Source organism: Pontiella agarivorans, from assembly GCF_034531395.1.
Taxonomy (GTDB): domain Bacteria; phylum Verrucomicrobiota; class Kiritimatiellia; order Kiritimatiellales; family Pontiellaceae; genus Pontiella; species Pontiella agarivorans.
In genome coordinates, this window is record NZ_JARVCO010000002.1 from 575,154 (window position 1) to 690,496 (window position 115,343).

The 115,343-nt window shown below is 52.9% G+C and carries 81 protein-coding genes (2 of these 81 cut by a window edge); 68 read left to right on the forward strand and 13 right to left on the reverse strand.

Annotated elements, in window-relative coordinates:
• On the forward strand, window positions 1–626 hold the 3' portion of the coding sequence (gene waaF, locus P9H32_RS02440) for a lipopolysaccharide heptosyltransferase II (protein ID WP_322607271.1). The gene continues 340 nt to the left of window position 1, outside the view; 626 of the gene's 966 nt are visible here — the last part of the coding sequence; its start codon lies beyond the left edge, outside the window; its stop codon occupies window positions 624–626.
• A gap of 168 nt (window positions 627–794) precedes the next feature.
• Here waaF and carB read toward each other — a convergent pair whose 3' ends face one another.
• Genes carB through carA form a run of 4 tightly spaced genes read right to left on the reverse strand, consistent with a single transcriptional unit; the run spans window position 795 to window position 7,123 of the window.
• Complete coding sequence (gene carB, locus P9H32_RS02445) at window positions 795–4,004, reverse strand: carbamoyl-phosphate synthase large subunit (protein WP_322607272.1); 3,210 nt, start codon at window positions 4,002–4,004, stop codon at window positions 795–797.
• Between the two features lie 53 nt (window positions 4,005–4,057).
• Window positions 4,058–4,435 carry a GxxExxY protein gene (locus P9H32_RS02450; RefSeq protein ID WP_322607273.1) on the reverse strand — a complete coding sequence of 126 codons (378 nt, stop codon included), beginning with the start codon at window positions 4,433–4,435 and terminating at the stop codon, window positions 4,058–4,060.
• 43 nt (window positions 4,436–4,478) lie between these two features.
• Window positions 4,479–6,026 (reverse strand): glutamine-hydrolyzing GMP synthase, encoded by a 1,548-nt coding sequence (guaA, locus tag P9H32_RS02455; protein WP_322607274.1) that lies wholly within the window; start codon window positions 6,024–6,026, stop codon window positions 4,479–4,481.
• Window positions 6,026–7,123 (reverse strand): glutamine-hydrolyzing carbamoyl-phosphate synthase small subunit, encoded by a 1,098-nt coding sequence (carA, locus tag P9H32_RS02460; RefSeq protein WP_322607275.1) that lies wholly within the window; start codon window positions 7,121–7,123, stop codon window positions 6,026–6,028. The genes guaA and carA overlap by 1 nt, the downstream gene beginning before the upstream one ends.
• Window positions 7,124–7,420: 297 nt before the next feature.
• Between carA and P9H32_RS02465 the strand changes: the two genes are divergently transcribed.
• From P9H32_RS02465 to mazG, 11 genes are all read left to right on the forward strand, one after another.
• Window positions 7,421–8,110, forward strand: coding sequence for an HAD family hydrolase (locus P9H32_RS02465; protein ID WP_322607276.1), 690 nt, complete (start codon window positions 7,421–7,423; stop codon window positions 8,108–8,110).
• Between the two features lie 304 nt (window positions 8,111–8,414).
• On the forward strand, window positions 8,415–9,920 hold the full coding sequence (locus P9H32_RS02470; RefSeq protein WP_322607277.1) for an arylsulfatase: 1,506 nt from the start codon (window positions 8,415–8,417) through the stop codon (window positions 9,918–9,920).
• Window positions 9,917–11,392, forward strand: a complete 1,476-nt coding sequence (locus P9H32_RS02475; RefSeq protein ID WP_322607278.1) for an alkaline phosphatase D family protein — start codon at window positions 9,917–9,919, stop codon at window positions 11,390–11,392. Before P9H32_RS02470 ends, P9H32_RS02475 begins: the two co-directional genes overlap by 4 nt.
• Before the next feature lie 178 nt (window positions 11,393–11,570).
• Entirely contained in the window at window positions 11,571–13,628 is a 2,058-nt protein-coding gene (locus P9H32_RS02480) for a Sip1-related alpha-galactosidase (RefSeq protein WP_322607279.1), read from the forward strand.
• Entirely contained in the window at window positions 13,625–15,106 is a 1,482-nt protein-coding gene (locus tag P9H32_RS02485) for an alpha-L-fucosidase (RefSeq protein ID WP_322607280.1), read from the forward strand. The genes P9H32_RS02480 and P9H32_RS02485 overlap by 4 nt, the downstream gene beginning before the upstream one ends.
• Before the next feature lie 91 nt (window positions 15,107–15,197).
• Entirely contained in the window at window positions 15,198–17,357 is a 2,160-nt protein-coding gene (locus tag P9H32_RS02490) for a sensor histidine kinase (RefSeq protein WP_322607281.1), read from the forward strand.
• Complete coding sequence (locus P9H32_RS02495; protein ID WP_322607282.1) at window positions 17,358–17,984, forward strand: response regulator transcription factor; 627 nt, start codon at window positions 17,358–17,360, stop codon at window positions 17,982–17,984.
• 136 nt (window positions 17,985–18,120) lie between these two features.
• On the forward strand, window positions 18,121–21,483 hold the full coding sequence (locus tag P9H32_RS02500; RefSeq protein WP_322607283.1) for a fibronectin type III domain-containing protein: 3,363 nt from the start codon (window positions 18,121–18,123) through the stop codon (window positions 21,481–21,483).
• A 117-nt stretch (window positions 21,484–21,600) separates the two neighbouring features.
• On the forward strand, window positions 21,601–22,368 hold the full coding sequence (locus tag P9H32_RS02505) for a PEP-CTERM sorting domain-containing protein (RefSeq protein ID WP_322607284.1): 768 nt from the start codon (window positions 21,601–21,603) through the stop codon (window positions 22,366–22,368).
• 121 nt (window positions 22,369–22,489) lie between these two features.
• Window positions 22,490–23,953, forward strand: coding sequence for a sulfatase family protein (locus tag P9H32_RS02510; RefSeq protein WP_322607285.1), 1,464 nt, complete (start codon window positions 22,490–22,492; stop codon window positions 23,951–23,953).
• A gap of 389 nt (window positions 23,954–24,342) precedes the next feature.
• Window positions 24,343–25,131 (forward strand): nucleoside triphosphate pyrophosphohydrolase, encoded by a 789-nt coding sequence (gene mazG / locus P9H32_RS02515; protein ID WP_322607286.1) that lies wholly within the window; start codon window positions 24,343–24,345, stop codon window positions 25,129–25,131.
• Window positions 25,132–25,169: 38 nt separating this feature from the next.
• On the opposite strand, the gene P9H32_RS02520 is transcribed toward mazG, so the two are convergent.
• On the reverse strand, window positions 25,170–33,857 hold the full coding sequence (locus P9H32_RS02520) for a BACON domain-containing protein (RefSeq protein ID WP_322607287.1): 8,688 nt from the start codon (window positions 33,855–33,857) through the stop codon (window positions 25,170–25,172).
• A 217-nt stretch (window positions 33,858–34,074) separates the two neighbouring features.
• Here P9H32_RS02520 and P9H32_RS02525 point away from each other — a divergent pair, with 217 nt between their 5' ends.
• The 8 genes from P9H32_RS02525 to P9H32_RS02560 all read left to right on the forward strand — a co-directional run bounded on the left by P9H32_RS02525 (window position 34,075) and on the right by P9H32_RS02560 (window position 41,494).
• The gene (locus tag P9H32_RS02525) at window positions 34,075–34,479 is read left to right on the forward strand and encodes an SUF system Fe-S cluster assembly regulator (protein WP_322607288.1); all 405 of its coding nucleotides are present in this window, start codon (window positions 34,075–34,077) and stop codon (window positions 34,477–34,479) included.
• Window positions 34,480–34,545: 66 nt separating this feature from the next.
• Entirely contained in the window at window positions 34,546–36,000 is a 1,455-nt protein-coding gene (sufB, locus tag P9H32_RS02530) for a Fe-S cluster assembly protein SufB (protein WP_322607289.1), read from the forward strand.
• A gap of 30 nt (window positions 36,001–36,030) precedes the next feature.
• On the forward strand, window positions 36,031–36,780 hold the full coding sequence (gene sufC, locus P9H32_RS02535) for a Fe-S cluster assembly ATPase SufC (RefSeq protein WP_322607290.1): 750 nt from the start codon (window positions 36,031–36,033) through the stop codon (window positions 36,778–36,780).
• Between the two features lie 5 nt (window positions 36,781–36,785).
• Window positions 36,786–37,976 carry a Fe-S cluster assembly protein SufD gene (gene sufD, locus P9H32_RS02540; protein WP_322607291.1) on the forward strand — a complete coding sequence of 397 codons (1,191 nt, stop codon included), beginning with the start codon at window positions 36,786–36,788 and terminating at the stop codon, window positions 37,974–37,976.
• The gene (locus P9H32_RS02545) at window positions 37,973–39,205 is read left to right on the forward strand and encodes an aminotransferase class V-fold PLP-dependent enzyme (RefSeq protein WP_322607292.1); all 1,233 of its coding nucleotides are present in this window, start codon (window positions 37,973–37,975) and stop codon (window positions 39,203–39,205) included. The genes sufD and P9H32_RS02545 overlap by 4 nt, the downstream gene beginning before the upstream one ends.
• A gap of 66 nt (window positions 39,206–39,271) precedes the next feature.
• Window positions 39,272–39,721, forward strand: coding sequence for a Fe-S cluster assembly sulfur transfer protein SufU (gene sufU / locus P9H32_RS02550; protein WP_322607293.1), 450 nt, complete (start codon window positions 39,272–39,274; stop codon window positions 39,719–39,721).
• 6 nt (window positions 39,722–39,727) lie between these two features.
• Window positions 39,728–40,078 (forward strand): iron-sulfur cluster assembly protein, encoded by a 351-nt coding sequence (locus tag P9H32_RS02555; protein ID WP_322607294.1) that lies wholly within the window; start codon window positions 39,728–39,730, stop codon window positions 40,076–40,078.
• A gap of 21 nt (window positions 40,079–40,099) precedes the next feature.
• The gene (locus tag P9H32_RS02560) at window positions 40,100–41,494 is read left to right on the forward strand and encodes a P-loop NTPase (protein WP_322607295.1); all 1,395 of its coding nucleotides are present in this window, start codon (window positions 40,100–40,102) and stop codon (window positions 41,492–41,494) included.
• On the opposite strand, the gene P9H32_RS02565 is transcribed toward P9H32_RS02560, so the two are convergent.
• Complete coding sequence (locus P9H32_RS02565; protein ID WP_322607296.1) at window positions 41,491–41,718, reverse strand: hypothetical protein; 228 nt, start codon at window positions 41,716–41,718, stop codon at window positions 41,491–41,493. The genes P9H32_RS02560 and P9H32_RS02565 overlap by 4 nt on opposite strands.
• 68 nt (window positions 41,719–41,786) lie before the next feature.
• Between P9H32_RS02565 and P9H32_RS02570 the strand changes: the two genes are divergently transcribed.
• From P9H32_RS02570 to P9H32_RS02595, 6 genes are read left to right on the forward strand one after another with little or no spacing between them, the layout of a single operon-like run.
• Window positions 41,787–42,587, forward strand: a complete 801-nt coding sequence (locus P9H32_RS02570) for a hypothetical protein (protein WP_322607297.1) — start codon at window positions 41,787–41,789, stop codon at window positions 42,585–42,587.
• Window positions 42,588–42,590: 3 nt separating this feature from the next.
• Window positions 42,591–43,727 (forward strand): ABC transporter permease, encoded by a 1,137-nt coding sequence (locus P9H32_RS02575; RefSeq protein ID WP_322607298.1) that lies wholly within the window; start codon window positions 42,591–42,593, stop codon window positions 43,725–43,727.
• The gene (locus P9H32_RS02580) at window positions 43,727–44,485 is read left to right on the forward strand and encodes an ABC transporter ATP-binding protein (protein ID WP_322607299.1); all 759 of its coding nucleotides are present in this window, start codon (window positions 43,727–43,729) and stop codon (window positions 44,483–44,485) included. Before P9H32_RS02575 ends, P9H32_RS02580 begins: the two co-directional genes overlap by 1 nt.
• Window positions 44,486–44,497: 12 nt before the next feature.
• Window positions 44,498–45,367: an MlaD family protein gene (locus tag P9H32_RS02585; RefSeq protein WP_322607300.1), complete on the forward strand. Its 870-nt coding sequence runs from the start codon at window positions 44,498–44,500 to the stop codon at window positions 45,365–45,367.
• Window positions 45,368–45,377: 10 nt separating this feature from the next.
• Complete coding sequence (locus P9H32_RS02590; protein ID WP_322607301.1) at window positions 45,378–45,974, forward strand: ABC-type transport auxiliary lipoprotein family protein; 597 nt, start codon at window positions 45,378–45,380, stop codon at window positions 45,972–45,974.
• Window positions 45,975–46,030: 56 nt separating this feature from the next.
• Window positions 46,031–46,933, forward strand: a complete 903-nt coding sequence (locus P9H32_RS02595; protein ID WP_322607302.1) for a hypothetical protein — start codon at window positions 46,031–46,033, stop codon at window positions 46,931–46,933.
• A gap of 56 nt (window positions 46,934–46,989) precedes the next feature.
• Here the strand turns inward: P9H32_RS02595 and P9H32_RS02600 are convergent, their stop codons facing one another.
• The 3 genes from P9H32_RS02600 to P9H32_RS02610 form a co-directional block, all read right to left on the reverse strand.
• Window positions 46,990–47,595, reverse strand: a complete 606-nt coding sequence (locus P9H32_RS02600) for a flavin reductase family protein (RefSeq protein WP_322607303.1) — start codon at window positions 47,593–47,595, stop codon at window positions 46,990–46,992.
• Window positions 47,596–47,616: 21 nt separating this feature from the next.
• On the reverse strand, window positions 47,617–48,414 hold the full coding sequence (locus P9H32_RS02605) for a transglutaminase family protein (RefSeq protein WP_322607304.1): 798 nt from the start codon (window positions 48,412–48,414) through the stop codon (window positions 47,617–47,619).
• A gap of 198 nt (window positions 48,415–48,612) precedes the next feature.
• On the reverse strand, window positions 48,613–50,124 hold the full coding sequence (locus P9H32_RS02610) for a glycine--tRNA ligase (RefSeq protein WP_322607305.1): 1,512 nt from the start codon (window positions 50,122–50,124) through the stop codon (window positions 48,613–48,615).
• 127 nt (window positions 50,125–50,251) lie between these two features.
• Here P9H32_RS02610 and P9H32_RS02615 point away from each other — a divergent pair, with 127 nt between their 5' ends.
• Window positions 50,252–50,647, forward strand: a complete 396-nt coding sequence (locus P9H32_RS02615; protein ID WP_322607306.1) for a hypothetical protein — start codon at window positions 50,252–50,254, stop codon at window positions 50,645–50,647.
• Between the two features lie 9 nt (window positions 50,648–50,656).
• Here the strand turns inward: P9H32_RS02615 and P9H32_RS02620 are convergent, their stop codons facing one another.
• The gene (locus P9H32_RS02620; RefSeq protein ID WP_322607307.1) at window positions 50,657–52,081 is read right to left on the reverse strand and encodes an MFS transporter; all 1,425 of its coding nucleotides are present in this window, start codon (window positions 52,079–52,081) and stop codon (window positions 50,657–50,659) included.
• 21 nt (window positions 52,082–52,102) lie between these two features.
• Window positions 52,103–52,834, reverse strand: coding sequence for a TlyA family RNA methyltransferase (locus tag P9H32_RS02625; RefSeq protein WP_322607308.1), 732 nt, complete (start codon window positions 52,832–52,834; stop codon window positions 52,103–52,105).
• A 228-nt stretch (window positions 52,835–53,062) separates the two neighbouring features.
• Here P9H32_RS02625 and P9H32_RS02630 point away from each other — a divergent pair, with 228 nt between their 5' ends.
• A complete protein-coding gene (locus P9H32_RS02630) occupies window positions 53,063–54,586 on the forward strand; it encodes a sulfatase family protein (RefSeq protein WP_322607309.1) in 1,524 nt (507 codons plus the stop codon).
• Window positions 54,586–55,968: a sulfatase gene (locus P9H32_RS02635; RefSeq protein ID WP_322607310.1), complete on the forward strand. Its 1,383-nt coding sequence runs from the start codon at window positions 54,586–54,588 to the stop codon at window positions 55,966–55,968. Before P9H32_RS02630 ends, P9H32_RS02635 begins: the two co-directional genes overlap by 1 nt.
• Before the next feature lie 63 nt (window positions 55,969–56,031).
• On the opposite strand, the gene P9H32_RS02640 is transcribed toward P9H32_RS02635, so the two are convergent.
• Window positions 56,032–56,658, reverse strand: a complete 627-nt coding sequence (locus P9H32_RS02640; protein ID WP_322607311.1) for a superoxide dismutase — start codon at window positions 56,656–56,658, stop codon at window positions 56,032–56,034.
• 183 nt (window positions 56,659–56,841) lie between these two features.
• On the opposite strand from P9H32_RS02640, the gene P9H32_RS02645 reads away from it, so the two are divergent.
• The 23 genes from P9H32_RS02645 to P9H32_RS02755 all read left to right on the forward strand — a co-directional run bounded on the left by P9H32_RS02645 (window position 56,842) and on the right by P9H32_RS02755 (window position 88,851).
• Window positions 56,842–57,723 (forward strand): prephenate dehydrogenase, encoded by an 882-nt coding sequence (locus P9H32_RS02645; protein WP_322607312.1) that lies wholly within the window; start codon window positions 56,842–56,844, stop codon window positions 57,721–57,723.
• Between the two features lie 3 nt (window positions 57,724–57,726).
• Window positions 57,727–59,097 (forward strand): 3-phosphoshikimate 1-carboxyvinyltransferase, encoded by a 1,371-nt coding sequence (gene aroA / locus P9H32_RS02650; protein ID WP_322607313.1) that lies wholly within the window; start codon window positions 57,727–57,729, stop codon window positions 59,095–59,097.
• Window positions 59,098–59,191: 94 nt separating this feature from the next.
• Entirely contained in the window at window positions 59,192–59,851 is a 660-nt protein-coding gene (gene cmk, locus P9H32_RS02655; protein ID WP_322607314.1) for a (d)CMP kinase, read from the forward strand.
• Window positions 59,852–59,855: 4 nt separating this feature from the next.
• Entirely contained in the window at window positions 59,856–60,515 is a 660-nt protein-coding gene (locus P9H32_RS02660; protein WP_322607315.1) for a lysophospholipid acyltransferase family protein, read from the forward strand.
• Window positions 60,515–60,733 (forward strand): hypothetical protein, encoded by a 219-nt coding sequence (locus tag P9H32_RS02665; protein ID WP_322607316.1) that lies wholly within the window; start codon window positions 60,515–60,517, stop codon window positions 60,731–60,733. Before P9H32_RS02660 ends, P9H32_RS02665 begins: the two co-directional genes overlap by 1 nt.
• 115 nt (window positions 60,734–60,848) lie before the next feature.
• Window positions 60,849–62,999 (forward strand): DNA helicase RecQ, encoded by a 2,151-nt coding sequence (gene recQ / locus P9H32_RS02670; RefSeq protein ID WP_322607317.1) that lies wholly within the window; start codon window positions 60,849–60,851, stop codon window positions 62,997–62,999.
• Between the two features lie 155 nt (window positions 63,000–63,154).
• A complete protein-coding gene (locus tag P9H32_RS02675; RefSeq protein WP_322607318.1) occupies window positions 63,155–64,777 on the forward strand; it encodes an ATP-dependent nuclease in 1,623 nt (540 codons plus the stop codon).
• A complete protein-coding gene (locus tag P9H32_RS02680; protein WP_322607319.1) occupies window positions 64,767–65,933 on the forward strand; it encodes a UvrD-helicase domain-containing protein in 1,167 nt (388 codons plus the stop codon). Before P9H32_RS02675 ends, P9H32_RS02680 begins: the two co-directional genes overlap by 11 nt.
• A gap of 571 nt (window positions 65,934–66,504) precedes the next feature.
• Window positions 66,505–67,617: a DEAD/DEAH box helicase gene (locus tag P9H32_RS02685; protein ID WP_322607320.1), complete on the forward strand. Its 1,113-nt coding sequence runs from the start codon at window positions 66,505–66,507 to the stop codon at window positions 67,615–67,617.
• A 67-nt stretch (window positions 67,618–67,684) separates the two neighbouring features.
• Entirely contained in the window at window positions 67,685–68,182 is a 498-nt protein-coding gene (gene rnhA / locus P9H32_RS02690; protein ID WP_322607321.1) for a ribonuclease HI, read from the forward strand.
• Between the two features lie 126 nt (window positions 68,183–68,308).
• A complete protein-coding gene (locus tag P9H32_RS02695) occupies window positions 68,309–68,653 on the forward strand; it encodes a DUF6172 family protein (RefSeq protein WP_322607322.1) in 345 nt (114 codons plus the stop codon).
• 615 nt (window positions 68,654–69,268) lie between these two features.
• Window positions 69,269–71,125: a hypothetical protein gene (locus P9H32_RS02700; RefSeq protein WP_322607323.1), complete on the forward strand. Its 1,857-nt coding sequence runs from the start codon at window positions 69,269–69,271 to the stop codon at window positions 71,123–71,125.
• A 25-nt stretch (window positions 71,126–71,150) separates the two neighbouring features.
• Window positions 71,151–72,161: a glycoside hydrolase family protein gene (locus P9H32_RS02705; RefSeq protein ID WP_322607324.1), complete on the forward strand. Its 1,011-nt coding sequence runs from the start codon at window positions 71,151–71,153 to the stop codon at window positions 72,159–72,161.
• A 13-nt stretch (window positions 72,162–72,174) separates the two neighbouring features.
• The gene (locus tag P9H32_RS02710; RefSeq protein WP_322607325.1) at window positions 72,175–74,529 is read left to right on the forward strand and encodes a glycoside hydrolase family 2 TIM barrel-domain containing protein; all 2,355 of its coding nucleotides are present in this window, start codon (window positions 72,175–72,177) and stop codon (window positions 74,527–74,529) included.
• The gene (locus P9H32_RS02715) at window positions 74,529–76,670 is read left to right on the forward strand and encodes a beta-galactosidase (protein WP_322607326.1); all 2,142 of its coding nucleotides are present in this window, start codon (window positions 74,529–74,531) and stop codon (window positions 76,668–76,670) included. The genes P9H32_RS02710 and P9H32_RS02715 overlap by 1 nt, the downstream gene beginning before the upstream one ends.
• A gap of 63 nt (window positions 76,671–76,733) precedes the next feature.
• A complete protein-coding gene (locus P9H32_RS02720; protein WP_322607327.1) occupies window positions 76,734–78,389 on the forward strand; it encodes an MFS transporter in 1,656 nt (551 codons plus the stop codon).
• Window positions 78,390–78,523: 134 nt separating this feature from the next.
• Entirely contained in the window at window positions 78,524–80,443 is a 1,920-nt protein-coding gene (locus P9H32_RS02725; RefSeq protein ID WP_322607328.1) for an alpha-L-fucosidase, read from the forward strand.
• Window positions 80,444–80,517: 74 nt separating this feature from the next.
• Complete coding sequence (locus tag P9H32_RS02730) at window positions 80,518–82,617, forward strand: ATP-binding protein (RefSeq protein WP_322607329.1); 2,100 nt, start codon at window positions 80,518–80,520, stop codon at window positions 82,615–82,617.
• Window positions 82,614–83,231, forward strand: coding sequence for a response regulator transcription factor (locus tag P9H32_RS02735; RefSeq protein ID WP_322607330.1), 618 nt, complete (start codon window positions 82,614–82,616; stop codon window positions 83,229–83,231). The genes P9H32_RS02730 and P9H32_RS02735 overlap by 4 nt, the downstream gene beginning before the upstream one ends.
• Before the next feature lie 125 nt (window positions 83,232–83,356).
• Window positions 83,357–84,691: a Gfo/Idh/MocA family protein gene (locus P9H32_RS02740; protein ID WP_322607331.1), complete on the forward strand. Its 1,335-nt coding sequence runs from the start codon at window positions 83,357–83,359 to the stop codon at window positions 84,689–84,691.
• 25 nt (window positions 84,692–84,716) lie between these two features.
• On the forward strand, window positions 84,717–85,673 hold the full coding sequence (locus tag P9H32_RS02745; protein WP_322607332.1) for a ThuA domain-containing protein: 957 nt from the start codon (window positions 84,717–84,719) through the stop codon (window positions 85,671–85,673).
• Window positions 85,674–85,692: 19 nt separating this feature from the next.
• Window positions 85,693–87,000: a Gfo/Idh/MocA family protein gene (locus P9H32_RS02750; protein ID WP_322607333.1), complete on the forward strand. Its 1,308-nt coding sequence runs from the start codon at window positions 85,693–85,695 to the stop codon at window positions 86,998–87,000.
• 6 nt (window positions 87,001–87,006) lie between these two features.
• Window positions 87,007–88,851, forward strand: a complete 1,845-nt coding sequence (locus tag P9H32_RS02755) for a hypothetical protein (protein ID WP_322607334.1) — start codon at window positions 87,007–87,009, stop codon at window positions 88,849–88,851.
• Here the strand turns inward: P9H32_RS02755 and P9H32_RS02760 are convergent, their stop codons facing one another.
• Window positions 88,852–89,283: a helix-turn-helix domain-containing protein gene (locus tag P9H32_RS02760; protein ID WP_322607335.1), complete on the reverse strand. Its 432-nt coding sequence runs from the start codon at window positions 89,281–89,283 to the stop codon at window positions 88,852–88,854. It lies immediately after the preceding gene.
• Window positions 89,284–89,424: 141 nt separating this feature from the next.
• Between P9H32_RS02760 and P9H32_RS02765 the strand changes: the two genes are divergently transcribed.
• The 16 genes from P9H32_RS02765 to P9H32_RS02840 all read left to right on the forward strand — a co-directional run.
• Entirely contained in the window at window positions 89,425–91,770 is a 2,346-nt protein-coding gene (locus P9H32_RS02765) for a glycosyl hydrolase family 95 catalytic domain-containing protein (protein WP_322607336.1), read from the forward strand.
• A 162-nt stretch (window positions 91,771–91,932) separates the two neighbouring features.
• On the forward strand, window positions 91,933–94,083 hold the full coding sequence (locus P9H32_RS02770; RefSeq protein WP_322607337.1) for a dynamin family protein: 2,151 nt from the start codon (window positions 91,933–91,935) through the stop codon (window positions 94,081–94,083).
• Between the two features lie 2 nt (window positions 94,084–94,085).
• Window positions 94,086–95,573 (forward strand): hypothetical protein, encoded by a 1,488-nt coding sequence (locus P9H32_RS02775; RefSeq protein ID WP_322607338.1) that lies wholly within the window; start codon window positions 94,086–94,088, stop codon window positions 95,571–95,573.
• Window positions 95,574–95,891: 318 nt separating this feature from the next.
• The gene (locus tag P9H32_RS02780; protein ID WP_322607339.1) at window positions 95,892–98,012 is read left to right on the forward strand and encodes a hypothetical protein; all 2,121 of its coding nucleotides are present in this window, start codon (window positions 95,892–95,894) and stop codon (window positions 98,010–98,012) included.
• Between the two features lie 13 nt (window positions 98,013–98,025).
• Window positions 98,026–99,396: a sulfatase-like hydrolase/transferase gene (locus P9H32_RS02785; RefSeq protein ID WP_322607340.1), complete on the forward strand. Its 1,371-nt coding sequence runs from the start codon at window positions 98,026–98,028 to the stop codon at window positions 99,394–99,396.
• Window positions 99,393–101,402 (forward strand): glycosyl hydrolase 115 family protein, encoded by a 2,010-nt coding sequence (locus P9H32_RS02790; protein WP_322607341.1) that lies wholly within the window; start codon window positions 99,393–99,395, stop codon window positions 101,400–101,402. Before P9H32_RS02785 ends, P9H32_RS02790 begins: the two co-directional genes overlap by 4 nt.
• A gap of 47 nt (window positions 101,403–101,449) precedes the next feature.
• Window positions 101,450–103,663, forward strand: a complete 2,214-nt coding sequence (locus P9H32_RS02795) for a sensor histidine kinase (RefSeq protein ID WP_322607342.1) — start codon at window positions 101,450–101,452, stop codon at window positions 103,661–103,663.
• On the forward strand, window positions 103,615–104,298 hold the full coding sequence (locus P9H32_RS02800; protein WP_322607343.1) for a response regulator transcription factor: 684 nt from the start codon (window positions 103,615–103,617) through the stop codon (window positions 104,296–104,298). The genes P9H32_RS02795 and P9H32_RS02800 overlap by 49 nt, the downstream gene beginning before the upstream one ends.
• Before the next feature lie 197 nt (window positions 104,299–104,495).
• Window positions 104,496–107,312, forward strand: a complete 2,817-nt coding sequence (locus P9H32_RS02805) for a fibronectin type III domain-containing protein (RefSeq protein WP_322607344.1) — start codon at window positions 104,496–104,498, stop codon at window positions 107,310–107,312.
• A gap of 99 nt (window positions 107,313–107,411) precedes the next feature.
• Window positions 107,412–108,107: a PEP-CTERM sorting domain-containing protein gene (locus tag P9H32_RS02810; RefSeq protein ID WP_322607345.1), complete on the forward strand. Its 696-nt coding sequence runs from the start codon at window positions 107,412–107,414 to the stop codon at window positions 108,105–108,107.
• Between the two features lie 179 nt (window positions 108,108–108,286).
• Complete coding sequence (locus tag P9H32_RS02815; protein ID WP_322607346.1) at window positions 108,287–109,660, forward strand: Gfo/Idh/MocA family oxidoreductase; 1,374 nt, start codon at window positions 108,287–108,289, stop codon at window positions 109,658–109,660.
• Window positions 109,661–109,746: 86 nt separating this feature from the next.
• A complete protein-coding gene (locus P9H32_RS02820) occupies window positions 109,747–111,213 on the forward strand; it encodes a sulfatase family protein (RefSeq protein ID WP_322607347.1) in 1,467 nt (488 codons plus the stop codon).
• Between the two features lie 6 nt (window positions 111,214–111,219).
• Window positions 111,220–111,855, forward strand: coding sequence for a 3-keto-disaccharide hydrolase (locus tag P9H32_RS02825; RefSeq protein WP_322607348.1), 636 nt, complete (start codon window positions 111,220–111,222; stop codon window positions 111,853–111,855).
• Between the two features lie 44 nt (window positions 111,856–111,899).
• The gene (locus P9H32_RS02830; RefSeq protein WP_322607349.1) at window positions 111,900–113,375 is read left to right on the forward strand and encodes a glycoside hydrolase family protein; all 1,476 of its coding nucleotides are present in this window, start codon (window positions 111,900–111,902) and stop codon (window positions 113,373–113,375) included.
• 74 nt (window positions 113,376–113,449) lie between these two features.
• Window positions 113,450–114,859 carry a sulfatase gene (locus P9H32_RS02835; protein WP_322607350.1) on the forward strand — a complete coding sequence of 470 codons (1,410 nt, stop codon included), beginning with the start codon at window positions 113,450–113,452 and terminating at the stop codon, window positions 114,857–114,859.
• A gap of 124 nt (window positions 114,860–114,983) precedes the next feature.
• Window positions 114,984–115,343: the start of a WD40/YVTN/BNR-like repeat-containing protein gene (locus P9H32_RS02840; protein WP_322607351.1), read on the forward strand. The gene runs 3,165 nt beyond the window's last position; the window shows 360 of its 3,525 coding nt (coding positions 1–360); it begins with the start codon at window positions 114,984–114,986; its stop codon lies beyond the right edge, outside the window.

The window sequence follows — 115,343 nt, forward strand, 5'->3', positions numbered from 1 at the left end:
TGCCGGTGGCCGGAGGGCATCAGTCGAATGAATATTTCCCCATCGTTGCTCCGAAATCGGTCGATTTGGTTAAAGAGCTTCCGGAACTGAATGTTCCCGATGAGGCGTTCCAAACCCTGGAACGCAAATTTCCGAATCTTGAGCGCTATGTGGTTCTAATGCCGGGTGCGGCGCGAGGGGCTTCTAAGATGTGGCCGTTAGGTCACTTTGAGCAGCTCTCTCGGATGTTACTGGACCAGACCGATCTGCGATTGGTTTTTGCCGGAGGTTCCGGAGATGCACCGGCCTGTGAGGAACTGGCGGAAAAACTCGGCGGTCGTACGGAAAGTGTGGCGGGCAGAACCAGCTTGAAAGAATGGGCGGCCCTGCTGAAAAATGCAAAACTCGCCGTGGCCAACGACAGCGGAGGGATGCATCTTGCCGGTGCAGTAGGGACTCCGGTGGTGGGTATTTATGGCCTTACCGATCCGGAAAAAACGGGGCCTTTGGCCCGGAAATTCAGGGTGATTCAGAACAGCACTATCAAATCCCGCGATATTGCGCGGAATTCCGATGAGGCGGTAAAAACGCTTGAATCCATCACGCCGGAGCAGGTTATGAGATCTGCTGCGGAACTGATGGTATAAAAAAAAGCGGCCGCTGGTACGACCGCTTTCTTCATTTGCCGGAAGGAAAAGGAGAAAGAAAACCTTACCGGCGATTTCTAATTCGTATGATTTGACCCGGCCGCCTTATGGGTGTTCAAAAAAATGCCCCGGAAACCGGGGCATGCTTTCTGAATTGGGATTATGCGGTTAGATGTGGAAATCCTGAATGGACCGAACGTCCCAGTCGTTTTCCTTGATGTATTTAATCGCTTTCACCGAGGCTTCCGCGCCGGAGCGGGTGGTGACAATCGGCAGTCCGCGCAGAATGGCTTCGGAACGAATATTGATTTCATCCACCCGGGCAACCGGTCCGCTGGGTGTATTGATCAGAAGCTGCACACCGTTTTCTTTCATCAGATCGATGACATTTTTTCCGTCTTCGCTGAGTTTATGGGTCAACTTGACTTCCAGACCGGCATTGTGAAGGGCCTGGGCGGTGCCCTCGGTGGCCACAAGGCTGAATCCGAGAGCTGAAAATTCGCGGCCCACGGCAACAATCCAGTCTTTATCGCGATCCTTGGCACTCAGGAAAACGGCCCCTTCAGCGGGCAGCACCTGTCCGGCGGCCACTTCGGCTTTCCAGAAAGCCAGTTCGAAATTGGAATCAATGCCCATCACTTCCCCGGTGGATTTCATTTCCGGGCCGAGAATCGGATCGACGCCGGCAAACCGATTGAACGGGAATACGGCTTCTTTCACGGCATACCATTCCATCTTGGGCTCAAAACCAACCATGCCGAGTTCCTTCAGCGTTTTTCCCATGGCGATTTGTGTGGCGAGATTGGCCATCGGAACATTGGTGGCTTTAGAGACATACGGAACGGTACGGGATGCGCGCGGATTGACTTCGATGATGTAGAACTCGTTGTCTTTCACTGCGATCTGCGCATTCATCAGGCCTTTCACGCCGATCTCCATCGCCATGGCGGTGCAGGCTTCCTTAATGCGCGCCACCATTTCGTCGGAGAGGGTATAGGGCGGAATCGAGCAGGCGGAGTCGCCGGAGTGAATGCCGGCTTCCTCAACGTGTTCCATTACACCGCCGACATAGACGTCGGTGCCGTCGCAAACCAGATCAACATCCACTTCGATGGCATGTTCGAGGAAGCGGTCGATCAGGACCGGATGATCCGGGCTGGCTGCGAAGGCGGCGTTCACGAACGGTTCAAGTTCCTCTTCTTCATAGGCCACCATCATGGCGCGTCCGCCCAGTACGAAAGAGGGGCGAATCATAACCGGGAACCCGATTTTTTCAGCAATCACTTCAGCTTCTTCCAGGGTGACGGCTGTGGCCGATTCCGGCTGTTTAAGCTCAAGCTTGTCCAGCAGCTGACGGAACTGTTCGCGATCTTCGGCGGCCGCAATGGATTTCGGTGAAGTTCCCAGGATCGGAACACCGGCTTCCAGCAGGCGGTCGGCAAGATTGAGTGGGGTCTGTCCGCCCATCTGAACAATCATACCCATCGGTTTTTCGGCTTCGTAGATGTTCATCACATCTTCGAAGGTGAGCGGTTCGAAATAGAGTTTGTCGGAGGTATCATAGTCGGTCGAAACCGTTTCCGGGTTGGAGTTGACCATGATGGCTTCATAGCCCATTTCCCGCAGGGCCTTCACGGTGTGAACGCAGGAGTAGTCGAACTCAATCCCCTGGCCGATCCGGTTCGGGCCGGAGCCCAGAACAATGACGCTCTTCTTATCGGTTTTTCGGGTTTCATCCAGCTGGCCGCCGTAGGTGGAATAGAAATAGGGGGTAGACGCCGCGAATTCACCGGCGCAGGTATCCACCAGACTGTACACCGGAATCAGGCCCAGCTCTTTCCGCAGGGCACGGATTTTATTGCCTGAAACGCCGCGCAGGGCACCGATCTGTTCGTCGGAAAATCCGTTTTTCTTGGCATATTTCAGCAGATCAAAATCCAGTTCGGCTGCATCCATCAATTGTTTTTCAATTTCCACGAGCTGGAGGATCTGGTCGATGAACCAGGGATCGAGATGGGTCATCTCCTGGATTTTTTCAATCGTGTATCCTTTTTTCAGACCGGATTTGATGGCAATTGTGCGCTCCGTGCAGGTGGTGTTGAGATAATCGTCGAGACGGTCCTGATCAATCTTGGCTTCGGCTTTTAGGTCGAGCCCGTCTACGCCGATTTCCAATGAACGGAAGGCTTTCTGCAGTGATTCTTTGAAGTTCCGGCCGATTGCCATGGTTTCGCCCACGGACTTCATGCTTGGACCGAGTTTCGGGTTTGCTGCAGGGAATTTTTCAAAAGTGAAGCGCGGAATCTTGGTTACGACATAGTCGATGGAAGGTTCGAAGCAGGCCGGCGTTTCTTTGGTGATATCGTTCGGCAGTTCGTCGAGGGTGTATCCGCAGGCCAGTTTGGCCGCCAGTTTGGCAATCGGGAAGCCGGTGGCTTTGGAGGCGAGTGCGGATGAGCGCGATACGCGCGGATTCATTTCAATGACCGCCAGGCGTCCGGTTTCCGGATGGATGCAGAACTGAACGTTGGAGCCGCCGGTTTCAACACCGACCACGCGCAGAACAGCCAGCGAAGCATCGCGCATCATCTGATATTCACGGTCGGTGAGGGTCTGGGCCGGGGCCACGGTGATTGAGTCGCCGGTATGAATGCCCATCGGGTCCATATTTTCGATGGCACAGATGATGACGCAGTTGTCTTTATTATCGCGCATCACTTCCATCTCGTACTCTTTCCACCCGAGTACGGATTCTTCCAGCAGCACTTCTGTCGTCAGTGACGCTTTAAGTCCGCCTTCAGCAATGGCCAGCAGTTCTTCCATATCGTTGGCAAAACCGCCGCCGGTTCCGCCCAGCGTGAAGGAGGGGCGGACAATGATCGGAAAATCAAGTTCTTCGGTTGCGATTCTTTTGGCTTCTTCAAGGTCGTGAACTTCGTAGCTGCGCAGGGTTTCGATGCCGACTTCGGCCATAGCCTGTTTAAAGAGGTCGCGCTCTTCACCGCGCATGATGGCATCGTATTTGGCGCCGATCATTTCCACGCCGTACTTTTCCAGAATCCCCTGTTCCACGAGCTCCATGGCGGCGTTGAGTGCGGTCTGTCCTCCAAGGGTTGGAAGAATGGCATCCGGCTTTTCTTTGATAATGATTTTTTCGATCGCTTCCGGAGTGATCGGTTCGATGTAGGTCCGGTCCGCCGTCGCCGGGTCGGTCATAATGGTTGCCGGATTGGAGTTAATCAGGGAAATGGTATATCCCTCCTCCCGCAGTGCTTTACACGCCTGGGTTCCGGAATAGTCAAATTCACACGCCTGGCCGATGACGATGGGGCCGGAGCCGATAATCAGAATGTGGTGGATGTCTTCTCTCTTAGGCATAATACTGTCCTTAACGCAAAGGCGCAAAGCGCGCCGAGTTTCGCAAAGTTAATCTATAAGTTGTTTACTATTCGGCTGATTCCGTCTTTTAGCATTGATTCATGATAATTGATTATAAGCGCCAATTTGAAATTGCCCAGGCGGAGATAGGTCAAGGTTTGAGCCCTGTCTCTGGGGGTAACTTCTTCCTTAGCTTTGTTCTCAACGATCACTTTATTCTCAACAAGCAAATCAATTCGGTAATCGGTTTTAAGTTGTTTGCCTTTATACTTCAGTTCCTGACGTTTTTGGCGTTCGTATTTTATTTCCCGCAAATCCAATTCGCAACAAAGAGCTTCTTCATAGGCGCTTTCGAGAAGACCGGGACCAAGGTGGCGATGTACTTCAATGGCAGCGCCTATAATTTCCTTGGATAATTCGTTCTCGGTCATTTCTCTGCGAACCTTTGTGTTCTTTTGCACCTTTGCGTTTAATCTATTCCCATTCAATGGTGGACGGCGGCTTGGAGCTGATGTCGTAGCAGACCCGGTTCACGCCGCGCACTTCGTTGATGATTCGGTTGGAAATGGAATCCATTACGTCGTATGGCAGTTTGTACCAGTCGGCCGTCATGCCGTCGCGGCTTTCAACCGCACGGACCGCCACGACGTTTTCATAGGTGCGGTCATCGCCCATGACGCCGACGGACTGGATCGGGAGCAACACGGCGAAGTATTGCCAGACATCGAGGTGATTCGGCATTTTCATGATTTCTTCGCGGACGCGCAGGTCGGCCTGCTGGAGTACGTCAATGCGTTCCGGCGTGATGTCACCGATAATGCGCACGGCAAGGCCCGGGCCCGGGAAGGGCTGGCGGTCTACCACATAGCTCGGCAGCCCGAGTTCCCGGCCGACTTCGCGGACTTCGTCTTTAAAGAGCTCGCGCAGCGGTTCGACGAGTTCAAACTGAAGGTCTTCCGGAAGACCGCCGACGTTGTGGTGACTCTTAATGGTGGCCGACGGGCCGCCGATTGGAGAGACGGATTCGATGACGTCGGGGTAGAGTGTGCCCTGACCGAGGAATTTTACTTTATCGCTCAGACCGCGTGCTTTTTCGGCAAATACATCGATGAAGGTGTTGCCGATGATTTTCCGTTTTTCTTCCGGATCGGAAATTCCTTCAAGTTTGCCGAGGAACAGATCGCCTGCGTGGGCCACAGTCAGGTCGATGCCGAACGCATTGCCGAAGAGTTCTTCAATCTCTTCCGTTTCCTTGTGGCGCATCAGGCCGTTGTCGACATAAACGCAGTGCAGCTGATCGCCGATGGCTTTGTGGAGCAGCGCGGCAACGACGGAGGAGTCGACTCCGCCGGAGAGGCCGAGCAGAACATGGTCATCACCGACCTGATTCTGAATGTTTTTAACCGTGTTTTCGATAAATTTGGACATTTCCCAGTCGCCGGAGCATTGGCAGACTTTGAATGCAAAGTTCCAGAGCATCTCTTTGCCCTGCGGGGTGTGGACTACTTCCGGGTGGAACTGTACGCCGAAGATATTCCGGTCGAGATTCTGGATAGCGGCCAGCGGGCAGTTGTCAGATTGGGCCACGACTTCGAAGCCTTTGGGCATGGATTCAACTTTATCGCCGTGACTCATCCAGACCTGTACGTCCGGTGAAAGCCCTTTAAAGAGCGGGGAGTCTTTGGTGATGCTCATCATGGCCTTGCCGTATTCGGCTTTGGTGCCGCGATGGACCGAACCGCCGAGCGTCAGAGCGGTGAGCTGCATGCCGTAGCAGATTCCAAGGATTGGAAGCCCGAGGTCAAAAATTGCCGGATCGCATTTCGGCGAGTCTTCATCCGGCACGCTGCAGGGGCCGCCGGAGAGGATAATGCCTTTGGGGCTGCGTTTTTTGAGTTCGTCGGCAGGAGTGTCAAAGCGGATAATTTCACAGTAAACCTTTTGCTCGCGGAGGCGGCGGGCAATCAGCTGGGTGACCTGGGAGCCGTAGTCGAGGATGGCGATCCATTCGGGATGATTCATTATTTATTTTCCTTCATTAATTCGATGAATTCCTCGAAGAGGTAGAACGGGTCGTGCGGGCCGGGAGCGGCTTCCGGGTGGTACTGGACACAGAAGAGCGGCTGCAGTTTGTGCTTCAGGCCGGCGACGGTGTTGTCGTTCAGGTTCAGGTGGGTGATTTCGGCCACTTCCGGATTTACGGTGTCGGCATCAATGCAGAAGCCGTGGTTGTGGGAGGCGATTTCCACTTTGGTGGTGCGCAGGTCCTGAATCGGCTGGTTTCCGCCGCGGTGTCCGAATTTGAGTTTAAAGGTGTCGGCTCCGAGGGCGCGACCGAGCATTTGGTGACCGAAGCAGATTCCGAACATGGGCACCTTGGATTCGATCAGCTTGCCGACCAGTTCGGTGGTTTCGGGAGCACCGGCCGGATCACCGGGGCCGTTGGAGACAAAGATGCCGTCCGGGTTGGCGGCCAGAATGTCTTCCGCTTTGGTTGTATTCGGATAGACGGTGCATTCGCAGCCGAGCTGTTCCAGAATACGCAACTGGTTGAGTTTAATGCCGCAGTCGATGACGGCGACTTTAAAGGCGGCGTCAGGTTTGCCGCCTTCGGGCCAGACATAGGCTGAATCGATCGAGACCTCAGAAGCCAGGTCGCGCCCGATGAGGCCGACGGAATCTTTGGCTTTCTGAACGAGGCTGTCGTGGTCAACGTTTTCGGTGGAAACGACGCACTTCATGGCACCTTTATCGCGGATGTGCAAGGTGATGGCGCGGGTATCGACATCATCGATGCCGATTTTTCCGTTTTCCTCGAGATATTTCGCGAGCGATTTACTGGCACGCCAGTTGGAGTGGATGCGGGAGCATTCGCTGACGATCAGGCCTTGCGCGAAAATGCCGCGGGACTCCACATCTTCCTCGTTAATGCCATAGTTGCCGATCAGCGGGTAGGTCATGGTGACAATCTGTCCATGATAGGAGGGGTCTGTCAGGATTTCCTGATAGCCGGTCATGGAGGTATTGAAGACCAGTTCCCCGTAAAATTCGCCGGAACCGGCAAATGCGCGGCCTTCAAAACACGTGCCGTCCTCGAGTGCAATAATCGCTTTTTTCATGGTTTTTCCTGTGAAATTCCGCCTTTTAGAGAGCTTGTTTTTCCAAAATTCGGCATATCATCCATGTCCGGTGCGCGGCATGCAACCCTTATTATGAGGGAAATGTTCAGGTTGCTCCGGATCGGGGGTTTTGGGCCCGAAAATAGGGAGTTGACGCCAACGGTGAAGCTCCATACACTACGCGCTCATTTTTTAAAAAAAGCTCCATTGGAGGAGCCGGTTGTCGGTTCGTTGGTTACACAGCCGTAATGCCGCAACCCACAAACGGATAATTAAAAACGAAACGGAGTTTCTTTCATGAGCGAAGAAAAAGCAGCCAGCACGACCCACGCCCTTATTTTCGAGCTGGAATATGTAGCCACCGCCACGCGCAAGGTTGAATTTGAATCGATCAAGAGTGCGGTCGGAACCAAAGGTGTTGAGCTTTCACCGATTGCTTTTGCCCGTTCGGGGATGTCCCCGCTGCACCGTCCGGCGATTACAGCAGTGTTGTTGCAGGCCGGTAAAAAAGCCGATGCCATTGAAAAGGCTGTTGCTGAAGTGGATAAAAAAGTGTCCGCATTCTGTGCGAACGAAGCGGAGCTGGATGCCGGACTTGAAAAGCTGATTAAAGCAACCATGGCCCGCGGTATTCCGGTGGTGGCCTTTAGTGCGTTGCCTGAATCCGACGCCAAAGCGCTGATGGCTAAACTTGGTCTGGATGAAATGGGGGTTGAACTGCTCATCCCGGAAGAGATTAAAGATTCCTTCCCGCGTGCTGACGACTGGTTGAAAATGCTGAAGCAGTGCGGCAAGGAAAACAGCACGTTGGTTGCTGTGGTCTCTTCACAGGTGGCTTGCAAAGGTGCACTTACCGCCGGTGCAGCATGCATTGCGGTGCCGGATGAATTCACTTCCTATCAGGATTTCAGCGGAGCGAAAATGGTGCTCGATACGCTGGCCGATGAAAAACCGGATGTGATGCTTGATCTGACGTTGCGGATGTAATTCATAATCTTCCAAATTTTGGAAAAGCCGACTCGTTTTGGGTCGGCTTTTTTTTGTGTGCACTCTGCCGGGCGCATACACTTGGGGATGAGCGTTCATCCTGCGCTCGGCAGGGGCAGACGCACGGGCTCAATATCCGCTTCGTCATCGTAAGGTTGTGTGGGGAAAGGGATAAGGGTAGAGATTCGGGCCGCCGATCCGGAATCGTAGATGAGCCATCTAGCCAAAAGGATTGTCCAGAACAACGGGTTATAAACGCCCTTTTGTATGCAAAGATTACAAAAATAGGCAGGGAGAGATAAAAATGAGTCGGTTCATATGCTTTATTGGGGTTCTGTTGCTGTCGGGGGTTGTCGCGGGATCTGAACGGCCGAATATCATCCTGATTCTTGCAGATGATATGGGGTATTCCGATATCGGCTGTTATGGCGGTGAAATTGAAACGCCGAATATTGACCGGCTGGCCGAGGAGGGGATGCGTTTTCGTAATTTTTACAATAATTCGAAGTGCACCACCACGCGGGCGTCGCTGATGTCGGGCCGCTATCCGAATCGGGGAAAGGGCGGGTTGTTACCGCAGGATTGTCTGACCTTGCCGGAAGCTATGAAGATGGCGGGTTATCGTACGATCCTCAGCGGAAAATGGCATCTCGGGCATAGAAAAGGCAGTCTTCCGATAGATCGCGGTTTTGATGAGAGCTATGGCCTGTTTGACGGCTGCTCAAGCTTTTTTTATCCCACCGATCCCGATAAGCCCAATTTCGGCATGCGTTATTTCGGGCATAATGAAAAACGGATCATCGAATTTCCTGACCATTTTTATGCAACCGATGCATTCACCGATCATGCACTTGAAGAAATAAAAAAATCGATAGAGGCTCAACAGCCTTATTTTCTTCATCTGGCCTATACGGCTCCGCACTATCCGTTGCATGCCCTTCCTGAGGATATTGCAAAATATAAGGGGCGTTATTCCAAAGGCTGGAAAGTCCTGCGTGAGGAACGATATCAGCGGATGATTGAGCTCGGCGTCATTGATTCCTTGGTGCAGCTTTCTCCATTGGATCCCAAAACTGAAATATGGACTGGAGATGCGCATTATCAACGGCTGATGGAAATTCATGCGGCAATGGTGGACCGGATGGATCAGCAGATCGGCCGTGTGTTGAAGTTGCTGGATGAAACCGGTACGGCAGAAAATACGTTGATCTTTTTTCTGTCCGATAACGGGGCCAGCCGGGAATGGCATAATTATGATTGCGTTGAACAGGCGGAAATCGGTGCGCGCGGATCGTATCGGTCGATTGGTTTGAACTGGGCGAATGCGGCGAACACACCATTCCGGAAGTTTAAACTCTATGGTCATGAAGGGGGCATGTGTACCCCCTGTGTGGTACGCTGGCCGGTTACGGTTCCGGCGGGAAGCTGGACGGATGCCGTTGGGCATATCATTGATTTTCAGCCTACGTTTATGACGGTTGCGGGTCTGGATCCGGTTGAGGATATCCCGGTTGAAAAGAAACCGCTCGACGGTGAAACGCTGGTGTCGGTTTTGCAGGGCGAAGAGCGTAACCGCGATAAGCCGGTCTTTATGGAATTTGCCGGGAATCGTGCGATGTTGGATGGCAACTGGAAAATTGCCTATGCCAAAGAGCTGAAGCGGTGGGAGCTGTTCAATCTTTCCGAAGACCGCACGGAGCTGAATGATCTTTCTGAAGCTTATCCTGAGCGGTTGCTACATATGAGTACGCAGTGGAATGCCTGGGCGCGGAATTCCGGTATAAAATACAAAATAAAGGGGAACGAATGAATCGGAGAAAATTTACAACGGCATCAGCGGTGTTCGGTCTGTTCGGGCATCGGGTTGCCGGAAAAGAACTGCCGATTCATCAGAAGCTCGGAAAGGGGGCGCTGGATGTCAGTCTGAGAATTCTCAATCTTCATGGAGAACAGCCGAAATCCATTCAGAATTTATTTAAGGCTTCGCATCCCATTCTGTTTGCGGAGAAAAATCAGACGTTTGCGGAACTGATGCGGCATCCGGAAATTGTTAAACGTTGTGCGGATGCCGGAATGACTCATCTCGGCGGTCCGATGCTCGGTTGTATTTCAGAAACGGGGGCATCGGTATGGATCCGGACGTTAAAGCCGGCTTCAGTTACCGTTGAAGCGAACGGTCGGATGTTCGGACCGGTTGACAGTTTGGAGGAAAGTGATCTGACGGCCGTGATCCGGGTTGATGGACTGAAACCGGGCAGCGAAACCGGATACCGTGTGCGGATTGACGGGAAACCGATTCGTTTCAATGGAAATACCGTGATTCGTACCACGTCGGATAAGCCGGGAATCACCCGCATTGCCTGGGGCAGCTGCTGGCACCGCTGGGGACTGGGGCATCCGCAGATGGATCTGGTCCGGAAACGCAGGCCGAGTGCATTGCTGATGATCGGAGACAGCGCAGTACAGGATCGGCTGGGTAAAACCGGTGCAGCCCGTTTTGATGTCATGCTGCGCGATCTGACGCCCCGGTGGACGACATTCTGTTCGGAAGTTCCGGTTTATGCCACCTGGGATGATCATGATTATGCGGGCAATGATATCGGCGGTCTGGTTGAAGGAAAGTTTTCAGCGGAGGATCGGTCGAATGTCCGGGATCTGTGGATGCAGACCTGGGTGAATCCCCAATACGGATTTGAGAAAGAACGGAGCGGTATCTTTTTCAAAACACAGATCGGTCCGGCGGATGTGATTATGATCGACAACCGCTATTTCCGGGATCACAGAAAAGGACTGAACTCCTTTCTCGGTAAAGCGCAGATGGACTGGGTGAAAAAGCAGCTGCTGGAGAGCAAAGCACCGTTTATCATTCTTTCCTGCGGAACCATGTGGAGCGATTATGTTTCCAATGGAAAGGACTCCTGGGGCAGATATGATAAAGAGGGCCGCGAGGAGCTTTTCCGTTTTATTGAAGAGCATAAAATCGGCGGTGTTCTGCTGATTTCCGGAGATCGGCACGGTGCGCGCGGTTTTACCATTCCGCGGAATAACGGATTTAAGTTTTACGAATTCGGCGGTGCCTGTTTCGGCGGGCGGATTGGACCGCCGGCAAAGGATCCGGCCTGGAAAACGCAACTTTACGGTATTGCCGCTGAGTATGCATTCAGTGAATTTGATATCGACAGTTCCAAACCGGATCCCGAGGTGACGATGCGTCTGATTCACGAATCGGGAAAAGAGATTTATTCGATCACGCTGAAACGAAGCGAGCTGACTCCGGCTTAGAGGGGGTAAAGGAGCCGTTAAAATATAACGTCCGGATGGGGAATTCTTTTTGTAGAAACGGGCCTTTTCCGGTCGGATTCCTGTCCGGGGAACCGTGGTGTATTCTATTAGATAGATTGATTCGGTTCGGAATACAGGTTGTTCTGCATTTTCTGTATAACAAAAGGAGAGTGGGCGTATGTCTGGGTGGTTGTTGGGTGTTGGTTATCTCGTTGGTGTGTTCTGTCTATGGGTATCCCCCTGTGGGGCTGACGTGCTTGATCTGTCCCGCAGCAGGAACGGGGTTGAAGTCTTGAGGGATTACAGCGGCACCCCGGACAGCAGCGGTGTTCTGGAGGTTTATGCGCTGAAAATACCGGCGGTTAAACAGGCGGCTTACTGGCGCGGGGAATGGTGGCCCTATGGAGGAAACCGCGTTTGCGGTGAAGTGCTTTCCCGTGATTCTGAAGAGGGCGGTTTATTTTCGATTCTGGAACTGAACGACGGTTCTTTTCTGGCAGTGCTTCCGCTCTGCGGGGATCAGGCCTGGGCGTGGTTTGCGCCGGACGACGGAGAGCTGAAACTGAAACTGGGGACCAAAGGTACTGCAACGGTTTCGGGAAACCTTCCGGTGGTGGCATGGTCGCGGTCAGCGTCGCCCTATGAAGCGGCTTCCGAGGTCTGGAAACTGGCGGCGGAAACAAAGCCGATCAGAGACCATATGAAACTGCGCGGGCAGAAACCTTATCCAGAAATGTTCAACTATCTCGGCTGGTGCTCATGGGAGGAGTTTAAAAAAGAAATCCGTTCCGATCTGCTGGTAAACGTTTTCCAGGCATTGGAAGAAAATGAGCTGCCGATTCGCTACATGCTGGTGGATGACGGGCATTTTTCGGCTCAGACGCTTTTGCCGAAGAGGGATACTTTTCCGGAGGGATATGCGCCGCTGACCGCCCTTAGAAATGACCGGGGTATTTCCTGGGTGGGGATGTGGCATGCACTGCTGGGTGAGGCCAAAGGACTGGAGCCGGGGAACCCTCCGGCTCTTTCGGATGCCATGATGACATTGCGGAACGGGAAGGCGGTTCCGAAACCGGACGCCCGTTCGATCCGCATGTTCATGGAGTATCTGTTCAGCTCTTCCGAAAAGGATGATATCGATTTTATAAAAGTTGATTTCTGCGGAACCCTGCTGCCTTTTATTGCCGGAACGGAAACGCAGAAAGCGGCTTCTGATTTTCCGGAGACGAATGAGCAGGCCATCGGGAATCCTTCTGCCATGGCGGCTCTCTATTCGCGTATTTACCAGAGTGTGGCAGAAGAACGGTTTGACGGGGTGCTGAACTGTAACTGGCACGTTCCTCATTTTATTTTTAATTCTGGAAACAGTGTCGTTGGACGCTGCGGTCCGGATTATAAACTGACGGTGGAACGTGCGCGGCGGTCCGTTTTCACCAATTTCAGTACCATCCCCTGGCTGGGGCAGGTGGCGTGGGGGGATCACGATATGTTTCATTCCTCCGATAAACTGGCCGCACGGATGATGGCCGTTTCCAAGGCGTTATCCGGAGGACCGGCCTATCTTTCCGATGCCCCGGACCGGCTTGTTCCGGAAGTGGTCTGGCCGCTTTGTTATTCGGACGGACGGCTGCTGCGTCCGCTGGCTCCCGGTGCACCGCTGCCGGAAGACCTGTTTATGAACGAAAACACGATGCGGATTTTTCGTACGATGTCTCCGTTGCCGAACCGTTCTGCAGCTTTTGCCTGTTTTAATCTGCAGGGTGATGGAAAGCGTGCAGAGCCGGTGTTGGAGACGATCATTAAACCTGAGCACTATTCGTCGGCGTCGGGCATGATTCAGCCGTTTCCCGGGGATTGGAATATTCCGGAAGAAGGATTGCTGGTTTATGATTTTCAGACCCGGTCGGCCGTCAAACTGCCCTGCTCCGGATATCGGGTGAAACTCGCCGGTTTCGGGGAGTACCTGCTTCAGCTGAGTCCGGTTCAGAACGGATGGTCTGTGATTGGACGTCCGGATAAATATCTGGCTGCGGCGGCGGTTGATGTGCTGCACTGCGATGAAAAAGAGCTTTCTGTCAGGATGCATGAAGCGGGGCCGTTGGCGATATGGCTGGAAAAGGGCGTTCCATATGTTGACGGGGCCGTGTTTAAATCCTGTGGAAACGGATTGTTTGTTGCGGAATGGCCTGCAACGGCTGAACCGGCGGTTATTACGATACGAAAAGGAGAACAATGAAAAATACGATGATGCTCATCATGCTGATGCTGCTGGCCGTCAGTGCTTCAGCGGAAAAATATGAAGAAGACTGGAGCTCGTTGCGCCGGCATTCCGTGCCGGAGTGGCTGGATGGTATGAAGTTCGGCATCTACTGCCATTGGGGGCCGCAGACCATTCAGCTTGTGGAAAAACAGAAAGGGAATGAAATCTCCCGCCCTGAGGCTTTTGAGATGTGGCGGGGTGAAAAGTTTGATGCCGCAGCATGGGTTGATCTGTTCGAAAAAGCGGGGGCGCAGTTTGCCGGTCCGGTGGCGTGGCATGGGTCGGGTATTCTCAACTGGGACAGCGATTTCTCGGACTGGACGATGGCGAAACGCGGGCCGAAAATCGATATGGTCGGTGAGTTGGTTTCCGAATTGCGGAAACGCAATATGAAGGTGCTGATGTCGTTCCATAACAACCGGTCGATCTGGGGTCAGGTTTCGCCGGAAAACAAGCTGGTTCTGGATCCGGCCGGAGAAAAGGAGGAACCGCTGTATGCTGCCAATGAAGGACGCCGCGATGAGCAATTGCTGGAGGGCTGGTTTGCGCGCATGAAGGAGGCGATTGATAAGTACGCGCCGGATATGGTCTGGGTGGATACAAGTTATGGCGGAACGGTGGGGGCTGAATTGCAGAATCGCAGTATTCAGGGGCGGCATCTTCCGGGAAAGGATAATGCCATCCGTACCATTCCCGAGCCGTGGCAGCAGAAGCATTTGGCCTATTATTTCAATCAGGCCGCTGCGGATGGGCGTGAGGTGGAGTTTATTTATAAGTCGTTCGATATTCCGCCGGGCATCGGCATGCGGGATATTGAAAACGGCAGTCTGATCGGGCTGCAGTACGATCCCTGGATGGCGGATATCAACATGGCGCATCATCTGGAGTGGGGAACGCCGTGGTTTTATAATCCGAACAATCCGATGAAGTCGGCGAACCATCTGGTGGATCTGCTGGTGGATCTCGCCAGTAAAAACGGCCGCATGCTGTTGAGTGTGCCGCCGATGGCCGATGGTTCTTTTTCGGCGGATCAGGTGAAGCAGCTGACCGATCTTGGAAACTGGCTGAAGCTCAATGGCGAAGCCGTCTATGATACGGTTCCCTGGAGTTATTTCGGGGAGGGGCCGACTGAAGAAACGTCGCCGGGGCACCATCAGCATGGCACCTGGGACGGGAAGGATGAAAATATTCCGCACTGGGGCGCGGAGGATATCCGCTTCACGCAGAAGAACAAAATTCTCTATGCCATCGTTCTGGGGTGGCCCGGGGAAAAGCTGAAGATCCGGACGCTTGGCCATGCCGGAAAAATCTATCCCGGCGAATTCCAGTCGTTGGAACTTCTGGGGTGTGAGGAGACACTTGAATGGACGCAGTCGCCGGAGGCGCTGACCGTCAGGTTCCCGAAAGAAAAACCCTGCGATTTTGCCTATGTTCTGAAGATTGAACGGAAATAACGGATGTGCAATCGGCCCGGGGATCGTGATCGAGCAGACTTGTTCCTGTATTGCCTCACTGCTATTTTCAGATTTCGTGAAAGGTTATTGTATGAAGTTTGTCCGGGTATTGCTGTGTACTCTCAGTCTGATTTTGTTCTGTGGAGAGGCTCACGCAGCCGTGGATTCCATTTTCAAGCTTCGACGGATGAACGAGCAGAGTGCCGCCGAAGGCCGGCCGGTTGAGATTCGTGCGCAGGTGGTTCGCACGAACCCTATCCAGAACTCGCTGTTTATTTTTGACGGCAAAGAAGAGGGGGCTTTTGTCAAAGGACCGCCGGACACTCAGACGGTCGGTCGTTTGAAGCAGGGGGACATTGTCATCGTCCGCGGAATTACGACCGCGGGCGGTTTTGCACCGGACATCCAGGCATCGAGGATAGATGTGGTCGGTCATGAGAAGGTTCCTGACGGAAAGCCTGTGCAGAACAACGACTTTCTTTCTACCGGGCAGGATTCGAATTGGGTTCAGGTTCGCGGCCGTGTACTGGCGTTTAATAAATCCTCCAATTCAAAGTTTATCCTGGTGGAAGTCAGCCGGAATTCCCGGATTCTCAATCTGCAGGTTCCTTATTCTGATGAGAACATGGTGAAACTGAATGAACATCTGTTCAGCTTTGTTCACGTCAATGCAGTGGCCGGAACCATCTTTAACCTTAACCGACAGATGGTCGACCGCGTATTTTATGTCCATTCTGCAGATGATTTCCGGACCGCCGGAAAAGAGTTTCGGATGAATGTGGAAACTGATGCCCAGATTCATGAACTGATGCGTTTCCGTATGGTGGTGAACCGGCCGATCCGAACGTTCGGATCGGTGATTCATGCGGCTGAAGGTGAGATTTATATTCGGAACGAAAAAGCAGGGTTGCGGGTTTCAGTTCCTCCTGCAACACAGGTTAAACCCGGGGATGATGTGGCCGTGGTCGGCATCGTTGAGCCGCTTCCGGTGAGTCCGGCATTTATTGCCGGTTCGGTGGAGGTGACTGGAAATTCAGGTGTTCCGGAACCGATTGCGGTGGATTTGGATCGATCGATTGATGCACGGCTGAATTTTAACCTGATTCAGGTAACGGCTGAGCTGGTCGACTATTCCAGTGAATATTTCAGTGAGGACGGTTCCTCCATGCAGTTGCTTCGTTGCCGTGCCGGTGGACAGGTTTTTGATGTGATTCTTCCGGGGGATATGCCTCGGAACGAAGAGTTGGAGCCCGGGGCTCAGCTTCGTCTGACCGGCCTGTGTCATGTGTTGAAACGGCCTGAGCGGCATTGGTATCTCGATGTGGTTGGTTTTCGGCTGGAGGTGCGGCATCCCGCTGATGTTGAGGTGCTGGCGGCTGCCCCATGGTGGAATACCCGGCGATTGGTCTGGTTTTCGGGGATTACGGTCAGTTTGTCTTCCCTGTTTTTGGTGTGGATTGTCGCATTGCGTAAAACAGTGGACCGGCAGACGACGATTATTAGCGAAAAGGTGGAGCGTGAGGCGGTCATGGAGGAGCGTTCGCGCATGGCGCGCGAACTGCATGATAATCTGGAACAAGGTCTGGCCGGAGCATCCATACAACTGAGCGGCTGTCAGCGGCTGGTTGAATTGAGCCGGGAGCAGCAGTTGGATTTTCTGGAAGCTTTGCGGTCTTCGGAACAAAATGGGCTTCAGGATCAACGGGAGCACCAGCGTTTTGAGGTCGAGAAATCGGCTGCAAAACAGTTCCGGGCCCTGGAACTGGTGAGCAATATGGTGGACCGTTGCAGCAAAGAGGCGCGGGCGACTATTCTCGAACTGCGCGGCGGTCTGCTGGAAAAAATGGATTTGTGTACCGCTGTGGAAATAACCATTGAGCCGCTGGCCCGCGAATGCGGGGCAAAGCTGGACTATGCCTGCATCGGAAAGCCGGTGGGGTTGCAGCTTAAAGCCGAACGGCACCTGCTGCTGTTTATCAAGGAAGCTGTCAGTAATGCCGCGCGGCATTCGTCTCCTTCAACAATTTCCGTGCAGATTGAATATGAGGCAGATGCAATGCGGGTTAGGATCGAGGATGATGGGTGCGGTTTTGATATGGCGGAAAGTGTGAAGCTGGGACATTTTGGTTTACGGGGCATGAAAGAACGTGCGGCTCAGCTGGATAGCGAACTTGAAATTGAGAGTGAAAAGGGCAAAGGCACCTGTATTCTTCTGTTGTTGCCTTCGCTCAGGAAATGGGGGATAGGTTAAATGATTCGTATTTTAGTGGTGGATGATAATGCGCTGATGCGGCTGGGACTGACCGAGGCCATCGGTATCGAACCGGAATTGGAAGTGGCCGGGGAAGCGGCGAGCGGAGCGGAAGCGCTGGAGGTTTTCCGGAGAGTAAACCCGGATGTAATCACCATGGACTACCAGATGCCCGGTGGCGAGAGCGGCATTGAATGCACGAAAAAGATTATGGCCGAAGATCCGCATGCTAAAGTTATTCTGCTCTCGGTGTTCGATTCAGAAGAGGATATTTATCTGGCGAAACAGGCCGGGGTGAAGGGGTACCTCACCAAAAAGGCCGGCGGAGTACGCGATGTGATTGGGGCGATTCAGGAGGTGGCATCGGGCGGGACCTATTTCCCGGCTCAGATTGCGACCAAACTGAATAACCGGCTTAAACAGCCCGATCTGACCAAACGTGAAATGCAGGTGCTGAAACTGTTGGCGGAGGGGAACAGTAACAAGGAAATCGGAGATATTCTGAGTATTTCACTGGCCACAGTCAAACTGCACATTGCCAATTTGCGTGAAAAACTGGGGGCTTCTGATCGGACGCAGGCCGTGGTTTTCGCCTATAAACGCGGAATTCTTCATCTAGATGATTAAAACCTAACCTTTAGGTTATATCGACCATCGGATAGATAGACGGAAAAGATTCTCCATGTAAAAAAAGATGTTAACGCTCTCTAAGCAAGGCTGGCGAGTACAGTTCGGAGCGTTAAACACTTAATGGAGGATAAAGATGAGAAAATACGTGCTTACCGCCTGTGCGGCGGGAATAACTGCACTGTCGTATGGCCAGATCCTGTTTGACCGTTCTGCTGGCAGCTACACGGCCGGGGATCTGAATGGACAGAACAACTGGACCGTTCTGCAGCAGTTTGACACCAATGCTGTTCCGCAGCTGGGTACGGATGCGTTTACGGTGGATAACTCCAGCTGGCTGATCAACGATTCCGTCAGTGATACCGCTTTTCTGGTTACCACAAACGGGAGTTATATCTATCTGGATGAAATATCGGCCGGAAATGAACTCTACAGTGAGTGGAGCGGGGAGATGGATTTCAGTTTCAGCATTCCGCAGGGTACTTACGCCGGAAACGGTACCATGCCCAATGCGAACTTTTTCACGATCGGATTAACCTCATCAACCACAAACGGGCTGTCACAGGGAGACCAGAATGATGCGGTACTGTTTCTGCGGTACCGGGCCAACAACCGTCTTGATATGCAGCTCTGTTCCGAACAGGATGCAGATCTTCGTATTTTTCAGACGCCTTCCGATGGCGACACCTGGGTGGAGCCCGCCGGGCAGGAAATTCTGGGTATGAACCCGCAAGCGGGTGACTGTCAGTCGGATGAGCTGCACCTGTCATGGACCATCCGGAAAACGACGGATGGGAATTATCTGGCCTGGGGCAGTGTATCCAATAAAAATACCGGAGCCTGGGTCGATGATGTACGCACAAACGGGCTGGGCGGGCGTGTGGTTTCGACCGAAGGGAAAAACAAATCTTCAGCAGTTTATAACTCAACAGATCCAGTGCTGGCCATGGGCCGTCATGTGGATGCGTATTCCTCAAACTATGCGGTATACGGCAACGGATTGCTGGATATGGATATTGAGAATCTGACGGTGATTAAATCAATCGTTTCGCCGGAATTAACGGCGCCGACCAATTTAGTGGTTCTTCCGTATGATGCTCAGGCTACCCTGATCTGGGATGCTGTAACTGAGGCTTCGAGCTATGATGTATTTCGTTCGACCGTGAGCGGATCTTACGGTGTTGCATTTACCAATTTGACGGGGACCAATCTCGTCGACAGCGGCCTGATTAATAATACCGAATATTTCTATGCCGTTCAGGCGGTATACGATGGGTTTGGGAATTCAACGAATTCGCTGGAAGTTGCCGCTACGCCGACTGAAATCTTTGGCGGAACCATTTTGGATACCTCGTTTACTTCTGCAGAAGGGTATTCCGATGGCGATCTGGCCGGTCAGCAGGGCTGGGTGGCTGCAGCGAATTCTGATCCCAATGCGTTCAATATCGTTAATGCCGCATCGACCGGCGAAGCTTCGACGATTGGAAACGGTTTTATGGATACGAACTATATCGGCAATGCAGTCTATCTGGACAAACTGATGGATAACAATGCAGACGATACCTTAGAAGGTTCCATCGAATTTAAAGTGCAGTCCTATCTTGCAGAAGGACAGACCGTGGCCACTCTTCTCAATGCGGATATTTTTTCATTCGGTTTGACCTCTGCCGAGGATGAAGCGCATGTGGCCTGGGACAGCAAAAAAGCTCTGATGCTGGTGCGTTTAGCGGCGGACGGCAATGTGGCGGTACTTTTCACCACGGAAACTGCCGATAATTCTACAAAACTGGCCGAACTGCAACGCGAAGATCTCAGCTGGGATCCGGAAGATGAAGAAGCCGACGGAGTAACCTCTGATGATCTCATGACAGAAACCATCACGCTGGATTGGAGCATCCGTAAAACCCGTGAATCCGGAGTCTATCAGGCCAAGGCCACGCTCAGTTCTTTGACAGCAACCAACACGAGTCTGGCGTATTATGTGAGTTCTGGAAAACAGAATATGTATGACAGCTCCACCTCTAAATTCACGATGTCGCATTACAGGAATGCCTGGAAAACAAACGGCACACTGACCAATAAAGCGGATGTGGTGTTGGAATCACTGAGCGTCGTGCAGACCAATTATCCCCCGGAAGTGACTGCTCCGATCGATGTTGCGACCGTTGGCGGTGACCGCAGCGTTACGGTGAGCTGGCCGGCGACGCTGGAAGCCACCAGTTATGACATTCTGTTTGCAGAAAGTGCCGGCGGGGATCAGGTCGAGCTGGCAACTATTACGGATATCATCTATCTGGACTCACCGCGGTTCAACGGGGTGACAAACTGGTATACCATACGGGCGAATTTTGATGCCGGTTCGGCTGAATCGGACGAAGTCGCCGGGGCACCGTTTGCTTCGGTTACCGTCCTTGAGTTCGATGGGGTCAATCTGGATATGGGGTCTGCTGATGTAAACTTCAGTCTGACGGACGGGCTCACGACTAACGGTTCGCTGGTCTATATCGACAACACCGTTACACCGCTGATTTCCAGCAGTGAATACAACGGCCCGACCTTCTATGCCTATACTCTGCTGGATTCATTGGCCGCAGATATTACGGATGGACGCGGAAGCATCGGGTATCGTTTTGACAATGCCAATGGCGGAAATGGAGTGACCACGGACAACTTTGAATACCGTCAGAACGGCGGTGCTCCCCGGGCGGATCTGCTGTGGTATGTGGAGTCGACCGACTGGGCGGAACCGACAGCATCGGTTGATGCGATTGCCAATGCCGTGGATGTACGGATTGCGAACAAGCTTCTTTCGTCCGGTACGTTCCAGATTGCAGTCCGCAACGGCAGCACCTGGTATGTCAGTGAAGACACGGCCGGCAATGGAACCGGCGGGGAATGGAACACCACCGGCACGTTGCATATTCCGAATATTGCGGAAGCAAACTTCGGAGAACTTCCGGTGATCATCGGTTCGGAGATGGGTCAGCCTTCCTCCTTTGATACGGGCGCAAATCTCGGTTTCACCGATATCAATGCCATCGGCTGGTATTCGGATGAACAGCTGCGCGTCAAACCGGTACAGCTGACCATTAATGTCAGCGGTTCGGTGCCGTCGATCGACTACTGGGCGGAAAATAACAACATCGAAAATCTGAATGAAGATACGGATGGCGATAAGGTGAGCAACCTTAAAGAGTATGCTTTCCTGGGAGATCCGAATGATCCGAACGATGCCGGAACATTGCCGGAGCTGACTGCGGCAGAATATATGGGCACCAACGGATTCATCTTCGTGAATGTTGAACTGCGCGACCCGGCGCCGGGCATTGAATATTCACTGGAAACCACCGGGGATCTCGTAAACCAGGGATTTGCTCCGGATGCAGAGATCGTCAAAATCGGTGAAGACAACATTGATTACTATACCAAGGCGGTGACCAACTTTGTTCCGGCTACAGCGGCAGCGAAGTTCATCGACCTGAAAATCAGCGAACAGTAATCCTGATTTCCTGCGCCCTCCGGCGCAGGAATGTTTTCATCATCACCCCTTAACCGGGTGGCTCCGTCGTAAGGCGGAGTTCTTATTTTTTTAAGCAAATAACAAACAGGAGAAATAATGAAAAACTGGATGATCACACTTATGATTATTCCGGCAGTTGTGGCGCATGGATCATTGCTGACGGATAATTTTGACAGCGGCCTGGATGCAGCCTGGACGATTTCATATCAAGGCACTTCGGATGCGGATACCTATGCGGTTGCCAGCGGAGCGGAATCCGCATTCACGGCAGCTTCCAATCCGACGGGGAAATCGCTTCTTATGTACGATGCTTCCACCAATGGAGAGGTCAACCTGAGATTCACCATGGACAGCGGAAGTGTCGGTGCCGGTGAAACGCTGAAGGTTCAGTTTGATTTCATGAGTCCGAATTCAAGCCCGGCCACGCTGGCGAATATGCAGGTGCAGTCAGGCACGGGAAAAGCTTCCAATACAAGTTTCTTTCAGAATAAATCCGGAACGGACAGCAATCAGTTTCTGAACCATGACGGTAATAGTAATGTTACCCTTTCGAATACGATGAAGGAAGATACCTGGTATCGTTTTATCGGAGAATATTCGGCGAACGGGGCCGATCCGGATACGTATAAAATTACTCTGACTGAATATGGAGGAGCCACGCAGATTTGGGACACCACTCCTCAAAATGATAAAGCATCCGTTAATTCGGTTCTGTTCCATTGGAATATTCCTGAAGGATCCAAAGGGAAAGAATACTATCTGGACAATGTGGATATCGCCGTGATTCCTGAACCGGCCACGTTGGGACTGATTGCTCTTTTCGGTGGCGGGATGCTGGTTGTCCGCCGGTGCTTTTCGTTGTAGAGAATTCTTTTCGTCAATGTGAAATCAAAGGGCAGCTGGGGATTATTGCTGCCCTTTTTGTTATTTTGTACGTAATAAAAAAAGAAAGTAAATGATGCGATATGTTTTTAGATGCTTGTTAATGGCGATTTGGGCCGGTGCGGTCTGTGCTGCCGAGCGACCTAATTTTTTGATTATTCTGGCGGATGATCTGGGGTATGCCGATTTGGGATTTACCGGGTCGACAGAAATCAAAACCCCGGTATTGGATAAACTGGCGGCTGACGGGGTGCAGTTTTCCAATGGCTATGTGACGCATCCGTATTGCGGCCCGTCGCGTGCGGGATTAATCACGGGGCGGTATCAGGCACGTTTCGGTTTGGAAATCAATTTAACCAATGCCTTTTTTGATCAGCACAGCGGTCTGCCTCTGAGCGAAGTGACCTTTGCAAAGCGTCTGCAGCAGTCCGGATATCGTACCGGAATGATTGGAAAATGGCATCTGGGCGGATCGCATGTTTTTCATCCGAATAATCGCGGGTTTGATTATTTCTTCGGTTTTCTGTCGGGCGGTCATTCCTATTTCCCGGAAAATGTAAACACCACATTCCCGTTGGAACTGGAAAACGGGAAGCCGCATTATACGGCGAACGAAGGCGGTTATTGGCCGCTGTCTCGCAACAATAACGCCGCGGAGTTCGATGAATATCTGACCACCAAACTGAGCCGCGAAGCCGCGCAGTTTGTTCGTGAAGCAGATAAACCGTTCTGCCTTTATCTGGCCTATAATGCGCCGCATGCTCCGCTGGAGGCCCCGAAAGAACTGATTGAAAAATATGCGCATATTGACCATCGGGAGCGCCGGATTTATGCGGCGATGGTAGATGCGATGGATCAGGGAATCGGCAGGGTGATTCAGGCGCTGAAAGAGTCCGGCAAATTTGATAATACGCTGATCTTTTTTCTGTCGGACAACGGCGGAATTGTGGACAAGTCCCGCCCTTACGGAACGCCGCGCGGGAAATCGCACGACTGGGGCGACAGCGGTAATTTCCGGGGTGGAAAGGGCAGTATGCTGGAAGGCGGGAACCATGTTCCGTTTATTCTGCACTGGCCGAACGGATTGCAGGGGGGCGCAACGTATGACCTGCCGGTCATTTCGCTGGACATTGCGGCGACGGTTGTTGCGCTGGGCCGGGGCGATACGTCCGGACCGGAAATTGAAGGGGTGAATCTTATTCCGTATATCAACGGTGAAAAAAAAGGGGTTCCGCATGACGCGCTCTTCTGGCGCATGCAGGACGGTCAGCACTGGGCGGTTCGCACTCCGGATGCCAAATATCTTCTGCCGCGTAAGCAGGTAAGTGACAGCCCCATGCTGTTCGATATGAAACAGGATCCCTATGAGCGTAATAACATTGTCGATCTGCAGCCGGAATTGCGTCAGAAATTGGCCGGACTCTGGAATAAATGGAATGCGAAAAACGAACCGAATAAATTTCTGCAGTCCGGTGCCTATCAGCAGGCCCGTCTGAAATTCTATGAAGACCTTCGGAAAAAACTCGATAAAGAAGCGGCTGCAAAAAAACCGCTGGTGATCGAATAGACCAACGGCGCGGTTAAAGCAGGTCGTTCTGTTTAGAAGCACACAGGCATAGCTGTTTGGCTAAACGGCTATGCCTGTTTTGTTGAAGCAGGCCATTTTCGGAGCCTTTTAATCAGGGCTTTTTTGTTCCAAAAAGGTGAGGGGTGAAAAGTCCTTTTTGAGGGGTGAAAAGTCCTTTTTGAGGGGTGAAAAGTCCTTTTTGAGGGGTGAAAAGTCCTTTTTGAGGGGTGAAAAGTCCTTTTTGAGGGGTGAAATGTTCTCTATTGATGCGAGACCGTATAAACCGGTTTATTCGTATTTCCAGACCTTGGAGATCATTCTATGACAAAAGCATTCAGCCTGAATGTTGATCCTGTTATGTTTCGCGATCATTTACGGAGAAATAGGCTATGTCGAAAAATGCTGAATCTATAGAGCGGTTACTGGATGTTATGCGGACACTGCGGGCTCCGGACGGGTGCCCGTGGGACCGGGAGCAGACGCATGAATCGATTAAGGGCGATTTGATTGAAGAGGCGTATGAGGTGCTTGATGCCATTGAAAGCGGTGATGCTTCCATGCTCGAAGAGGAGCTGGGCGATCTGTTGCTGCAGGTGGTGTTTCATTCGCAGATTGCCGCTGAGGACGGCGAGTTTGAATTTCATCAGGTGGCCGACGGGATTTCGGACAAGCTGATCCGCCGGCATCCGCATGTGTTCGATGAAGTGATTGTGTCCGATTCGGGCGAGGTGTTGAAAAACTGGGATGCGATCAAAAAGCAGGAAAAGAAAGACGCGAATAAAAAAGTGTCGATTGTTTCCGGTATACCAAAGCATCTGCCAGCCCTGCAGAAGGCGCATCAGGTGCAGAAGCGCGCGGCCCGGGCGGGATTTGACTGGGATAAAATCGAGGATGTTTTCGATAAACTTCATGAGGAGATCGAAGAGCTGAAGGAGGCGATCGCCTCTGAAAATGAAGCGGAAATCCGGGACGAACTCGGGGACCTTCTTTTCTCGGTGGTGAATGTGAGCCGTTATCTGGGTCACAATCCGGAAGAAATTCTGCGGCACAATATCGATAAGTTTGTGTCGCGTTTCCAATATGTGGAAGACCGGGTGCATGAAAGCGGCCGCGATTTTCCGGAGTATACCCTCGAAGAGCTCGATGCGTTCTGGAATGAGGCCAAACGCGCGGAGTGACGATTGATCCGTGAATCGCCGCCTCCGCGTGCTGCCGTTTATTCGGGTTCAATCTGAAGGCGGTAGAAGCCCTGCGATTCCGCCGAATGGAGGGTGTCGGTGAAACTTCCGACCGGATAGGGCACTCCATTGGTGAGCAGGGTGAACAGATTGGTCAGGCTGTCGGTCCAGAGGATGCCGTAGCGCTGTCCGGAGACGGAGGTCCAGTTGAGCACAAATCCGCTCGGCGCCATATATCCCGTGATGGCGTTGCCTGGATAGGAGAGCGGATTGTTCGGATCGGTGCCGTAGAGGAATTCTTCGTAGTTGGTGTAACCGTCCCCGTCGGAATCCGCATCGTCTCCGGGATAGCCTGTGCCGATGCAGCGGACGGTGAGCCGGTAGAATCCGGTGGACTCGGCCGCATGCAGGGTGTCGGTGTAGGCATTCTGCGGATAGGCCAGCCCGTCAACCAGCGGCACAAACGGATTTGCGAGACCGCCGGTGCGGCGGATGCCGTAGATGTGGTTGGTTTCAGCCGTCCAGTGGATGACAAATCCGGCCGGCGAACTTTCACCGCTGTCGATATGGCCATAGGTTTCGGGGCCGCCGCACGGGAAGTGCGTATTGATCCATTCCGGAGTGACGCCTTCAGTGCCGCGGTGACCGGTATCCGGTGCGCTGTAGCCGCCGTACCCGCCGGAACACCACGACCGCACGAAGTAAAAGTAGGTGCGGTTTTCCTGCCCGCCGATGTCCGAGAAGGTATTCGTGGTGACGTACCCCAGGTAGGACGCTCCGGAGGTGGTGTTGGTGTGGTTACGGTAGATGTAATACCGGTCGGCATGGGCCAGAGAATCCCATGAGACCTCGGTGCGGTCGGAGAAGTCTCCGTCGGTGGCCTGAACATTCACCGGCACGCCGAGCGGCAGCTGGACCACCGTGAAGGCCTGGTTGGCCACGGTGATGGTTCCGGTGCGCGCGACGGTGCTTCCGTATTCCGAAATGCTGTAGACGACCTCGCCGTCGTTGGTACCGGGAACGCCGGCGTCGAAGGTTAGCCAGGACAGACTCTCGGCCGCCGTCCACAGGGTGCCGGCCGGTGCGGTGACATCAACGGTTCCGCTGCCGCCGGCGGAGGTGAATACAGCCTGTGCCGGCGAGATGGTGCCGCTGCCGGGGCGCCAGCCGGAATCGCCGTCGCTGAACCAGGCGGTATCGGTTTTGCCGGCCACACTGACCCAGTAATAGTAGAGCTGTCCGGGAACGGCTGAGGTGTCGTTGTACGAATTGCCCGAGGTGCCGCTTACCAGGTTGATTGCCGTGGCGGGATCGTCGGTGGTATTTCGCCAGACTTCGTAGTAGCCGACTCCGCTGATGGAGTTCCACGTTACGCGGACATCGTTTTCGCGGGTGCCGTCGGTGGCACTGACATTCTGCGGAATTTCAGGTGCGCGGCTGCCGCCCATCACGAGCACGAAGGACTGAGCCGTAGCCGCGGTGTTGGTTACCGTGAAGTAGTAGGTATAACCGGGGCGCCAGGGCCACTCGTCGTAGAGGCGCAGCAGGTATTTGTTGTGCGGTGTGCTGCGACCGTTGATGTTGCGGTAGTGGTCGTAGGTGGTTTTCGACGGGAGGGTGCCCTGTTCCAGGTAGACGTGGATGTCGGCGGTGTTGGTGGTGGAGTGGATCCAGCGCACCGCATCTTCGGGTACATCGACCTGATAGGTTATCTGGACGCCGGCCGGAATATTCGTATTGACGAACCCGGTCTCGAAATCGACCTTTTCATAGGTCGGCATCAGACCGCCGGCAGAGGCGGAGCTGACGGAGAAGGATGCGTCGGAACGGGCGAGGAAGCCGAGGTAGTAGGTGTGCCCCGGCCGCAGCGGCGGCATGTTGACGGTGTGGGTTCCGACCTCCGGATAGTCGGGCTGCAGCGTGCCGCTGTTTTTGTCGTCGTTGTCCCAGTCGCGGATGTAGCTGTCGGCGACACGGGTGTGGTTGCCGGGTGGGACGGTATCGCGCAGATAGAGGTCGACGTTGCCGGATTCCTGGGAGTAGGTAATGTTCCAGTCGACCGGCGGGTTGGTCGGGTAGTCCACGCGATAGTAGCGCCAGTCGCCCTCGGCGAGGAGCTGACCGGAGTATCCGGGATCGTTCAGACTGAGCGACTGCACGTTGCCGTTGGTGTAGACGTTGCCGCCGGAGACGCGGAGGCGGTACCGGGCAGTGCTGCCGCCGTCGGCCTTGACCATGAGGTGCCAGATGCCGGGTTCGAGCTGCATTTCATAGCGGCCGTCCTTCGGAACCCAGTTGCCGTATTCGGTGTTGGAGGTGCTGTCGAGCCGGTGGTCGTATTGCACCGCATAATTGACAGAGTAATCGGTGGTCGGGGCGAGGCCGGGGCGGATGTAAAGATTGGGGTTTCCGCTGATGGCTTCGAGCTGTGTGCGGAGCAGGCCGGTGTTGCCGTCCGGAATTTCCACCGTGTAGAAGTGGTAATAGCCGTTTTCGAGGTCGACGCCCTGATCGATCGGGAGCGGATCGCCGTCTTCATCGATTCCGGAATCGCCGAAGAACGGATCAGCGACACCCGGCGTATTGTTGGTCTGGCCGGGTTCGGGCATGGTCCACTCCCGCTCCAGCCGGATGGCGGAACTGGTGAGCGTGTAGTCGGTGGCGCCGTCGCCTTTAACTTCAATATACCAGGTGCCGGGCGTCAGCAGCGGGGGAACAATGACCTGTGCAGGGGAGTCGAACGGGGTTTGTCCCTGGTTGATGCCGAAACCGTCGGCGGGCAGCAGGTTTTTGCGGACGCGGGTCAGCGCATCGCCCTGCGTGGTCTGGGTGGTGATGTACCAGCCGAGAATGGGTTCGCCGTCGATCATTTCCGGAACGTCGACGCGGAAGAAGTCGCGCTGATTGTCGGCGAGCAGGCCGGAAACCACGTTGGTGATTGCGTTGGTGCTGAGCCGCGCATCGAAGGCGAGGTCGGCGGGAGCCTTGTGGGTGATGCGGAGGGTGTATTCGCCGTTCTGCAGACTGGAAGCATAGTCCGGATCTGCGACGAGCATGGACCAGGTGTCCGGAGACGGGTTGGCGATGGTGATGATGGCATCGCTGTAGTGTTCGTCGTTGTAGCCCGAATAGGCCCCGTAGTTGACGCCGTTCGGAATGCCGGCATCTTTGCGCAGGTACATGCGCGGGTTTCCTGCGGCGACATCAATCAGGCTCAGCTCGACGGCCCCCAGGCTATTGGTGACGTCGAAGCGGTAGGTGTTGTCGGCCTCGCCGGCGAGATAGGTGTTGGTGACGGTCAGGCTGCCGCCATAGGGCAGGCTGCCGAGATGGGGAACAGTCTGTTCGCCGAGGCTGTGCAGAATGGCGGATGAGGTTCCGGTTCCGATGTAGGATCCGGTGGGATTCTGTCCGAGGCTGGTGACCATCAGGTAGTATTTTCCCGGCGGGATGGTGGTTGCCCCGTTTTCTGGATGCAGGATGAAATATTCATCGTCGTCTTTATCGAGCCGCACCATGGTGCTGATGCTTGCGCCGGGCGAAGTGTAGGCATACTGCGCCATGCCCCAGGTCGGCACGTGGGCTTCCCGGAGATGGAGGGTGGTTTCGCCGGAGGTGTTTTCGAGGCGGATTTTCCAGTTGGCGGTGTTGGTCGGTACCTCGACGGAGAAATACTGCACGTCGCGTGCGGGCAGGCTGGTTACGGTTGCGCTGTCGACAAAGCCCATCGGCTGCGGTTCGTAGGTCATGCCCATGCCGATACCGCTGCTGACGAAGCTGTAGGTGCTGGTGGCGACATTATGGGCGTTGTAGAAGGAGACGTAGTAGGTTCCGGGCGCGGAGAGCGGCCGATCGATGCCCATGGACAGCAGGTATTTCGGGTGAGCCTGCGAGCCGTCGGAGGTGTAACTGCGCTTCGACCAGTCGCTGGAGGTGGTCCGCCACTGGAAGCCGCTCGGCCATTCGGTGTAGGAGTAGGGATAGTACCAGCCGGGCACGCCACTGGAGGCGGGCAGTTCGTCGCGGCGGATGTACATGTGCGGGCGGGAACCGGACGAATTGGACCATTCGGTCAGGCGCATCTCCCAGCCGATTACATCGTTGCCGTTGGTTTGAACGGGGACTTCGACTTTGTAGTGGTGCCATGTTTCGGGCGGAAGAACGACGTTGGTGGCGGCGCCGCCGTCGAAGATGACGGGGGTGGTGCCGGAGGTGACGATGCGCAGCGTATAAGCCCCGGCCGCCATGGACCCGGCGTTGCGGGAATCGTTGATCATGAGGGACCAGGTGCCCGGATCAGGTTCCGAAAAGTTGATGATCGCGGTGTCGGAATATTGAGCGCCGAATCCGGAGTAGACTCCATAACTTGCGCCGTTGGGGAAGCTGGTATCGAGGCGAAGGTTCATTTCAGGACTTCCGACAGCGTCGTCGAGCCGGATCTGCATGCTTTGGACGCTGGCGGGGACGGTGAACTGGTAGCGGTTGATTCGGCCTTTGTCGTAGGTGTCGGGATGCGACAGCGTGTTGGGATTCAGGAGAATGCCGAGGTCGGTGACAGGGGCTGTTCCATGGCTGTGCAGGATGGCGGAGGCCGAGTTTGTGCCAATGGTGGAGCTGTTTGGATTCTGCCCTTCGGAGACGACCATGAGATAGTAGTCGCCCTCGGGGATGGTGGTATGACCGCTCTCGGGAAGGAGGGTAAAGTGCTCGCTTCCGGTCGTCTGCAACCGGGTCATGGAGCTGAAAGAAGCGCCGGGCGAGGTGTAGGCATACTGCGCCATGCCCCAGGTCGGCACGCGGGCTTCGCGGATATAGAGCTGCGATTCGCCGGACGTGTTTTCGAGTTCGAAACGCCATGAGGGTTGTCCGGCGGGGATGGTGAGTTTGAAGTATTCCACGTTTCGTGCCGGCAGGTCGGTGATGGATTCGCTGCCTGCGGCGGCGAGTGTCCGCGGGTCGTAAGTCATGCCGGTGCCGATGGCACTGCTGGCAAAGCTGAAGGTTCCGGTTTCGGTGGTTGAGGTGTTGTGGAAACCGATGTAGTACGAGCCGGGTTCAAGCGGCGCGCCCATGGCCATGGAAAGCAAAGGGCTCGGATGGGCGGTGCCGGCGGGATCGTAGGTGTAGCCGCTCCAGTCCTGGGACTGAGTTGACCACTGCTGACCGTTGGGCCATGACGCAGAGCTCCAGGGGTAATACCAGCTAGGAACACCGTAGGAAGAGGGCAGCAGATCGCGCCGGATATACATACGGGGGCGTGCGCCCATCCAGTCGGTCATCTTGAGTTCCCACCCGATCACATCCTGTCCGTTGGTCTGTGCAGGAACATCGACGTGGTAGAATATCCACTCTTCCGGAGGAAGGGCGACGTCGGTGTCGCCGCCGCCGTCTAAGGTGATTTCGGTGTAGTCGAGCGCGTGGATCTCGAGGGTGTAGGCTCCTGCCGCGGGATTGCCGGCTTTGCCGACTACAATCGACCAGGTTCCGGTTGAGGGATTGGCGAAGGTCCGGATTTCGGTGTCGTTGTATTCGTCGTTATGACCGGAATAGATGCCGTACCCGGGGCCGTTCGGGATATTTTCGTCCTGTCTCAGGTAGAAGGAGGGGGAGCCGGTGGTGTTTTCGAGTCGTACTTCGAGGGCGGGGACGTTGGCGGCAATGTCGAACTGATAGAGCACGGTTTCGCCGGAAACATAGGTTTGGGCATCGGAAAGCAGCCCGCCGGGATTGAGGGTTCCGAGTGCGTTGACAGATGCTTCGCCGAGGCTGTGGAGAATGGCCGAGGCGGTGCCGGTGCCGATGGTGGAGCCGGCGGGGGACTGCCCTTCGGAGACGACCATGAGGTAGTAGTCGCCGGCGGGTATGGTGGTTTCGCCGCTTTCGGGCAGGAGGGTGAATAACTCATCGCCGGTCTGCTGCAGGCGGGTGAAGGAGGTAAAATACTGCCCTGGAGAAGTGGTGTCGCCGGTGCTGGTCTGACGCGTGGGCACGCGGGCTTCGCGGATGTAGAGCTGCGATTCGCCGGATGTATTTTCGAGGCGGAGCTGCCAGGACGGGGTGTTGGAGGCGATGTTCACCTTGAAATACTGTACGGCACGGGCGGGCAGGTCGGTGATGATGGCGCTGTCGATGAAGCCCAGTGTGGCGGGTTCATAGGTCATGCCGGTTCCGATGGCGCTGCTGGTGAAGGTATATCCGGCCGTTGCGGAATCGGAATTGTTGTAGAATGCGATGAAGTACGACCCGGGTTCAAGCGGGTTGCCCATGGCCATGGAGTGCAGGGGTTGCGGGTGAGCCTGACCACCGGGATCGTATGTGTAGCCTGTCCAGTCGGTGGTGTTCATCGGCCACTGGTTGCCGCTGTTCCAGTCGATTTGGTTCCAGGGATACCAGTAGAGCGGAATCTGGCTGGTTCCTTCGGGGAGCTGGTCGCGGCGGATGATCATGTAGGGTCGCTCGTTGGTCCAGGAGGTCATGCGCAGTTCCCAGCCCAGGACATTCTGACCATTGGTCTGGGCGGGGACGGTGACGCGGTAAAAATGGTAGCTGTTGGGTTTAAGAGAGAGGGTCGTGTTGGTGTAGCCGTCCATGGGAATTTCGATCGGCGTATGCGAGCCGCTGTCGAGGGTGAAGGTGCCGAGGGCTGCGTAGGGATAATAGACACCGATATACCAGACATCGGCGTCGTGATCGGGGTCCTGCAGGAACCCGAGGGTGCTGGACTGATCGTTGTCGGAGCTGGAGTAAATGTTGGCACTGCCGTTCTTTCGGTAGTTCCAGCGGCCGGGCACATAGTTTCGGCGGATCGCGATTTCGGTTCCGTCCACGTGGTTGGTGAGCTGGAGCAGCCAGCCGAGCTGGCCGAGCTGCTGGGCGATATCGGATACCGCATAATAACGCCAGCCGACCCGCAGCGGATCGTCGTTGGTTACGGTATCGATAAAGTCGATCTGCGTGATGACCGGCTCACGGTTACGCAGGTTGAATTCCACTGCGGCATCCCCATAGACGGTGACATAGAAGGTGCCGTCGGAAAGCGTTTCCGGCACGAGGGTGATGCTGTCGCTGATGTTGGTGTCGGCAACTTCCGAAAAAGCGTCGTTATTGAACGCGTTGGGGACCATGCTTTGGCGCACGGCGAAATTCGGGTCGGTTCCGTTGACGGGTTCAACGGTAACTTCCCAGGCAATCTGTTCGGGCGGAACGGGAATGCGGTAGGTTTTGAAGAGGAAGCCGGACTGCGACTGGGCGTTGAGGGTATGGTTGTAGGTTTCGTCGGTAATTTCATGCTGCCGGGAGTCGAGCTGGAAGGTGTCGCCGGGGGTTCCGGGTACGCCGACATAATAGAATGCCGGGTCGCCGGGGACGAGATAGGTTGGCACAAGGAGCCCCTGGCCGGTGCGGGCGCGGTCGTAGTGACTGCTGCTGGAGGGGTGGGGCGCGAGGCCGTGGCGGACGTAGAAAGGCTGGCTGAGTGTTGTGCTTCCGGCCGCATCCTGGAGCCACAGCCGCCAGGCGTACGTTGCGGAGGGAATGGTGGTCTTGAAGTAGCGGATTTCTTCGGGCGGGATGGTAGCCATTCCGCTGCCGCTGGATGCGTCGGCGGCGAGTGCGCCGAGATCCCGGGCAAAGACATCGCCTGAGAGCAGGTTCCAGGTAGAGCCGGTATCGGCCAGCACGAGGATATACCATTCCTGACCCGCTCCTCCGGTTTCCGAGAGGTAGCGCGTGAAGCCGTCATCGCCGGTCCGTATAGAGTTTTCGGTATAGGATTGCCCGCCGCTGTTTACGTAGGGTAGAGCGTTCTGACGGATGTAGAGGTCGGCTTCGCCTCCGAGGACATAGAGCGCGGTGCGCCAGGCTGCCAGATCGGGCAGCTCGGTGGTCAGTTTAAAATAGTATGCGCCGCCATCGGTGTTCAGATTGTTGAATACGGCGGTTCCGGTGTCGGCCGTGCCCGGATCCCAGGCGAGGGTATTCATTTTGATATCCCCGGAAAACAGGCTCCATGCCGCGCCTTCTTCGGCTTCGACCAGAATATATCTGGTCTGGCCGGCGGAAAGCGACTGAACGATGGTGTCGCTGCCGGCTGCTTCGGAGCGGTACTGATATTCGTTGGGGGCTATGTTGGCATTGGGGTCGGTATAAAGATCGGCTTCACCGGCGGTCAGGTTCAATACGGTGCGCCACAGGCCGGCGTTGTTCGGCGTGTCCTGCGTGACGATGCGGAAGAGATAGCTGCCTTCCGCCGTGCCGGGGTTGGTGTAAACTTCGGTTCCGCTTTGCGCTGTGCCCGGGTCCCAGGTCAGGTCATGGACATGCATATCGCCGGCAAAAAGGCTCCAGGTAGAATGGGCTTCCGATTCGACGAGGATATACCAGGTCTGCACTCCCGAGAGTGCGCGGGTGATCCGGTCGTTGCTGACAGTATCGGATTTCTGGGAGTAGTAGTTGGTGGTGACCGAAGGGCTGGTACTCATATACAGATCGGCCTCGCCGCTGGTTACGGTCAGCACAGACCGCCAGTAGCCGACATTATTGACCGTGCTGGTGGTGGTGATCGTGAACAGGTAACTGCCCGCATTGGTGTCGGTGTTGGAATAGATCTCCGTGCCGGACTGAGCGGTTCCGGGGTCCCAGGTTAACGGGGTTTGAGCCTGCACCGAAAAAACGGTGAACAGCATGAAAAGCTGTGTGGATACGAAAAGAAAAACGCGCGTTTTCATCTTAGCCTCCCGCCCGCTCAGGGCATCTGTCTGCCTACTCTTTTTTTTTAACGACCGCAAGAAAATCAGTGTCGAGATGAAAAGGTAGCAACATCGAAATTTAAATCCGATCTAAATAGTACCATTTCTTGAGATAAAGGCTTGCGGAGCTGTAAGCGTCTGATACGTTACGTGGCAATTAAGACCAAATAGGTCTACTATGTAAGGATTTGTAAGTATGCTCAGAATTACCAAAATTACGGATTACGGGTTTATTCTGCTGGCCCACATGGCCAAGGCGGAAAAAGATCAACTGCACAATGCCAAAGATCTTTCCGCTGCAATCGGTATTCCGTTACCCACTGTGAGTAAAGTTCTCAAAATTCTGACGCAGGGGCATATTCTTAAATCTCATCAGGGAAGCAAGGGCGGTTATTCGCTGTCTAAAACAGCAGATCAGATTACCGCTGCTGAAATAATAGAAGCAGTTGAAGGCCCGGTGGCCATCACCGACTGTTCGAGTGCTGAAGGCTGTGAGCGGAATTGCCCGATCAGCCCGAGCTGGCAGCGGGTGAACGATGCTGTACTCGGTGCTTTAAACGGATTGACACTCGGCGATATGGCCGACGGCGGCTCCAAATAATAAAATCTACTGATTAATATTCCTTTGTTTAGACTGAATTTTAAAATAGTACAAAATTAGGCCAATATGAAAATTGAAGACGAAAAATCATTCGATGAGCTGACCGATAAGGATTACAAATATGGCTTTGTGACGGACATTGAGTCTGACAGTTTGCCGCCCGGATTGAACGAAGAGATCGTGCGAGCCATCTCGAAACGGAAGAATGAGCCGGAGTGGCTGACCGAGTGGCGGGTGAAGGCGTATCATCACTGGACCACGCTGGAAGAGCCGACCTGGGCGAAGGTGGAGTTTCCGCCGGTCGACTATCAGGCGCTGAGTTATTATTCTGCGCCAAAGCAGAAAATTGAGGGACCCAAGAGTTTGGATGATGTTGATCCCGAACTGCTTGAAACCTACGAAAAACTGGGCATTCCGCTGAAAGAGCAGGAGGTCCTTGCCGGCGTTGTGGCCGTAGATGCCGTCTTTGACTCCGTTTCCGTGGCAACCACCTTTAAAGGTAAACTTGAAGAGATGGGCATCATTTTCTGTTCCTTCTCGGAAGCAGTAGCGGATCATCCGGAACTGGTTAAAAGATATCTGGGTACGGTGGTGCCATATAAAGACAACTATTATGCCACGCTGAACTCGGCGGTATTTTCCGATGGTTCTTTCTGCTATGTGCCGCCGGGTGTAAAATGTCCGATGGAACTTTCGACGTATTTCCGGATCAATGCCGCCAACACCGGCCAGTTTGAGCGGACGCTGCTGATTGCCGACGAAGGGGCAACGGTCAGTTATCTTGAAGGCTGTACCGCACCGCAGCGCGATGAAAATCAGCTGCATGCCGCGGTTGTGGAACTCATTGCGCACAAAGATGCCAATATTAAATATTCGACCGTGCAGAACTGGTATCCGGGCGACAAAGACGGCAAAGGCGGGATCTATAACTTCGTGACCAAGCGTGGGCACTGCCGCGGCGATAATTCAAAAATTTCGTGGACGCAGGTGGAAACCGGCTCGGCCATCACCTGGAAGTATCCGAGCTGCATCCTGAAGGGCGACAATTCGATCGGTGAATTTTATTCGGTGGCCGTGACCAACAACATGCAGCAGGCGGATACCGGCACAAAAATGATTCACATTGGAAAAAACACGAAGAGCACGATTATCTCCAAAGGGATATCGGCCGGTAAGGCGCAGAACAGCTACCGGGGGCTGGTCCGGATTCAGGAAACCGCTGAAAATGCGCGCAACTTTTCGCAGTGCGATTCGATGCTGATCGGCGACCGTTGCGGAGCACACACCTTTCCTTATATCGATGTGAATAATCCCAGTGCTCAGGTAGAGCACGAAGCCACAACCACAAAGATCGGCGAAGATCAGATTTTCTACTGCAACCAGCGCGGCCTTGATACTGAGGAAGCTGTGAATATGATTGTGAACGGGTTCTGTAAGGAAGTATTCCGTGAACTGCCCATGGAATTTGCAGTGGAAGCCCAGAAACTTCTGGGTATCAGTCTGGAAGGTTCTGTCGGTTAACAACCATTTTAATACGGAGATAACTAAGCAATGCCACTACTTGAAATAAAAGACCTGCACGCAAGTGTTGCCGATAAGGCGATCATCAAAGGCCTCAACCTCACTATCAACCCGGGCGAAGTTCATGCCATCATGGGCCCGAACGGAGCGGGCAAGAGTACGCTTTCGAACGTGCTTGCCGGTAACGACGCTTATGCCAAAACCGGCGGACAGGTGCTGCTCGAAGGAGAAGACATCGACGAGATGGCCGCCCATGAACGGGCCTGCGCCGGAATGTTTCTGGCCTTTCAGTATCCGGTTGAGATTCCGGGCATCAGCAATATGTATTTCCTGAAAGCGGCGGTGAATGCGGTGCGAGAAGCTCAGGGGAAAGATCAGCTCGACGCCATGGATTTTCTCGATCTGGTGGAAGATAAAAAGAAAATGGTTAAAATCCGCGGCGATCTGCTGGAGCGTGCGGTCAATTCCGGATTTTCGGGCGGCGAAAAAAAACGTAACGAAATTTTCCAGATGGCCATGCTGGAGCCGAAGCTCTGTATTCTTGACGAAACGGATTCCGGCCTCGATATCGACGCCCTGCGCGTTGTTTCCGACGGGGTGAACGCTCTGCGCTCGGAAGATCGCGGTTTTCTGGTAATTACCCACTATCAGCGTCTGTTGGATTATATTGTGCCCGACTTTGTACACGTGCTGGTTGACGGAAAAATCGTGAAATCAGGCGATAAAACACTGGCGCTCGAACTTGAAAACGAAGGCTACGCATCCTGGGTTGAGGAATAGAAATTATGGACCTCGCAAAACTTAGACAAAAAGCTGAAGCGGATTTTAAAGAAGTCGGTTTTCCGACGACCAAAGAAGAGCTCTGGCGATTCACCGATGTTTCGCGCGTTGCGAATACGGAATTTTCCAATGATTGGAAATCGTCGGATCTCGAGTTCCAGGCTCTGGATAAAATCACGGTCGTTTTCGAAAACGGAAAGCTCTCCCGCGAAAAATCGAATTTTGATGTGCTGCCGAAAGGCGTCTGCATAGGCTCGATTCTCGATCTGGTCGATCCGCGTATCGGCACTCTGGCGAATGCAAAGAATGCTTTTGTTTTATCGAATACGGCCGGTTTTTCAGATGGATATTTCATAGAAGTCACTGAGGGGTCGAAATTGGATGGAGCCATTCATGTGATCCATCTGGCCGATGTGGACGGGGCGGCGTTTCATTTGCGCAATTTTGTTTCAGCGGGTGAAGGTGCGGAAGTGACGGTGATCGAGGAATACATCGGCCGTTCCGGCACGCAGTACTGGACCAATGTGGTGACCGAAGTGTTTGTCGCCGACCGAGCCGTGGTGGATCACTACAAAGTGCAGCGCGAAAGCGAAGCATCCTTTCATTTCCAGACGTTGGAAAGTCATCTCGGTACGGAATCCGTTTTCAGCAATCACGCCGTCACATTCGGCGCGGCGCTGGGACGGAATGATATTCGCGGAAAGCTGACCGGCGAAGAGGGCGAAGCCATCTGCAACGGTCTTTATCTGCTGAAAGACAGCCAGGTTTTTGATACCCACATGTTCATGGATCATGCCGTGCCGAAGTGCAACAGCCATGAGCTTTATAAAGGGATTCTGGATGACAAATCGCGCGGCGTTTTCTGCGGCCGGATTCTGGTGCAGGAAGATGCCCAGGAAACGGATGCGGTGCAGAATAACGGCAACCTGCTGCTCAGTCGAAAGGCCAAAGTGAACACGTTGCCGCAGCTTGAAATTTATGCGGACGATGTCAAGTGTACGCACGGAGCAACGGTGGGTGAGCTGGATGAGCAGGCGCTGTATTATCTGCAGACCCGCGGCATCGATCCTAAAAAAGGGCACGCCATGCTCGTGTTGGCGTTTGCCAACGAAGTGCTTGATGAAGTGAAGTGTAAAAAAGCTAAAGTCTATATTGAAGAGCTGGTTTATGCCTGGCTCGAGAAAGTTCAGGTATGACCAACTCTGCACAGTACGATATTGCTTCGATCCGCAACGATTTTCCGATCCTTGGAAGAACGGTGTGGGATAAACCGTTGGTGTATCTCGACAATGCGGCTTCCGCGCAGCGTCCGACCGCAGTGATTGATGCGGTTAAAGGGCTGTATGAAAACAACTATTCGAATGTGCATCGCGGTGTGCATCGGTTGAGTCAGGAATCCACGGATCTGTACGATGATGCGCGCGTAAAAGTTCGCGGTTTTCTGAATGCAGCCTGTGTGCATGAGATTATTTTCACCCGGGGTACCACGGAATCGATTAATCTGGTGGCTCAGAGTTATGCGCGGCCCCGTCTGAAAGCCGGCGATGAAATTCTGATCACGCATATGGAACATCACTCCAATATTGTGCCGTGGCAGATGGTCTGTGAGCAGACTGGAGCATCCTTGAAGGTCGTTCCGATTACCGATCGCGGCGAGCTCGATATGGAGCAGTTCCGAAACCTGCTCTCAGAAAAAACGGTGCTGCTGGGGGTGACCCATGTTTCCAATGCACTGGGTTCCGTAAATCCGGTTAAGGAAATGATCCGGGCCGCGCATGAACGGGATGTTCCGGTGCTGGTGGACGGTGCCCAGGCGGTGCCGCATATCCGGGTGGATGTACGGGAGCTGGATGCGGATTTTTATGTGTTTTCCGGGCACAAGATTTACGGCCCGACCGGCGTAGGGGTTCTGTATGGAAAAGAAAGACTGCTGAATGCCATGCCGCCGTATCAGGGGGGCGGGGATATGATTCTCTCGGTCACTTTTGAAGGTACAACCTACAATGAACTTCCTTATAAATTTGAAGCGGGAACGCCGAACATCGCCGGCGTTGTCGGCCTCGGCGCGGCCATTGATTATGTCAATAAAATCGGGCTGGGCGCCATTGCGGCGCATGAGCACGGCCTGCTGATGTATGCCACCTCGAAACTCAAAGAAATCGACGGTCTGCGGATCATCGGCGAGGCCGAGCAGAAAGCGGGACTGATTTCGTTTGTATTAGACGACGTTCATCCGCACGATATCGGCCAGATGCTGGATGCGGAAGGGGTGGCGGTTCGTGCCGGTCATCATTGCGCGCAGCCGGTGATGGAACGCTTTGGGGTTCCGGCAACGGCCCGGGCGTCGTTTGCCATGTACAACACCTATCAGGAAATTGATGTGTTGACGGATGCCATTAAGAAGACCATCGATATGTTTAAATAAGGCAGGACGACTTCGCGGAAAGCGTCTATGACGGCTTGGCGATCCGTCTCTGCGATCAGGGACAATATGGAAAATTTAAGAGAGCTTTATCAGCAGGTCATTCTTGATCATAACAAGAATCCCCGCAATTTCCGGAAGATGGGGGAACCCGACGGATTTGCACACGGGAACAACCCGCTCTGCGGCGATCAGATTGATGTCTATATCAAAATTAAAGACGGCATTGTGGATGACATTTCATTTGACGGTGCCGGCTGTGCCATCTGTATGTCGTCGGCTTCGATGATGACGATGGCGTTGAAAGGAAAAACCGAAGAAGAGGCCGATGCGCTGTTCAACAGTTTTCACCATGCGCTGACCGAAGATGAGGCCCATCCGGAAGATGTTCCGCTGGGCAAGCTGGAGGTGCTCAAAGGGGTGAAGGATTATCCGATCCGCGTGAAATGCGCCACGCTGGCCTGGCATACGTTTGAAGCGGCTCTCAGAAAACTTAACGGTGAAGTCAGCACGGAGTAAGTTCCTATGTTTGGAAAAAAGAAAAAAGAACGCTTCAATCTCGAAGAACACAATCCCGACCTTTATAAGCAGGTGGTTCGTCAGTTGCGTATGGTATTCGACCCGGAGATTCCGGTGAATGTCTGGGATCTGGGCCTGATTTACAACCTGGATATCGACGAAGACGGAAAGGTGTATGCGCGGATCACACTGACAGCACCCAACTGCCCGGAAGCCGAGCGGATTCCCGGAAATATTCAGCGGGCGATTCTGGAAGCAGAGGGGGTTGAAGATGCGGATATTGAATTGGTATTTGATCCGCCGTGGACGCGCGACAACATGTCGACTGCGGCTTTGCTCGCATTGGGTCTGATTTAAAGAATGTAATTAGGAAGTAGAATGATCACAGAACAGCAGGTACTCGACGCTCTCAGCAATATTATTGATCCGGATTTCCAGCGCGACATTGTCTCGCTGGGTTTTGTGCAGGACATGGTGATTGACGGCGGCACGGTTTCGTTCACCATCGAACTGACGACGCCGGCGTGCCCGTTGAGTCCCGTTTTTCAGAAGCAGGCGATTGATCTTGTCGGCGATCTTCCGGGCGTGGAACAGGTGAAGGTTAATATGACCGCGCAGAAACGCGGTCACCGCCAGATGAATGCCGAGCAGAGCGGCCTGAAAGATGTGAAATATATTCTGGCTGTCAGTTCCTGCAAAGGCGGCGTCGGTAAATCAACGGTGTCCGCATTGCTGGCCAAAACACTGGCGGCGCGCGGGGCGAAGGTCGGCCTGCTGGATGCGGATATTTACGGCCCGTCTGTACCGACGCTGTTCAACCTGCATAAGCAGGGGGTACGCGCTACGGCTGATGAGAAATATTTTATGCCCAATGAGGCTGACGGCCTGAAGGTGATGTCGTTCGGCTTTCTGATGGGCGACGGGCCGGCGGTGATTCGCGGGCCGATGGTTTCGCAGTATATGCAGCAGTTGCTGCACAATGTCCAATGGGGTGAACTGGATTATCTGATCATCGATATGCCTCCGGGCACCGGCGATATTCAGTTGACCATTTCCCAGTCGGTGCAGATTGATGCTTCGGTGATTGTGACCACGCCGCATCAGCTTTCACTGACCGATGTGCGCAAGGGCATCATGATGTTCGATAAGGTGAATGTTCCGGTGCTGGGTGTGGTGGAGAATATGGCTTATTTCATCTGCGACGGTTGCGATAAACGCCACTACATCTTCGGAAAATCCGGCGGTAAAGAACTGGAAGAACGCTTCGGGCTGGAAACCATTGCGGAGCTTCCAATCACTGGAAATCTCAGCGGTTCACTGGATGATCTGACGGCCAGCGGTATTGCGAATGAAACCACGGATATTATTATTCGAACGCTGGGTAAAAAGCTGATGGATAAAGTGGATCGTCCGGAAATTATTCACGATGCGAAAACCATCACGCTGAAATGGCCGGACGAAACCGTAACGGTTTCCAACGCGGCTTTGCGCCGGGCCTGCAACTGTGCGTTGTGTGTTGATGAAATGACGCGAAAACCGCTGCTTGATCCGGCGACGATTCCGATGGATATTCACGCGATAAAGGCGGAACTCATCGGAAATTATGCCGTGATGGTTGATTGGTCCGACGGGCATAATACCGGCTTTTTCCCGTATTCTGTTTTCCGCGATATCGAAAAAAACGCGCGCCACAATAAAAGCATGAATCAGGCAACCGGCGCTGCCGGAAAAAGCGGCGGTTGCGGTTCGGGCTCGTGCGGCTGCAAAAGTTAATAAACAGCAGAGCCTGCCGCCAGCAGCACAAAGAAAATAAAATACAGAAAGCCCGCCAGCAATACCCAGAGTATGGTTGCGCGGCAGTAGGTGACACGGCTTCGGTTGCCTGCTCCGCAGGCCCAGATGATCAGACAGATTACATTTACGACCGGGATCGAAAGAATCAGCAGGGTTAAAAACCAGGAGCCTGTCGTCATTGGCCGTTCGTCATAGGTGCTCATAATATTCCTTTCGATGCGTTCCTTCTTCTTTTATGGCTGAATTTCTATAGGACTAAAACTTCCAACCATTGGAAGTTTTGATTACCTTCCATCAGATGGATCTGATTTCAAAACTGGAAAAACGCTTTGGCTCCTGGGCCATCCCGCATCTGTCGCTTTACATTATCGCGATTCAGGCGATCGGAGTGGTTTTATTAATGTCCGATCGCGCGGATTTCATGGATCTGCTGCTGCATGGAAGTTCAGTGATGGACCGAGGGCAGTGGTGGCGCCTGCTTTCGTTCATGATGCTGCCGAAAACGCTGAATCCGATCTGGCTGTTTTTTGCATTTTATATTTTCTATCTCATCGGAAATTCCCTGGAACAGCAGTGGGGCGCTTTCCGGTTCAATCTGTTTATTCTGTCGGGTTATCTGCTGACGGTACTGATGGCGTTCATCAATCCGGGCGTTATTATCACCAATACCTATTTCCTGGGCTGTGTTTTTCTGGCGTTTGCAACGCTGTTTCCGAATATGGAATTCCGGATTTATTTTATTCTTCCGGTAAAGGTGAAGTGGCTGGCCTGGATTACGGTGGGATTTTATATCCTGAATCTGTTTTCGGCGGATATCGGTGCGCGGCTGGGCGTGATTGCGGCATTCATTAACTACGGTCTGTTTTTCGGAAAAGATCTGTTTCTGGGGGTTAAGGCCGGAAGGCGGAAAAAAGCCTTTGTGGCGCAGCAAACAAAAACAGCTGAAGAACCGATGCATGTCTGTTCGACTTGCGGAAAAACGGAATTAAGCCATCCGGAACTGGAGTTCAGATATTCTTCCTCGGACGGTGCGTGTTATTGCGAGGAGCACATCAACACACACAACCATTAGGCCATGTCGAGCAATGACCTCCAGGCTGGATTGGAAACGTCCGTTGAAAACGGGCGGCTGAAACTAACCCTCTCCGGCCGCCTGGATGCGGCGTCTGTTTCAATGCTGTGGCCGAAGACCGCCGATGCCCTGCGGACGGATACGCTTCGGGAAATTACGGTGGAGGGCCACGGCATTTCCTATTGCGACGGAGCGGGAACGGCTTTGCTGGTGTCCGTTCGACGTGAAGGGTTGAAGCGTGGGATTACGGTGGAATTTACAGGCTTGTCGGAAAATGTTTCAGCCATGCTGGCGCTGTATCCTCCGGAAACCCTTTCTGCGGCGGTGCAGGATCAACCGAAACACCTCGGGCATCTGGTGGAACAGATCGGCCGGGCTTTCTGTGAAACACTGACGGGGCTCCGGGAGCATATTGCATTTATCGGGGAGCTGACGGTGGCACTTTTCCGGGCTTTGCTTCGTCCGGGGTCGGTTCGGCTGAAAGATTTTTTTATGGTGGTGGAGGCGAGCGGACCGCAGGCCCTTCCGATTGTCGGAATTCTCGGTTTTCTCATTGGTCTGATTATTGCGTTTCAGGGGGCGAATCTCATGCGCCAGTTCGGCGCGGAGATCTATATTGCGGATTCTGCAGGATTGCTGATGACCCGAGAGCTGGGTCCGCTGATTACGGCCATTCTTGTGGCGGGCAGAACGGGCTCGGCCTTTGCGGCGGAGCTCGGAACCATGAAGGTGAATGAGGAGCTTGATGCACTGACCACAATGGGGCTGGATCCGGTTCGTTTTCTGGTGATTCCTCGGGTTTTAGCGGCTTCGGTTATGACGCCGCTTTTGACGGTTTTTGCCGACCTTGCCGGTATTACCGGTGGAGCGGTGGTTATGCTGGGGATGGATTATCCGTTGATTACTTATGTGAACCGTCTGCTGAATGCACTCGGTCCGGCGGATTATCTCAGCGGTTTGGTTAAAGCACTGGTGTTCGGTATTCTGATTGCTTCGGCAGGTTGTCTTTGCGGGCTTAAAACGGGCGAGGGCGCCAGTGCGGTCGGGCATTCGGCGACGCGTGCTGTGGTCAGCTCTATTCTGCTGATTGTTTTGACCGATGGTATTTTTGCGGTGCTCTTTTTCTTTCTGGGGATCTGATGGAAACGAAGCATATCATAACGGTGGAGAAGATGACGGCGCGTTATGGGGAACAGGTGGTTCTCGATGAACTGTCGTTTGGGGTCCGCCGTGGAGAGATTTTTGTGATTCTCGGCGGATCGGGGTGTGGAAAATCAACGCTGCTGAAACATATGATCGGTCTGTATAAACCGGCGGCGGGGGATATCCGCATCGGTAATGTCAGTATGGTGCATTCCGAGGGTACAGAACGCGCGGCGCTGATTCGCCGGTTCGGTGTGATGTACCAGAGCGGGGCGCTTTTCGGATCGATGACCCTGTTGGAAAACGTCTGTCTGCCGCTTGAGGAATTTACAGACCTTGGCAAAGAGGCCCGGGAATTGATTGCCTGTATGAAGCTGAGTCTGGTCGGGCTGGCGGGCTTTGCGCATCATATGCCGTCGGAAATCAGCGGCGGCATGAAAAAACGGGCGGCTATTGCCCGGGCAATGGCGCTGGATCCTGAAATTCTTTTTCTGGACGAGCCCTCCGCCGGCCTTGATCCGGTGACGGCGGACGAATTGGATGACCTGATTCTTCAGCTGTCCCGTTCGCTGAATATTACGTTTGTTGTGGTGACGCACGAACTGCCGAGTATTTTTAAGATTGCAGACAGGGCCATTATGCTGGATGCCCGCACCAAAAAAATTGCCGCCGAGGGGAAGCCTGAAATGCTGCGTGAAAATCATGAAGATGAATGGGTCAGAAATTTTTTCAACCGCAAGGGCGGGGCAATTTAACCGGAGAATACAATGCGTACAAAACCTCATTATTTTGCCATTGGAATATTTGTGATTGTTGCGGTGCTGCTTGGCCTGGCCGGTCTGGTACTGCTGAGTTCCGATGCCCTGCAGGCTCCGGACCGCTTTATTGAAACCTATGTGGATGAGTCGGTGCAGGGGATTGATGTCGGAACACCGTTTAAACTGCGCGGGGTGAAAGTCGGCAGTGTGAGCCGGGTATCCCTGGTTTCGTCTGTCTATGAGACCGGTAAAATGTATGTGCTGATCCGGATTGCGCTGGATAAACGGCATATGGATTTGGAGGATACGGAATTTGAAAAGGAGCTGGAGCGTCAGATCCGAAATGGGTTGCGGCTGCATATTGTCCCGCAGGGGATTACCGGTCTCTCTTTCGTGGAGGCGGATCTGTTTCCCGAAAGGCTCCGGCCGCCGCTGGAAATTGACTGGGAACCGGAGGTGCTGTATGTGCCGTCGATTCCGTCGACCCTCAGTGTTTTGAGCCGATCGCTTGAGCGGTTTGCGGAACAGTTGAATACGTTGAACCTTGATGTGATCGGAAGTGATATTGAAGAAATTACGGGCAACCTGAATGAAACCATTGTGCATGTTCAGGAGCTGATGGCCAATGCGGCGGAAGCCTCGGAAGATGTGGCTGAAAATATACGGACGGCCTCGCACGATCTTCCGGAAATTACGGCGAATCTGAAACATACTACCGATCAACTGGAAATGATGGTTAATTCATCCGATCAGGATATTGATCAGGTTCTGCAGAATCTGCGCTACATTACGGATGATGCACGGGAGCTGATCCGCATGCTTAAACGCTATCCGGGGATGCTGCTTTCCGAGCCGCCTGAACAGAAGATGAGCCGATAAGGAGAAGATTATGAAAGCGCTGAAGCTGTTGGCCGTGCTGTCTGCACTGCTCACCCTGAGCGGGTGTGTGAAAATCTGGCAGGATAACCAGGATATAAAAACCTATATGCTGCAGATCGAACGTCCGGGAGAACGGGCCGCTGTTCCAGACCTTGGAAATCTGTTGATTGAAGAGGTGCATGTCCTGCCGCCCTACAATGTCCGCAGCCTGACGGTGCGGGAGAGCGATGTCGAATTTTCAACAACCTATTATTCCGAGCTGCTGATGTCGCCGGCGGAAAATTTCCGGAATCTGTTCTACGACTGGTTTTCCGCAAGCGGCCGTTTCAATGCAGTGTCTGTTTCGGGGCGCAGTGAAATGAAGTATCGGCTGGTGGCCACAGTCATGGATTTTTACGGCGACCGGGAAAGCTCTGAAGCCGTGCTGCGTATGAAGGTATCGCTGTTCGGAAGCGACCGGCAGGTATTGCTGCACAACGAATATATGGAGCGCGTTTCTTCCGTCTCTCCTGCCGCCGAAGATTATATCCGGGCCTACAATCAGGCGGTTGAGAAGATTCTTCTGCAGTGTGAAAACGATATAGTCCGTGTGATCTCCGCCAGATAGACATTGAAAGACGCTATCAGCCCGCATACGCTTAACCGTAAACTGAAAGGGAAATTATGTCGCTGAATCAGGCCGTACTTTTTACAAAACCGTTGCATCATCTCGGCATCGATCTTACGCCGGAAAAACTGGACGAGCTGTCCCGGACATTTTTTGAGGATAAAGGATTTGAGATTTCTTTCTCGAAAAAGGTGACCGGCCCGCAGCTGGCGGAACGGGATGTGATTCGTCAGCATTATATCCTCTACAGTACTGCCGCCTGGGCGGAAGATATATCGATGTCTGATGCCGGAAAAAAACGGTTTGCCGAAGCGTTTGACAGGAGCTGGGATGAAGAAGTCTCTGTGGGGCGGATTCTGCCGACAGCGGAATTGCTGAAACGCAGGGCAATCGATTCACATCAGCTTTTCAACTTCTGGAACAGCATTTTTTCCGCCGGGGAAACCGTCAAACTCCAGGATGGATTCATTATGGGATATATCGCTGAGCTGGATGCGTATTGCATAAACGGGTTTTATCCGTCCATGGAAGCCAACTTTTATCATCCGGATACGGTCATGACCTACTATGTGGTCGAGTTTGATTCCTCCGAGACTTCCTGGTCCGATTTCAGGAAAAAAATACTGGGTTCCACCAACGCCAGCAATGCTGTGCACGAAAGTTTCCGCGGGCAGCTCTATTCCGAATATCCGGTTCAGTTTCCGGGGCGCGATAATTTTCTGCACGGCAGTGCCGGCCCGCTGGAAGGGCTGGTTGAACGTGCTATCCATGAAACCGATTTTGATATAACCGCGAACCCGGTCGGGCAGTGGCTGAATGAAAAAGGCATAACGCTGGATCGGTTTCAGGAATGGAAGACTACCCGGTCGGTTTCTGATCTTGGAAATCTCTTCGACGAAACCGAAGAGAAAAATACAGATGAAATTTTCCAGGTTCTGGAAACCGTAAAATGGTCCTGACGAAGATCCTGCATCCGTGCTGGAATAAGGGATGATCCGGAATTTATACGGCGTTCTTATTCAGGGCGAATCATCTCGAAACGGTCGGATGTTTTACAATACCAGTGCGGCGCAGCCATTCGGCCTATGGTTTTTAAGTGCTCCGCATTGATCCGTTGGGCTTCCGCATCATAAATTTCATCTCGGACATGCACCCTTTTGATCAGCCCGATGACCATCCGGTTGTTTCCGATTTCCAGCGTGTCATAGGCCTCGCACTCCAGACTTGCCGGAGCTTCTGAAATACGGGGCGGCTGTACCGCAGAACTTTCGGCCGGATTCAGGCCGCTCAGTTTCAGCTCATCTTCGCCATAGGGAACCGACGCAGCGCAGGCATTCATGGCCTCGGCAATATCTTCATCCACCAGGTTGACTACAAACTGATTATTTTCGCGAATATTCAGCACGGTATCCTTCGGAGTTTCCTCATCGCGATTGCCCGGCGCAAAAACGCAGATCGGCGGGCGGGCTCCCATCAGGTTGAAAAAGCTGAACGGCGCGGCATTGACGGCTCCCGTTTTATTGATGGTCGTCACCAGGGCAATCGGCCGCGGTGTAACCAGCGACGATAGAATGTAATAGGCGCGGTTTTTCAGTTCAGGTTGATCAAAATCCAGTTCCATGTTTCTTTCCTTTTAACGGTTTCAGTTGGCCGGTCCGGTCATCCGGCCGACACGGATATCCATGCTGAGCAGATCAATGGGATCGCCAAACTGCGTATAAATCGCCACGTCTGCGGCGTCGCGACCGAAGGCAATGGCGATTCGGCCGCCCTGCAGATTGGATTGTGTGGCATCAAACGTATACCACCGGTTGCTGATATACGCCTCGAACCAGGCATGCAGATCCATGGGCTGCAGCCCCTCGAGATAGCCGACCACAAAACGGGCGGGAATCGAAAGGGCCCGGCAGCAGGCAATACCGAGATGGGCCATATCGCGGCAGACGCCGTGGCCGGCCTGGTTGACTTCTGTGGCACTGATGATCTGCTGTCCCATGCCGGGGGTGTATTGTACCGTATTACGGATATAATCGACAATGGCACTGCACTGGTCATATCCGCAAAGACTGCCCGCAGTGATCGATGCGGCCATTTCGCTGAATCGATCCGATTCACAGTAGCGACTGGGATAAAGATAGGGCAGGGTCTCGTCCGGGAGTTGCTGCACTTCAATAAACGGAGCCCCGGGGGCCGCATCGCAGGCTTCCGCTGTTTCAACATCAACTGAAGTATGAATGGAAAAATACCCGGCCGGCGCCACCAGCCGTTGGCAGAGGTTGCCGAACCAGTCGGTGAACTCAATGGCGGGGACGCTGGGCGATAATACATACGCTTCGCGGGCGATCCACTGCTGTCCGCCGCTGCGCGGGCGCAGCATCAGCAAGAGGGGGGTTGGAACCGGAATCTGAAACTCAAGATGAGCGGATGCGTGCAGCCACATGAAAATCTCCGGGTTCAGGTTGAAAGAGCAAGCTTAACGGGTTTTCTTGAAACGCAAGTGCAACCGTTACGCATCAGGGCATTCGGATCAATCCTTTCCGGCATTTAATAACGGGCAGATTGCGGGGAAACGGTGTTCGGCCGTAAAAAAAGGCGGATGCTTTTCAGCACCCGCCTTGATCACTGCCGTTGCCGCCGATTAGAAATCGACGATGTTGGAAATATAGGCTTCCAGCTCATCGATCGGCAGGCGGATCTGTTTCATGGTGTCGCGATCGCGGACGGTGACGGCGTTGTCGTCTTCGATGGTTTCAAAGTCGACGGTTACGCAGAGCGGCGTTCCGATTTCGTCCTGACGGCGGTAGCGGCGTCCGATGGCACCGGTCTGGTCGTAGAACACCTTCCAGCGTTTGGAAAGCTGCTCGAAGAGTTCCCGGGCTTTCCCGACGAGCTCTTCCTTGTTTTTGACCAGCGGCAGCACGGCCACTTTGTACGGTGCGATACACGGCGCAAAACGCAGGACGGTGCGCGCTTCGTGGCCTTCCGGCGCACGGCGAACGCCGACTTCGGCGGTTTTGATTTCACCGGTTTCTTTGTTGATCCACTCTTCGCGGTAGGCTTCGCAGAGCAGGGCCAGGGCAATACGGTCAACGCCGGCCGACGGTTCAACCACGTGCGGGATATAGGTCTCGCCGGTGGCTTCGTCGCGGTATTCCATTTTTTTGCCGCTGGTGTTCTGGTGCTGCGTGAGGTCGAAGTTGCCGCGTGCGGCGATGCCTTCGAGCTCCTGGGTGCCGAAGGGGAAGTCGTACATAATGTCGGTGCAGGCCGAAGCATAGTGGGCCAGGGCGTCGCCTTCATGAATGTCGCGATGCATACGGCCTTCCGGAAGGCCGACTTTTTCGTACCATTTGAGGCGTTCGTTCACCCAGTATTCGTGCTGTTCGGCGTCCGTTCCCGGCTTAATGAAAAATTCAAGTTCCATCTGTTCAAACTCGCGCGAACGGAAGGTGTAGTTGCGCGGGTTGATTTCGTTCCGGAACGCTTTGCCGATCTGCGCAATGCCGAAGGGCACTTTGTTCCGGACCGTGGAAAGTACGTTGCCGAACTGGGCGAAAATGCCCTGAGCGGTTTCCGGCCGCAGGTAGGCGACGTTGGAACTTTCCTCGACGGGGCCGACGTAGGTTTTAAACATCAGGTTGAAGGCGCGCGGTTCGGTGAGCGTGCCCGGTTCGTTGGTGTCGGGACCGACGAGCTTGTCGTAGGCTTCGAGCGGGATGTCAAGCAGGGCGACTTCGGAATAGTCGGAAACTTCGCCTTTGGCGATTTTCTTAATCTTCTTTTCCGCCGGAGCCGGTGCATTTTCGTGGTAGGCAAACATCAGCGCCGACTCATCGGAGTTGTGTTTGAGCACAAAAATCTGGTCGGCGCGGTAGCGGCCTTTGGTTTCGCGGCAATCGAGCATCGGATCCTTGAAGTTACCGACGTGGCCGGAGGCTTCCCAGACTTTGGGATGCATGATGATCGAGGAGTCGAGGCCGACGATGTCTTCGCGCAGCTGGGTCATGGATTTCCACCAGCAGGCTTTAATGTTGCGCTTCATTTCAACGCCGAGCGGACCGTAGTCCCAGAAGCCGTTGATTCCCCCGTAAATTTCCGATGTCTGGAAAATAAACCCACGCCGCTTGCAGAGACTCACAAGTGCGTCCATAGTTACTTCATAGTCGTTTGCTTTCATAAGACGGGCGAGAATGCCGAAGCGCCCCTAGCCGGTCAAGCAGAAGAACGGTAAGAAAAACGTGTACAAACAGGGAAAACTCTAATAAATCCAATTGGTTATGAAGGATGTTGAACTCAGGCGGCGTGTTCCCGTCGCCACGATGGCGCTAATAGGCGTATCTTTACTGGGGATTTTTCAGCTGGTGATGCTGGCGGGCGGTTACCGTCTGCCTGCATCGACGGTGAAAAAAACGGTGCCGTGGCTGTACGATTCTTTTCGCCGTTTTGTCGGCGAGCATCCGGATACCCGACCGGATTCGGTCAGCCGTTCCGGAGAGAGCGGAGGGAACCCGGCGCTTGAAGCCGTTTCCGGAATCAATCCTGAAGAGCTTTCGGTGACGCTTGAAGCCGCGGAGCCGGTTGAAATAAAGCCGGTTGAGGATGTTCAGCCGGAGCTTCCGGTGAGCGAGCCGGAAAAAGAGGATCTGCTGGATTCCGACGAACCGGTGGGTTAAGGGCCGGGTTTATCTCTTTTTCGGTTTCACGAGCAGCGGATTGAAGGTGTACAGGTTGCGGACAGCGCGCAGCGGGGCCAGAAAAAAGATGTGGGCAACGCCTTTCTGAATGGGCCATTCGCCTTCTTTTCGGCTGATTTTAAGCAGTAAGGGAAACATCACCAGCCAGACGATGGCATCATGAATCAGAATGATAATCTGAAACCAGCTGACGGTGGTGCCCGTTACGAGCGTAAGGTTCGGCGGGTGGGCGGTAAACCAGTCTTTGACCCAGCCGCCGGCCACCGGTCCGAGGGCGGAAACTGCGCCGATCAGTGACCAGTGCACAGCCATTGCCATGGTACGGCCTTTTGCCGGAGAAAGAACGCCGAGCAGATTAAACTGCAGCAGTCCGACGGCGGCATATACGCCGCCGGCAATGATGGAGCTGCAGCATAAAACCACCACGGGCTGGGGAACTTTTCCAAGAATGGGCAGCAGGCCGCTGCTCTGACCGTTCAGAATAAACCATGCAATGGAAAACAGCGGAACGGTCAGCACCATGGCCAGGCCATAGGTGCGCAGTCCCATGCGGCTGATCAGGTGTCCGCCGACGAAACTTGCGATCACGCCGCTGAGCATGCCCGCCATCTGAATCGAGGAGAGGTGGGTGTAGGTGAGGGCGAATTCCGTTTTGAGATAAACATTCATAAACGGCGCAAAAAAACCGAGCCCGAAAAACCAGACGCACATGGCCAGGGTGAAATAGCGGAAATCCGGATTTTCCAACGGATGGAAGATGCGTTTAACGGCCGAAAGTGAGCGGTTAACGGGCTGGGGTTCCGGTTCATAGACAAACCAGTGGATTACAATATCCATAATGCCGAACACGGAGGCCAGAATCAGAATCCAGGCAAATCCATCCAGGCTCTGTTCCGGGAAAAGGTCGAGGAACCAGCCGGTGATGGCTACGGTGGTCAGGGAAGTGACCATAACCCACCCCTGACGCTGGGCCCAGAACGAAGAGCTCCGGTCGGTCGGCACGAGGTCGGCCATCCAGCTGAACCAGATCGGCGAACTGGACTGGGCAACCAGGCCGAATAAACCGATGGCGGCCAGTGTTAAGAGGATGGCCGGGGAGAGCGATTCCTTGGCCGTAAGCATATAAATGCCGGGAATCGCCAGAAATGAACGGGCCAGTCCGTGCGTGATCGAAAAGAATGTTTTTCTGTGGGTGAGGCGTTCGGTGTAGAAGGTGGCCGGAACCTGTACAATCATACCGAGCTGAAACAGGGTGGTGGTCAGGCCGATGGCAATGCCGCCGGCGCCGAGTTTTTCGAGCATCAGCGGAATCGGTCCGTTCTGTATGGTCATGAAGAAAAACATACCGATCGCGCCGGCAATCGTGCTGTTACGCAGAGAGGTGTCCAGATTCGGAGGATGCTGAGCCATCATGATTTTTCCACCGGAAAAGGATTAAACCTGCCAGTACGCCAGAAATTCCACATTTCCGGCCGGACCTTTTATGGGAGAAGTGCAGAGGTCCAGCCATTGGAAACCCAGCTCTTCGGTGCCGAAGGTGCGAATTTTTTCAATAACTTCTTCGTGAATGGCGGGATCGCGTACCACACCGCCTTTTCCGACCTGATCCTTGCCGGCTTCAAACTGAGGTTTGATCAGCGAAACAATATGGCCGCCGGGCCGGATCAGCTGTTTCAGCGGAGGGAGAATGTTGGTTAGCGAAATGAACGAGGTGTCGATCGAACAGAAATCGGCCGGTTCGGGAACTTCTGCGGTGGTGATGTAGCGTGCATTGGTGTTTTCCATCACAATCACGCGGTCATCCTGCCGCAGTTTGTAGTGCAGCTGATTGGTTCCGCAATCGATGGCGTAGACCTTTGTTGCTCCGTGCTGAAGCATAAAATCGGTAAACCCGCCCGTGGAGGAACCGATATCCAGACAGATCGCATCGGTCAGATTGAAGCCGAACTGTTTGTACGCCCCTTCAATTTTAAGCCCGCCGCGGCTGACATATTTTTCCCTCTCCTTGAGCGTGACGGCAGCGTCGTCTTTATATTGATGGCCCGGTTTGGCCGCCACCTGTTCGCCCACTTTTACCAGACCGGCGCGGATCAGCCGCTGGGCCTGTTCACGGCTGTCGGCAAGTTCGCGCTGTACAAGAAGCTGATCTAATCGAATTTTCGGCATAGCGCGTATTTACAATCTACTTCCGCAATGGATTCAACTCAATACCGCTTCGAATTACCGGAGGCCGGTTGCGATTACCGGCATCTGATGGGCAGGATCAGATCACTTCAACACACGGCTGCTCGGAGATTGAGGTGTTTTTCCGGGAAACAGGAGAATCTTTTCTTTGTCCATAAATCCGCTACCGTGTACGTTTTGCCTTTTAGGAATTTGAACAGGAGCTGAGAGATGATGAAAAGTATGATCGTATTGATGCTGACGGCATTATCCATCCATGCCGCAGAACGGCCCAACGTGGTTATCATTTATGGTGATGATGTGGGGTTGGGTGATGTGGGGGCGTATGGTTCGGAAATGATTCCGACGCCGAATATCGATCGGCTTGCGGCGGATGGGCTTCGGTTTACGGATGGACATTGCGCGGCGGCAACATGCTCGCCTTCGCGTTTTTCGATGCTGACCGGTATTCATGCTTTCCGTGAAGGGGTGTCGATTTTGCCGCCGAATGCGCCGCTGAGTATTTCCACTGAAATACTGACGCTGCCCAAACTTTTTCAGCAGGCCGGTTACACAACGGGTGTGGTGGGAAAATGGCATCTGGGTATCGGGGCCGAAGACGTGGAAACCAACTGGAACGGGGATGTGAAACCGGGGCCGCTGGAGATCGGGTTCAATAAATCTTTTTTGCTTCCATCGACGAACGATCGGGTGCCGTGTGTTTATCTGGATGGACATCGGGTCGTGAATTACGACCCGGATGACCCGATTTATGTGGCAAGAAAAATTGAGGATGTTCAGAAAAAAGGCAGTACGCAGTATCCGGACGGGAAAACGAACCGAGATGCGATGACCTATTATCAGAGCACACACGGGCACGACAACAGTGTGATTGGCGGGATCGGCCGCATTGGCTACATGTCGGGCGGAAAGAAAGCGCTGTGGAATGATGAGACCATGGCGGATGAATTTGTGAAGCAGGCAAAAGCTTTTATTACAGCGCATAAAGACAAACCGTTTTTCCTCTATTTCGCCTCTCAGGATGTTCATGTTCCACGTGCGCCGCATCCCCGTTTCCAGGGAAAAACCGCTCTGGGCTATCGCGGAGATGCGATGGTGCAGTTTGACTGGTCGACCGGCGAAATTATGAAAACGCTGGATGAGCTGGGATTGACTGAGAATACCATAGTTATTTTTTCATCGGATAACGGACCGGTTTATGATGATGGCTATGATGACGGGACCACGGTGAGAACATCGGAAGCGGAGTCGGATCGCGGGCATGATGGATCCGGGATTTACCGCGGCGGGAAATATCAGATCTATGAAGGCGGAACACGCGTGCCGTTTATTATTCGCTGGCCGGCACGCATCAACCCCGGCGTATCCGATGCTTTGGTGAATCAGATCGATTTTATGGCTTCGTTTGCCGCTCTGCTTAATCTTGAAATTCCGGCTGATGAAGCGGGCGACAGCCGGAATACACTGGCCGCATTTCTTGGTCAGGATAAAGAAGGTCTTCCGTTTATGATCGAAGAAGCGGGCCGTTCGGGCCGTGCTTTGCGTGTCGGCCCCTGGAAATATATTCAGGAGTCGGTCAGCAGGAAACGGAAGAAACCCGGTCAGCCGGCGCAACTGTATAATCTGGCGGTTGATCCCGGAGAGCAGCATAATATTATTACTGAACATCCCGAAAAAGCCGACGCCATGGAAAAACAGCTGGTAGAATTGATGACCGTTCCCGGGATTAGATAATGAAAAATGCAGTACTGCTACTATGCATGTTAAGCGGCCTGGTTTCGGCCAGGCCCAATATTATTTTCATCAACGCTGACGATCTCGGCGTGATGGATGTGGATTATAACAGTGACCGCTATATCACGCCCAATATTCGGCGTATCTGCAAAGAAGGCATGGTTTTCAGCGAGGCTTATGCGGCGGCTGCGAGCGGTGCGTCGAGCCGCGCCTGTGTCATGAGCGGTCAATATACGCCCCGGCACGGGATTTACGGGACGGACGTGGCGGGTATCGGAAAAGCAAGTGAGCGCAAACTCATTCCGGTGAAGAGTGAAAAATTCCTGCCTCTGGAAAATGTAACGATTACCAAGGTGCTGAAGGCGGGCGGTTATAAAACGATCCATCTTGGCAAATGGCAGATCGGGGAAGACCCGACCGAACAGGGGTTTGATGTCAATATTGGCGGATACGCCGCCGGTGTGCCAAAGGGCGGATATTTCGTTCCGTTCCGGCAGGGGCTGATGGCGGAGTATAACAATCAGTACCGGGCGGGTACGCACAGTGTTGATGTGCTGACCGACCAGGCGGTTAAATTTATGCAGATTAATCGGGAAACGCCGTTTTTCATGAGTCTGCAGTTTTATTCGGTACATGCCGGGCTTGAGCCGGTGCCGGAACTGGTTGAAAAATATGATCCCGCCACGGTGGATCCGACCTATGCCTCCATGATCGAAATGGTCGATCTGGGGGTCGGCCGCATTCTCGATGCGGTTCGCGATCTGGGACTGAAAAATAATACAATGATTGTTTTCACTTCCGACAACGGCGGCGTAAAAGCGGTTTCTGATCAGACCCCGTTCCGTTCGGGAAAAGGCTCGTATTTCGATGGCGGGATTCGCGTTCCGCTGGTGATCAGTTGGCCGGGACATTCGGCAAAAGCGGGGTTGTGTGAGACTCCGGTGATCGGGGTGGATTTCTATCCGACATTTCTGGAAGCCGCCGGCCTGAAAGCACCAAAGGGAAAGGTGCTCGATGGCGTCAGCTTAATTCCTCTGCTGAAAAAACGCGGTACGATTCCGGAACGTCCGATTTTCTGGCACTTCCCGGTCTATCAGGAAAGTCTCGCTGCAAAAGCGGACGATGCCCACGATGAGTTTTTTCTCACACGCCCCGGGTCGGCGGTCCGGATGGGCCGCTGGAAGCTGCATGAATATTTTGAAGACGGCCGCATCGAACTGTACGACCTGGCCGCCGATCCGGCCGAACGGATGAATTTTCAGCATCTGCACGTTCGAACCACTGAAAAGCTGCACCGCGCTCTCGTTGAGTGGCGTGAAGCGATCGGAGCACCGGTTCCCGATCAGCCGAATCCGGAATATCATCCTGCGGAAAATCCATAACGGGTAAAAAAACGGCGCTTTGATTTTTCAAAGCGCCGTTTGTTTGGTCTGTTCAATCAGACGTTATCCGCAGCTAGGCCCTTTGGCGTAATACTGTCCGACGAGGTCCCAGTTGATCACATTGAAGAAGGCATTAATGTAATCGGGACGACGGTTCTGATAGTTCAGATAATACGCGTGTTCCCAGACATCGAGACCGAGGATCGGTGTTCCGTCGCAGGCAACCTCTTTCATCAGCGGGTTGTCCTGATTCGGGGTGGAGCAGACGCTGAGGGTTCCGTCGTCGTGTTTGCAGAGCCAGGCCCAGCCGGAACCGAAGCGCGTGGCCGCGGCGTTGCTGAAGGCGTCCTGAAAGCCGTCGATACCGCCGAAGGAATCCTTGATTGCGGCCAGCAGTTCGCCGGTGGGTTCCTGTTTTTCACCGATCATAATTTCCCAGAAGAAGGAGTGGTTGGCATGGCCGCCGCCGTTATTGCGGACCGCCCCGCGTTTGTCTTCCGGAACCTTGTCCAGATTGGCGCAGAGTTCGCACAGCGGCGTATCTTCGAGCCCGGTTCCTTCGAGGGCGGCATTCACTTTGGTGATGTAGGCCTGGTGGTGTTTGGTGTGATGAATTTCCATCGTTCGCGCATCGATGTAGGGTTCGAGCGCATCGTATCCGTAGGGGAGTGCAGGTAATTCATAAGCCATAATAAACCTCCGTTAAGTTTTGTTTTGAACGGGTTCTATAATGGATTGAATGGAGCGGGAGTCAAATTTAAACAGTACAAAAATGGTCATATATTATTTTATTCGGTCATGCGGCCGGGGCTTTAGGGTTGAATAAATTTCCAAACCTTGGAGAATGCTCTCTTTTCCGGCAATTAAGGTGATATGGACAGCAATACAAATATAGCGATACTGGGATTCGGTCTGATGGGGGCTTCGCTTGCGCTCGGGCTGAAAAAACGCGGCTTTACGGGTCGCATCACGGGCTATGCGCGGCGGGAGGAAACCCGTCTCCAGGCTTTGGAAAACGGCGTGGCGGATGCGGTGTTTGCGGATCCGGCCGATGCGGTGCGCGAGGCGGATCTGGTGGTGATCTGTGTGCCGATCTGGACGATTGCCAAGCTGGCGGAGCAGATTGTACCGGCACTGAAGCCCGGCGCGGTGGTGACGGATGTGGGCAGCACGAAGTCGGAGCTGCTGAAACTGATGTGCCCGCTTTTCCAATCTTCGGAAGCACATTTTGTGGGGTCGCACCCGATTGCCGGTTCGGAAAAAACCGGGATCGAGGCGGGAAACCCGGATCTGTACGACGGCCGTCTCTGCATTGTCTGTCCCGTGGAATCCACGCCGGCGGAAGCGAATGAGCGGGTTTCCAATCTTTGGAAAACGGCGGGGTCGGAAGTGGTGGAAATGTCGCCCTGCGAGCACGATGCCATGCTGGCTTCGACGAGCCATCTGCCGCATATGATTGCTGCGGCGCTGGCGCGTTCGGTGGCGGACGGTGATCCATCGGAAAAAGCGGACTACTGCGGGACGGGATTCAAGGATACGACCCGCGTGGCCTCGGGTTCGGCCGACATGTGGGTGGACATTATCGATACCAATCGCGATGCGCTGGTGGAGGAGATTGAACGCTTTCATGATGAGCTGCAGGGGCTGATTCAGATCCTGCGCAGCGGCCATGGCGATGATATTCGGAAATGGCTGGAAGACGCGCGCGACGACCGCGACGAGATTTTAAAATTAAATAGATTTCTTAAGAGGTGAGACTTGAAACCTGAAACTGGAAACTTGAACAAAGAGGCGTCGAAGACCGACCAATCAAAAACCAAAAATCGAAAATCAAAAAGGGTCTATCCGGCGAAGCTGGAGGGGAGCGTGAGCGTTCCCGGGGATAAGAGTATTTCTCAGCGCGTGGCCATGCTGGCGTCGCTGGCGGACGGCACGTCGAAGGTGACCGGCTATCTGATGGGCGAGGATGCGAAAAGCACCCTCTCGGCGATGGAGCAGATGGGGGCCAAAGCGGAATTCAAAGACGATGCGCTCTACATTACCGGCGTGGCCGGCAAGCTGCAGCAGCCGGCGGAGCCGCTGAATATGGGCAATTCCGGAACGGGCACGCGCCTGCTGGCCGGGATTGTGGCGGGGGCCGGCGTGGAGGCTTCGATGATCGGCGATGATTCGCTGTCGTCGCGGCCGATGGGCCGGATCCGGCATCCTCTGGAACAGATGGGCGCGAGCATCGGACTGACCGGTAAAAAGGGAACGCTGCCGATGATGATTATGGGCGGCAACCTGAAGGGCATCGGCTATCTGCTGCCGATGGCATCGGCACAGGTGAAATCGTGTGTGCTGCTGGCCGGTCTTTTTGCCGAGGGAAAAACGACGGTGGTGGAACCGCGCCCGACGCGGGACCACACCGAAAAACTGTTCCAGGCGCTGGATATTCCGATCGAGATCAACGGCCTTGAAATTTCAGTGCAGGGAACGGGTAAAGACGGCGTGCATTTCCAGGCGCGCGATTTTACGGTGCCGGGCGATTTTTCGTCAGCCGCATTCTGGATTGTTGCGGTGGCGGCGCGCCCCGGCGCGGAACTGGTGATTGAAAACGTGGGACTGAATCCGCGGCGCACGGCGCTGCTGGATGTGATGAAGCGCATGGGCGCGGATATTGAGGTGACGGTGACCGAAGCGAAGGGCGATCCGATCGGCAATATCCGGGTGCGCGGCGCTCAGCTGCAGGGTACCGTGATTGAAGGTGATGAGATTCCGAATCTGATTGATGAGATTCCGATTATCTGTGTGGCCGGCGCTTTGGCCGAGGGACAGACGGAGGTGCGCGACGCGGCGGAGCTGCGGGTGAAGGAGTCGGACCGGATTGCGGAGATGGTGAAAAACCTCAAGCTGTTCGGCGTGCAGGTGGAAGAGAAAGAGGACGGCATGGTGGTGACGGGGCCGAATAGGCTGGTCACGCCGGACGCGGTGATTGACAGTCACGGAGATCACCGCATTGCAATGTCGGCGGCGATTCTGAACAGTTTTGCGACGGGCCCGATCACGATTGATCAGGTGGACTGCGTGGATACCTCGTATCCGGAATTCTGGCAGCACCTCGAACAGCTCGGCGGTAAAACAAATTAATTGCACCACAGAGGTTACGGAGGCCACAGAGAAAATTACTCTGTGAACTCGGTGTTCTCCAGCGAAGCGGGTGGTAAAAATTTTAGGAGAGAGGATGAACAAAACAATTGCAATAGACGGGCCGTCGGCGTCCGGTAAGTCATCGGTTTCGAAGGGTGTGGCGGCCGCGCTGGGCTTTATTTATGTGGATTCAGGCGCGCTGTATCGCGGGATCACCTGGCAGGCACTCCGCAAGGGAGTGGATGTTCACGATGCTGCTGCGGTCATCGCGTGTATGGAAAATACGGACTGGGACTTTTTCGTGCAGGACGGTGCCGCGACGTTTTCGGTGGACGGTAATGTGCCGGTGCAGGAGCTGCGTAAAAAGGATGTGCGGGAAAATGTGTCCTTTGTGGCGGTTATTCCGGAGGTTCGCACTTTTGTGGTGGACAGTCTCCGGGCACTGGAACATTTCGGTTCGCTGGTGATGGAAGGCCGCGATATCGGAACAAAGGTTTTTCCGGATTCGCCGTATAAATTTTATCTGGATGCCGATCCGGAAGAGCGCGCGATGCGGCGCTATCGCGAACTGGTGGCGGCCGGTGAAAATGAAAAGGCCGAAGAGGTGATGGAGAGCCTTAAAAAACGCGATAAGATCGATTCGACCCGCAAGACGGATCCGCTGACGGTGGCTCCGGGTGCTCAGGTGATTGACAGCACATCGATGACGCTGGACGACGTGATCCAGACGGTGGTTGATGCGGTGAAGGAGTAACAACATGATTGATTCTGAAAAACATGAAGTGATGGCTGATATGCGGGTTTATCAGTTTTCGACCCGTATTTTTAAATTGTTTCTGCTGATCTGGCATCGTCTGCGTATCCGCGGCGCGGAAAATATTCCGGCTCGCGGCGGTGTGCTGCTGGCATCGAATCATGCGAGTTTTCTGGATCCTCCGGTGGTGGGCGTGGGTTACCGCGGCCGTCCGGTGCATTTTATGGCGCGTAATACGCTGTGGAATTCCAAATTCGGTTCGTGGTGGATGGACCACGTCGGCTGTATTCCGGTTTCGCGCGGCACGGGCGATATCAAGGCGCTGAAGCTGACCATTAAAGCGCTGAAGGAGGGGAAGGCGGTTTCGATGTTTCCGGAGGGCACGCGGACGGAGGACGGCGAGCTGCAGGAGGCCAAGGGCGGAATCGGATTTATTATTGAAAAGTCGGGCTGTGTTGTGGTGCCGGCGTATATTGACGGCACCTATAAAGCGCATCCCAAAGGCACCAGATTTATCAAACCGTGCAAAGTGACGGTCACCTACGGCAAGCCGATTACACAGGACGATTTCAAGGCGCTGGGCACGGGGCGCGCGGCGTATGATGATTATGCCAAACTGATTATGCAGCGCATCGCGGATATCCGCGACGGGAAAGGCTATTAATGAAACTGGTTCAGGGACAGATCTGGAAAAAGGGCGATGAATATATCCGTCTCGTCGAGCGGGAACGGCTCTCGGTGAAATATAAAGTGATGGCTGATCCGGTGACCGGCGAAGGCACGTTGCATGATCTCTCTAAAAAAGAGTTCTGCCGTCTGATCAAAGAGGCTGAACTGCTGAAGCCGGGGTCGGAATTTTACGACCATTCTGATGAGGATTGAGCCGACTCCCGAAAAGGAGCGCGGTTATGAAGGGGATTGATTTGACCAACTGTTTTTCAGGAGGGACGAAGTGTCGGGCGATTCCGGGGAGCCCGAACGAGAAGGCGGTATAGGAATGAGCGAAACCATGCATGAAGCACTGCACCGGGTATTCGGTTTTCAGCAGTTCCGGCCGAATCAGCAGGAGATTGTTGAGCACATTCTGAAGAAGAAGGATGTGTTTGCGGTGATGCCGACGGGCGGCGGCAAGTCGCTCTGCTACCAGTTGCCGGCGCATATGCTCGACGGCCTGTGCGTGGTGATCAGTCCGCTGATTTCGCTGATGAAAGATCAGGTGGATGCCGCCAAGGCCAACGGGCTGGATGCGGAATTTCTGAACAGCTCGCTGGGCATGAAAGAGCGCGCGCGCGTTTTCCAATCCCTGGAAAACTATCAGCTCGATCTGCTCTATGTTTCGCCCGAGCGTTTTGCGATGCCGGACTTTATCGCCACCCTAAAGCAGGCGGAGGTTACGTTTTTTGCGATCGACGAAGCGCACTGTATTTCGGAGTGGGGCCACGATTTCCGGCCGGACTATCTCGCGCTGTCGAATATCGTGAAGCATTTTCCAAAGGCTGGAATTGCGGCGTTCACGGCAACGGCGACGCATCAGGTTTCAGACGATATTATCAAAAAACTGGGCCTGCGTGATCCGCATCTGACGCGCGCGTCGTTTGATCGGCCGAATCTGTTTTATCAGGTGGTGCCGAAGGATAATCTTGAAATCCAGCTGCTGGAATTTCTGCGGAAGCATCCCGGCGAATCGGGGATCATCTACCGTACGTCGCGCAAGAGCGTGGAATCCACGGCGGAATTTCTGCAGGGGCAGGGGATCAAGGCGCTGGCGTATCACGCCGGGCTGACGCCGAAACAGCGGAAGGATAATCAGGATAAGTTCAACCGCGATGAGGTCGAGGTGGTGGTGGCCACGATTGCCTTCGGCATGGGGATTGATAAGTCGAATGTGCGTTTTGTGCTGCACGGCGATCTCCCGAAAAACATGGAGGGCTACTATCAGGAAACCGGCCGTGCCGGCCGCGACGGCGAGCCGTCGCGCTGCGTCCTCTATTTCAGTCGCGCAGACATTGTGAAGCTGCGCTATTTTATTGAGCAGACCGAGGATCCGAAGGAGCGGGAAATTGCGGAGCATCAGCTTTTCCAGATGGTCCGGTTTGCCGAGGCGAACGTCTGCCGCCGCAAAACGATTCTGGGTTATTTCGGTGAAGACTACGCAAAGGAAAACTGCGAAACATGCGATATCTGCGTGGGCGATGTGGAGCGGATGGATGCAACCGTGCCGGCGCAGAAGGTGATGTCGGCGGTTTATCGTTCCGGCGAGCGGTTCGGCGCCGCGCATATTGCCGATATTGTGGTTGGAGCAAACACTGCGCGGATTCGCGAGCTGGGCCACGATCAGCTGAAAACCTACGGCGTGGGCAAAGACGAAACCAAGAAATACTGGCGACGGGTAATTGACGATCTGCTCGCGCAGGAATGTCTGGTGCAGGATGCGGAGCGGTATTCCGCGTTGGCGCTGACGCCCAAGGGCAAACTTGTTCTGATGGGTAAAAAGACCTTTGAAGTGATTCGCCAGAAGGCGTTCCAGGCCTCGGAAAAAACGCAGGTGGCGGGCGATTATTCCAGAAGGCTGTTTGATCAGCTGCGGGCGGAACGCCAGCGGCTGGCGAAGGAGGAAGGCGTGCCGCCGTTTGTGATTTTCTCCGACCGTACGCTGCGCGAAATGGCGCTCTATTTCCCTGATACGCCGGAGCAGATGGCGGGTATTTCCGGCGTCGGTGCAGCCAAGCTGGAGAAATATGGCGACACCTTTATGACGATTATCGAGATGTTTAAAATCCGTTTTCCCGAAGAGGCGGAGCAACGCGCCGTGCTGCAGGTGCCGGTAAAAACCAAAAAGAAGAAAAAGAAGGCCGGCCGGACGGTGCGCGAAACGCTGAAGATGGCGAAGGCGGGGCATTCGCTGGAGGGTATTGCCGCGGTGCGCGGTCTGACGGAATCAACGGTGGCCCAGCACATCGAAACGCTGCTGGCCGATGGGGAGACGCTGGAGATCGACGAGCTGATTCCGGCCGAAACCCGTCAGCTCTGCGAGGGGTTGTTCGGCCGAATGGGCGGAGCGTCCATGCGGTCGATTATTGAAGCGTCCGGCAATAAAGTCACCTATGCCGACCTGCGGGTGGTGCGGGCGTTTATGCAGCAATCATAGGCCTGCCGTTATTCCCTGAGGGGGAATATTCTACAAGACTTTTTCACGTCTTAGTCTTTCTTGCGGACATAAATCTCTGTAGTCTGTTCGTATAGTATCCGGTTTGTGAAAAAGGAGCGGTAAGTTGGTTAGATTTAATTGCGGGACTCAGAAGTATGCGTATAGACAAAATCAACATAGAGAATTTTAGATGCTTTCGCGGCAAGTTTACTTTGAAGCTCAATGAGGGTGTTAATGTTCTGGTCGGTGATAATGAAGCAGGCAAGTCGACAATCCTCGAGGCTGTAAACCTGGGGCTCTCTGGAGTTTTGAACGGGAAGTATTTGAAGAATCAGTTGAGTCCATACCTATTTAACCATCAGGTTGTTGATGAATACATTGCAAGTCTCAACACGGATCAAAAGAAATCTCCTCCACATATCCTGATAGAGATTTTCTTTGCCGATGATTTTCCGTTGTTTGAAGGTAATGGGAACAGTGAGCGACTAAAGGCTAGTGGTCTTAGTTTAAAAGTTGAGTTTGACCCTGACTATAAGAGCGAATACGAGGTTCTAGTATCCAGCGGAGGTGTCCTGTCGATCCCTGTTGAGTATTATAGAGTAAGTTGGAAATCGTTTGCCCGGGAGTCCGTGACAGGACGAAGTATTCCGTTAAAATCAGTGTTGATTGATTCAACCTCAAATAGGTATCAAAACGGGTCAGATGTATATATTTCGCGAATTATCCGCGACGATTTGGATGATATGGAAAAGGTCGGATTATCGCAGGCCCACCGTCGCTTGAAGGAGGCTTTTGGGAGCGATAAAGCTGTAGCGGCTATTAACAAGAAGGTCAATGACAAGGCGAAGGTCTCTAACAAAAAGCTTCATGTATCCGTTGACCTGTCTTCCCATAATTCATGGGAAACATCGCTGATGGTTTATCTAAATGAGACTCCATTCCAGCAAATCGGAAAAGGCGAGCAGTGCATTGTAAAGACTAACCTTGCACTTGCTCATCAGAAGGCACAGGAAGCAAATATTGTATTGTTAGAAGAGCCTGAAAACCATCTGTCTCACTCCAAGCTAAATGAGCTAATGGATGCGGTATCGAAAAGCTGTACGAAGAGACAGGCCATTATATCAACACACAGTAGTTTTGTGGCGAACAAGCTCGGGCTGGGTCATTTGATACTTTTGAAAAATCCAATGGTTACGCGCCTAACGGATCTCTCACCGGACACTTATGATTTTTTCAAGAAGCTACCGGGGTACCAAACCCTTCGGCTCATTCTCTGTAAAAAGGCTGTATTGGTGGAAGGAGATTCAGACGAGCTCATTTTCCAAAAGGCATACATGAAGGAGAATAAGGGCCGGTTACCTATCCATGATGGTGTCGATGTAATTTCGGTAAAGTTGACTTTTAAACGATTCCTGGAGATTGCGGTTAAACTTGAGCACCCAATCGCTGTCATTACCGATAATGACGGAGACTATGAGAATAAGATTATCAAGAAGTACTTAGATTATGAGGAAGTCGACTATGTAACTATATTCGCGGACAAGAGAGAATCACTAAACACACTCGAACCTCAGTTTGTTGATGCTAATAAGTCTGATCTGAAGGGGCTTTGTAAGGTTATCGGCATTTCTTCCGAAACATACGATACTCCGGCGAAGGTGAGAAAGTACATGCTGGGTAGCAAAACAACTTGGGCTCTGCGAGTTTTCGAGGCAGAGGATTCCGTTAAATACCCGGATTATATCCAGCGGGCAGTCAGGTGGTGTAATGACAAATAACACACTAATTATAGCTGCCGCTGGCTCCGGGAAAACAACGTACCTTGTTAATGAGGCTTTGCGAATGCCTTTAAGTGAGCAGGTTCTTATTACTACCTATACCGAAGCCAACGAGGCTGAAATTAGAAAGCGGTTTATTTCTAAAAAGGGATGCGTACCAAGCAATATAAAAATCCAGACATGGTTTTCCTTTCTGCTTCAACACGGTGTTCGGCCATTTCAAAGTGTGCTCAATGAATCCATTCATGAAGAAAGTATAGGATTTTATCTAACGAGTAATCGGTCTGGGCAAAAAGTGGATTCAGAAGGTGTGCCTATTACTGTTGGTGGACATCCGCAGTATTGGGGTGAGAATCATTTTAACAAATTTTACTTCACGCCTACCCATAAAATTTTCTCCGATAAGATCTCTAAGTTCATTGTTAATGCCGATAAAGCGTCTGAGGGTGCGGTTCTGAATAGAGTTAGCCGACTTTATGATCATTTCTTCATTGATGAAGTTCAAGATCTGGCAGGCTTTGACCTGGAGATCATCAATCTCTTGTTTAAATCAAACTCAACCGTATTGCTGGTTGGTGATCCCAGACAGGTCACTTATTTAACCCACACATCAACAAAGTACAAAAAGTACCGAGATGGGAAGATCAAAGGTTTCGTAGAGTCCGAACTAGGAAAACGAATAACTTGCACTGTAGATGAAACTACGCTTGGTGCATCCCACCGAAATAATAAGCAAATCTGTGATTTTGCTAATAGGATTTACCCCGACCTATCCCCAGCGGTACCTTGTAGTTGTGATTCATGTAGAGAGTTTGAAACTGATCACGAAGGCGTTTTCTGGATCAAAGAGGAAGATGTTGATCAATATATTGAAGAATTTCATCCAACACAGTTGCGTTGGAGCTCGGCGGTGCAGTGTAGAGAAAATGCTCCAGCTATGAATTTTGGGGAGTCCAAAGGATTGTCTTTTGAACGTGTCCTGATTTATCCAACAGAAAAAATGGTCGGATGGATTAAAGACAATAGCTATGACTTGAAAAATGAAACTCGGGCTAAGTTATATGTTGGGGTCACAAGAGCCAAACGGAGTACTGCAATTGTTTTAAAATCGCAAGATACCGGTGTTGATGGTGTAGAAAGGTATCCTGCGGCATGAAAAGAGAACGGGTCGGTCCTCGGATTTAAGGAGGAAGGCTCGCGGTAGGCAGCTACAGCTCACCTTTCGACGTTTCGTATCTGTACCGCATCTGTCGCGTGAGTCATTCAGGCCAGTGCCCGCGTTCTCTGTACCTTTGCGTGAGATCGGTTTTCAATGATTTTTTTCAGGGCCGTTGATTGTCGGGAGAAGGCGGGACGCCTGCGGTACATAATACCCTGTTTGATACCTTCTCGGTATAAACCTCGTAGTCCAGAAGCTCCGAAGTTTCACCACGAAGGAGCCAGAGGAACACGGAGGAAGGATTCTGTGTTCTCCGAGGTCCTCCAGAGGAGCGGGTGGTAAAAATATACCCGTATGTTTCAGCAAGTGGTATAAGGCTCGGGATTCTTCGGAAACGCGGATCGGATATCTGCGCTATTGCCCGAACATCGGCAACTTTTCCCGGGAACGGGGCTTGTATCTTTTTGAGGAGTTTGGATAGCCTTTTTATAGTATTTAGCTCGTATTGGCGGGGTTAAACGTTCAGGTTCCCCGGCTTGCACAAATTTTCAGGATAGGATCAATGGGTATGAAATCATTTAAAGCACTCGGAATAACCGACGATTATATTAAAGGACTGAATGAGCTGGGGATTAAGCAGCCTACGGACATTCAGGCAAAAACGATTCCGATGATTCTCGGGAAGCAGACGGATTTTATTGCGCAGGCGCAGACGGGTACCGGAAAGACGGCGGCGTTCGGGCTGCCGCTGCTGGCGTCGGTTGATCCGAAAAATCCGCAGATTCAGGGGCTGGTGCTGGCGCCGACGCGGGAGCTGGCAAAACAGGTGCAGAAGCAGCTGTTCCGTTTTACGAAATATACCGAGCGTATGTTTTCGTATGTCGTGTGCGGCGGGGATAAAATTGATGTGCAGATTGAGGCGCTGAAGCGTCCGACGCAGGTGCTGGTGGCGACGCCGGGGCGTCTGATGGATCTGGTACGCCGCAAAGCTGTTGATCTTTCCGGCGTGCGGACCGTGGTGCTGGATGAGGCGGATGAAATGCTGAAACTCGGATTTCGTGAGGATATTGATTCCGTGTTGAAACTGACTGCGGGGCAGCGGAATATCTGGCTGTTTTCCGCTACGATTCCGGCCGGCATTAAAAAGATGATCAGCAAGCATCTCGGCGAGGCGTCTCCGTTCCTGAAAGTGGATAAGGAGCACATTGTGAATCCTGATATCCGGCACCTGTGTGTACGCTGCAAGGAAGGGGAAAAGCTGGCGCGGATCCTTGATTTTCTGCGGGAGCGCGGTCAGCAGCAGGGGGTGATTTTCTGCCGTACGCGGCAGGATACGATTGATTTCGGTGAATCGCTGGAAAAGGAAGGAATCACCCATGCGGTGCTGCACGGCGATCTGATGCAGACCGAGCGTGACAAGATTATGCGCATGTTCAAGAAGGGCCGTGTACGTTTGCTGGTTTCGACGGATGTTTCGGCGCGCGGCATTGATGTGGATAATCTCTCTTTTGTGATCCATCATCAGCTGCCGGAGAAAAATGAATATTACACGCACCGCAGCGGCCGCACCGGCCGGGCCGGTAAATCGGGCATCTCGCTGGTACTGATTACGCCGCACGATGAAAAGCGCATTGTGAAGCTGGCGCGGGAGCTGAAGATTCAGTTCCGGGAAATAGCATAATATCTGATCCACTGATTACGCGGATTACTCCGATTTTTTTAATCCGTTCAATCTGTGGATGAAAATCATGTCTGATGTGATTGAAATTTATACGGACGGGGCGTGCAGAGGGAATCCGGGGCCGGGCGGCTATGGCGTGGTGCTGATTTCCAATGATCGGAAAAAGGAGCTTTCCGGCGGATTTCGGAAAACGACCAATAACCGGATGGAACTGCTGGCCTGTATTGAGGGGCTGAAGGCCCTGAAGAAACCGTGCCGCGTGGTGCTGACGAGCGATTCCAAATATGTGGTTAACGCCATGGTTAAGGGCTGGGCGGTGAAGTGGCGTTCCAACGGATGGAAACTTTCGCCGAGTAAACCGGCAAAAAATCCCGACCTCTGGGAGCGGCTGTTGAAGCTGTGCGAAATTCATGATGTTGATTTTGAGTGGGTGAAGGGGCATAACGAACACCCGGAGAATGAGCGGTGCGATGCGCTGGCCGTTGCGGCATCGCACAAAAAAGACCTGCCCGTGGATGCGGGCTTTGAAAACCAGGCCCTGCCCGAAGATGATCTTTTCGGATAGGTGCTCTTAAACTATTATTTATCACTGCGGAGGACACCGAGGCATTTTTATTCATGATCTCTGTGCCTCCAGCGGAGCGGGTGGTTAAATCGATGCCTGCTCTGCTGCAATACGAAGGACTATAGGATGAAAAAAACATTTAATCTGACTCACCCGAAAATCAAATATCCGCGCATGATCGAAGCAACGAAGCATGAGATCCGCAAATACATCAAACGGGAGCGCCGCAAGGAACTGCCTGAAGATGTGGATTTCTGGGATTTTGATTGCCGGTTCGGAGACACGGAAGCCGAGGCGAAAGCGATCCATCTGGCGGAAATTGATGCCTGCATCAACGATGCGGAGCAACGGGGGCTGACCTCGTTCTATGTCGAGATTCTGCGCAAAGAAGGCATTCGTGCCGCAGCGGAAAAAGCGCGCCGCGAAATCAATGTTGAAATTCCGAAGCCGAAGGGGTTCGGTGAGGATTGATGGATTACGGATCCTGATGGAGAATCGTTGTTTCAAAGCGGGATTTCTTTTTTACGTCTGTTCGGTGACCTTTTCAACCGGTTCCGATTTAGGGAGTCGGTTGCGGGACGAAACCGGCTGATCTCTGGCATTCATTTCTTCGGGTATCGAATAATATTTTGTTATCCTGATTCCTCTTGCGGCTCAACCGTCTGATCACAAATATTCAGTGGTGAGACCGCTTTTCTGATCTGCAACCGATGCCGCCGGTTCGTAGCGGTTAAATCGTTAAAAATAATTTACTGCAGAAAGGCGCTCATTTTCATCGATCCGTCGGATCGATGAAAATGAGCTTTTTTTTTACCGGCAACGGTGAGGGCCTTAAAGGCAGGTTTTCTTCTCATTCGATACTGTGACAACAGGCTTTTGACCAAAAGGCCGATTCCCGCCGCGTAATGTACCCGTTACTATATCAACTTTGCGTATACAAAGGGTTTGGACGCAGGGCCCATATGGGTGGAAGCGCATAAAGAATGCGGGTTGGTTACGCGATTGGTTGAAGGTGCAGGTTCCGCAATTTTGATGGAAGACGTGGAATGGCACATCGTTGGAACAGACGATTTAACAGTGGGTTAGATGATGAGAAAATTGAAAGCAGTAGCAGCGGCAGCGGTGCTGGTTCCTCTGCTCGGCGGAGCCGAAGCAGAGCAGGTTGAGGTTAAGCTGGATCCGGCAAAAATACGGAATATCGGCGGGGTATCGGTTTTTGACCGGAATCAGTTTATTACGATTCATGAAGGGTTCGGTTCGACGGATCTCGAAGATGCCGATCTCAAATATATTGAAGAAGTGCTGGAGGCGAATTACGGGCGGGACGGCGGGTTGCTCTCCTGGATGGCGGAGGATCTGCCGGCCGATCCGAAGAATCCGGATATGCCGGATATGCAGCACATTCGTACCTATTTTGATAAAAAATTCCGGACGGAATATGATGGTCGCCGGATGATTCCCTCAAATATGGAAAAGGTGATTCTGTGCACCCATCCGGAAATTATGCATGGGCATGCGGAGAATACTTCAACGCCGTGGGGACCGAAAACACCGGAAGCGACGGCGGAATTCACGGCTCAGTTTTTGAAACAGGGCTTTTCGGATGCGGAACGTCCGAAGATTCTCGAGGTGTATAACGAGCCGTTTGTGAAAGCCGATAGAATCCCGACGACGGTTGAGGCGATGTGCATGCAGCACAATGTGGTGGCCAAGCGGGTGAAGGAGCTGACTCCGGATGTGATGGTCGGCGGCTATTCGGCGGCCTGGGTGGAAGTGGAGAGCCGTAATTTCGAGCATTGGAAAAGCTGGCAGCAGACCTTCATGGATATTGCCGGGGAAAATATGGATTTCTGGTCGTATCATATCTATGACGGCGTCAATGTGAAGGGCACCCCGCGGAATCGGACGGGCAGCAATTCCGAGGCGATTATGGATCTGATCGATACCTACAGCCATATGAAGTTCGGCGTCGCCAAGCCCATCATGATTACGGAATACGGAAAGATTCCGGAAGGTAACATGAGTACGATGCCGTACAGTGCTGCACGTTCTGCCGGGATGCTCTATTCGGCGATGGGCCAGTTGATGACCTATATGGATCATCCGGACCGTCTAATGCGTGTTATTCCGTTCATTCTGGGAAAAGCCTTGTGGACATACGATATGACGACGGATCCGGTGCCCGGTGAGGCCAATCCGTATTTACTTTGGCGCCGGCGGGCCGACGGCTCTTTCGCGGAAACCGACCTGAGCAAATTTTACTATTTCTGGAAAGGGGTCGGCGGCGAATGGCGTGAGAGCCGATCGTCCTGTCCGGATGTGCGGGTGCACATGCTGGCCGATGGAAAACGGCTGAATGTTATTTTCATGAATCTGGATGAACATCCGAAACAGGTCCGCCTTTCCGGTCTGGCCGGTTTGGAAACAGATGGGGTAAGAATCCGTTCATTGACGACCAACTGTGAACGGCCGATTCTCGGTGAGCATCCTGTAAGTGCCGTTCCTTCGAATCTTGATATGGAAGAGGGTGATGCGGTGCTGCTGATGATTGATCTGAAGGAGCCGCTTCGGACAAATGGTCAGGTTCGTGAACACCGGGTTTATGCAACAGATTATCTGCAGGATATTGAAGCCGGAAAGACGATCAGTTTCACATTCAGGAATGTCCCGACTGGAAACGGAACGGCCGTGCTGCGTCTTTCGCCGGGACGGGAGCTGGGAAAACAGCCGCTGCCTTCAACCATTTCGCTGAATGGAACAAAGCTGGAAATTCCGACCAACTGGGCCGGGGATGATCAGGAGGGGCGGGCCAACTTTTTCGGTATGGTTGAATTCCGTGTGCCGATGGAGGCGCTGAAGCAAACCAGTGTGCTGGAAATGGTCTATCCGGATTCGGGCGGTAAAGCGGCCTGTGCGGTTCTGCAGGTGAATTTGAATCAGTAAAAATACGAAGTTTGGGAAACAGAAGATGGAAGAAAAAGAATATGCACGTCCGGAAGTGATATCCGATTTCTGCAGAAGTCTGACGCCGGTGGGCCGGATTCTGGTAGATCCGGATCATAACATCTGGGGCTGTGCGCCGATTTACGGACCGGACGGTAAGGTTCATGTTTTTTATTCCCGCTGGAAAAATGAAGCGGGGCACGAGGGATGGCTGACCGTCAGCGAGATTGCCCATGCGGTGGCCGACGATCCGGAAGGACCGTATGAAACGGTCGATGTGCCTGTAAGCGGCCGTGGCGGCGACTGGTGGGATTCGATGACGATTCATAATCCGACGATTCACAAAGTGGGTCATCAGTATGTGCTTTTCTACATGGGGAACAGCGACGGCACGGTGATGACTAAACGCGTCGGCATGGCGACGTCCGAATCGCTGTACGGTCCGTGGGAGCGCTGTGCGGAGCCACTGATTCTTCCGGATCCCGATCCCAATGCCTGGAACTCGGTATGTACGTCCAATCCGGCGTTTCTGCAGCATCCGAACGGGGAGTTCTGGCTCTATTATAAATCCTGGCGTACGGCCGATTGGAAGAAGGATCAGGATACCGGTGACTGGCGTAATTCCAATCGCCAGTATGGCCTGACGGTTTCCAAAGAGCTGAAGGGGCCCTATATCAAACAGGGCGAAGGCGCGCTGATCAATCTGCGGGAAAAGGTTAAAGATGCCCAGAGCGAGGATGCCTATATCTGGTATGAAGACGGCACCTTTAAGATGCTCATGCGGGACATGGGGTTTTGGAATCATGAATACGGACTCCTTTTTGAATCGGAAGACGGGTTGCATTGGGGAGAGCCGCAAATAGCCTACCGGGATGCCTTCCGTTATTTCGATGAACCGGCCACCGGAGCCTGGGGTGAAGGTCGGTTTGAACGACCGCAACTGCTGATGAAAGACGGGAAACCCGAGTATCTGTTCGGGGCTTATCGCGGCGGGAAATACGGCACCTCCACCGGGGTTGTGCTGAAACTGAATTAACCGGGAATATTTCATGAGCAACAGAAAAACAGTTTCACTTAACGGCGATTGGAAATTTATTAAAGACGATGTTTCCGGGGCGGAGGCTGCGGATTTTGATGCTGCTGCGTGGCGTACGGTAAAGGTGCCGCACGACTGGAGTGTGGAGGAATCGTTTTCCAATGACTGGGAAGGGGCGACCGGTTATCTTCCGGGCGGTATCGGCTGGTACCGCAAAACATTCCAATCTTTGGAAACGGCGGTGACCTATCTTCATTTTGATGGAGTCTACAACCATGCGACGGTGTATCTGAACGGTGAAAAGCTGGGCGATCATCCGTATGGTTATTCGCCATTTTATTATGATATTTCCGACCAGGTGATAAGCGGTGAAAACGTGATTGCGGTTCGGGTGGATCATTCGCGTTACTGTGACAGCCGCTGGTACACCGGGTCTGGAATTTACCGGTCGGTTGAGCTGGTCGGGACATCTGAAACCCATATTCCGGTTTGGGGAACGTTTATTACGACGCCGGAAATTTCGGATAAAAAAGCATCTGTAAACGTGCAGATCGAAATCAGCAGTCCGAAGGATGCTGAAGTTTCAACAACGATTATCGATCCGGATGGAAAGACGGTTGCGCAAGGTTCGGTTGCGGCTGAAGCGCTGACTATCCAGACCTTCGAAGTTTCCAGTCCCCGGAAGTGGGATGTCGATACGCCGAACCGCTATAAAGCCATCTGTTCCGTTTTCAAAGCGGGGAAAATGGTGGATGAATATGAAACGGTGTTCGGTATCCGTTCTATCCGGTTTGATGCGGATGAAGGCTTTTTCCTGAATGGAAAGAATATGAAAATCAAAGGCGTTTGCCTGCATCACGATGGCGGGTGCGTCGGTGCCGCTGTGCCGAAGGATGTGTGGCGCCGGCGTTTTGCCACGCTGAAAGCGGGGGGATGCAACGCGATCCGTATTGCGCATAATCCGGGCTCTGATGAGTTTCTTGATCTGTGCGATGAAATGGGCCTGTTGGTTCAGGATGAATTTTTTGATGAATGGGATCATCCGAAAGACAAGCGCCTGAATCAGAACGAACAGCATGATGATTATATTTCGCGCGGCTATACCGAGCATTTTCAGGAATGGGCGGAAAAGGATCTGAAAGCGGTGATGCGAGCGCACAGAAATCATCCGTCGATATTCCAGTGGAGTATCGGTAATGAAATTGAGTGGACCTATCCACGCAATGCGGAAGCCACCGGTTTCTTCGACATGGGCTGGGAGGGGAATTATTTCTGGGAACAGCCGCCGAATTCCATCGAGGAAATAAAACGGCTGCTGAAGGAGCTGCCGCGTGAGGAATATGATATTGGTGAAACGGCACAGCGGCTGGCGAAGTGGACGCGGGAAATGGATACAAGCCGCCCGGTCATTGCCAACTGTATTCTGCCGTCGGCCAGCTATGAATCCGGATATGCCGATGCACTCGACATCATCGGCTTCAGCTATCGCCGTGTGATATATGATTATGGCCATGAAAATTATCCGAAGCTTCCGCTGATGGGTACAGAGAATCTGGGGCAGTGGCATGAGTGGAAAGCCATCGAAGAACGCGATTTCGTTTCGGGCACCTTTCTGTGGACCGGGATCGATTATATGGGAGAGGTGAACGGGCAGTGGCCCAAAAACACGCTTGATTCCGGACTGCTGGATCGCGCGGGTTTTGAGAAGGGATCATACCATATGATGAAGACGCTGTGGTGTAATGAACCGCATGTACATCTGACATCACAGACGTTGGAAAAGTCGCCCTATGTTTTTGATGCATCGACCGGATTCATCGGCGAAGCAGATTCCAATGCCTGGAAAACGAAAACCTGGATCTGGCACGATGTGAACACCCACTGGAACTATGCTGACGGCGAAATGATTGCGGTTGAAGTCTATTCCAACTGTCCATCGGTGGAGCTTTTTCTGAACGGGGAATCGCTGGGCAGAAAAAAGCTGTCTGATTTCGAAGACCATATATACAAGTGGGCGGTTCCGTATAAACCGGGAAAACTCGAAGCCCGTGCGGACGGGGCGTCGGATTTGCTGCAAACCGCAGGCGTTCCGGCTTCAATTCAACTTTGTGCCGATGGGATGCACGTGATTGCCCAGCTGGTTGATGCGGCGGGAATTCCGGTTAAAACCGAAGAGCGGAAAATTTTCTTTGCGGTTGAAGGCGGTACTCTTATCGGGGTGGATAACGGTTCGCCGTTTAATATTCAGGATTATCAGTCCGATTGTATAATCACGGCACAGGGCCGTTGCCTGCTGATTGCTGAAGGGGCGTGCAGGGTTGAGGCATCGGCGGAAGGCCTTGGTCCAGTTTTTATTGAGGTGGGTTAATGCGGGTGTTCTGCGGCATAGCCTGCCGGAAGCGGGCGGCACGCTTGTTTCGCTGTCATTTTGGCGGTCTTGCAGTTGCTCTGCTGGCAACAGCGAATGGCCGGTCGCTTGAGCTGGTTTCGCTGAATGAGGGGGCGCTGCATCCGTCGGTTGAATTTACGGATACCGTCATTACGAATCACACGGGCCGGACCATTGAGGTTTATACCGCCGGTAAAGACGAATGGCCGAATGTGACGTTCAAGGCGGTTGGGCAGCCGTGGAATCTGCGCGGCTATTATACGGTTAAAGCTGATTTTACAAACCTTGGAAGTGCGCCTCTTTATCTGGGTATCCGCCTCGACAGTTCCAGTGCCGTGGCGACGGAAACCCCGCAGCATGCGCAGGGCTTTGAATTGCTGGAACCGGCTGAAATGCGGACGATCAGTGTACGACTGAGTAGCGAAGACTGGGTGTTTTCCGAACCGCTTGAGCTGGTCGGCATGCGCCGTCCGCCGGGGGGTGAACTGATGGATCTGGTGAATATTGATCAGCTCCAGATTTTTGCGGGGCATGTGCACGAACCGGGGCTGTTCGCCGTTTCGAATATTCGGGCCGAGGGTTCGGTTAAAAAAGTGGATCCTGCGGGCTATCTGCCTTTTATCGATACTTACGGCCAATACAAACACGGGGACTGGGACGGAAAAGTTCGTTCTGAACATGATTTTGAGAAATACCGCCTGGCCGAAGAAAAAGATCTTTCCGAACATCCGGGACTTTCAGGCCTTGGAAGATTCGGGGGCTGGACCGAGGGGCCGAAGTTAAACGCTTCCGGATTTTTCCGGGTTGAAAAGGTGGACGGAAAATGGTGGATGGTGGATCCGGACGGGTATCTGTTCTGGTCGACGGGGCCGACCTGCATGAATCCGGACTTTGGTTACACCGGCACTGAATTTCGTGAAACCTATTTTGAACATCTTCCGAAAGGAGGCGTGTATGACCAGTTTTATGTGGATTGCACCTGGGCTCCGCACGGTTTTTACAACGATAAGATCCCGTTCAAAATTCTGCAGTTTTACAAGCTGAACCTCTATCGGAAATATGGTGAAGACTGGATGGATCAATTTGTGGATCTGAGTCATCGCCGCCTGAAAAGCTGGGGGATGAATACGGTGGCGAACTGGGCGTTGCCGGACGTCTATCTGAAGCAGCGCACGCCGTATGTTGCCAGTTTTTTTATCAGAGGTAATCGTGAGCTGGATGGATCGCGCGGGTATTGGGGCAAATTTCATGATGTTTTTGATCCGTCGTTCCGCGCAGTGATTCAATCGAATATGACCGCGCTGGCAGAAGAAGCCGCGGATCCGTGGTGCATCGGATTTTATGTGGATAACGAGCTGTCGTGGGGCTACGACGCAATGTCGTTGGCTGTTGAAACGCTGTCCTGTCCGGCGGACCAGCCGGCGAAACAGGAATTTATCGCGGATCTGAAGACGAAATATGGACGCATTGAGCATCTCAATCTCGCCTGGGGATCGGACTACGATTCATGGCGTGCGTTGCTGGACTCGACCGATGAACCGGATTTAGTCCGGGCCGGGGAGGATTTGCGGCGGTTTTATGCAAAAATCTGCGACACCTATTTCAAGACGATTCAGGAAGAGCTGAAAGCGGCCGCTCCGAATCATCTCTACCTTGGATGCCGTTTTGCGTGGGTGAATGATACGGTGGCTGTGGCGGCTTCGCGGTATTGTGATGTGGTCAGCTATAATAAATATGAGCACAGCATCCGCAGTATGCGACTGCCGCACTTTATCGACCGCCCGATGATCATCGGGGAATATCATTTCGGATCCACCGAACGGGGGCATTTTCATCCCGGCTTGAGAGAAGCGGATACGCATGCCGGGCGTGCCGGAAAATTTAAGGATTATATGAAAAGCGCACTCGATAATCCGCAGATGGTGGGTGTGCACTGGTTTCAGTATGTGGATGAACATATTACCGGTCGCGCGGACGGGGAAAATTATAATGTAGGACTTGTGGATATCTGCGACACGCCGTATCCGGAAATGGTGGATGCCCTGCGGGAAGTGGGGGCCATGATGTATACATATCGCATGAACAAAACAGGATTCGGTACAGAACAGGTGTCTAAATAAGTTGATCGGAAACGTTATACATCTTATAACTATCGGCTGTTAACGTAAACAAAAGGGAAAATAATGTCTGAGAGCATACAAGCAAAGGGTCATAAAACGAAAGCGGGGGATAAAGTTCCTGTCTTCGAAAAAATTTCGTACGGCATCGGTCTTGCATCGGATCATTTTGCGACCGTCAGTATTATGGGATTTCTGATGGCCTTTTTTACGGACTTCCTGAATGCCGGCATCAAGGCTTCCATCGTGGGTGCCGCAATTGCGGTTGCACGGCTTTGGGATGCATTTACAGATCCGGCTGCCGGGCGTATTTCGGACGGATGCCGTGCAAAGTGGGGACGCCGCCGTCCGTTCATTTTCTTCGGGTCACTTTCGATGGGACTCTTTTTTCCGGTGATCTGGATGGTGCCGCAAACGTGGTCTGCTTTTGCAATTAACACCTGGCTCTTTATTACCGTTCTTGTTTTCTATACGCTCTATTCCATTTTTTCTGTTCCATACGAAGCGCTTGGCGCGGAGCTCACGCCGGACTACCGCGAGCGTACAAGTATTTTTGTCGTGCGCACTTATGTTCAGCAGGTGTACACCCTGTTTCTCTATTGGATGATGCCGATTGCGATGGCACTGGCGACACTGCCTCATGTGGCGGGAGAGGTCGAAGGCGTTCGCATGGTCAGTTGGTTCATTGGCGGTGTAATTATCGTTGCGGGTATTTTCCCTTCGTTCTTCTGTAAGGAACGGTATAAGAAAATTGCGGAGAAGGAAGATCACCTCTCTTTCGGAGAAACCTGTAAGGCTCTGCTGGGCAATAAACCGCTGCTGATTGTTATCGGTACTATTTGCTTCTACCTCTTCTCGATCATGCTGTCTATGAACCTCGCCTATTTTGTAAACACGTATTATGTGTTCGAAGGGGATACGCTGCAGGGAACAACGCTCAGCGCGATTGATGGAACATTCCGGATCTTCATCGCAATTGGAGCGGCTTTTGCAATTAAACAGTTGGCCGACCGAATCGATAAACACAAACTGCTGATCGGCTGCATCATCATTCTGATTGTCGGATTTGCAGGAACGTATTTCACCACGCTGCCGGGCCGTCCGTGGCTCACTCTGGTTTTCAAACCGTTCATTTCAATCGGTGAAGTTGGTTTCTGGGTACTGGTTATGTCTTTGCGTGCCGATGTGTGCGACTGGGATGAATTCAAGACCGGAACCCGTAATGAAGGTATGATTGCGGCGATTACGAACTGGGTGAATAAAATTGCAATCACGCTGGCACTGGCGCTTGGCGGGGTCATGCTGGAGCATGTGATCAAGTTTGATTCAAACATTGATAAGCCTGCACGGGCGGCCATTGAACAGCAGGCCGAAATGGAATGGAACGCACTTCCGGAAGAGGAAAAGCGCGTTGAAGAAGACAAAGTCTATGAGAATACGTGGGCGATTGTGAAGGACATCGGTGGCCAAATTCTCAAGTTCGGCGCCCAGGAAGAGGTGCCCGGCGTAACGTTCGAAGACTATAAAAAGAATCTTGAGCAGAAAGAGATCATGAAGCGGAACGATTCCGGTGTCATGCAGCGCCTGCGCGCTTTGTATACGCTTCCTCAGGTGGTTGCTCTGGTGATCTGCTTCTTCATTCTCATCCGCTATCCGCTGAACTCGAAGAAAATGGCTGAGATACGCGAAGAACTTGAAGCGCGCCGCGGTGTAGCAAAGTAAGCGCGCCGCGCTGATCTGTGCGGCATGCTGCAAGGGGCGTACGATGTGCGCCCCTTTTTTGTTGGATGGACTTTGGATCGATTTGTTCCGTGGTACAGGGGTCTGCCGTTTGTTGTTTTTAAATCCAGGAGTTGATGATGAAACAGGTGTTGTTGGGAATGGTATTGATGGCCGGGTTGGCGGGAGCGGAAGAATACCGCGCCGACTGGAATGATCTGAACCGTTACCCGCAGGCGGAGTGGATCAGTGAAGCGAAGTTCGGGCTGTACTGGCATTGGAATTATAATTCGATTGCCGGGTTCAACGGCTGGTACGGACGGAATATGTATAACGGTCCGGACGGGTATGTTTTTAAATACCATAAGGAAAAACACGGTAATCCGGCGGAGTTCGGCTATAAGGATTTTGCCCCGTTGTTTACGGCTGAAAAATTCAGTGCAAAGCAGTGGGTGGAGGATGCTGAGCGGATCGGTGCGAAGTTTATTGTCGGTATGGCGGTGCATCACGACGGATTCGACCTTTATGATTCAAGCTATACCCCCTGGAATTCGGTGGATAAGCCTCCGCATATCGATGTGATCGGCGAGCTGGCGAAAGAGGCCCGGAAAAAAGGGTTCAAATTCGGTGCCACCTCCCATCTGGCCTGGAACTGGACTTATTTCAGTTCGTTTATGTATCCGGACAAATATGATGCGAAGGAGGCTCCGGAGCTTTACAATATTCATGATCCTGAAAAAGGGCCGAGCGAAGCCTGGGTGAAGGAATGGTATGCGCGGACCACGGAGCTGATTGATAAATATGAGCTCGATTTTCTCTGGTTCGATTTCGGAACAAAAGACAAGGGGTTCAGCGATCAGTATACCGCTAAGCTTACCGCGCATTATTATAATAAATCGGTGGAGTGGGGAAAAACGGTGGCACTGGCCACCAAGATCGGTTTTGAAAACCGCAAAAGCCAGGTTCACGGTGTGGAGCATGGGAAATTCGGATATATCCGCTATCCGCAGTGGATGTCCGACAGTACCCTGAATAAAGGCTGGTTTTACATGGGTGCTGAAGAGGATCCTAAACAGATAACCGGAGAATTCTGGCTGTATCAGCTTATCGATATCGTCTCCAAAAACGGTACGCTGCTGCTGAATATCGGCCCGCAGGCGGATGGCTCATGGAAGGAAGAGTGGAAGCAGGAACTTTTCCGTATGGGGGACTGGCTGAAACTGAACGGTGAAGCGGTGTACGGAACGAAACCGTGGCATCGCTACGGGGAAGGTCCGACGCATGACGGAGATGCGGAACATTATAATCTCGGCCGGAACCTGACCAAAGACGATGTGCGGTTTACGCGTAAAGAGAACGTACTTTATGCCATCGTTTGCGGATGGCGGAATGAGCCGATTCATATTCGTTCGCTCGGGAAAAACGAGCTTCCGGACCTTGGAATAAATTCCATCACAATGCTGGGTTCCGGTGAGCGGATAAAATGGGATCTGAAGGATGATGCGCTACGTATTTCTTTCCCGGAAAAACCCCCGTGTGAATATGCCTATGTTTTTAAAATCGAGGGCAAAGGGCTGTTTCCGGAACGGGCCCCGGAATATCTGCCGGTTCATGTTGAACCGCCGAAAGAAAAAGTCGCGGCGCTGCGGATCAGTCTGCCGGGACATAAGCAACAGCTTTCGATTGCAGAGGTCGTGGCGGTTGGGCGTTCAAACTGGGCCAAAATCAATCGGGTGCCGGAAGCTGAAATTACGATGTCATCGTGCGAAACCGATCCCATGCTGGCGGCGGACCTGAATATGAACGGCCATCCGAACATGCATTCCGTGGCCCGTTCTGAAACTGAAACCGATCCGTGGATGCTGGTGACCCTTCCTGAGCCGATGAACATTCTGGATCTGGAAGTTCTCGGTGGTATGGAAAACTGGGATGCGTTTTCCAAAAACGGGAAAATTGAGGCACTGGATGCAGATGGAAAGGTGATCCATACATGGCGAGTGAAAGCGTGTCTTGAAGTGCAGAAAGCCGCGACGGATTATCTGGGGCTCTCCGGTTGAATTTAATTTGGTGTCTTGTGTGTTCCGGTGCGGGGGCTCTTGGAGCCGCTGTCGGGGTACTGTAGGATTTATTTATGAGTGATGTGCGATTCAGGTGCTTAACCGTTGTGCTTCTGCTGATGCAGGCGGTCTGTTTTGCGGGCGCGCCGATAACTTCCATTTCGCACATCCGGGCCATGATGCCGGATGAGGTGGATGGTACTGTCACTGCTGAGATTGAGGGGCAGGTACTTGCTCTGCCATTGTTTTTCGGCATTTTTCTCTATGATGGAACAAACGGGATTTTTGTTTCCCATAAGCCGGTTCCGGAGTTCGCGGAAAAGCTGAAGCCCGGGGACTGGATCCGGGTGAACGGCATTGTTGAACCCGGCGGTTTCAGTCCTGCAATTGTTGCGGATCAGATTGAGCTTATTGATCATCGGCCGTTACCTGAACCGATGGCTTATATTCCGGATAAGATGCGTCTGGCTGAAATGGACTGTCAGTGGGTATTTCTCAGCGGTCGCCTTATCGCGGTTTCGACGGCTGAGAATGGGCTCGATGCAATGGTTAACATCGAGTCCGGCGAAAATCTGTATTCCGTTCAGGTTCCGTATTCCAGAGCCGGGGTTGAACGTCTGCACGAGATGATGTATCGCGACGTTGAGCTCAATGCGGTTGTCGGAATCCGTTATAATAGTCGGAAGCAGGCGGTCGGCCGGGCGTTTATTGCCCATTCCATTGATGACATCATCGCTGTCGATCATCCGGGTTCTGAAAAAGATCCCGTTGATGTTTCCCTATCCGAACTGATGCGTAAGGACACGCCATCGTACGGTCTTCTGAAAACAAGGGGTGTGGTCACCGGAGTGTTCGGAAAAGAACTTTTTCTGCGGGGAGATGCGGCCGGACTTCGTGTTCAGACCGCGAAATCGACAGACGTCGAGCCCGGGGATTATGTTGAAATCACCGGCTATGTCTGGCCGCAGCCGATCAGTCCGGCGTTCCGGGCGTTGGAGGTGGAGCGGTTGAAGACGCAGCCGATGCCGGAGCCGCGGCAGGTGCCTGTCGGGGCTGTGCCTGATGAAGCATTGAATTATGATCTGATTGCGCTCCATGCTGAACTTATCGATATCGGAAAGCAGTTTTCGGAGGGGGGCGCAGAACAGCAGATTCTGTTGTGCCGGTCCGGAGCGCACCGGTTTGAAGCACGGCTTCCGGTTGGGAAAAGGGCAGAGGAAGGCATTTCGGCCGGTGCTGAGCTGATGTTAACCGGAAATGCACATTTACTGCTGAACCCGCATACACAGGGCAAACTCAAAATCACCGGTTTCTGGCTGCAGCTTCGTGATGCAGAGGATATTCAGTTACTGCGGGCAGCTCCATGGTGGACGCCCGAAAGAATGATGTGGGTCTTTTCCGCATTGCTCGGGGTGATTGTGCTGTTTCTCGGATGGCTGGTTCTTCTGCGGCAGACCATTCGTCGGCAGACTGGGATCATAAAAGAGAAGGTGGAACGGGAAGCGGTGCTGGAGGAGCGTCAGCGTATTGCACGTGAACTGCATGATAATCTGGAGCAGGGTCTTGGAGGGATCGCCATACAGCTGCAGAACTGCCGGATGCAGAATGCGCTGATCTCAGAAAAACCGGAGGAGAATGTTTCTGAAGATTTAAAAAACGGCATACAGAAAACAGACCGGGCGATTTCCGTTGCCCAGCATATGCTCGCGCATTGCAGTAAAGAGTCGAGGGCGGCGATTCTCGACCTGCGCGGTGTTGCACTGCAGCGGAAGGCACTGGCGGATCTGGTTAAAGAGGCATTGGCACCGGTTGCGAAAGAGTGCGGAGCCAGATTGGAGATGACGGTCAGCGGAAACCCGGTTCAGTTATCGCGCAGGGTTGAGCGGCATCTTATGCTGATTGCTAAAGAGGCCGGGTCAAATGCCGCCCGGCACGCGGCTCCGAAAATTCTGAAGGTCGGATTGCGGTATGAGTCCGGAAGAGTTGTCCTGACGGTTCGGGATGATGGGTGCGGCTTTAATCCGTCCTCTCCGGAAAAGGAGGGACACTTCGGCTTGAAAGGGATGGAGGAGCGCGCCGTAAAAATGAATGGAACCTTTCGCATAACGAGTGCTCCGGGTGAAGGTGCGGAAGTATATGTTGAAGTGCCTAATCAGCAGGTGAAACAGCAATGATCAGGGTCATGGTAGTTGATGATAATGCCATTGTCCGCATGGGTTTATGTGAAGCACTGGCGTTGAAGCCGGATCTTGAGGCGGCTGGTACAGCTGCATCCAGTGCAGAGGCTATTGAAGTTTTCCGGACCGAACGTCCGGATGTGGTAACGATGGATTATCAGCTTCCCGATGGCAACGGCATAGATTGCTCACGACAGATTCTGGAGGAATTTCCTGACGCCCGTATATTGATTCTCTCGGCATTCAGTGCGGAGGAGGATATCTGGAATGCAGTACAGGCCGGAGCAAAAGGTTATCTAACCAAGGCGGCGGGAGAGGTTGAAGAGATCGTGGATGCGATCCACGAAGTGGCTTCCGGCGGAAATTTTTTTCCGGCCGAGATTATGCTTAAGCTGGAGCGTCGAAAAAATCAGCGTGAGTTGACGCCTCGTGAAATGGAAGCGCTTCGCCTGCTGGTCCGGGGAAAAACGAATAAAGAAATTGCTCATGAACTCGGTATTTCCATTGATTCAGTGAAGCAGCATATCACCAATCTGCGTGTGAAACTTGATGCTGCCGACCGTACTCAGGCTGCGGTGGAGGCGATCCGACGGGGCATTATTCAGTTTTAGGCGGGACGTCGTATACGCGGGGCGGATGCGCTTTTGGACGCGGTCAGAACATCCCTTTTAGGGGGGTAGTCGATAGTCGGTTTTTAGATAATTCTGAGCTTTTCACTGGATAAGACAGGAGAAGCATGATGAGAGGGATCTCCCGAAAAGGATTTTTAAAAACGGGTGTTTTTGCGGGGGGCGCCATCGGGTTTCCCGCGGTTGTTCCGTCTGCCGTGCTCGGGAAAAACGGCAGTGTTGCGCCAAGTAACCGGATTGCGGTGGGATTAATCGGCTGCGGTCGACGCAGCGGTGTCGGTGGCGAATACAACATGGTCAGGCAGTCCAAGCTGCTGGCGGTGTGCGACCCGGTGAAATGGCGTCGTGAAGCCAGGGCCGCGGAGTGGAACGTTCCCGATGCCTATAACGATTTTCGGGATGTTCTCGCACGGGACGATATTGATGCTGTCCACATTGTAACACCGGATCACTGGCATGTGCCGATAGCCCTGATGGCCGCGCGGGCCGGCAAAGACATGTATGTGGAAAAACCGCTGAGTCTCTGTATCGGTCAGAGCCTGGCGGCCCGGGAAATCACAGAAAAACACGGCCGCGTTTTTCAGTACGGCACGCAGCAGCGCTCGATGCGTCATTTGCGGATGGGCATCGAAATTGTGCTGAACGGGCATATCGGCAACGTGAAAGAGGTGTATGTGTGGTGTCCGGGTGGGGCCAAAGGCGGTTTGGCGACCCCGGAACTTCCGGTGCCGGAAGGATTTGATTATGAACTCTGGACCGGTCCGGCACCGATGAAACCGTTCTGTGAAGACCGATGCAGCCCGCACGGTCCGCCGAAGGCCACCTATTTCTGCTATGATTATTCCATCGGAATGCTGGGCGGGTGGGGCGCCCATCCGGTGGATCAATTGCAATGGTGGGCCGATGCTGAAAACAAGGGCATTCCGGTTGAATATAAAACCACCGGTTTTCTTCCCGGGAAAGGGCTGTTCGATACGGTGGTGACCTGGAACATGGAGGCTGTTTATGCCGATGGCACCAAACTTCATTTTATGGATTCGAAAACGGCGCACGCTTCGCAGGAAATTCCCGGCATTGAAAAGCTGAAGCAGTTTGGAAACTGCACGGTCTTTGCCGGTGAAGAAGGCTGGGTGGCGGTTTCGCGCGAGGGCATGCTGGCCTCAACCGAAGCGCTGCGGCGCAAGGCAAAAGATCCGGGATCAAGAAAACTGCAGGAGAGCAGCTGGCATCCGGTGGCCTTTGTGGATGCCATTCGGAACGGGACGCAGCCGGTATCTACACTGGAATCCGCCATTTGCTCGGACATTATCTGCCATATGGGCGATTTGTGCGTGAGGACGGGAAAAACTTTGGGCTGGGATGACCGGAAGAAAATGGTTACCGGTTCGGCTGAGGCCGTAAAAATGATGCATCGTCCGCTGCGCGATCCCTGGACACTGTAATAACTTTCCAACGATGGAGATATGTATGAAAAAATTACTGATCACAGTATATGCCGGTGCAGCAATGGCTTATGGCCATTCGGACTGGAAACCAAGCTTTGAAGAAAAGAAGGTCGTCACTGAGCAGGAGAAAAAACGGATTGCAGAGGCGATGCCGAAAAAGCCGATTGTGAAACCGAAAAAAGACCGCAGTGTGCTGCTGTACAGCGCCACGGCCGGGGCGCGGCATTGGTCGATACCGATAGGTAAAGTTGCCTTTGAACAAATGGCCGAACAAAGCGGAGCTTTTGAGATCGTGATCAGCGATGATCCGGAACATTTTAAATCGGAAAATCTGAAACAGTTCGACGTGGTGATTCTGATGAACAGCACGGGTAATTTTTTCATGCCGTGCACCCGTGGTGAAGATTCCATTCGCGATCAGTTTTCGGATGAAGAGTGGGAGGCGCTTAAAGTGCGCGACGCTCAGCTGATTGGAAACCTGGTTAAGTATGTCCGTGAAGGCGGCGGACTGGTGGCAATACACGCGGCGGCGGATGCGTATTACGGCAACCGGGATTACCGCAATATGATCGGCGGCACGTTTATGGGACATCCCTGGCATGGGAACCAGAAAGTGACGGTTCGTATTGATGAGCCGGATCATCCATTGATGAAAGCGGCGTTCGAAGGAAACACGCAGCTCAGTATAACCGAAGAAATTTTCCAGTATAATGAGCCCTATTCACGCGACCGCCTGCATGTACTGATGACGTTGGATGTTGAGAAATCGGAGAAGCCCAAAGGGGAAATGAAACGGACCGATGGGGATTATGCGTTGGCCTGGATTCGTGAAGAGGGTAAGGGGCGCGTTTTCTATACCGGTATCGGGCATAATTATGAGCACTACTGGAATCCGCAGATTTTGAAACATTACCTGGCGGGTATCCAGTATGCGGCAGGCGATCTGGAAGCGGATGCGACACCGAGTGCAGAACTTTAATTCATATGGAGGAATAATCGTGAGTTTGAATAAACGTAACTTTATAAAATTATCCGCAACCGCCGGAGCTTCACTGCCGCTCTTCAGTATCGGTGCTTCTAAAACCGCAATGGAAGACCTTAGAGTCGGTTGTATCGGCATGGGGCGCATGATGTACTGGCATGTCAACGGATTCATGCAGCGCTGCCGGCTCGTGGCGGTTTGCGATGTCGACAAAAACCGTCGGGAAGCTGAGCGAGATCGGGTTAATGCGCATTATGGAAACAGGGAATGCGTGGCGTATAATGATTACCGGGAACTGCTGGCGCGCGATGATATTGATGTTGTCTGCATCGCCACTCCGGATCACTGGCATGCCACCATCGTTATAGATGCCGCGCGCGCCGGAAAACATATCTATTGCGAAAAACCGTTGACGCACGACATCGATGAAGCCATCCGGGTGATGAAGGAAGTGAAAAAAGCCGGCGTGGTGCTTCAGACCGGGTCGCAGCAGCGGGGCATGAAAGAGTTCCGCGTGGCGGCCGAACTTGTTCGCAACAACGTGGTCGGAAAAGTCCTGGAGATTAAGTCCGATTTCTGGGGGCCGGGCCGTCCGTTTGATCTTCCGGAGGAAGAAATGGAGTCTGGTCTGGACTGGAACCGCTGGTGCGGTCCGGGACCGCTGAATCATTATAATTCCAAATTGAGTCCGCGGGGGGTGCATGACTTTTTTCCGATGGGCTGGCGGAATGCGGTTGAATACGGCGGCGGCGGAATCTGCGATATGGGAGCGCACCATCTCGACATAATCCAGCTGGCACTGGATATGGATAAATCAGGTCCGGTAAAAGCTCTACCACCGGCCGGCGGCGGAAACGGTTACGGTGCAAAACTGGTCTATGAAGGCGGTCTTGAAGTCACCCGCGAAAAAGGGTTTATGGTGGATTTTATCTGTGAAAACGGGCGTATTCAGGCGAGTCGGGGCAAATTCCGGTTCGAGCTCGACGGCAAAGTGATTCATAAGTTCCTGGAACCCTCCGACGGTTCACTGGCCCGGGAAGTGGTTCTGACCGAACGCGAATTTCTGGCCGATGCCGAAGTTAAACTTCCGGTACAGAAAAAGGGCGGTCATACCCAGAATTTCCTGGATGCAATCGTCAACGGTACACAGCCGATGGTGCCGGTGGAAGCGGGGGCCCGCTCCGCGATCTGCTGTCATCTGATGAATCTTTCCTACTATCACCAGCAGCCGATCCTCTGGGATCCGGAAAAACTGAAATTTTCCGATAAATCCTGTGATCCGGCCTGGCTGGCCGGTTCACGCCGGGACTATTTAAAAGCGTAATATCGAATGAAGCTGTATGGTCTCATTGCGGTCGTTACCGGGTTCTTAAGTCAGGCCTGTATGTGCAGTCCAGGGGGTGAACCTGCAAAGGTTACGGTTCATCTTCTGGACGAACAGGTGCTCGGTGAAACATCGGAGCTGGATCGCAGTACGTTTTTTAATGTGCACAGCAGTTATACCGGTGCCGCATTAACGGCTGACGATCTGGAACAATTGAAGTCGCTGAACGTGGGATTCGGTCGTGCTTTCGATGGACCTTTCAGCGGTCATCAGAATGGAACGCCTTATCCGGACACGGCAGTGATCAGGACACGGGCGCCGGGAGTTATTGCCAGAGCTAAGGCGGATCCGCTGTATGCCTATCGCACCACGCGGCGCATTATCACGGATGAGCCGGGAACCGTATTCAATATGCAGGATGACCCTGCAGAAATGGCACGGTATGCTGCGGATATCCTTGAGTATAATTATGAGGATGATTTCCGGCCTGATTTTTATTCCCCGATTTCTCTGCCTTTCGTCGCTGCCGGGAAATATGGCGAGGACCAGGCGGCCGTTCGGGAACGTATGACTCAGGTCATCGCCAGGATCGGCGAGGAAATCGATCGGCGCGGGCTTTCGACCCAGGTGATTGGTTATACGAGTGCCTGGCCGATGATGCATTTCTGGGATTTCGGGCATTGGCATGGGCGAATGAAAATGTTCATGGATGTGGCCGGGGAGCATATTGACGCCATTGATTTTATTCTGATGGATGCAACGCAGTATGAAAAGGACGACAGCCGCCGAAGCGGCAGCCGGGTTGAGGCGCTAATGGATCTGGTTGAAACCTATGGGGCCATGAAATGGGGAAAACCGAAACCTTTTGCCTTCAGTGAATATGGTGATGTTTCTTCGGGCTGGCCGGAAGGGGATACCTATTCTCCGGCACGCAGTTCGGCGGAGCTGAATGCATACAACCATTTTCTTTTTTCTCTGCTTGGCCGGGAAGATCGGTTACTTATCGCGGTACCGTTTATCACAACGAAAAGTCCCTGGTTTTATAAAAATCCGAAAAACCGATGGCAGCCGTTTTCGGCGGATCTCTGGCGGCCGGATCCTGAAAGCATCGTGGACAACAATCCGACCCGTTTTCTGGAAACCGAAAAGATGGAGTTCTATCGCCTGTGGTGCGATGTGAAAGGCCGGCGTGTATTTACTGAATCAACTGATCCTGATGTTGCGGTTTATGCTTTTGTGGATGGGCCGGATGTTTATATTTGTCTGAACAGTTTCAAGGAGGAGCAGCATCCGGTTTCGCTTGTGCTTCCCGGGCAAAACGCTGAGCCGGAAAGGGTAGAGATCAAACGCATGTTCATACCCCGGCAGCAGGCCGTGCAGTACACGGTAGAAAGGACCGGCATATTGCCCAAGGAGCTTGTTCTGGAGCCGCATGAAACAAGGATTGTCCGGATAACGTATTCAACTCCCGTGGTTTCCGGGCGCACGGTAAAAACCAGGACGTACTATAGTGATACCTGCCTGCAACCTATTGTTGCTGATCAGCCGGTTGAGTTCTGCATAAATGGTGTAGTTGCCGATGCGCCAACTGCGGCTTCCCTGAGGGTTTCCTTTGCCCGAGAGCACGATCGTTCAAAAAAACCGCTGCTGACCGTGAATGGCCAGTCCATTGAGTTTCCGGATAATTGGATGGGCGATGATCAGGCCAACCGGAAGGGCGGATTTTTCGGCGCCATCCCGGTATCTGTTCCGGACGGTATATTACAGACCGATAACAGGATCTCTCTTATCTTTTCTGACGATGGTGGCCGTGTAAGTACGGTTGTTCTGGATGTACACTCCGGAAATTAATCAGCGTTTGTATCCGCTGTGATGGTGGCGTTGGACTGATCTCTGAGCATCAGGCAGGCCTGCTGAAGTCGGATTTCGGTAGCGCCGTCTGAACTCGGTGGGTGGAAGACCGGAAAAGGAACGGAATTTCCGGGAAAAGTAGAGCGGATCTTCAAAATGGATCCGGGCGGCAATTTCACTGACGGAAAGGTCGGTATTGGTCAGTAGACGGCCGGCATGCTGAAGGCGGTGTTCCATCACATATCGGGCCGGAGGAACGGCGATCTGTTTGTTCCACAGCCTGCGGAATGTGGACTGCGAAAAGCCATGACGGCGGGCGAGGTGTGTGAAATCGACCGGTTCCGGCAGTCTGGATTCAAGTTCGTTGAGCAGCGATTGAAAGGCTTTTTCAGTACTGTTGTGTTCCCGGGCGGTTCGCACGCTGGAGCGCAAGGAAATTTTTTTCAGCGAAACCGTTGTTCAGTAGCTTCTGTCAGGGCGGGTCTGTCTTTCCCCGGTCTGAAAAGTTAAGTGTTCCGTCGGCCTTGCGAATCCGGTATCTTTCCCCGGTGGAGATTTAGTGGAGACGATGGCATGAAAACAGGTGTGATTCTTCTTTTGGGGGTTGTTGCGGCATGCAGTCAGGCCTCAGCCGGTGAACTGGTGCTGCGATACGACGAACCGGCGGAACAGTGGACCGATGCGCTTCCGGTCGGTAACGGTTCCATGGGCGCGATGGTTTTCGGGGGCATTGAAAAAGAGCGGATTCAGTTTAATCACGATACGCTCTGGGCAGGGAAACCGCATTCCTATGCCCGCGACGGTGCGGTTGACATCCTGCCGGAAATGCGCCGGCTTCTCTTTGCCGGAAAACAGAAGGATGCTCAGAAACTGGGTATGGAACGCTTTATGTCGGTTCCGCTTCGGCAGGCCCCGTATCAGCCGTTCGGAGATCTTTGGCTGGAGTTTCCTGCGGCTGGAAAAGTTAAAAACTATCTTCGCGAACTGGATCTGGATGGTGCGGTGGCCACTACCGTTTATTCGGTTGACGGCGTTCAGTACACGCGCACGGTTTTTGCAAGCTGCCCGGATCAGATGATTGCGGTTCGGATCGAAGCGGACCGGAAGGGGGCGTTGTTTTTCCGGGCCGCACTTTCTTCTGAACATCAACGTGCAACCCGGGTCAGCCGGCAGGATGATACCACGTTGAAGCTGATCGGAAAAGTGGATGCAGTAGACGTCGGCCGAAACGGGAACCGCATTCCTTTTGACGGAGCGGTTGAATTTGAGGCCCGCCTCCGGATTGATGTTGAGGATGGAACTGCGACGGTTTCTGATTCGGGAATTGAGGTTTCCGGTGCAACGAAGGCAACGTTGTATCTGGTTGGCGGAACCTCGTACAAAAATTTCCAGTCATTGGACGCTGATCCGGCCGTGTTGTGTGAAAAGGTCCTGGATGGAATCGGGGGTAAAAGCTATGTCCAGCTTCTCGCGGATCACCAGAAAGATCATCGCCGGCTGTTCCGGAGAACAACACTGAATCTCAACGGCAACCGATCGGCCGCGCTGACCACGGATGAGCGTCTGAGTCAGTATCAGTCGAATCCGGATCCCGACTTTGCGGCGCTGTTGTTTCAATATGGACGTTATCTTTTAATTGCCTCTTCCCGTCCGGGAAGCCAGGCGGCCAACCTTCAGGGACTGTGGAATGAATCGCGCAAACCGGCGTGGGATTCAAAATATACACTGAACATCAATGCCGAAATGAATTACTGGCCGGCAGAGCTCACGGGTCTTTCCGAATGCCATGAACCGTTTTTTGATCTGATCCGGGATCTGCAGATATCGGGAGGTGAAGTTGCGGAAAAGCATTACGGGGCACGCGGCTGGGTGGCGCATCATAACACCGATGCATGGCGCGGTGCGGCACCGATCAATGCTTCGAACCACGGAATCTGGCCGGTGGGCGGAGCGTGGATGTGTACGCATCTCTGGGAACATTTTCTTTTTTCCGGAGATCGGAAGTTCCTGGCCGAAACGGCGTATCCGCTGATGAAAGGGGCGTCGGAATTTTTTGTGGACTATCTGATTGAAGATCCGGTGTTCGGAAAAGGCTGGCTGGTGAGCGGGCCGAGCAATTCACCGGAACGCGGCGGGCTGGTGATGGCCCCGACGATGGACCATCAGATTATTCGTACGCTTTTCAATCAGACGGCCGAAGCAGCGAAGTTTCTGGGAAAAGATCCCGCCTTCAGAAAACAGCTGGAGGAAATGGCCGCCCGTATTGCACCGAATCAGGTGGGTGAAGCGGGACAGTTGAAGGAGTGGCTGTATCAAGAGGACCCCTTCACGGATCATCGCCATGTTTCGCATCTGTGGGGGCTGCATCCCGGAGCTGAAATCACACCGGAAACGCCGGAACTTTTTGCGGCCTGTAAACGAACGCTGGAACTTCGCGGTGATGCAGGAACCGGATGGTCCAGAGGATGGAAGGTCAACTTCTGGGCACGGCTGCGAGACGGTGACCGGATGAACCGGATTCTGTACGGCTTTTTTAATAATACGAGTGTGAAGGGCGGCGCTGGTTTTTATAACAACCTGTTTGATGCGCATCCGCCGTTTCAGATCGATGGTAATTTCGGTCTGACGGCGGGGATTGCCGAAGCGCTGGTGCAGTCGCACCTGCGTGATGTAAACGGACACTGGATTATTGATCTGCTGCCGGCGCTTCCATCGGCCTGGTCCGAAGGTTCGGTGACGGGGTTGCGTGCACGTGGAGGTTTCGAGGTTTCCATTCGCTGGAAAGACGGCACGCTGGTGCTGGCTGAGATAAAATCACTGAACGGAAATCCGCTCGTTGTGCGGATGGGAAGCAAAATCATCCGCACACAAACCTCGGCCGGAAAAGTCTACCTTGTTGAAAATAAAGATCTGAAATAGCTGTGCCGGAGTTTTGCCGGAACAGAGCGCACTTTAACGTGATTCAAATGCCATTCATGGGCATTTGGCTTTACAACAGGGGCTGTTAAGTTAGGCTGGTTCGGGTACAGTTGCAGGATGATATTTTCCGACTCCGGCTTTAAAATAAGGATATTTTTTTAAGTGAAAACTGAACTTCGTGATTTTTGCGTAGACTATTCCGCATTCGCATCGCCTCTGCTGCGGACTCTGGATGAATCGCTGTCCAGAATGGCTGATGCCGGCCGGGCTGAAATGCTCGGCGATGCCCGCCCGAAGCTGGCCGATGTGCAGCACCGCCTTAAGATTCTGGTTGATAAACTGGAGGCACAGCAGGCCTATCTGATTATTTTCGGCCCGCTGAAAAGCGGTAAGTCAACCTTGATGAATGCCATCAGCGGAAGTTATGTCAGCGAAGTCAGCAGTCTTCCGGCTTATCCGTGTCTGGTTTATGTGCGGGACGGTGAACAGCAGGCGTTTTCAACCACGTCCTACGGGGGACAGTGCCTGGAAATCGGTGGTCGCGAAGAGCTCGAGCAACTGGTGGATACGAAGCATGGCGAACTGGCCGAGGAATTGAAAAAAGCGGAGGAAGCCGGCCGGGCATTTGATCCGGCCACTGATTATCCGGATGCGTTACGCCGGATTGACATCAGCCTGCCGGCTGCTGATCTGGCTAAATCCGGGGTGGTTCTCGTGGATACCCCCGGCCTCTACACCCGTATGAAGTTCGGGTATGATTTAATGACGCGGGATTTTCGTGATGCCGCTGCTTGTGCTGTGTTTGTGGTAAAAACTGAAAATCTGTTCCTGGAACAGGTGTTTGCTGAATTCAACAAACTGCTGGATATTTTCAGCCGGGTTTTCCTGGTCGTGAATATTGACGGGAACAAGAAGGACCTTGCGCCTGACGGTTCGCTGAGACCCAGTGTGGAAAGTGAATCGCCGCAGCGTGTGGTGGAAGCGTTTGAATCGCTTTCGATGGAAGCTCCATTACGAAAAGCCTTTGATGAGGGGCGGCTCAATATTTATCCGATTGATCTGCTCAGTGCTGCTTCCGGGCGTTTGGGGCCGGATCAGGAAAGTGCGGAAGGGGGGGCTTCGACCTTTGATGATTTTCTTTCGGACCTCAGCGATTACCTGAACAGCAGTGATTACCTGTATGAATTCCGGCGCGACAGTATTAATCAGGGCAATATACTGGCCGGAGAGCTGAAGGATGCCGTCACCGGTGAAGCCATTGAACAGCTGCGGGCCACCTGTGAAGCGGATCGTCAGAAACGTGAGGAACTTTTGAAGCGGCAGGAGGCGGTGCGGTGTATTGCGGACCTTGACTGGAACGCTGTTTTTTCCGCCACCCGGAGGATGACCGTTTCTGAAATCAGTACGATGGTCGGCGATGCTGTTGTGCAATTGCGAAGCGGCCTCAGTAAAGTGCTTGATGAATGGTTTAAGTCGGAAAACAGTTTGAGTTCGTTGGGCGAAAAAGGATTTGCTGCAACGATCGAAAGCGAAGCGCAGCGGCTGGGAGAGCAGGCCCGCCGGATTATGCGGCGCTATCTGGGCGGCGCATTTGCCGGAGCTGAACTGGAATCCGGAGCACGCGAAGCGTTGCGGCTGCTGGAGATTGATCTGGCCGGCATCAGCGGCGATTCTGTTCAACAGATGGGGTCTGACGAGACGTTTATTATCAAAAAATTTGAGCTGGATCCGGCTACGGTACCGGTTCGCCGCCGCTTTTTTGATTATCTGCTGTTTCGCAGTCCCGCAAAAATCCGGCGTCGGCTGTTCGGGGATCGCGGGAGCCGGACCATTCCGGTGAGCCACAAAGAGCGTCGCCTGGGGGATGAAGCCCGCGAATTTCTGATTGTTCAGGTACAGGGTTTTGTGAAAAACAGTCTGGCGGATGCCATGGAAAAAGAGGCGGAGCTGTTGGCAGACCGACACACGGAAACGTTGCGGGACTCGGTTTTATCGAAACTCAAAACGGATGAGATCACGCTTACAGATGAACTCGAAAAGCTGGAAACAGAGATTGCTGAACTTGAACACCTGTTGTCTCTGACGGATGGCATGGCGGCGGCGGTTGAGGATTTCGATGGGCGCCTGTCCGCGATGCAGACCGCGCTGGAAGGTCCGGCGAACCGGGGAGCTGGATCCTTGGAAGTGACGGAAGCAGATTCAGAGATTGCAAATGATCCGGCGGGCGATAATAACTTGGATACGGGTGCGACAGAAACCGGCACCTCCGATTCGGAAAAAACCGATAACGATACGGAAGAAGGTAGGGGATAACGATGCGGGTATTTGATTTCTGGCGACACTGGAACGTACTGGAAAATCCATTCAGCGCCGAAGAGGCGACCGATGATCCGGTGTTTTTGCGCTTACTTTCCGAAGAATCCACTCATCCTGATTTCGCTAAAATTTACGGCACTCCGGAGCATCCCTCTTCAGCCATCGTGTTCGGTGAAAAGGGCAGCGGGAAAACAGCACTGCGCCTGACGATGGAAAAACAGTATGCGCTGCATAATGAGAGCTCCGATAAGCAGCGCGTTTGGGTGGTGCGCTATGACGACCAGAATGCCGCACTGGATACATTTGCCAGCCGGTATAAAGAGGAGAACCCTTTGCGGCATATGCGGCTCGAAGATCATCAGGATGCCATGCTGGCACTTGCCGTGACCAAATTGGTGGATACGCTGATGGGCGAGCGGCCTGAGCTGCCGGGATTCAGTCGTATGCGTCGGCGTGTAAAGCGTATGAACCGTCGGAAACGGCTCGGCCTCTGTCTGCTTTCCGCACTTTATGACCAACCTAACAGTTTAACCGATCAACGTTTTGAGCGTCTTCGTAAACTGGCGCGTATCCAGACCATGCAGGTGGCCGAATGGGTGGCGGCGGGCTTATTTGCGCTGATTGGTGCTCTTCTGTTGCTGTTCGGGGATTCTCTGGAAATGCCGCGCTGGGTGTCTCTGGCGGTCGGCGGTATCGGGCTGGTGGGAGCGGCTCTGCTGGTTCTGCTGCAGGGCGCCGAATTTTTCCGGACACAGACGCTGGCAGCCCGCTTGCGGCGCGAAATCAAGACGGTCAGCCATACGACAGCGGATTTGGCCCGGAAGCTTCGGCTTATCGGGCGCACCCGGTCGGCCGGGATCGCGCTGCCGATGCCCGGGGATCATGACAGCCGGTATGAACTGAACCGGTTCCTGCTCGCGATTCTCGAGGAATTCGGCTACAGCGGAATGGTGGTGCTGGTGGATCGGGTCGATGAACCGGCCATGATCAACGGCGATGCGCAGAAGATGAAAGAACTGGTTTGGCCGATGCTGAACAACAAATTTCTGCAGCAGCAGCATATCGGCATTAAATTGTTGCTGCCTATTGAGCTTCGTTATCTGGTTCATCGGGAATCGGAAGATTTTTATATGAAAGCGCGGCTGGATAAGCAGTGTATGATCGATCGTCTGGCCTGGTCCGGTTCGGCTCTGTATGACCTCGCCAATATGCGGCTTAAAGCCTGTTGCGAAAAAGGTGAACAGTCGGTTGTTCTGAGCGATTTCTTTGACGATGATGTGGTCCTGCAGGATGTGTTGGATGCGCTGGGACAGATGCAACAACCGCGTGATGCCTTCAAGCTGCTCTATCAGGTGGTGCATGAGCACTGTTCTTACACCCCGAATGAAGATCCGGTTTGGAAGATTCCGCGCCTTACGCTGGCTCAGGTTTCCAAGAATCAGGCGCGGCGTCTCAACGATATGCAACGCGGCCTGCAACCGGCCTGACGTTTCTGAACGGCCATGTTTTCCTGCCGTTAAAGTTCAAAGGGTCTGTTTTGTTTTCGTGCTCCGTCAGCAAAACAGGCCTTTTTATTTCCGACAGCGGATGGCCGGAGTACCCCGGTATATGGGTCGGTTTGTCCGTCTGATTCCTGCATGGCGGGAAGCTGAGGATACCGAGGCTCCGGTATCAATGCTGATCTGGGGAACCGAGCTGCATGCACACAGTAATTTAAAGGCTGTCCTGTGCATCTTCCGTGTCCTTTTCTTGCTTCGGCGACGTTCTTTATCTAAATGTTTAGGTTCTCATGGAGGAGTTGTTGTATGGAGATATGGAAAGTCGGACCCATTTTTGTGGCGATCATGTTATGTGCGGGCTGTGTACCGGAAGAGCAGACGATTGAGCAGAATAATGAAGTCTCAGCGTCTGAACGGCCGGCAGAGACTCCGGAAAAAAACTCAGCGGAAGAGGAAATTCCACAGGAAACGACAAGTGCTGTCGATGCTGCAGCTGCGGTGCCGGTGGATGCGGGAGACCGGGAAGCAACCCGTTCTTTTCCGGTTGAGAAGGAGCCGCGTTCCATTGATTGGAATAAGCCGTATATTGTGGTTGAGCCGCATACGGCGCGGGCGATTGACGGGGTAACCAAGGTGGATCGGAAGCGCTATTTCAGCATTGCAGATGGCGGGATTAATTTTGACCGGCGTGTACCGGAGGATAAATATGATTATCTGGTACATGAGTTGGGAATTCACTTCGGGCGGTCGCTGGGGCTGGTGAAGTATCCGGCTTCAAAGTTGAAGGAAGATCCGAAAAAAGCGGGATATACCGATCTGACGCCGCTGATGCAGGCGAAGCCGCAGGACGGTTCAGCGAAGCTGAAGGCTGATTTCGGGGATAATCTGGATGTGGCCATGCATGGGGCGCATAATGCCTATCCGGAATATATGGGACGTCATGAAACGGCGGATTCGATGCGGGATGCCAAGCATCCGCAATATATCCCGGAGAATATTGATGCTGCTGCGCTGCTGGCGGCGGCGGTGCTGAAGTTTAATTATACGGACTTCACGCGGCCGCGGTATTATGAACTGGTGAATGAGCCGCACTGGTCGTTTTTCAATGATCAGCATCTGGCGGACTGGCATCTGAAAACACGTGAGATGGTGAAGAAGGCGACTCCGGAAGTGCAGGTGGGGGGGCTGTGTATGTCGGTTTGTTATTTTTACCGCAATAACTATCGCGGTTTTCAGGGAATGAAGCAGTTCATTGACCATACGAACGGGGAGATGGATTTTTATTCGTATCATGTTTATGACTATCTGCGCTGGCGGGACGGGGAGTATAAAGGCCGCTTGCAGTCGGGTCTGCCGCTGGAAGGTACGCTGGATCTGGTCCCGAACTACACTATGAATGCATTCGGGAAAACAGCCCATATCGTGGTCAGCGAACAGGGCGGTTATAACGGCGAAGCGCCGAAGGGTGATTTTGACGGTGAGCTGGTGGCCTCACAGATTTTGAGCAATGCATATCCGCAAGCGGATCACGATTCGTGGGATATTGAAATGAAAAAACGGTCCATCGTGAGCTTTGGTCATGTCAGCTCAATTATTGCGAACACGCTGGCGTTTATGGATCATCCGCACACCGTGCAAAAGGCGGTGCCTTTTATTCTTTCCACCACCTGGAACTGGGGACCGAAATATTATGCCCAGCTTTATGTGGCAAAGGATTATACGGATGAGAGTGAGTGGGTGGAGCAGGATACACTGAATTTTTATCGGTTTTTCCGCGGGGTTGACGGGCACCGGGTGAAGGCGCTCTGTTCCGATCCGGATTTGCAGACCCGTGCTTTTGTGCATGAAAACAAACTGTATCTGGTCATCAATAATCAGAGTTTTGATGGGGAATCGATTGATCTCTACGGCATTGAAACCGGCGCGGTTGAGGTGCGGCGTCTCGGGCGGAATCCGGATTTCACGATGTCGTATGTGGAGGAGAAAATCGCCACGCCGGATGTGCTCGAAATTGCGGGCCGGGAGTCGGTGATGCTGGTTGCCGATTATGGTGAACCGATCAAACCGACGCGGGCGGTCAATGAAGTGGTGTGCTATGGCGATAAAGTGGCGGTGCCGGTTTCGGATGCGGAGTTTAAGATTAAAATTCCAACGCTTGGAAATATCGATTATGCGCAGTTGCGGGTGGCTGTCACCCGTGCGCCAGGTCAAAGCGTGGAGCCGCTGATCACTGTAAATGGCAGGGAATTAGAGGTCCCGCTGGAGGATTCGGCCGGGCGTTATACCGATAAAGAATATGCATCGACCAAACTCATCTATGTAGATCCGAAAATTCTGAAATCGACCAATAAGGTAAAGGTTTCTTTTCCGGATGGCGATGATGGGGCTGTGGGTACGGCGGTGTTGCGTGTGGCGGTGAAAAAGTAAGGAATAAAAAAAGATGAAAATATGGACAATGCTGATGGGTTGGCTGGCGGTTTCTGTGCTGGCGGCGGAGAAGCCGAATATTGTTTTGATTCTGGCGGATGATCTGGGTTTTGCGGATGTCAGTTTTAACGGGTGTACAGATTTCAGAACGCCGAATGTTGACCGGCTGGCGAATGAGGGCGTTCGTTTTGAAAACGGCTATGCAAGCCATTCGTTCTGTGCACCGACGCGGGCGGGTCTGATGACGGGGCGGTATCAGCAGCGTTTCGGTTTCGAGACCAATCCGGCGTATGCGCCGCTGGATGAAAAATCAGGTTTGCCGGCATCGGAAACCACGATTGCGACGCGCCTGAAAAAGGCGGGATATAAAACGGGGCTGGTGGGCAAATGGCACTTAGGTATGAGCAAGGTGCAGCACCCGATGAACCGGGGTTTTGATTTCTTTTTCGGAATGCCGAGTGGGGGGCATGATTACTTTGAGGTAAATTCCCGTGATCTGGCGGACAGTTATAAACTGCCGCTGATCGATAATGAAAAATTTGCCAATGTGGAAGGGTATCTGACGCATCAGCTGACGGACCATGCGCTTAAGTTTATTGAGCGGAGCAAAGATGATCCGTTTTTTCTGTTCCTTTCTTATAATGCACCGCATGCCCCATGGCAGGCTCCGGAAGAAGCGGTTGCACAGTTTTCTCATATTGAAAGTAAGCAACGGCAGATTTATGCGGCGATGGTTACCGAAATGGATAAGGGCATCGGGCGAGTTCTGCATGCCCTCGAAGCGTTCGGCCTGCAGAAAAATACGCTGGTCTTTTTCCTGAGTGACAATGGCGGGCCGCATCCGGGAAGCGTTACGGATAACGGTCCGTTTCGCGATGGGAAAGGTGCGGTTTATGAGGGCGGGGTGCATGTTCCGTTTGTGGCGTATTGGCCGGGTAAAATTCCGGCCGGTTCCACATTTGAATGGCCGGTGATTTCTATTGATATTGCTCCGACTATGGCCGCACTGGCGGGGGTGGAAAAAGGAAATATGGAAGGCGAAAATCTTTTTCCGTTTATGACGGGAGAACAGACGGATGCGCCGCATGAAAATATCTATTTTCGGCGTCGTGATGGAGCGGCCTGGGCGATTGTCAATAAAGACGGAAAAAAGCTGGTGAAGGCCGACTGGACGAATGAGGTGAAGGAGTTCTTTAATCTGAAGAACGATGCCGGCGAGCAGAATGATTTGTATCAGTCTCCGGAGCAGGCGGCTGTGGTGGAGCAGCTTCAGAACGCGTGGGATGAATGGAATAAAGATAATATCCGGTATCAGTTCTGGGATTATCCGGACCATAAAAAGCATCAGAAAGAACTTTACGAAAACCAGAGAAACGTTCGATGAAGTGGATTCTTCCGATTTTTGGAATCGTTGCGGCGTCACGGGTTTTCGGGCTGACGCTGACTGCGAATGTGGATCTTCGCGATGAGTCCGGTTCGGAGGCTGTGGATTACGCGGTAACGGCGTTTGAAAAAGATCTGCAGCGGAAACTCGGGTTTCCGGTTCCGGGAGAGGCAACGGGGCATTTTACGTTCCGGATTTCCAGGGATTGGAAGGCGTTTGACCGGCATCGGATTAAAGTTTCTGATTCCGGGGTGACGATTACGGGATCCGATGAACTCGGTTTGATCCACGGAATTTATTCGTTTTCAGAAGATGTGCTGGGCATTGATCCGTGCATCTATTTCACGGGAATTGTCCCGGAGCGGGTTCGAACACTGGATGTTCCGAACGGGTTGACGGAGTCGAAACCGTATACGTTTACGCACCGGGCGATGTTTGTGAATGACGAGGATCTGATTATCGGATTTCAGATGGAGAATCAGTCGTATGGCATGAATCCGGAGTTTATGGAAAAGCTCTATGAAACGATGCTTCGGCTGAAAATGACGGGGGTAATTCCTTCGACGCTCGTTTTGGCTGATGAGCCGCATCTGGTGCTTGCTTCGGATATGGGCCTTTATATCAATCAGCATCATGCGGAACCGCTGGGCAGTGTGCCGTTATATTGGCCGAAGAATATTCCTTATTCGTGGTCGACGCACCGGGAGCATTTTATTGATTTCTGGTCCGATGCGATTAAGCGGCAGAAGGGGAGAAACGTCATCTGGACGCTGAACTTCCGCGGACTGCTGGATCGTGCATTCTGGGATGATGATCCGGCGATGTCGCGCAAAAGTTCGATGGAGGAAAAGGCCCGGGTGGTGAATGATGTGATTCGTACGCAGTATGAACTGCTGAAGGAGCTGACCGGCGAGGAGCATCCGCTGATCTGCGGTTATCTGTGGGGTGAGTTGAGCCGGCTGTACAGTTCCGGCCTGCTGGAATATCCCGAGGATACGATGCTGCTGTTTTCTGATTCAGGGCATGGGGTTATGGGCGACTGGAACTGGAAGCTGGCGGAAAAGTGTGATCTGAAAATGGGGATCTACCAGCATGTTTCGTATCACAACCGCAAAACGCATATGCGTATTAATGCGATTCATCCGGATACATTCCAACATGAAGTGGGCCGTGCGGTTGAGTATGGAATGACCAATGCGATTGTGCTGAATGTGGGGAATTTCAAGGAGAAGATATTCGGCATTCGCCAGATGGCAACGTATATGAATCATTTTGAGGAATTTCAGTCCTGTGAAAACGGCGACTGGTATTTTGACTGGTATGCGAAGCATGTGCTGGGAACAACACAGCCCGCTGTTGCGGATTCATATCGTGATTTTTTTGCATGCCCGTTTCTTTTTTCCAAGGATCGGAAAAACTCCGGCGATGAATATTTTTTCTATTATGTGGAGCAGATGCTGAACGGGGCTTATCAGAATGAGGTGGACCGGAAGCTGATGAGGCAGGATCTTTTCAGCTCTTCAGAGGAAAAGTGGGAGGTTGCGCTGGAGCGGGCTTATGACTGTCGCCGTTTTCTTGCTGGAAATGTGCTGGATTTTTACGAGGCGGATTTGGTGGGCCCTACACTGAAGATGCGGCATTTAACGGGGATGGCGGTTGATTTTACAGCATCGCTTGAGCATTACCTGAATAAAGAGTGGCATAAGGCGCAGCTGGATGCCTATCAGGCTTTGCTGCATGTGCGTGAAGCGTTGAAAGCGGAGGAGTGGATTGAACAATCCGGCTGGGGACGGTTTGAGGGGTGGTATGATCACGATGAAACAGCGCGGACGTGGCATATTGAACGGCTGCTTGAGCACTATATCGACCATCTGAAAGATCTGAATTATTTCAATCTGGATTATTCTGCGCGGAATCCGAAAACGCCGGGGCTGGATTATAAATATCAGCCGTATTTTGAAAGTGAATACCGCGATGAGCTGATCTGGATGACCAATGGGGAATAGTTTCCTATCCTTGGAATATCTATCTGGATAGGTTATATCTTTCCACCATGCGACGATTGTTTACTGTATTTAAACTTATTCTGCTGATGCTGTCCGGCATCGGGACGGTTGATGCGCAGCAGGTTTATACGAATCTGACATCGTTGCGGGCACTGCCGCTCGAAAAGGCTTCGCAGAAACTTCCGGTCCGGGTAGAGGCGCAGGTGATGTGGATTCATGCTACGGGAAACGGGCTTTTTCTGCATGATGGAAAACGGGGGATTTATGCCCAGAAACCCGGAGCTGCCGGAGCTTTAAGCCGGTTTGTTCCGGGAGATATCGTCCGGGTGGAGGGCAAAACAAATGAGGGGTTTTTCTCTACATCGATTTTTGTGGATCGGATTGAACGGCTGGGAAACAAACCGCTTCCGGAGGCGCGTCCTTTTTATACCTTTGAGCTTTATTCCACGCAGATTGATTGTGACTGGGTCTGGCTTGCGGGACGGATTATTTCAAAATCGGTTCAGATGGACGGAAGTTCCGGCCGGAGTCTGACGTTGGAACTGATGGTGAACAGTGTGCCGGTGCACGTTCAGATGCCGTGGACCGAAGAGGTGGAAAAGCAGGTGGATGAGCTGATGTTCAGCCGGGTGAAGTTCAATGCTGTGGCCGGAACACAGTTTAATATGAACCGGCAGGTGGTGGGGCGCACCTTCTTTGTTAATACGCCGGATCAGTTTGAACTGATCGACAATTTCAAGCCCGGAGAAGGTATTGCCATTCTGCCTATCCATGAATTAATGCGGGCCGGGGACGCACACCATCGGCTTCCGAAAGGCACGAAAGGAATGGTTACCTATGTCAGCGATTCGCATTTATATCTCCGGGGTGAAAAAGCCTGTATCAAAGTGATGACCCGGGGGCGGGCGGAGGTCGCTGCCGGGGATTGCATCGAAGTCGAAGGCGTTGTTCTGCCCAACCCCATCAGTCCGGATTTTGCCGCGCGTGAAATTCGATTGGTGGAACGAACGGGAAGGTTGCCGGAACCCATTCCGTTGACGCTGAACGATGAGCTGCGAGCACGATGGGATAATTTTCCGGAAGCATCGCTGAATTATGAACTGGTTAAACTGGATGCAGAGCTGGTGGATATTACGGAATCGTTCGGTTTAACGACAGGCCATCGGGAGAAAATTCTGCTGTGTCGGCAAGGTTCCTATCTTTTCGAGGCAAAGATTCCGCATTATGCTGAATTAAGCGAGGACCTGAAACCGGGAGCGATTATTCGTCTGCAGGGTATCTGTAATCTGACGCGCAGTGAGGAGCGCAGCTGGCGACTGTATGTGGATTGGTTTTGGCTGCAGTTGCGCTGGGCGTCGGATGTCGCGGTACTTTCGCCGGCGCCCTGGTGGACTCCGGGCCGGCTGCTCTGGATGCTGGGGGCGGGCAGCGGTTTGACGATGCTGATTCTGGTATGGGTGGCCGCTCTGCGAAGGACGGTGCGGAAGCAAACAGGGGTTATTGCGGATCAGGTGGAGCGGGAAACGATTTCAGATGAGCGGCAGCGGATTGCCCGCGAGCTGCATGATAATCTGGAGCAGGGGCTGGCCGGTATGGCAATTCAGCTGCGCGGGGCGCAGCGGGTTCTGGAGCTGAACCGGGAAAAACGGCTGTCGTCTATTCGGACTCTGCTGAAGCGGGTCGGTACGGAACAGAAGGGAATCCGTGAGCATCTTAAACAGGAAGCGGAGGAAGTAATTTCTGATTCTGATCGGAACCGACATGCCATTGAGGTGGTGCAGGGGATGCTGGCGCACTGCAGTCAGGAGTCGAGAAGTTCAATCATGGATCTGCGCGGGGGGATTCTGGAACGGCTGGATTTTATATCGGCATTAAAAGAGACGCTGGAGCCGTTGGCCCGCGGGGGGGGAGCAACATTTGAATTGAAGGTGACCGGTGAGGTCCGAAAACTTAATCAGGCGGCTGAGCGGAATCTGCTTCTTATCGTGAAAGAGGCGGTGGCGAATGCAACGGAGCATGCCGGACCTGAAACAGTGACCGTGGAACTGGACTACCGAAATGACAGTCTGATCATAAGGATAATGGACGATGGTGCCGGGTTTGAACCAGCATGTGCTTCAAAAGCTGGACATTTCGGCCTGCTGGGAATGCAGGAGCGGGTGAACCAGTTAAAAGGAATGCTGGAAATAGAAAGTCGACCCGGAGAAGGCACATGTGTGAAGATACATATTTCATCAACAATGGAATGGGAGCCTGCGTGAGCATGGAAGAAAATACCAGAATCCTGGTGGTGGATGATAATGCGCTGCTACGGCTGGGGTTGACCGAAACCTTTAATATTGAGCCGGGTTTTGAGCCTGTCGGACAGGCGGCCAACGGGAGTGAGGCGCTTGAACTGGTCCGTAAACTGAAGCCTGATGTGGTTACGATGGATTATCAGATGCCTGGAGATAACGGGATTGAAACCACCCGGAAGATTCTGGCTGAATTTCCTCATATTAAAGTGGTGCTCCTGTCTGTCTTCGATTCGGAAGAGGATATTTTTAAAGCCTATACCGCCGGCGTGCGCGGATATCTCACCAAAAAAGCCGGTGAAGTTGAAGAGGTTATCGAGGCGGTGCAGGAAGTGGCCAAAGGAGGAACCTATTTCCCGGCCGCAATTGCTGCGAAGTTGGAAGAGCGTAAGGAAAAAGATGATCTGACTCCGCGCGAAATGGAAGTGCTCCAACTGCTGGCAGAGGGGTGCAGCAATAAAGAGATTGTGGATCGTCTGGGTATTTCACTGCCGACAGTGAAGCTGCACATCATCAATCTCCGTGAAAAACTGAACGCCGCAGACCGGACCCAGGCGGTCGTGCATGCCTTTAAACAGGGTATTCTGCATCTAAATGCGTAAAAAGAAGTCACGGAAATATTCTCCAAATACGATCAGAATTCTCGTTTTTGAATAACCTAACCTTTGGGCTATCTTTTGGATAGATAGGCATCATTTTATGCTCTGATATAACTCAATATGTTAACGGTCTCGTAAAGGTGAGTTCCCATCCCGTTTGGGCAGTGCGCGGTCGTTAAAAAACATACGAGGAGTATTAGATGAAAAAATGGAGTGCATTTCTCATAGGTGCGGCCGTGGTTGGTTCAGCACTCATATCTTCCGCGCAGGTGGTCTGGCAGGAAGATTTTGAAAGCAGTACAAACGGTGCCACATCAGGCAACAATCAAACGTTGTATAATACGGTTTTTCAGACGGCGAATACGGCAGCCTCTGTGGTTACCAATGCACCGCCTGAGTTTACGCTGTCCACAGCCGATGGAGGAACGAACTGTGTTCTGCTGTCAGTCGGAGCTAACAATTACACCTCAGTCCGCTCCTCTGCCACCATCAGTGGTTTTTCGGCGAATGCAGCAGATTCATACAAATTTTCATTCGACGTTTATATTCCTTCGGCCGTTTCAAAAGCGGTTGGCGATGTCAATCCGCGTTTGGAAGCCTCGGGGACTGCCGGTAACGGAGTGACACTCGACGCTATGGTTGAAACCGGACCCGGGCAGTTTCACATTGAATATACCGGTTCCTGCGGCGACATCATTAATGGAAATCCGCCCGCTGATACCATTCGTCCTTTCATCGGTATCGATCAGGCTGGGGTGGCTGTAGAGAATATGATGTATATGGACAATATTCATTTTGAGATCATTCCCTATGTTCCTCCGGTAGAAGTTGTTTCAGGATCCTTTATTGATACCGGATTTACAGCGACCGATGGGTATAGTGATGGCGATCTGGCCGGTCAGACCAATTGGGCGCAGACCGTCGGCAGCGCACCGAATGCCTTCAGTGTGATCAATTCCGGAACCACCGGGGAAGCCGATACGCTCACCGCCGGGAATCACAGTACCAACACCGGCAATGCAGTTTACTGGGCCGACGCAACGCTTAATGAAGCTGCGGATGCCTGGGAAGGTTATGTGGACTTTAAGCTGACGATGACGCAGGACGGTTCCGGAACCATTTATAATCAGGATGTTTTCGCCTTTGGCATTACGTCGGATACGACGAACGCATTGAATCTTACAACCAATGACGCTATGGCACTGATGACGGTAAAAGTTCGGGGAGACGGCCGGATCGTGGCGATGTTTGCGGATGGTAACAACGATGAGGACAGTACCCGTCTGGATGCTTTGCTTCCGGGTACGGAATCGGGCTGGGATATTACGACAGATTTTGAGACGGACCTGATTCGTTATAACTGGAAAATCCGCAAGACGACGGAGTTCGGAACCTATCAGGCTACGGCCTCATTGTCCAATCTGACTGCCGGTGTGGCCCATTCCAATGCACTGAGCAAGGCAACATCGGTTTTGAAAACAAAGGATACGCTGTTCAACAGCCCATTGGTTCACTTTACCATGGGGCATTATTATAAAGCCCAGATCAATAGCTGGGACGGATTGAGGGAACTGGTCAATGTTGAGCTCGAGGCCGCCCGTGTAACGCATTCCACCAACAATGTGTCGGCCCCCATTGCACCCGGCGTGATTGTTGCTGAAGGTTCCGACCGCACGGTAACGCTTTTCTGGGAGCCCATTCTGGAAGTTACCGGCTATGATGTGTTGATGGCTCCGGAGATGAATGGAGAGCAGTTTGAAATCGCAAGCGGTCTGACGGATCCGGAATTTACCGATTCACCGCGTTTCAACGGGCAAACCAATTGGTATACGGTACGTGCAAACTTTTCCACAGGCAGTGCATACTCGGATGAAGTTCCCGGAGCAGCAGTGGCTTCTCTTGCGGTAATCGATATGGATGGTACGCGGAATGACTGGACTGATTCCACATCCGATACGTTCTACCTGAGTCAGGCCGGAAGCGTGACCAACGGGGAGTTTGTTTATCTGGACCGTACGGGTGCAACCCCGATGATTGCCAACGGAGAGACTAGTGGCGGCGTAACCTACAACGGGTACACTCTCTATGGACTGACTCAGATTCCGTCGACCAACGGTTTTAGAAATTTTGAAATCGGGAACAGTTCCGTTGGACAGCGTTTGGTCATGGGTTCCGGTTGGGATGCAAATTCACCGCAGCAACTGGCCTATATCGAAATCAATGATATGGACTGGGGCGGTACAATACCGGAAAATATTGATGCAACCGGTGATGCAGCCTCCATCTATCTGTCGGTCAGATCATATTCTGACGGTGTTGGCGCAGCTTACGTCTATCCGGCCATCCGCAATGGAAGTCAGTGGTATGTCGGTGACGAGGGCATCAATCTTAAAGGGATTAAAACGGGCTTTGGCGATTACACCGTTTCCGATGTGATGTCTGAAACCTGGAATGAACTGAATCCCCAGCCGAGTGTCCCTATGGCATCCGAAGCCGTTCTGGCTGATAACTCCGTCCTGACCAATATCACGGCCATGGGCTGGTTCGGTAACAAAATCGCGTATCTAAGTCTGAGTCAGTTTAAAGTTACTGTCGCAGGCGAAACTCCGTCTACGGAATACTGGATGAGGCAGTACGGCAGTGTAACCAACCTGACCGAAGATACCGATGGAGACGGCCTGGTCAACATCAAGGAATATGCCTTTGGAGGTGATCCGGAAGCGACAGATTCCTTCCCGGCAAACTTCCCGGACGGGAATGGCCTGCCGACATTCACTGCGGGTGATTATATGGGGACCAACGGATTCTTTGTCACGCACATCGAACTTCGGGATCCCAACCCCGGCATTGATTATTCGCTGGAATCGAGTGGAAATCTGGTGGTCCCGGGCAGCTGGGCCGCGGACGGAGTCTGGGTTGGTGAAGCGGAAATTGATTACTATTATAAATCAGTAACCCACTTTATTTCCGCCGATGACGCCGCGAAGTTCATCGACCTGAAGGTTAATGAGCTCTAACTCTAATCTCCTGCGCTTTTAAAGCGCAGGATCCATTTCATCGGGTTCCGTGTGACCCCGCCTGACGGCGGGGGTGCGGTTTCAAAAAAAAGGAAAAACATGAATACAAAAATACTCACAGCAGGATTGGCAGTCGCTGGACTGCTATTGAATGTTTCAGCCGATGTAGTCTGGAACGAAGACTTCGAAGGGGCTGCGCTTGGAGCAACCTCCGGCAATAATCAAACGTTGGCCGGAACGTCGGTTCAGACGGCGAATACGGCTTCGAGTGTTGTGGTGGATTCCACAACCGATCCTGCCGCAGCTGCAGCCTTCACATTTGCATCCGGAAACTTTATCCGGCTTTCTGCCAGCTCGAATGATTATGCTGCGGTGCGTTCCGCGCTCAATCCGATCAGTTTTGCGCAGGTTTCATCGGATGCCACCTATACGTTATCATTCGATATCTATATTCCGGTTACGCTCGATAAAGCTGTAGGTGATATTCAGCCGCGGTTCAAGCTGAACGGAGCGGGCGGAAGCGGCGCGACAGACGCCAGTCAGACGGTGGCGGATGCCGGTCAGTATCACATCGTTTATACCGGGCAGATTTCCGACTTCATCAACACGGATGTGAATGAAGCGCGTCCATTCATCGGTATTGATCAGGACGGCGGAAAGCTGGTGCAGGAAAACTTCGATTATATGTATATGGATAACATTCAGTTGGAGGTAATTCCGGAACCGGCCACGCTTGGATTGGTCGCAGCTTTCGGCGGCGGCATTATTTTAATCCGCCGTCGTTTTATGATGTGAATCCGCACAGAAAATGAGTGCAGTTGAGGCCCGGTGGATGCCGGGCCTTTTGACTGTCGGGCGTTGGGAAATCCGCCTGGAAAGAAGGCGGCATAAACCTATTGGATAGGTTTGTTCCGTGTACAATGTTTCCGTTCTATATCGTTCGTTCAGTGTGCTTGTTTTAAAAGGAGATTATGATGAAGTTTTCAAGACGTACGGGGTTGTTTGCGGGAGGAGCTGCCACTGCGGTTTCTCTTATTCCCGGTAAAGTTTTAGGCGCAAATGAAAAGGTGAATATCGCCTGGATCGGTGTAGGCGGGCGCGGCAATCGGCTGCTGAGTAATTTTGAGCGTTCTGGGCTTATGAACGTTGTGGCGATGTGCGACGTGGATTTGAAATCGAGTTTTGTGGATGAAGCCAAAGCCCGTTTCCCGAATGCCTATCTTTACGATGACTGGCGTAAGCTTTTTGATGAAAAGGCCAATGAGTTTGATGCGGTGATGGTGATGGTTCCGGACCATTCGCATTTTCCGGTAACAATGGCCGCGATGGCCCTGGGAAAGCATGTCTACACCGAAAAACCGCTGGCCCGCACGTTCCAGGAAATTGATCTGATGATCAAAGCTTCCGAAAAATACGGTGTGGTCAACCAAATGGGAAATCAGGGGTTTTCCGGCGACAATTATTTTCAGTTCAAGGCCTGGAAAGAAGCAGGCATTATTAAAAACGTTCGCCATGTGGACGCCTTCATCAACAATGGTTTTGCCTGGTATCCGCATCACTACGACAAGAGCAAAGCGATCACCGGCTGGCCGGCGGGGGATCCGATGCCGGAACACATTAACTGGGATGTCTGGATGGGGACGACGCCCGAACATCCTTACAGCACCCTTTATTCCCGGAATAAATGGCGCGGCTGGCAACAGTACGGTACCGGAGCATTCGGCGACTGGGGGGCACATATTTTCGATACCATGCACCACTTCCTGGAATTCGGTATGCCGGAATCGATTGAAGTGAAAAAGCTGCGGGGAAAACACGAGCTGATTTTCTGCGAGGCTTCAACACTTGGATTTAAATTCCCGGAACGCAACGGCCTGCCGGCATTGACTGTGGACTATTATGACGGTTGGACCAATCTGCCGCCTATTCCGAAAGAGTTCGAGGGCCGTGAACACAATTTCCATAAAGATCCCGGTAAATTTATCTTTTCCGACGATCTGGTATTCTATGGGAAACACCACGGTAATCCGTTGCAGGTGATTCCTTACGATCGATACCGGGAACTGCTGAAAGCGGGAAAACTTCCGAAAGATTTCGGGAAAAATTCTGATCACTACGCCAACTTCCTGCTGGCCTGCAAAGGAGAGGAAAAGACGCGTTCTCCGTTTTCCATTGCAGGTCCGCTTTCGCAGTTCCTTATTCTCGGTTCCATTGCGCAGCGTATTGGCAATGAAGGCGAGACGCTGGAGTTTGATCGCGAAACCAACCGGTTTAAAAACAACGATCTGGCCAACAGTCTGCTGAAAGACACTCCCCGCAAGGGTTGGGAACAGTATTATAAACTGTAGGCATGCAACATCTGAAGACCGAACGTTTCAGCGCAGGAACTGAGACTGTTCGGTCTTTGGGCTTCGGGTTTTAAAAAAGGAAGAAGATGAAAACTCAGTTTTTCTATGGGTGCATCGGGCTGCTGGCTTTGGCGATACAGGCTGAGCGCCCGAATATCCTGTTGGTCTGTGCCGATGATATGTCGCATACGAGCTGTTACGGGCATTCGTTTGTTTCCACGCCGCACTTTGATTCGATTGCTGAAGAAGGGCTTAAATTTACACGGATGTATACGCCGAGCAGCAAGTGTGCGCCGTCGCGGGCCGTGATCCTTACCGGGCGGAATCCGTGGCAGCTTGAAGGTGCAGGGAACCATAAGCCGGTCTGGCCGGATAAATTTATAAGTTTCGTGGAAGTGCTCACGGAGAACGGTTATTTCACCGGGTTCACCGGAAAGGGCTGGAATCCGGGGGTTCACCCGAAGGGACGGAATCTCACCGGAACGGAGTATAATCAGCATCGCATCGAGCCAACGCATCTGAAGGTATCGCCTTTTGATTATTCCGCTAACTTTAAAGCTTTCATGGCGGATAAACCTGCGGATAAACCCTTCTTTTTCTGGTATGGCGCCAAGGAGCCGCATCGGGGTTATGAATATAAATCGGGAGTAAAGGCGGGGAAAAGCCTGTCATCGCTGGAGTTTCTTCCGGCGTTCTGGCCGGATACCGAAGCGGTTCGGCACGATATTCTCGACTATGCAGTCGAGGTGGAATATTTCGATCGGCATCTCGGGGAAATTTTACAGACCCTGGAAAAATCGGGAGAATTAGAGAATACACTGATCATCGCCACATCGGATAACGCCATGCCGTTTCCGCGCTATAAGGGACATCCGCACGAATTCGCCACGCGCATTCCGTTTGTGGTGCAGTGGCCCGGACATATTGTAAATCCTGGAAGAACGTGTGCTGAATTCGCCAGTTTCATTGATCTGGCGCCGACCTGTCTCGAAGCAGCTGGAATCCATGTGAAAACCTGCGGTATGCAACCGGTTGAAGGGCGGAGTCTGTTTGATTTTTTTGCCGATAAGGTTGAAGGCCGCGATCGTGTACTGACCGGGCGCGAGCGCAACGACATGTGCCGGCCGAACGGCTGGGGCTATCCGGTGCGCAGTCTGCATCGGGGCGACTTTGTTTATATGCATAATTTTGAGCCGGATCGCTGGCCGTCCGGTACGGAAGAGGCGGGATTCCGGGATACGGACTGGAGTCCGACGAAGTCGGAAATTATGTATAAATTTAAAGGAAGTGATTCCTGGAATCTGTGTTTTGGAAAACGCCCGCGCGAAGAACTTTATATGATTAAAAACGATCCGGAATGCATGGTGAATCTGGCTGATAACCCGGAGTATGCGGAGCTGAAGAACAGAATGAAAACGGAACTTTTCGACGCGCTTACTGAACAGGGGGATCCGAGGATGCATGGCGACCCGGGCTTTTTTGACCGGAGTCGGCCGGAACGGATTCCTGAATACGATGAATTGGTTCGGGGCATGAATAAAAAGAAAAATTAGGAATTGATGATGAAGAAATGGATTGTGGTATTGGCTCTGAGTCTGGCCGGCGGTGTTTGGGCGGAAGGTGCATGGAAGGACCTGCTGGAAGGGGGAAATCTTGACCAGTGGTGGCAGAAGAATCCATCCGCCGGCTGGGTTATGGAAGCAGACGGTTCGGTACATTTGCCGGCCGGTGTAAAAGGGGGATCGTTGTCGACCCGGGAATCATTTCAGGATTTTGAATTGCGGTTTGAATGGAAGATTTCCGAGGGCGGGAACAGTGGAGTCTATTACCGGGCGGCAAAAGGAAAGAGCCCTGAATATCAGATTCTGGATGATGAAAAACATGTGCGCGGTCAGTGGCCGGTTTCCCGGGCGGCAGCTCTTTATGATCTCTTCGGACGTTCTGATGACAGCTGCTATAAGCCGGCCGGGGAATGGAATACCGGAAAAATTGTGGCTGAAGGGAAGCGGCTGCAGCACTGGCTTAACGGAGTGAAGGTGGTGGATGTGGAAGTAGACAGTCCGGAATGGAATGAAGCTTTTGCCAAGAGCAAATTCAAGAATCCCGAGACTTACGGAAAAATGAACGGAAAGATCTGGTTTCAGGATCATGGCGGTGAAGTCTGGTACCGGAATGTGTTGATCCGAAGCCGCTAAAGGCGGGCACTGTTTTTTTTAAAAGAAGTTGAGGGAGCGATCGGATGATAAGCGCCGCAGTACGGATTCATTTAAAAAAAAGGGTTGATGCCCGAATAAAAATAAAAAGATGGATGGCTGCGGCGGCTTTGCTGAGCGGCCTGATCTGCGGGGCGAATGCGGATATCCGGGTAACCGGACTCTCTCTGGAAAAAAGGGAGATCGCACGTGATGGAACAACGGGTTTAAATATCACGTTGTCAAATGATGCTTCTGAGGCACAGACCATAAAACTGGGGATTTATATCTGGAAAGAGGGAAACGATTTTTCACCGGAACATGAAATTAATCCGCTCCGTCAGGTGAAGGAAGTGCATTGTGGGGCTGGAGAGACGACGGCGTTGCGCATTTCGGTTTATCCGCAGCTTCTGCAGATTATGTGGGGTAACAACCGGAACCTGACTGCACCCGGAAAATACATTTTTCGAGTTGGTGAGGTTGCTCGCGGTGCGCAGTCACCGGAGGCCGTACTGAGGGTGAAGGATGTAATCGGTAAACAGGAAAATGCGTACGAAGCTTCCTATCTCACATCGAATCCGCTGAGAGATGCTTTATTACCTGTTCCTGAATCAGCCATCTTTAAGATGGAAGGCTATGGGGTGTGGTGCCCGAGTGTGATCAAGGTGGGTGATACCTGGCATATGTTTTGTTCGCGTTGGAAAAAAGGAACGCACTGGGGACGGAGCCACATCATTCGCGCAACCTCTACATCACTTTTCGGTCCGTATGAGTTCCGAGAAATTGTTATGGATGGTCCCGGCTTCCCCTATGCGTGGGGGAAACGTGGGTTGCATAACCCCAAAATTATGAAAGTCGGCGATAAATTTCTTTTGCATTTCCTGGCGATGTCGGGGAGCCGCGGTCCGGCAAAAACAACAGGCTTTGCGCTGGCGGATTCCATTACAGGTCCGTGGGAGGTTGTTGATCACGTGGTGCTGCCCTGCAGCAATGCTGCGTTGTGGGTGCATGAAGACGGCCGTGCTTATGCCGTTGGAAAAGATAATATGAAGGTCGGCGATAAGGTTATCCGTACGCTGAAGGCCTATCGTGCCGATTCCTATCTGGGCCCGTATAAAGAAATCGGTGATGGCGAAAATCGGCTTCCTTACGGTTTTGAACATGAAGATCCGACGATTTGGTGGGCGAATAATCAGTATAACGTGATTCTGACGGATTGGCTGGGGAATGTGACCGGAGAGCAGAAGTCTGTGATTTACTTTACGTCAAAAAACGGAATCGACTATAAGCTGTTTTCTCCGCAGGCCGTATGGCGGCGTTCAGAACCGTTTCCGATGATCAGACAGTCCGGCGAGGTTGTTGATGAACTGCTGGCCCAGATTGAACGTCCGGAAGTGGTTCTGAATGAAAAGGGTGAAGTTATTGCGCTGCTGGTGGGCGTTGTGGACCGGGCGCCTCATGGCGAGCGGGATAATTATATTATGATTCGCCCGGTTGATGCTTTCGTGCCGGACAATAAATAACCAAAGGGCCAATATCGTTTCTTCAGTATATATTGAAAACTGCCTGCTGAATAATGCATGAGGAGTTCGATGTAATGAAGAATATGCTGTTGATGATGGCGATTTTACTGACCGGGGCGGTATCGGGTGAAGAACAGCGTCCGCCGAATATTGTTTTTGTAATGGTCGATGATCTGGGGTTGTATGATCTCAACTGCTACGGATACAAGGCGGTCGATACCCCGCATGCGAACCGGTTGGCCGAAGAGGGGATGCTTTTTCGGCATGCGTATGCGGCATCCACGGTTTGTACCCCGTCGCGGGCGGGTGTGATCAGTGGTCAGGCACCGGCCCGGCTGCATTTGACCAACCATATCTCCAATCAGCATTTTGCCCCGGAAAATCCGGTTTTGCTGAATGCCCCGGAAGTGACGGCACTGCCGACGGATGTGGTTACTTTTGCTGAGGTGTTGCGGGATCACGGGTATGCCTGCGGCTTTTTCGGGAAATGGCATTTATCGCGACAGAAAACCGACGGCAGTAACCGGGTGGAGGATGAACGCACCCAGCCGGATCATCAGGGGTTTGAAAATAATGCGGGCGGTAATGGAAATGGCGGACCATCCGGCGGATGGTTTTCCCCCTATAAAAATCCTTACCTTCCAAATGGACCGGAAGGTGAATACCTGCCGGAACGCCTGGAAAATGAAGCGGTGGTGTATATGGAGGCGAACAAAGATAAGCCCTTCCTGATTGCCATGTGGAATTACACGGTGCATTCCCCGCTGGAAACTACGGATGCACTGACTGAAAAATACCGGGCCCGGAAAGCGGCGGGTGAAAAGGTCGGTAATCCGGTGTATGCCGGAATGGTGGAGGCGGCCGATGCGGTGCTGGGCCGTTTGCTGGAAAAACTGGATGAGCTCGGATTGCAGGATAACACATTCGTTATTCTGACTTCAGATAATGGCGGATTTAACTATGGGGTTGCTGATGCTCCGCCGCTGCGGAAGACCAAGAGCTGGCTCTATGAGGGTGGACTGCGGATTCCGATGATTGTTCGATGGCCGGGCAGAGTGAAGCCGGGAACGGTCAGCGAAGCATATGTATCGCATCTCGATTATTTTCCTACCTTTATGGAAGTGGCCGGCATACCGAAAGATCCGGATCTTATTCTGGACGGCGAAAGTCTGGTTCCGTTGCTGACCGGTACAGGCGGGATAGAGCGTGATGCACTTTATTTTCATTATCCGAATTATGCCTGGCACGCGAAAAACCGGTTGGGCGGCGCTGTCATTGAGGGCGATTATAAACTGCTCAACTGGTACGACGATGATTCGGTCGAGCTCTATCAGCTTAAAAAGGATCCGGGTGAAAAGAATGACATTGCGGCAGAAAATCCGGAACTGGCGGAGCGGCTGAAACGTAAATTTAAAAAATGGCTGAAGGATGTGAATGCCAATATGCCGGTGCCCAATCCGGATTATGTTCCTCCTGTAGAGTGAGGCCGGCCCGGGATCATTTGAGAAAGTTATCTTTTAGCCAGTTAAAACGGGACGGTGAAATACTCCAAACTGTTCGGGTTTTATATGTCGGTCTATTATGGGCAGGCGAAAAGGAGGCCGTCAGATGAGGAGTTATTTTTATTGGGCTGTGTTGCTGACCTCGCTCACAGCGAGCGGTGCACAGGTAATCTGGAGTGAGGATTTCGAGGGAGCGTCGCTGGGTGCAACCTCCGGAAATAATCAGACTTTGGCAGGAACTGTGGTTCAGACCGCCAATACGGCTTCCGGGATCATAGTGGATGCTTCAACTGATTCCGGGGCGGCCGCTTCGTTTACATATGCTTCGGGAAAGTTTATTCGTTTGTCGACCGGTGCAAATGCCTGGACAGCACTGCGGTCATCATCAGGCCCGATCTTTTTTACTCAGACTTCGCCGACCCAGACTTATACGCTGTCTTTCGATGTCTATATTCCTTCCACGCTT

Bases quoted from the DNA above. Each gene is read 5' to 3' on its own strand.
- P9H32_RS02675 (WP_322607318.1), top strand. From the start codon at position 63,155: ATGCGTATAGACAAAATCAACATAGAGAATTTTAGATGCTTTCGCGGC.
- P9H32_RS02490 (WP_322607281.1), top strand. From the start codon at position 15,198: ATGAAGTTTGTCCGGGTATTGCTGTGTACTCTCAGTCTGATTTTGTTC.
- P9H32_RS02775 (WP_322607338.1), top strand. From the start codon at position 94,086: ATGCGGGTATTTGATTTCTGGCGACACTGGAACGTACTGGAAAATCCA.
- P9H32_RS02790 (WP_322607341.1), top strand. From the start codon at position 99,393: ATGAAGTGGATTCTTCCGATTTTTGGAATCGTTGCGGCGTCACGGGTT.
- P9H32_RS02665 (WP_322607316.1), top strand. From the start codon at position 60,515: ATGAAACTGGTTCAGGGACAGATCTGGAAAAAGGGCGATGAATATATC.
- P9H32_RS02680 (WP_322607319.1), top strand. From the start codon at position 64,767: ATGACAAATAACACACTAATTATAGCTGCCGCTGGCTCCGGGAAAACA.
- P9H32_RS02590 (WP_322607301.1), top strand. From the start codon at position 45,378: ATGAAAGCGCTGAAGCTGTTGGCCGTGCTGTCTGCACTGCTCACCCTG.
- P9H32_RS02475 (WP_322607278.1), top strand. From the start codon at position 9,917: ATGAATCGGAGAAAATTTACAACGGCATCAGCGGTGTTCGGTCTGTTC.
- P9H32_RS02785 (WP_322607340.1), top strand. From the start codon at position 98,026: ATGAAAATATGGACAATGCTGATGGGTTGGCTGGCGGTTTCTGTGCTG.
- P9H32_RS02470 (WP_322607277.1), top strand. From the start codon at position 8,415: ATGAGTCGGTTCATATGCTTTATTGGGGTTCTGTTGCTGTCGGGGGTT.
- P9H32_RS02595 (WP_322607302.1), top strand. From the start codon at position 46,031: ATGTCGCTGAATCAGGCCGTACTTTTTACAAAACCGTTGCATCATCTC.
- cmk (WP_322607314.1), top strand. From the start codon at position 59,192: ATGAACAAAACAATTGCAATAGACGGGCCGTCGGCGTCCGGTAAGTCA.
- P9H32_RS02630 (WP_322607309.1), top strand. From the start codon at position 53,063: ATGATGAAAAGTATGATCGTATTGATGCTGACGGCATTATCCATCCAT.
- sufB (WP_322607289.1), top strand. From the start codon at position 34,546: ATGAAAATTGAAGACGAAAAATCATTCGATGAGCTGACCGATAAGGAT.
- P9H32_RS02705 (WP_322607324.1), top strand. From the start codon at position 71,151: ATGGAAGAAAAAGAATATGCACGTCCGGAAGTGATATCCGATTTCTGC.
- carA (WP_322607275.1), bottom strand. From the start codon at position 7,123: ATGAAAAAAGCGATTATTGCACTCGAGGACGGCACGTGTTTTGAAGGC.
- P9H32_RS02795 (WP_322607342.1), top strand. From the start codon at position 101,450: ATGCGACGATTGTTTACTGTATTTAAACTTATTCTGCTGATGCTGTCC.
- P9H32_RS02685 (WP_322607320.1), top strand. From the start codon at position 66,505: ATGAAATCATTTAAAGCACTCGGAATAACCGACGATTATATTAAAGGA.
- P9H32_RS02580 (WP_322607299.1), top strand. From the start codon at position 43,727: ATGGAAACGAAGCATATCATAACGGTGGAGAAGATGACGGCGCGTTAT.
- P9H32_RS02610 (WP_322607305.1), bottom strand. From the start codon at position 50,124: ATGGACGCACTTGTGAGTCTCTGCAAGCGGCGTGGGTTTATTTTCCAG.
- carB (WP_322607272.1), bottom strand. From the start codon at position 4,004: ATGCCTAAGAGAGAAGACATCCACCACATTCTGATTATCGGCTCCGGC.
- P9H32_RS02620 (WP_322607307.1), bottom strand. From the start codon at position 52,081: ATGATGGCTCAGCATCCTCCGAATCTGGACACCTCTCTGCGTAACAGC.
- P9H32_RS02825 (WP_322607348.1), top strand. From the start codon at position 111,220: ATGATGAAGAAATGGATTGTGGTATTGGCTCTGAGTCTGGCCGGCGGT.
- P9H32_RS02555 (WP_322607294.1), top strand. From the start codon at position 39,728: ATGTTTGGAAAAAAGAAAAAAGAACGCTTCAATCTCGAAGAACACAAT.
- P9H32_RS02585 (WP_322607300.1), top strand. From the start codon at position 44,498: ATGCGTACAAAACCTCATTATTTTGCCATTGGAATATTTGTGATTGTT.
- P9H32_RS02710 (WP_322607325.1), top strand. From the start codon at position 72,175: ATGAGCAACAGAAAAACAGTTTCACTTAACGGCGATTGGAAATTTATT.
- sufD (WP_322607291.1), top strand. From the start codon at position 36,786: ATGGACCTCGCAAAACTTAGACAAAAAGCTGAAGCGGATTTTAAAGAA.
- P9H32_RS02640 (WP_322607311.1), bottom strand. From the start codon at position 56,658: ATGGCTTATGAATTACCTGCACTCCCCTACGGATACGATGCGCTCGAA.
- P9H32_RS02660 (WP_322607315.1), top strand. From the start codon at position 59,856: ATGATTGATTCTGAAAAACATGAAGTGATGGCTGATATGCGGGTTTAT.
- P9H32_RS02605 (WP_322607304.1), bottom strand. From the start codon at position 48,414: ATGTGGCTGCACGCATCCGCTCATCTTGAGTTTCAGATTCCGGTTCCA.
- P9H32_RS02715 (WP_322607326.1), top strand. From the start codon at position 74,529: ATGCGGGTGTTCTGCGGCATAGCCTGCCGGAAGCGGGCGGCACGCTTG.
- P9H32_RS02505 (WP_322607284.1), top strand. From the start codon at position 21,601: ATGAAAAACTGGATGATCACACTTATGATTATTCCGGCAGTTGTGGCG.
- P9H32_RS02820 (WP_322607347.1), top strand. From the start codon at position 109,747: ATGAAAACTCAGTTTTTCTATGGGTGCATCGGGCTGCTGGCTTTGGCG.
- P9H32_RS02450 (WP_322607273.1), bottom strand. From the start codon at position 4,435: ATGACCGAGAACGAATTATCCAAGGAAATTATAGGCGCTGCCATTGAA.
- P9H32_RS02730 (WP_322607329.1), top strand. From the start codon at position 80,518: ATGAGTGATGTGCGATTCAGGTGCTTAACCGTTGTGCTTCTGCTGATG.
- P9H32_RS02810 (WP_322607345.1), top strand. From the start codon at position 107,412: ATGAATACAAAAATACTCACAGCAGGATTGGCAGTCGCTGGACTGCTA.
- P9H32_RS02480 (WP_322607279.1), top strand. From the start codon at position 11,571: ATGTCTGGGTGGTTGTTGGGTGTTGGTTATCTCGTTGGTGTGTTCTGT.
- P9H32_RS02510 (WP_322607285.1), top strand. From the start codon at position 22,490: ATGGCGATTTGGGCCGGTGCGGTCTGTGCTGCCGAGCGACCTAATTTT.
- P9H32_RS02565 (WP_322607296.1), bottom strand. From the start codon at position 41,718: ATGAGCACCTATGACGAACGGCCAATGACGACAGGCTCCTGGTTTTTA.
- rnhA (WP_322607321.1), top strand. From the start codon at position 67,685: ATGTCTGATGTGATTGAAATTTATACGGACGGGGCGTGCAGAGGGAAT.
- P9H32_RS02755 (WP_322607334.1), top strand. From the start codon at position 87,007: ATGAAGCTGTATGGTCTCATTGCGGTCGTTACCGGGTTCTTAAGTCAG.
- sufC (WP_322607290.1), top strand. From the start codon at position 36,031: ATGCCACTACTTGAAATAAAAGACCTGCACGCAAGTGTTGCCGATAAG.
- P9H32_RS02645 (WP_322607312.1), top strand. From the start codon at position 56,842: ATGGACAGCAATACAAATATAGCGATACTGGGATTCGGTCTGATGGGG.
- P9H32_RS02700 (WP_322607323.1), top strand. From the start codon at position 69,269: ATGATGAGAAAATTGAAAGCAGTAGCAGCGGCAGCGGTGCTGGTTCCT.
- P9H32_RS02520 (WP_322607287.1), bottom strand. From the start codon at position 33,857: ATGAAAACGCGCGTTTTTCTTTTCGTATCCACACAGCTTTTCATGCTG.
- P9H32_RS02500 (WP_322607283.1), top strand. From the start codon at position 18,121: ATGAGAAAATACGTGCTTACCGCCTGTGCGGCGGGAATAACTGCACTG.
- P9H32_RS02805 (WP_322607344.1), top strand. From the start codon at position 104,496: ATGAAAAAATGGAGTGCATTTCTCATAGGTGCGGCCGTGGTTGGTTCA.
- P9H32_RS02635 (WP_322607310.1), top strand. From the start codon at position 54,586: ATGAAAAATGCAGTACTGCTACTATGCATGTTAAGCGGCCTGGTTTCG.
- guaA (WP_322607274.1), bottom strand. From the start codon at position 6,026: ATGAATCATCCCGAATGGATCGCCATCCTCGACTACGGCTCCCAGGTC.
- P9H32_RS02545 (WP_322607292.1), top strand. From the start codon at position 37,973: ATGACCAACTCTGCACAGTACGATATTGCTTCGATCCGCAACGATTTT.
- P9H32_RS02815 (WP_322607346.1), top strand. From the start codon at position 108,287: ATGAAGTTTTCAAGACGTACGGGGTTGTTTGCGGGAGGAGCTGCCACT.
- P9H32_RS02575 (WP_322607298.1), top strand. From the start codon at position 42,591: ATGTCGAGCAATGACCTCCAGGCTGGATTGGAAACGTCCGTTGAAAAC.
- P9H32_RS02735 (WP_322607330.1), top strand. From the start codon at position 82,614: ATGATCAGGGTCATGGTAGTTGATGATAATGCCATTGTCCGCATGGGT.
- P9H32_RS02525 (WP_322607288.1), top strand. From the start codon at position 34,075: ATGCTCAGAATTACCAAAATTACGGATTACGGGTTTATTCTGCTGGCC.
- P9H32_RS02495 (WP_322607282.1), top strand. From the start codon at position 17,358: ATGATTCGTATTTTAGTGGTGGATGATAATGCGCTGATGCGGCTGGGA.
- P9H32_RS02780 (WP_322607339.1), top strand. From the start codon at position 95,892: ATGGAGATATGGAAAGTCGGACCCATTTTTGTGGCGATCATGTTATGT.
- P9H32_RS02720 (WP_322607327.1), top strand. From the start codon at position 76,734: ATGTCTGAGAGCATACAAGCAAAGGGTCATAAAACGAAAGCGGGGGAT.
- P9H32_RS02745 (WP_322607332.1), top strand. From the start codon at position 84,717: ATGAAAAAATTACTGATCACAGTATATGCCGGTGCAGCAATGGCTTAT.
- P9H32_RS02765 (WP_322607336.1), top strand. From the start codon at position 89,425: ATGAAAACAGGTGTGATTCTTCTTTTGGGGGTTGTTGCGGCATGCAGT.
- sufU (WP_322607293.1), top strand. From the start codon at position 39,272: ATGGAAAATTTAAGAGAGCTTTATCAGCAGGTCATTCTTGATCATAAC.
- recQ (WP_322607317.1), top strand. From the start codon at position 60,849: ATGAGCGAAACCATGCATGAAGCACTGCACCGGGTATTCGGTTTTCAG.
- P9H32_RS02725 (WP_322607328.1), top strand. From the start codon at position 78,524: ATGATGAAACAGGTGTTGTTGGGAATGGTATTGATGGCCGGGTTGGCG.
- mazG (WP_322607286.1), top strand. From the start codon at position 24,343: ATGTCGAAAAATGCTGAATCTATAGAGCGGTTACTGGATGTTATGCGG.
- P9H32_RS02615 (WP_322607306.1), top strand. From the start codon at position 50,252: ATGAAGGATGTTGAACTCAGGCGGCGTGTTCCCGTCGCCACGATGGCG.
- P9H32_RS02800 (WP_322607343.1), top strand. From the start codon at position 103,615: ATGTGTGAAGATACATATTTCATCAACAATGGAATGGGAGCCTGCGTG.
- P9H32_RS02830 (WP_322607349.1), top strand. From the start codon at position 111,900: ATGATAAGCGCCGCAGTACGGATTCATTTAAAAAAAAGGGTTGATGCC.
- P9H32_RS02485 (WP_322607280.1), top strand. From the start codon at position 13,625: ATGAAAAATACGATGATGCTCATCATGCTGATGCTGCTGGCCGTCAGT.
- P9H32_RS02695 (WP_322607322.1), top strand. From the start codon at position 68,309: ATGAAAAAAACATTTAATCTGACTCACCCGAAAATCAAATATCCGCGC.
- P9H32_RS02740 (WP_322607331.1), top strand. From the start codon at position 83,357: ATGATGAGAGGGATCTCCCGAAAAGGATTTTTAAAAACGGGTGTTTTT.
- P9H32_RS02600 (WP_322607303.1), bottom strand. From the start codon at position 47,595: ATGGAACTGGATTTTGATCAACCTGAACTGAAAAACCGCGCCTATTAC.
- P9H32_RS02465 (WP_322607276.1), top strand. From the start codon at position 7,421: ATGAGCGAAGAAAAAGCAGCCAGCACGACCCACGCCCTTATTTTCGAG.
- P9H32_RS02625 (WP_322607308.1), bottom strand. From the start codon at position 52,834: ATGCCGAAAATTCGATTAGATCAGCTTCTTGTACAGCGCGAACTTGCC.
- P9H32_RS02560 (WP_322607295.1), top strand. From the start codon at position 40,100: ATGATCACAGAACAGCAGGTACTCGACGCTCTCAGCAATATTATTGAT.
- P9H32_RS02835 (WP_322607350.1), top strand. From the start codon at position 113,450: ATGAAGAATATGCTGTTGATGATGGCGATTTTACTGACCGGGGCGGTA.